Origin of the sequence: Haloarcula salinisoli, assembly GCF_019599405.1 — an archaeon.
In the GTDB taxonomy this organism is placed as follows: Archaea; Halobacteriota; Halobacteria; order Halobacteriales; family Haloarculaceae; genus Haloarcula; species Haloarcula salinisoli.
Genome location: NZ_RKLQ01000007.1, coordinates 1 through 110,886 on the forward strand (window position 1 = coordinate 1; position 110,886 = coordinate 110,886).

Annotated in this window: 88 protein-coding genes and 3 pseudogenes; 57 read left to right on the forward strand and 34 right to left on the reverse strand. The window is 58.6% G+C overall.

Annotated elements, in window-relative coordinates; translation table 11 throughout:
* Positions 1-356: pseudogene (locus EGD98_RS20235) on the forward strand (FAD binding domain-containing protein); the annotation flags it as partial.
* 67 nt (positions 357-423) lie between these two features.
* Entirely contained in the window at positions 424-597 is a 174-nt protein-coding gene (locus EGD98_RS21415; RefSeq protein ID WP_483867034.1) for a DUF7957 family protein, read from the forward strand.
* A gap of 70 nt (positions 598-667) precedes the next feature.
* On the opposite strand, the gene EGD98_RS20240 is transcribed toward EGD98_RS21415, so the two are convergent.
* Positions 668-4,003: a HEAT repeat domain-containing protein gene (locus tag EGD98_RS20240; RefSeq protein WP_220590177.1), complete on the reverse strand. Its 3,336-nt coding sequence runs from the start codon at positions 4,001-4,003 to the stop codon at positions 668-670.
* 364 nt (positions 4,004-4,367) lie between these two features.
* On the opposite strand from EGD98_RS20240, the gene EGD98_RS20245 reads away from it, so the two are divergent.
* The gene (locus EGD98_RS20245) at positions 4,368-4,973 is read left to right on the forward strand and encodes a YIP1 family protein (RefSeq protein WP_220590178.1); all 606 of its coding nucleotides are present in this window, start codon (positions 4,368-4,370) and stop codon (positions 4,971-4,973) included.
* Positions 4,974-5,193: 220 nt separating this feature from the next.
* Here the strand turns inward: EGD98_RS20245 and EGD98_RS21370 are convergent, their stop codons facing one another.
* Positions 5,194-5,415, reverse strand: a complete 222-nt coding sequence (locus EGD98_RS21370; protein ID WP_236039705.1) for a hypothetical protein — start codon at positions 5,413-5,415, stop codon at positions 5,194-5,196.
* Between the two features lie 105 nt (positions 5,416-5,520).
* Here EGD98_RS21370 and EGD98_RS20250 point away from each other — a divergent pair, with 105 nt between their 5' ends.
* Entirely contained in the window at positions 5,521-5,760 is a 240-nt protein-coding gene (locus EGD98_RS20250) for an antitoxin VapB family protein (protein ID WP_121513230.1), read from the forward strand.
* Positions 5,757-6,149 (forward strand): PIN domain-containing protein, encoded by a 393-nt coding sequence (locus tag EGD98_RS20255; RefSeq protein ID WP_220590179.1) that lies wholly within the window; start codon positions 5,757-5,759, stop codon positions 6,147-6,149. Before EGD98_RS20250 ends, EGD98_RS20255 begins: the two co-directional genes overlap by 4 nt.
* 1,185 nt (positions 6,150-7,334) lie before the next feature.
* On the opposite strand, the gene EGD98_RS20260 is transcribed toward EGD98_RS20255, so the two are convergent.
* The 4 genes from EGD98_RS20260 to EGD98_RS20275 form a co-directional block, all read right to left on the reverse strand.
* The gene (locus tag EGD98_RS20260; protein ID WP_220590180.1) at positions 7,335-9,161 is read right to left on the reverse strand and encodes an archaea-specific SMC-related protein; all 1,827 of its coding nucleotides are present in this window, start codon (positions 9,159-9,161) and stop codon (positions 7,335-7,337) included.
* A gap of 66 nt (positions 9,162-9,227) precedes the next feature.
* Entirely contained in the window at positions 9,228-9,860 is a 633-nt protein-coding gene (rdfA, locus tag EGD98_RS20265) for a rod-determining factor RdfA (protein WP_220590181.1), read from the reverse strand.
* A 185-nt stretch (positions 9,861-10,045) separates the two neighbouring features.
* Complete coding sequence (locus EGD98_RS20270) at positions 10,046-10,813, reverse strand: IclR family transcriptional regulator (RefSeq protein ID WP_220590182.1); 768 nt, start codon at positions 10,811-10,813, stop codon at positions 10,046-10,048.
* A gap of 419 nt (positions 10,814-11,232) precedes the next feature.
* Positions 11,233-12,087, reverse strand: coding sequence for a beta-keto acid cleavage family enzyme (locus tag EGD98_RS20275; protein WP_220590183.1), 855 nt, complete (start codon positions 12,085-12,087; stop codon positions 11,233-11,235).
* A 213-nt stretch (positions 12,088-12,300) separates the two neighbouring features.
* Here EGD98_RS20275 and EGD98_RS20280 point away from each other — a divergent pair, with 213 nt between their 5' ends.
* The 4 genes from EGD98_RS20280 to EGD98_RS20295 all read left to right on the forward strand — a co-directional run bounded on the left by EGD98_RS20280 (position 12,301) and on the right by EGD98_RS20295 (position 17,086).
* Positions 12,301-13,077 (forward strand): SDR family NAD(P)-dependent oxidoreductase, encoded by a 777-nt coding sequence (locus tag EGD98_RS20280; protein ID WP_220590184.1) that lies wholly within the window; start codon positions 12,301-12,303, stop codon positions 13,075-13,077.
* A 143-nt stretch (positions 13,078-13,220) separates the two neighbouring features.
* Entirely contained in the window at positions 13,221-14,504 is a 1,284-nt protein-coding gene (locus EGD98_RS20285) for a sugar ABC transporter substrate-binding protein (RefSeq protein ID WP_220590185.1), read from the forward strand.
* Between the two features lie 15 nt (positions 14,505-14,519).
* Positions 14,520-16,091, forward strand: coding sequence for a sugar ABC transporter ATP-binding protein (locus EGD98_RS20290; protein WP_220590186.1), 1,572 nt, complete (start codon positions 14,520-14,522; stop codon positions 16,089-16,091).
* 92 nt (positions 16,092-16,183) lie between these two features.
* On the forward strand, positions 16,184-17,086 hold the full coding sequence (locus EGD98_RS20295) for an ABC transporter permease (protein ID WP_425433359.1): 903 nt from the start codon (positions 16,184-16,186) through the stop codon (positions 17,084-17,086).
* A gap of 129 nt (positions 17,087-17,215) precedes the next feature.
* Here EGD98_RS20295 and EGD98_RS20300 read toward each other — a convergent pair whose 3' ends face one another.
* Positions 17,216-17,971 (reverse strand): SDR family NAD(P)-dependent oxidoreductase, encoded by a 756-nt coding sequence (locus EGD98_RS20300; protein WP_220590188.1) that lies wholly within the window; start codon positions 17,969-17,971, stop codon positions 17,216-17,218.
* A gap of 191 nt (positions 17,972-18,162) precedes the next feature.
* Here EGD98_RS20300 and EGD98_RS20305 point away from each other — a divergent pair, with 191 nt between their 5' ends.
* From EGD98_RS20305 to EGD98_RS20320, 4 genes are all read left to right on the forward strand, one after another.
* Complete coding sequence (locus tag EGD98_RS20305) at positions 18,163-19,620, forward strand: aldehyde dehydrogenase family protein (protein WP_220590189.1); 1,458 nt, start codon at positions 18,163-18,165, stop codon at positions 19,618-19,620.
* Positions 19,621-19,709: 89 nt separating this feature from the next.
* Positions 19,710-20,819 carry an amidohydrolase family protein gene (locus EGD98_RS20310; RefSeq protein ID WP_220590190.1) on the forward strand — a complete coding sequence of 370 codons (1,110 nt, stop codon included), beginning with the start codon at positions 19,710-19,712 and terminating at the stop codon, positions 20,817-20,819.
* Positions 20,816-21,241 (forward strand): metal-sulfur cluster assembly factor, encoded by a 426-nt coding sequence (locus EGD98_RS20315; protein WP_220590191.1) that lies wholly within the window; start codon positions 20,816-20,818, stop codon positions 21,239-21,241. Before EGD98_RS20310 ends, EGD98_RS20315 begins: the two co-directional genes overlap by 4 nt.
* Positions 21,242-21,246: 5 nt before the next feature.
* Positions 21,247-21,672, forward strand: coding sequence for a universal stress protein (locus tag EGD98_RS20320; protein WP_220590192.1), 426 nt, complete (start codon positions 21,247-21,249; stop codon positions 21,670-21,672).
* Positions 21,673-21,807: 135 nt separating this feature from the next.
* Here EGD98_RS20320 and EGD98_RS20325 read toward each other — a convergent pair whose 3' ends face one another.
* The 5 genes from EGD98_RS20325 to trmB form a co-directional block, all read right to left on the reverse strand.
* Positions 21,808-23,847, reverse strand: a complete 2,040-nt coding sequence (locus tag EGD98_RS20325) for an AMP-binding protein (protein WP_220590193.1) — start codon at positions 23,845-23,847, stop codon at positions 21,808-21,810.
* A gap of 62 nt (positions 23,848-23,909) precedes the next feature.
* Positions 23,910-24,407 carry a gamma carbonic anhydrase family protein gene (locus EGD98_RS20330; protein ID WP_220590194.1) on the reverse strand — a complete coding sequence of 166 codons (498 nt, stop codon included), beginning with the start codon at positions 24,405-24,407 and terminating at the stop codon, positions 23,910-23,912.
* A gap of 70 nt (positions 24,408-24,477) precedes the next feature.
* On the reverse strand, positions 24,478-24,867 hold the full coding sequence (locus EGD98_RS20335; RefSeq protein WP_220590195.1) for a Zn-ribbon domain-containing OB-fold protein: 390 nt from the start codon (positions 24,865-24,867) through the stop codon (positions 24,478-24,480).
* Entirely contained in the window at positions 24,864-26,030 is a 1,167-nt protein-coding gene (locus tag EGD98_RS20340) for a thiolase domain-containing protein (protein ID WP_220590196.1), read from the reverse strand. The genes EGD98_RS20335 and EGD98_RS20340 overlap by 4 nt, the downstream gene beginning before the upstream one ends.
* A 585-nt stretch (positions 26,031-26,615) precedes the next feature.
* Entirely contained in the window at positions 26,616-27,671 is a 1,056-nt protein-coding gene (gene trmB, locus EGD98_RS20345; protein ID WP_220590197.1) for an HTH-type sugar sensing transcriptional regulator TrmB, read from the reverse strand.
* Positions 27,672-28,114: 443 nt separating this feature from the next.
* Between trmB and EGD98_RS20350 the strand changes: the two genes are divergently transcribed.
* From EGD98_RS20350 to EGD98_RS20360, 3 genes are all read left to right on the forward strand, one after another.
* On the forward strand, positions 28,115-29,620 hold the full coding sequence (locus tag EGD98_RS20350; protein ID WP_220590198.1) for a phosphoenolpyruvate carboxykinase (ATP): 1,506 nt from the start codon (positions 28,115-28,117) through the stop codon (positions 29,618-29,620).
* 1,066 nt (positions 29,621-30,686) lie between these two features.
* On the forward strand, positions 30,687-31,958 hold the full coding sequence (locus EGD98_RS20355; RefSeq protein ID WP_220590199.1) for a HEAT repeat domain-containing protein: 1,272 nt from the start codon (positions 30,687-30,689) through the stop codon (positions 31,956-31,958).
* Positions 31,959-32,123: 165 nt separating this feature from the next.
* The gene (locus tag EGD98_RS20360) at positions 32,124-32,600 is read left to right on the forward strand and encodes a hypothetical protein (protein ID WP_220590200.1); all 477 of its coding nucleotides are present in this window, start codon (positions 32,124-32,126) and stop codon (positions 32,598-32,600) included.
* Positions 32,601-32,666: 66 nt separating this feature from the next.
* On the opposite strand, the gene EGD98_RS20365 is transcribed toward EGD98_RS20360, so the two are convergent.
* A complete protein-coding gene (locus EGD98_RS20365) occupies positions 32,667-33,158 on the reverse strand; it encodes a hypothetical protein (protein WP_220590201.1) in 492 nt (163 codons plus the stop codon).
* 1,382 nt (positions 33,159-34,540) lie between these two features.
* On the opposite strand from EGD98_RS20365, the gene EGD98_RS20370 reads away from it, so the two are divergent.
* Positions 34,541-35,998: an ATP-binding protein gene (locus tag EGD98_RS20370; RefSeq protein WP_220590202.1), complete on the forward strand. Its 1,458-nt coding sequence runs from the start codon at positions 34,541-34,543 to the stop codon at positions 35,996-35,998.
* Between the two features lie 168 nt (positions 35,999-36,166).
* Here the strand turns inward: EGD98_RS20370 and EGD98_RS20375 are convergent.
* The 4 genes and pseudogenes from EGD98_RS20375 to EGD98_RS20390 form a co-directional block, all read right to left on the reverse strand.
* Positions 36,167-36,286 (reverse strand): annotated as a pseudogene (locus EGD98_RS20375) (IS5/IS1182 family transposase); the annotation flags it as partial.
* 497 nt (positions 36,287-36,783) lie between these two features.
* A complete protein-coding gene (locus EGD98_RS20380) occupies positions 36,784-39,033 on the reverse strand; it encodes an AAA domain-containing protein (protein ID WP_220590203.1) in 2,250 nt (749 codons plus the stop codon).
* A 402-nt stretch (positions 39,034-39,435) separates the two neighbouring features.
* The gene (locus EGD98_RS20385) at positions 39,436-40,971 is read right to left on the reverse strand and encodes a peroxidase family protein (protein ID WP_220590204.1); all 1,536 of its coding nucleotides are present in this window, start codon (positions 40,969-40,971) and stop codon (positions 39,436-39,438) included.
* Between the two features lie 714 nt (positions 40,972-41,685).
* A complete protein-coding gene (locus EGD98_RS20390; RefSeq protein ID WP_220590258.1) occupies positions 41,686-42,054 on the reverse strand; it encodes a DUF6788 family protein in 369 nt (122 codons plus the stop codon).
* 308 nt (positions 42,055-42,362) lie between these two features.
* On the opposite strand from EGD98_RS20390, the gene EGD98_RS20395 reads away from it, so the two are divergent.
* From EGD98_RS20395 to EGD98_RS20405, 3 genes are all read left to right on the forward strand, one after another.
* Positions 42,363-43,055 (forward strand): helix-turn-helix domain-containing protein, encoded by a 693-nt coding sequence (locus tag EGD98_RS20395; protein WP_220590205.1) that lies wholly within the window; start codon positions 42,363-42,365, stop codon positions 43,053-43,055.
* A 77-nt stretch (positions 43,056-43,132) separates the two neighbouring features.
* Positions 43,133-44,182, forward strand: coding sequence for an ABC transporter ATP-binding protein (locus EGD98_RS20400; protein ID WP_220590206.1), 1,050 nt, complete (start codon positions 43,133-43,135; stop codon positions 44,180-44,182).
* Complete coding sequence (locus EGD98_RS20405) at positions 44,179-45,093, forward strand: ABC transporter permease (protein WP_220590207.1); 915 nt, start codon at positions 44,179-44,181, stop codon at positions 45,091-45,093. The genes EGD98_RS20400 and EGD98_RS20405 overlap by 4 nt, the downstream gene beginning before the upstream one ends.
* Positions 45,094-45,154: 61 nt before the next feature.
* Here the strand turns inward: EGD98_RS20405 and EGD98_RS20410 are convergent, their stop codons facing one another.
* Both EGD98_RS20410 and EGD98_RS20415 read right to left on the reverse strand, forming a co-directional pair.
* Positions 45,155-46,165, reverse strand: a complete 1,011-nt coding sequence (locus EGD98_RS20410; protein ID WP_220590208.1) for an alcohol dehydrogenase — start codon at positions 46,163-46,165, stop codon at positions 45,155-45,157.
* Between the two features lie 203 nt (positions 46,166-46,368).
* On the reverse strand, positions 46,369-47,871 hold the full coding sequence (locus tag EGD98_RS20415) for a class I adenylate-forming enzyme family protein (RefSeq protein ID WP_220590209.1): 1,503 nt from the start codon (positions 47,869-47,871) through the stop codon (positions 46,369-46,371).
* Positions 47,872-48,047: 176 nt separating this feature from the next.
* On the opposite strand from EGD98_RS20415, the gene EGD98_RS20420 reads away from it, so the two are divergent.
* Together EGD98_RS20420 and lysA are read left to right on the forward strand one after the other, a co-directional pair.
* Complete coding sequence (locus EGD98_RS20420) at positions 48,048-48,974, forward strand: glycosyltransferase family 2 protein (protein WP_220590210.1); 927 nt, start codon at positions 48,048-48,050, stop codon at positions 48,972-48,974.
* 77 nt (positions 48,975-49,051) lie between these two features.
* Positions 49,052-50,308: a diaminopimelate decarboxylase gene (lysA, locus tag EGD98_RS20425; RefSeq protein WP_220590211.1), complete on the forward strand. Its 1,257-nt coding sequence runs from the start codon at positions 49,052-49,054 to the stop codon at positions 50,306-50,308.
* Between the two features lie 27 nt (positions 50,309-50,335).
* On the opposite strand, the gene EGD98_RS20430 is transcribed toward lysA, so the two are convergent.
* Complete coding sequence (locus tag EGD98_RS20430; protein WP_220590212.1) at positions 50,336-52,417, reverse strand: hypothetical protein; 2,082 nt, start codon at positions 52,415-52,417, stop codon at positions 50,336-50,338.
* Positions 52,418-52,774: 357 nt separating this feature from the next.
* On the opposite strand from EGD98_RS20430, the gene EGD98_RS20435 reads away from it, so the two are divergent.
* Positions 52,775-53,704: an FkbM family methyltransferase gene (locus EGD98_RS20435; RefSeq protein ID WP_220590213.1), complete on the forward strand. Its 930-nt coding sequence runs from the start codon at positions 52,775-52,777 to the stop codon at positions 53,702-53,704.
* Positions 53,705-53,722: 18 nt separating this feature from the next.
* Here the strand turns inward: EGD98_RS20435 and EGD98_RS20440 are convergent, their stop codons facing one another.
* Together EGD98_RS20440 and EGD98_RS20445 are read right to left on the reverse strand one after the other, a co-directional pair.
* Positions 53,723-55,516, reverse strand: a complete 1,794-nt coding sequence (locus EGD98_RS20440; RefSeq protein ID WP_220590214.1) for an asparagine synthetase B family protein — start codon at positions 55,514-55,516, stop codon at positions 53,723-53,725.
* A 284-nt stretch (positions 55,517-55,800) separates the two neighbouring features.
* A complete protein-coding gene (locus EGD98_RS20445) occupies positions 55,801-57,012 on the reverse strand; it encodes a long-chain fatty acid--CoA ligase (RefSeq protein WP_220590215.1) in 1,212 nt (403 codons plus the stop codon).
* Positions 57,013-57,158: 146 nt separating this feature from the next.
* On the opposite strand from EGD98_RS20445, the gene EGD98_RS20450 reads away from it, so the two are divergent.
* The 7 genes from EGD98_RS20450 to EGD98_RS20480 all read left to right on the forward strand — a co-directional run bounded on the left by EGD98_RS20450 (position 57,159) and on the right by EGD98_RS20480 (position 64,124).
* Entirely contained in the window at positions 57,159-57,596 is a 438-nt protein-coding gene (locus tag EGD98_RS20450; protein ID WP_220590216.1) for a VOC family protein, read from the forward strand.
* Between the two features lie 184 nt (positions 57,597-57,780).
* Positions 57,781-58,854, forward strand: a complete 1,074-nt coding sequence (locus tag EGD98_RS20455) for a hypothetical protein (protein WP_220590217.1) — start codon at positions 57,781-57,783, stop codon at positions 58,852-58,854.
* Positions 58,855-58,860: 6 nt separating this feature from the next.
* The gene (locus tag EGD98_RS20460; RefSeq protein ID WP_220590218.1) at positions 58,861-60,288 is read left to right on the forward strand and encodes an aldehyde dehydrogenase family protein; all 1,428 of its coding nucleotides are present in this window, start codon (positions 58,861-58,863) and stop codon (positions 60,286-60,288) included.
* Between the two features lie 134 nt (positions 60,289-60,422).
* Positions 60,423-61,472, forward strand: a complete 1,050-nt coding sequence (locus EGD98_RS20465; protein WP_220590219.1) for an ABC transporter ATP-binding protein — start codon at positions 60,423-60,425, stop codon at positions 61,470-61,472.
* Entirely contained in the window at positions 61,469-62,377 is a 909-nt protein-coding gene (locus tag EGD98_RS20470; protein WP_220590220.1) for an ABC transporter permease, read from the forward strand. Before EGD98_RS20465 ends, EGD98_RS20470 begins: the two co-directional genes overlap by 4 nt.
* 245 nt (positions 62,378-62,622) lie before the next feature.
* Positions 62,623-62,979, forward strand: coding sequence for an MSCRAMM family adhesin SdrC (locus EGD98_RS20475; RefSeq protein WP_220590221.1), 357 nt, complete (start codon positions 62,623-62,625; stop codon positions 62,977-62,979).
* A gap of 74 nt (positions 62,980-63,053) precedes the next feature.
* Entirely contained in the window at positions 63,054-64,124 is a 1,071-nt protein-coding gene (locus EGD98_RS20480; protein WP_220590222.1) for a glycosyltransferase family 4 protein, read from the forward strand.
* Between the two features lie 121 nt (positions 64,125-64,245).
* On the opposite strand, the gene EGD98_RS20485 is transcribed toward EGD98_RS20480, so the two are convergent.
* Entirely contained in the window at positions 64,246-65,601 is a 1,356-nt protein-coding gene (locus EGD98_RS20485) for a lysine N(6)-hydroxylase/L-ornithine N(5)-oxygenase family protein (RefSeq protein ID WP_220590223.1), read from the reverse strand.
* Between the two features lie 247 nt (positions 65,602-65,848).
* Here EGD98_RS20485 and EGD98_RS20490 point away from each other — a divergent pair, with 247 nt between their 5' ends.
* From EGD98_RS20490 to EGD98_RS20510, 5 genes are all read left to right on the forward strand, one after another.
* Entirely contained in the window at positions 65,849-66,805 is a 957-nt protein-coding gene (locus EGD98_RS20490; RefSeq protein WP_220590224.1) for a Gfo/Idh/MocA family protein, read from the forward strand.
* A 31-nt stretch (positions 66,806-66,836) separates the two neighbouring features.
* Positions 66,837-67,910, forward strand: a complete 1,074-nt coding sequence (locus tag EGD98_RS20495) for an enolase-like domain-containing protein (protein ID WP_220590251.1) — start codon at positions 66,837-66,839, stop codon at positions 67,908-67,910.
* A 57-nt stretch (positions 67,911-67,967) separates the two neighbouring features.
* Positions 67,968-69,689 (forward strand): carbamoyltransferase family protein, encoded by a 1,722-nt coding sequence (locus EGD98_RS20500; RefSeq protein WP_220590225.1) that lies wholly within the window; start codon positions 67,968-67,970, stop codon positions 69,687-69,689.
* A 96-nt stretch (positions 69,690-69,785) separates the two neighbouring features.
* The gene (locus EGD98_RS20505; protein WP_220590226.1) at positions 69,786-71,297 is read left to right on the forward strand and encodes a class I adenylate-forming enzyme family protein; all 1,512 of its coding nucleotides are present in this window, start codon (positions 69,786-69,788) and stop codon (positions 71,295-71,297) included.
* Positions 71,298-71,430: 133 nt separating this feature from the next.
* Positions 71,431-72,306, forward strand: coding sequence for an aminotransferase class IV (locus EGD98_RS20510; RefSeq protein ID WP_236039709.1), 876 nt, complete (start codon positions 71,431-71,433; stop codon positions 72,304-72,306).
* 16 nt (positions 72,307-72,322) lie between these two features.
* Here the strand turns inward: EGD98_RS20510 and EGD98_RS20515 are convergent, their stop codons facing one another.
* The 3 genes from EGD98_RS20515 to EGD98_RS20525 all read right to left on the reverse strand — a co-directional run bounded on the left by EGD98_RS20515 (position 72,323) and on the right by EGD98_RS20525 (position 75,214).
* A complete protein-coding gene (locus EGD98_RS20515) occupies positions 72,323-73,672 on the reverse strand; it encodes a lysine N(6)-hydroxylase/L-ornithine N(5)-oxygenase family protein (RefSeq protein ID WP_220590227.1) in 1,350 nt (449 codons plus the stop codon).
* A 174-nt stretch (positions 73,673-73,846) separates the two neighbouring features.
* Positions 73,847-74,488, reverse strand: a complete 642-nt coding sequence (gene rdfA, locus EGD98_RS20520; RefSeq protein ID WP_220590228.1) for a rod-determining factor RdfA — start codon at positions 74,486-74,488, stop codon at positions 73,847-73,849.
* 141 nt (positions 74,489-74,629) lie between these two features.
* Positions 74,630-75,214: a hypothetical protein gene (locus tag EGD98_RS20525; RefSeq protein WP_220590229.1), complete on the reverse strand. Its 585-nt coding sequence runs from the start codon at positions 75,212-75,214 to the stop codon at positions 74,630-74,632.
* A gap of 156 nt (positions 75,215-75,370) precedes the next feature.
* On the opposite strand from EGD98_RS20525, the gene EGD98_RS20530 reads away from it, so the two are divergent.
* The 9 genes from EGD98_RS20530 to EGD98_RS20570 all read left to right on the forward strand — a co-directional run bounded on the left by EGD98_RS20530 (position 75,371) and on the right by EGD98_RS20570 (position 87,480).
* Positions 75,371-77,203, forward strand: coding sequence for an archaea-specific SMC-related protein (locus tag EGD98_RS20530; RefSeq protein WP_220590230.1), 1,833 nt, complete (start codon positions 75,371-75,373; stop codon positions 77,201-77,203).
* Between the two features lie 481 nt (positions 77,204-77,684).
* Entirely contained in the window at positions 77,685-79,175 is a 1,491-nt protein-coding gene (locus EGD98_RS20535) for an anthranilate synthase component I family protein (RefSeq protein ID WP_425433358.1), read from the forward strand.
* Positions 79,172-79,759 carry an anthranilate synthase component II gene (locus EGD98_RS20540; RefSeq protein ID WP_220590231.1) on the forward strand — a complete coding sequence of 196 codons (588 nt, stop codon included), beginning with the start codon at positions 79,172-79,174 and terminating at the stop codon, positions 79,757-79,759. The genes EGD98_RS20535 and EGD98_RS20540 overlap by 4 nt, the downstream gene beginning before the upstream one ends.
* A gap of 137 nt (positions 79,760-79,896) precedes the next feature.
* Positions 79,897-81,603 (forward strand): asparagine synthase (glutamine-hydrolyzing), encoded by a 1,707-nt coding sequence (gene asnB, locus EGD98_RS20545; protein ID WP_220590232.1) that lies wholly within the window; start codon positions 79,897-79,899, stop codon positions 81,601-81,603.
* A gap of 100 nt (positions 81,604-81,703) precedes the next feature.
* On the forward strand, positions 81,704-82,825 hold the full coding sequence (locus EGD98_RS20550; protein WP_220590233.1) for an alanine racemase: 1,122 nt from the start codon (positions 81,704-81,706) through the stop codon (positions 82,823-82,825).
* 76 nt (positions 82,826-82,901) lie between these two features.
* The gene (locus tag EGD98_RS20555) at positions 82,902-84,176 is read left to right on the forward strand and encodes a diaminopimelate decarboxylase family protein (RefSeq protein ID WP_220590234.1); all 1,275 of its coding nucleotides are present in this window, start codon (positions 82,902-82,904) and stop codon (positions 84,174-84,176) included.
* A gap of 474 nt (positions 84,177-84,650) precedes the next feature.
* On the forward strand, positions 84,651-85,958 hold the full coding sequence (locus EGD98_RS20560; RefSeq protein ID WP_220590254.1) for an MFS transporter: 1,308 nt from the start codon (positions 84,651-84,653) through the stop codon (positions 85,956-85,958).
* Positions 85,959-86,245: 287 nt separating this feature from the next.
* Positions 86,246-87,085 (forward strand): ParA family protein, encoded by an 840-nt coding sequence (locus EGD98_RS20565; RefSeq protein ID WP_220590235.1) that lies wholly within the window; start codon positions 86,246-86,248, stop codon positions 87,083-87,085.
* A complete protein-coding gene (locus EGD98_RS20570) occupies positions 87,082-87,480 on the forward strand; it encodes a DUF7970 domain-containing protein (protein ID WP_220590236.1) in 399 nt (132 codons plus the stop codon). The genes EGD98_RS20565 and EGD98_RS20570 overlap by 4 nt, the downstream gene beginning before the upstream one ends.
* Before the next feature lie 409 nt (positions 87,481-87,889).
* Here the strand turns inward: EGD98_RS20570 and EGD98_RS20575 are convergent, their stop codons facing one another.
* Positions 87,890-88,630: a DUF7958 family protein gene (locus EGD98_RS20575; protein WP_220590237.1), complete on the reverse strand. Its 741-nt coding sequence runs from the start codon at positions 88,628-88,630 to the stop codon at positions 87,890-87,892.
* A gap of 81 nt (positions 88,631-88,711) precedes the next feature.
* On the opposite strand from EGD98_RS20575, the pseudogene EGD98_RS20580 reads away from it, so the two are divergent.
* From EGD98_RS20580 to EGD98_RS20595, 4 genes and pseudogenes are all read left to right on the forward strand, one after another.
* Positions 88,712-89,441 (forward strand): annotated as a pseudogene (locus tag EGD98_RS20580) (transposase).
* A 245-nt stretch (positions 89,442-89,686) separates the two neighbouring features.
* Positions 89,687-90,025 carry a hypothetical protein gene (locus tag EGD98_RS20585; RefSeq protein ID WP_328763434.1) on the forward strand — a complete coding sequence of 113 codons (339 nt, stop codon included), beginning with the start codon at positions 89,687-89,689 and terminating at the stop codon, positions 90,023-90,025.
* 110 nt (positions 90,026-90,135) lie between these two features.
* Positions 90,136-91,122, forward strand: coding sequence for a 5-methyltetrahydropteroyltriglutamate--homocysteine methyltransferase (locus tag EGD98_RS20590; protein WP_220590238.1), 987 nt, complete (start codon positions 90,136-90,138; stop codon positions 91,120-91,122).
* On the forward strand, positions 91,122-92,183 hold the full coding sequence (locus EGD98_RS20595) for a methionine synthase (RefSeq protein ID WP_220590239.1): 1,062 nt from the start codon (positions 91,122-91,124) through the stop codon (positions 92,181-92,183). Before EGD98_RS20590 ends, EGD98_RS20595 begins: the two co-directional genes overlap by 1 nt.
* A gap of 26 nt (positions 92,184-92,209) precedes the next feature.
* Here the strand turns inward: EGD98_RS20595 and EGD98_RS20600 are convergent, their stop codons facing one another.
* The 3 genes from EGD98_RS20600 to EGD98_RS20610 all read right to left on the reverse strand — a co-directional run bounded on the left by EGD98_RS20600 (position 92,210) and on the right by EGD98_RS20610 (position 94,487).
* Positions 92,210-92,866 carry a GNAT family N-acetyltransferase gene (locus EGD98_RS20600; protein ID WP_220590240.1) on the reverse strand — a complete coding sequence of 219 codons (657 nt, stop codon included), beginning with the start codon at positions 92,864-92,866 and terminating at the stop codon, positions 92,210-92,212.
* Between the two features lie 96 nt (positions 92,867-92,962).
* The gene (locus tag EGD98_RS20605) at positions 92,963-93,499 is read right to left on the reverse strand and encodes a GNAT family N-acetyltransferase (protein ID WP_220590241.1); all 537 of its coding nucleotides are present in this window, start codon (positions 93,497-93,499) and stop codon (positions 92,963-92,965) included.
* A gap of 13 nt (positions 93,500-93,512) precedes the next feature.
* Entirely contained in the window at positions 93,513-94,487 is a 975-nt protein-coding gene (locus EGD98_RS20610; RefSeq protein WP_220590242.1) for an NADPH:quinone oxidoreductase family protein, read from the reverse strand.
* A gap of 147 nt (positions 94,488-94,634) precedes the next feature.
* On the opposite strand from EGD98_RS20610, the gene EGD98_RS20615 reads away from it, so the two are divergent.
* The 7 genes from EGD98_RS20615 to EGD98_RS21420 all read left to right on the forward strand — a co-directional run bounded on the left by EGD98_RS20615 (position 94,635) and on the right by EGD98_RS21420 (position 100,955).
* A complete protein-coding gene (locus EGD98_RS20615) occupies positions 94,635-94,883 on the forward strand; it encodes an acyl carrier protein (protein ID WP_220590243.1) in 249 nt (82 codons plus the stop codon).
* Between the two features lie 3 nt (positions 94,884-94,886).
* Complete coding sequence (locus EGD98_RS20620; RefSeq protein ID WP_220590244.1) at positions 94,887-96,092, forward strand: beta-ketoacyl-[acyl-carrier-protein] synthase family protein; 1,206 nt, start codon at positions 94,887-94,889, stop codon at positions 96,090-96,092.
* Positions 96,089-96,529, forward strand: coding sequence for a holo-ACP synthase (locus EGD98_RS20625; RefSeq protein ID WP_220590245.1), 441 nt, complete (start codon positions 96,089-96,091; stop codon positions 96,527-96,529). Before EGD98_RS20620 ends, EGD98_RS20625 begins: the two co-directional genes overlap by 4 nt.
* Positions 96,522-97,496, forward strand: a complete 975-nt coding sequence (locus EGD98_RS20630; RefSeq protein WP_220590246.1) for an ACP S-malonyltransferase — start codon at positions 96,522-96,524, stop codon at positions 97,494-97,496. Before EGD98_RS20625 ends, EGD98_RS20630 begins: the two co-directional genes overlap by 8 nt.
* Positions 97,497-97,501: 5 nt before the next feature.
* Positions 97,502-98,248, forward strand: coding sequence for an SDR family NAD(P)-dependent oxidoreductase (locus EGD98_RS20635; protein WP_220590247.1), 747 nt, complete (start codon positions 97,502-97,504; stop codon positions 98,246-98,248).
* Positions 98,249-99,372: 1,124 nt separating this feature from the next.
* Complete coding sequence (locus EGD98_RS20640) at positions 99,373-100,635, forward strand: Cdc6/Cdc18 family protein (RefSeq protein WP_220590248.1); 1,263 nt, start codon at positions 99,373-99,375, stop codon at positions 100,633-100,635.
* Positions 100,636-100,781: 146 nt separating this feature from the next.
* Positions 100,782-100,955 (forward strand): DUF8069 family protein, encoded by a 174-nt coding sequence (locus tag EGD98_RS21420; RefSeq protein WP_483867035.1) that lies wholly within the window; start codon positions 100,782-100,784, stop codon positions 100,953-100,955.
* Between the two features lie 393 nt (positions 100,956-101,348).
* Here EGD98_RS21420 and EGD98_RS20645 read toward each other — a convergent pair whose 3' ends face one another.
* The 4 genes from EGD98_RS20645 to EGD98_RS20955 all read right to left on the reverse strand — a co-directional run bounded on the left by EGD98_RS20645 (position 101,349) and on the right by EGD98_RS20955 (position 108,471).
* Complete coding sequence (locus EGD98_RS20645; protein ID WP_220590249.1) at positions 101,349-101,693, reverse strand: DUF7957 family protein; 345 nt, start codon at positions 101,691-101,693, stop codon at positions 101,349-101,351.
* 1 nt (position 101,694) lies between these two features.
* Positions 101,695-102,675, reverse strand: a complete 981-nt coding sequence (locus EGD98_RS20650; RefSeq protein ID WP_220590250.1) for a hypothetical protein — start codon at positions 102,673-102,675, stop codon at positions 101,695-101,697.
* A gap of 226 nt (positions 102,676-102,901) precedes the next feature.
* Positions 102,902-103,537, reverse strand: coding sequence for a hypothetical protein (locus EGD98_RS20950; protein ID WP_236039710.1), 636 nt, complete (start codon positions 103,535-103,537; stop codon positions 102,902-102,904).
* Positions 103,534-108,471 (reverse strand): vWA domain-containing protein, encoded by a 4,938-nt coding sequence (locus EGD98_RS20955; protein ID WP_236039711.1) that lies wholly within the window; start codon positions 108,469-108,471, stop codon positions 103,534-103,536. Before EGD98_RS20955 ends, EGD98_RS20950 begins: the two co-directional genes overlap by 4 nt.
* 85 nt (positions 108,472-108,556) lie before the next feature.
* Between EGD98_RS20955 and EGD98_RS20675 the strand changes: the two genes are divergently transcribed.
* Both EGD98_RS20675 and EGD98_RS20680 read left to right on the forward strand, forming a co-directional pair.
* Positions 108,557-109,414, forward strand: coding sequence for a hypothetical protein (locus EGD98_RS20675; protein WP_236039712.1), 858 nt, complete (start codon positions 108,557-108,559; stop codon positions 109,412-109,414).
* Between the two features lie 552 nt (positions 109,415-109,966).
* The coding region (locus EGD98_RS20680) for an FAD binding domain-containing protein (RefSeq protein WP_328763431.1) at positions 109,967-110,886 on the forward strand (920 nt) is incomplete at its 3' end.

The following is a 110,886-nucleotide window of genomic DNA, read 5'->3' on the forward strand; positions in this document are numbered from 1 at the left end:
CCATACGCACCAGCCAGCGCGAACGGGCGGTGACGACGCTCCCACCGGTCTTCGAGTCAGTGGTGACCGAGACACCTGACTTGTTCGTCCAGGCAATCTATGACCTCAGCGTCCCCGAGATGGTCGTCGATCGAGTCTGTATGCTCGGTGATAGTGCATTCGTTGCGCGCCCCCATACCGCAGCGGGCACCGCAAAGGCCGTCGGCGACGCAGTCACCTTCGCCGAGACACTCTCCCAACACGAGTCACTGGAGACGGCACTCACAGCGTGGAATCAAGCTCGGCGGGCTTATGGGGCTCAGCTCGTTGCCAGGGGCACACGGATGGGTGAGGACCGACTGAATCTGGGTTCGTAGGTGGCGGCGCCAGGTCCTCGGGACAAATCAGGACCGCTCAATTCGGGTTCGAAGGCCGACGGCAAGCATGACGGCAAACAGTGAGAGACCGATTCCGCCGGCGAGTGACGAGGGTGGCAATCCGTTTGCTGGGCTTGCTATGGATGATGGTGCGTTGATCGGTGGGACCTGGCGAGGCGTGTCTGTTACCATCGACGCTGCGACGGGGGCGTGGGAGAATCCCCAGCTCACCAACTGTTGACGCCACGGAGTATACCACGTCTGGTTGCCCGCCGGAATGGGGTATTATGAGAAGCGGTTGGGGCCGGCGGTCAGGTCGCGTCGGCTTCGCTTCCGATGCGCTCCGGGGCGGCCGCGTCGAGCGCGTCAAACGCACGCCGGTGGTGAATCAGGACGAGGACGAGGGCCGCCGTCTCGCGAACGGCGCGGGCGGCGTTCGCGTCGGCCAGCGCGTCTTCGATCGGGTCGATGACGTCCGTGACTTCGATTTCGTCTGCCGCCCGGTAGCAGAGTCCCAGCCGGTACAGCGCCGCGACCCGTCGGTCGGCGTCGTCGCCGTCTCGGACGATGTCACGGAGCGGGCCGAGGTCGGCGTCCGGGTCGTCGATGTCGGTCCCCCTGTCGGCGTCCGGACCCGGCAGGTCGGGAAAGCCGGCGTCATCGCCCGGCGACACGGGCGGGTCACGGCCCGCCGCCGTGAGGGTCTCATAGACGACCGGTCGGAGTAGTGGCGGGTTGGTGTCGAGGCGACCGTCCAGTCGGTCGAGCGCGTCTGCGGAGAGTTCCCCGGCCCGGTCACACAGCAGACTCCAGGCGTACTCGCGGACCAGGACCGGCTCGGCGCCGTCCGTCGCGATGGAGACGGCCCACTCCTCGACGGCGTCGAGCGGCCCGCCGCCCAGCCCCGCCAGCCCGACGCGGCGGACCACAGTGCTCGGGTCCTCGGCCGCGACGCCGACGACCTCGTCCCAGTAGGTATCTGCAAACGCGGCGATATACGCCAGCACGGCAAGGCCCTTCGCCCGGACGTACCAGCGGTCGTCACGGGTCAGCTCGCGGACTTCGTCGACGAACGCCCGGGCCCGTTCCGTGTCGTCGGTATCGATAGCAGCCAGCGCGACGAGTTTGTACAGCAACAGCGCGCGGTTGTTCGCGGCGAGGTCGACGTCGAGCCCCTCGACCGGGACGTGTTCAGGATGGGAGCGCAACTGGTACAGCACCCGCTGGACCATCTGGTCGTCATCGTCGTCGGCGTAGGCCAACAGGAGTGGCACGGCCGCCTCGTCGACTGCCTCGGCGACCCGCCGGAGGACCGCTCGCCGGGCCGGGTCACAGGGTATCTGGGCGAGATAGCCGGGCTCGAAACTGTCGTAGGTCTCGATGACGATGGTCGCGAGTTTCTTCAGGTCAGTCTTCGGATTGGACTGCTGGGTGCGGAATATCGCCCGGTAGACGCGCTCGGGGTCGGTCTCGGGGAACTCACCGTGGGCCTCCGCGATAGCGGCGAGAGCGTCCAGCGCCACCGTCCGTGCTCGATACGGCTTTTCGAGCAGGTTCAGTAACGGACCGGCCGACGGGAGCGGCGCCCGCCCGTTTTTCACGAGGTCGGCGAGAGAGTCGAGCGCGGACTGCCACTCGTTGATCGGCGGGTCGTGGCCCTCCTTGGGCTCGACGCGGTCGAGCAGGGCCAGCAGTTCGTCGTATGGCGGGTCGGCCCAGAACGCGGGCGCGCTGCGGGCCGCGACGGTCCAGACAGTCGGGTCGCCGCTTCGAAGCCCCTCACGGACGGCGTCGATGTCGGGCAGCGTGCCATAGCGGGAGGTCTCGAGGAGGTCGCGCCGGGCCGCTGGGCCGCCCTCGTGGTCGGCGATGGTGGCCGCGTCGGCACGCTCGGCGACGCTCGGGTCGGCCCGTTCGATGGCCACCGCGATTCGGTTGCGGACCGCAACGTGTTCATCCTCGACGAGCGCGTCGAGCAGGGCCTCGACGACGGCTTCGCCGTAGATTGAGGCAAGCGTCGACGCCGCCAGTGCGCGGATTCGGGCGTCGCCGTCGGTCCGGAGAACGGCAAGCAGCGCGTCCCGGGTGGAGTCGGACACCGCTGGTTTGTCGGCCGCCGGGCCGTCGACGGCGCCCGCCTCTGGAGTGGTCAGCGCGGCCGCGACCACCCGAGCGCCGTCCGGCGTCGCCGAGTCGTCCACGACGGCCCAGAGCGACGCCTGCCCGCTACAGACCGGGTTGTAATGGCGCTTCTCGATGTCGCCGAGCACCGCGACGGCGTCGTCGACGGCGTCGGCGAGTCCACTCGCGAAACACAGTGCTGGGTCGTCGGCGCCGACTGCGTCGAAGTCCGGAACGGGGGTGTCGGGCTCCCTCCGAGTCCGCCGCCGGAGGTCCTTGGCGACGCGTTGCGGGTCGCCCCTCGCGTTGTCGTAGATGGCGGTCGCGAGCGTGGTCCGGGCGTGCACGTCGAGGCAATCCGCCGCTCGCCCGCGAATACGGGAATCGGGAGCGGTCCGGACGTAGCGGACCAATCCTTCGAGGGACTCGCGGCCACCATCTGCGTCGAGCGCACCGACGAGGACCCGTTCGTCGGCAGGCCGGCTCCCGTCGTCGTGGAGGGCGTCGACGAGGGCCGGGGCACCGTCGCCACGACGCCACAGCGCCCGGGCGGCGTCCCGGCGGCGGTCCGCATCGGTTCTGACGAGCGCCTCCAAGGCGGCCGTGTCGAAGCTGGCTGGCTCACGGAGGACCGCGCGGGTAGCTGCCGGCTTCAGTCCGGTTCGCTCCCGGAGTTCGGTCACCAGCTCCCCGATTCGGTCGGCGTCGAACCACGCGTCGTACAGCTCGGCGTCGCGGAGCCACGCCCGGACGAACGTGTCGCGGTCGAAGACGAGTCCGTCCTCGGGCCAACAGCCCAGTCGGTGTTCGACCCAGTGCCACTCGAATCGGATTCGGTCGCCATCGGCGGTGATTTTCGGCCGGAGTCCCTCGGCTCCGCCGGTGCTGGACTCCTCCTCACCGTCGACGAGGTCTCGTAGTCGGGCGCCTATCGCGGCCAGGAACTCTTCTGGGTCTTTCTGGTGCCAGCCGCTCGTCGTCCAGAGTGGCACCCCCGGGACGGTCACTCTGACAGCGTCGCCGTCGGGGTCGAACTCGATTCGGAGGTCGGACAATCGGCCCGCATATGGATTCCTGTCGTCGGCCAACACCGCTTGGACTCGAAGCTCGGTCGTCTCGATGCGGACGCGGTCGGGCCGCGTTGCCTCACACGCCGAGAGCGGCCCCGCGTACATCGGCCCGTCGCCCCAGAGAATCGACGACTCCCCGGGCCATACGCCTGGGCCGAACCCGATGCGGAGGAACGGTCCGGGGTTTCGCTGGCCGAATCGCACCCGTTGGACCGTCTTCCGTCCGACCAGTCGGACGGTCCCGTCGGCCGTCGAGACGCCCACCGGCTCGTCGGTCGCGTGGACCTCCTCTGGGGACACGGCGAGTCCTAGCGTTCGGGGTTCGTCGACATCGGCCGCGGTGAGGTGACCGTCAGGGTCACGGACCGGAACCGTGCCGGTCTCGTGTTCGAGGGCGAATCCGTCGTCACTCTCCCGGACCGTTCCCGGGAGAAACAGGTCGCTCTCGCACGTCATGGGATAGTTCCAACGACGGCTGGACATACTAAACAACCACTGTGACATTGCGACACACACCCAAGGCTCGGTGAGAGAAGGAGCCACACGTCATCTGTACTAATCGATAGATGACACGATCGAGAGTGCCGCGAGAAACATAGGCGATGGTCCTGGTTGGGGCGATAATCACGACCACCTCTTCAAACAAGCCGGAACTGGAAATCCCTCTTCGTTTCAGCGTCTGTTGAGCGAATATGTTGCTCACTGCTGATGCGCACGCCTCAGTCATCCTTTCGAAGGCCGAAGACGTCTATTTTCGACCTCTCACCGATTCTGTCTCTAATCAGTAAACTTATTGACGAGTCGAAATACGCGATAACCAATGCCCTACACACCGCTATTCGCTCCGGATGAGTTTTTCGCTCCGGATGAGTTTTCCGCTCAACGGCCTCCGTCACTAGCCGGTGCCGCGATCATCTTAATTTTCACAAGTGTCGTCGCCGTTGCGAGTGGGGTGCCGTACGCAGACCAATTTCCGTCCGAATTCACGCCCGAAGGACTTGTGTTCGTGTTTCTCATTGCCGGTTTAATCGGCGGTGCTGCTCTCTGGACCGTATTGACAGTTCCCGTGTATCTCCTGACCGCGATCGTTGGCGGCACTGGCTCGATCGCCCGGACTGCGGCAAACATCGGATGGGCATCGCTTCCGCTCTTGTTGCGACACACGATTCTGACACTCACTATCTGGGTCCTCACGCTTACCGGAGACGCTCCACCGATAGCGATGACTCAAATGCAGCCTCCGTCTCCGTTGTTCCTATTTAATCTCCTCACCGGTGTCATCACCTACGTTTGGCTCGGGTATCTTTTCACGTACGCCATCCGGGATGCTCGAAATCTGGATATTCGACGCTCGGCTGGCGTCGCAGGAATTGTGATTATGATCCCGCTGCTTAATACTGCTTTGAGCCTCTTTGGAGTGTTTTAGCAGAAGTTTCGATTCTGATGATCTGCTGAAACCCTCCGGAACTGAGCGGAAATGGTTGTTGGGTACAGAGGATGTACTGATCGTTGGTCTGCTCGGTTGAGCATGCTGCGATAATCACGACCAAATTTCCCGGAACAAATCAGTACTGAAAATCCCTCTTCGTTGCAGCGTCGGTTTAACGAATACGTTGCTCAGTCAGTTTGCGTATTGAATTTTCAGGTTAGCAGCAGTTGTTCCCATCGGGATTCCATTCACACGCATCGCCCGTTGTGAGACTCTCCTCATCAATATGAGCGGAAAGACAGGCGTGGTTACAGAAGTACTCCGCTGACCCGCAGTCATCAGTATAGTCGCCGACACAGATGGGCTCATGGTCAAAGATTCGCGACTCGCAGTACACACATACCTCGTCAACGTCGTGTGTTTCGATAGTAGTCGACATACGTGTACTAAGAACCCTCTCAGTCAAAACGCTGATTCACTTGTTCTGTTCCATCGTTTGCCCCCACAAGGATTAATCCCTGTCAACGCGAACGTCAACGTAACAATGGCGACCGCAGATGAGCAGATTCGAGTTAGCGACACGGTGAAGCGAGAACTTGACCGCCGCCGTCGGGAGGGCGAGAGCTATAACGATGTGTTGCAGCGGATGCTTGAGGACGACCGCGACCTCATGGCTGGGTTCGGGCGGTGGTCAGACGAACAGGCTGACCGGGCCCGAGAGGCACGTGAGAAGTCCAAGCAGAAGTCGAAAGACCGGATGCGTCGGCTGGCGGACGACGAATGAAAGTACTCGACGCGACATTTCTCATCGACTATCTCAACGGTGTCGACGCCACCGCCGAGTATCTACTGGCCCATGACGATGAACGGTTCATTATCCCGGCCCCAGCGTACGCTGAGGTCCTCGTCGGAGAGGGGAATGTCCTGGACGGCGATGTAGCAGCGGTAAAAGCCGACCTCTCGTGGGGTGAGGTTTACGAGACCGACGAGGAGACAGCCGAGATAGCCGGCGAAATCGCTAGCGAGGTTGGACCGCAAGGCCCGTTCCTCGCGGGAATGGATGGTCTCATCGCCGCCGTGGGCCGAGAACTTGATGCACCCGTGGTTTCCGGTGACAGTGATCTTACGCACGATGAGACCAAGCGGGTCGTGGACGTTGAAGAGTATCGTTGAGTGACGGGGTCTGGTTGATTTCGGGTGTGATCCCTGTGCTCGTTGTACTGACCGTTAGAAAGCTTGGTTGAGCATCGGGCGATAATCACGAGCAGTTTCCTGAAGAGAGCTACCAGCTCTGATTACCGTGAGAGGCACGCGCAGAGATCGAATACGCAGAAACCAAGCCAAAGGACAGTACTCACAGAGTTGATTTCGGATTTCTGGGTCGGGCCAGCTACTCAGTAGATTTGTGCACGGGCTGCAGCGATTGTGCCAGTTCAAAGAGGTTTCCAGTAGCCGTGCAAGATACATCGCGCATAGTCCCCGCTGGAGAACCCAGCAATCGAGCTCTACAGTTTACCGGCGTCAGATTCGTAGTTACGCTGGCGTTTTGCTCTCATCTAGCAGGGTGGAAAACGATGCTTGCCGTACTCTCTTTGGCACCTGCTAATAGTCTCACTGATTACCCGCCTCCAAGCGCACTTCCGAAATACAAAAATATCAGATATACATAAGTGTCAGAATTAGCTTACGAATGCCTCGACAGCGTGATCGTCAGGACTGACAGAGCCATCGGTGCGTGGTGCCGCCCACCGTACTTCGTATATAAAACTGTCTGGACACTGGCTCTTCGTACACTGGATAGGTCTCGTGTCCCGGCCAGAAATAGCAGATACACCCGCTGACGCGACGGTAGCAGCAACCCGACCGGCACACTCGCTGCCTTCGGACCACGAGACGAACACCAGTCTATCATGTTTAGGGACTCCGAAGGGCTCACTGTACATCTCTGTCTCCGCCCGTACGAACGATTTCTCGAGCCCATCTGTGACGGGATGTCTGCGATAAACGGTCCATAGGTGCTTTCGCTCGGCGGATACGCGGTAATCAAGCAACCATGGTGTCACCGTGAGTCGCTTGAACGGGTTCGGGAAGTGCGCAGAGTGGAACGGGCCAAAACCCACCATATCGTATATTTCTGAAATATCATACTGGGAGTTCTATATCTGATATAATTATGGGCACGGTGCCCCAGCATACCAGCACCCCTGTCTCGTCTAGCACTCTGGGGGTCATGCCGTGATTGGGTTCGGCATCCGTCGCGACGCGACCCTCGTGACCGGCTGCTCGAGAATGGCAACGACTAACTCGTGGTATCAACCATCCAATTAGGTATCATCTCCCCTGTTTCATACAGCCCGACTAGACAGTTGGCGCCTCCTCGTCGGAGACGGTGTCCCAATCCGCCGGTGAGAGTACGTGGCCATCGAACTCACCAGCCTCAGGGTAGGCGGTCGTGACCAGATATTCGGTTCTGGCACTGAGATAGTCCACGAGGGTGTGGATGTGCTCGCTGGCCAGTCCTCCGAGGTCATCGAGGAGGATACAGGGGACCTGGTCAGCGACGTCGAACGCTTCGTGGCCGGCGAGTGCTGCGATGAGCCCGATTAGCTCGACCTCGCCTTCGGAGAGTGCATCGACAGATATCTCACGACCGTCCCGGGCGATGAGCAGTTCCAGTTGCTCGGTGCGGCCGGAGTCCGGGTCGACGTGCTGTTTCAGTCGCGCCCGCTCGAAGCTCGGATTGAACTTGTCGACGACGTCTTCGAGCGCCTCAGTGAAGGCGTTGCGTGCAGTCCTGATTACCCGCTCGTGCCGTGAGCGCAACGCTTCGATCTCGTCTGAGAGCGAATCGAGGCGCTCTTGGAGTTGCTCACGCTGCTGGGCCTGTGATTCCAGTTGCTCATGCTCCTCCCGATGGCGTTCGAGCTTCGTTTCCGTCCGCGCGATTTCCTGGTCGAGTGATTTCCGTCGGTCGTCGGTTTCCTGGACTCGTGTTTCGAGCGTTTCGACGCGCTCACTGCACTCTGTGAGTTCGTTTTCGGCCTGCGAGAGTTCTTCGCGCGAGTCCGCAAGATTCGTCCGGAGCTCGCTCAGACCGTCTTCGAGTGACTGTTTCCGCCGCCGCTGTTGCTCCGTCTCGCGCTGTTTATCCTGGAGTTCCGACACCGTCGATTGCAGCTCCGACCGCTGTGCTCGGCGGTCGGAGATGGCATCGCTCAGCCCGTCCATCTGTTGGTCGATATCGTCGCGTGTCGTGTCACTGCCACAGACCCAGCAGGTGAGATAGTCGCTGTCGATTCGGCGCTCCACGTCCGAGACGACGTCGAGGTGTCCCTGGTCGAGTACTTGCTTCGTAGCGTTGTACAGCGCTTCCAGCGTCTCGATTTCCTGGTCGATATCCCGGAGTGCGCGCTCTTTCTCAGCCAGGGTCTCGGGCAGGTCGGGGTCTGCTGAGACTGTCAGCTCCTCCAGTTCGCTCTCTTTCTCCGAAATCTGTGCTTCCAGCGATTCGATTTTCCCTTCGAGTCGGTTGACGCGCTGACTGGTTTGCTCGCGCTCGCGGCGCGCCTGCGTGAGTTCCGAACGGAGTTCTGTCTGGTCACCGCCCGCACCGGTATCGCCGTCGAGTGTGTCGGCCTCCGCCTGTAGTTTTTCGAGTTCTGACTCGAGTTTGTTGATGGCGTCAGTCTTCCCTGGCAGCTTCTCCGCCGCCTGTTGTGCGCGGTCGAGTTCGGATTCGACCGTCTCTCGCTCCGCTTTCAGCTGTGCAATCTGCTCTTCGATGTCCTCCTGTTCCAGTGGTTGAACGAGATGTGGGGTGAGGTCATCGCCTTCGCGAACCGCCCTGCGAATCCGGTTTCGCTCGTCCAGAAAGGCGAACAGTTCGGCGGCGGCCCGCGCGCGCTCGTCGGTCAGATAGGGCTGGCCGTCTGCGACGACCGTCTCACCAGTCCGCCGAAGCGCGCGCTCGTACTCGTGGTCCTGTGTCTGTAACCGAACGTGACCCTCCGCTGCACCGTCGGTGAGGGTCGCGGACGTGACAGACCCACCCAGTACTGTCCGTAGGGCGGTTACCAGCGACGTTTTTCCCTGCCAGTTGCTTGCCTGCACGGCGTTGATGCCGGACTCGACGGTCGCCTCGCCGTTGCGAATTCCGGCAATATTCGAAATCTCGAGGTCCCACATATACATTATTACTGGTGACCGGTGACTTAAATCGGTCGCTCAGTGGCGGATTCTCCCCCGGGACAGTCAGTCGTCACGGTGGTCAGCACAGACATAGCCCTGCTCGTAGGCTTGCTCGACGGTGACGCGAGTCGGACACTCCGGACAGGAGAGGTACGATTGGACCTGCAACTGTGCGCCGTCGACATCGCTGATCCGGCCTTTGTTTCCGAGTGATTGCAGTGCCGATTCGAGGTGTGAGCGGTACGTGTTGGTCGCGACGCGTACCCGGTCTATCTCCCACTCCGTCTCTGCACTGGAACTGTCCTTGGTCGTGTCGAGGCAGTCTTTCAGATGGCGTGAGAGCGTGCTCTTGCCGATGAACTGCTTCGTCGTCGTCTCGCTATCGATGCCGTCGTCGGCGAGTTCCGAGCGGAGTTCTGCCCGCTTGTGGTCCGGGATATCGTTCCCCTGGAGCACCTCGTAATCCGAATCGAGACGGACACTCGAGTCGGAGCGCCCGTGGTCGCGATAGATTGCCTTGAGCACCTGCTTGTTGAACCACTCCGAGAGCGTGCGAAGACCGGCCGAGTCCGTCTCGCCCTCCCCGGTCCATCTGGCGACGAGATACGAGTCGAGGTCCCCCTCGAAACGGGCGGGTGGGGAGAGACCGTGGGTGGCCCGAACGCGATCGACTTTACAGCAATGCGTCGTTCCCATCGATTTGACGCTAAGACAGTCCCCGGTACTAAGATTTGTGGTCGCTACGAGAGGCCCGTCGTGGAACAGCTATGGGACGGATATAGGGTGTCCCAGACCGGGGCAAGGCACCGAGCCTTTTTGGGACGGGTATAGTGGTGTCCCAGATGGGGAAAATAGGAACTGGACGCCCTGTCACCGCCGGCTCACGGCATCGAAATTTCGAGTTCGAACTCGTTAGCGATGCCCAGAACCTGGTTCGGGAGTTCGGTCTCGAACCAATCGTCGTCCATGCGCTTTGCGGGGCTTGCAGCGCTGAACGAGCCGATAACGCGGTCATCGGGGCCCGTAACCGGCACGCCGACTGCTTTGATGCCGTCGAGTTGCTCCTCGTGGTTGAACGCGAAGCCGCGGTCCCGTATCTCGTCGAGTTCCGCGAACAGTTCGTCACGGTCGGTAATCGACCGGTCGGTCTCGGGTTCGAGGCCGTGGCGGTCGATAATCTCGTCGACACGCTGGCGTGGCAGCGACGCGAGAATCGACTTGCCGCTGGCCGAGACGTGCAGTGGCGCCTGTTTGCCGATAGTCGAGTAGTTCCACACGGCGTGTTTCCCGGAGTGGGTGTAGAGGTAGACGCCGCGACCGTGCTCCTCGACGAGGAAGACGGCTCGGCAGTCGGTCTCCTCGGCCAGCTGTTCCGTGTACGACTGGATGACCTGGTGCTCGTCCCGGAGGTTGCGAACGTGGGTTCCGAGTCGCAGGAACTCGAGACTCAGCCGGTAGAAATCACCATCCTTCGCGACGAACTCTTCCTCGACCAGCGTTGCGAGATGGCTGTGGACCGTACTCGACGCCATGTCGAGCCTGTCGGCGAGTTCGGTCACCCGCACCGGCCCGTGGTCCTCTAGCGCCCGGACGATTTCCAGGGTGGTCCGTGTCGTCTGCAGGGTGCGTGACTGTGTGTCGTTGTCCATGCGCACACTCTACGCGGACAGTATATAAAATCCATTGCTGGGGGACACGTAGTGCGTGCTATTGTGTCGCACTCGGGTCTTCGTTGCTCGATACTCGATTCGTACCGTCCGACACTGCGTACAGCGGACGTAGCGGCGTTCTCCGTACCGAATCCCCAATCGATATATAAAATCCCCTCGACGGGGACGGCAGCGAAAAGCTGTCCACCTGGGTGACGAACCGACCAGAAAGTTGTGATTGGAATATTCTCCCGCTTCATTCGAAAGAATCCTCGCTGATTAAACCACGCGCGAGAGACTGTGAGAGAGCGATTCACGAGATGGGGATTTGCGGACGATAAATCGTTATAGACTGAGCATCCAGCACCGCCACTCACCGCCGTTGACGTGTGGAAAAACAGGGGGGCGAGACGACCCGGTCAGAGACCCAGCATCGCGCGGGTCTCGTCGGTGTCAGCGATGGGGCGGTTCAGCTCATCGGCGATACGGGCCGTGCGTTCGACGAACTGCGCGTTGCTCTCGGCGAGTTCGCCCTTGCGGTAGTAGATGTTGTCTTCCATCCCAACCCGGACGTGTCCGCCCATCGTGATGGCCATCGTCGTGAGGGGGAGCTGGTGTCGCCCGACCGCGAGCGCCTGCCACTCGGCGGGCTCGGGGAGGTTATCCACGAGGTTCACCAGGTTACGCGGATGGGCCGGAGTCCCCGTCTGCATTCCGAGGATGAGGGTACACCAGTACGGGGTATCGAGGAGCCCCTCGTCGACGAGATGCTCCATCTCGGGGTAGTGGCCGGGGTTGAAGACCTCTAGCTCGGGTTTCACGCCTGCATCCCGCAGGCGCTGTGCGTACTCCTCGTTTTGCTCACGGGTGTTCACGGCCGTCCTGGTCTGCCCGAAGTTCATCGGCCCGAGGTCCATGGTGGCCATCTCCGGGCCCGGGTCGGTCTCCAGTACCGGCGCGATGCGCTCCTCGCGGGAGAAGATGCCCCCGCCGCCAGTCGTGAAGTTGACGATGATATCGTCGCAGTACTCGTCGATGGTGTCGAGCAGTTCCTGGTACCGGGCGACGGACTTCGTCTTCTCGCCGTTCTCGTCTCTGGCGTGGAGGTGGACGATGGAGGCGCCGGCTTCCTCACACGCCGCGAGGTCCTGTGCCACCTCGACGGGCTGTTCCGGGAGATTCGGATTGGCGTCTTTCCCGTGGTGGCCTCCGGTTGTCGCGACGCTGATTATCAGCTTCTTCTCGAAGTAGTCGGCGTACCCGCTGTAAGGCATGGTGATAATCGACTCGGAACTGATATTTAACCGTTGTGGTGGTGCGTCGGTGTGAGTCTGGGGCAGGGCCACCAGCGACCCGGTCTGATATCCGTCAACCGACCGCCGAGCGCCCCTGTGTAGCGGTTTCGGCATTTCAGGAGCGATTGGACCACCCCCGAGAGACGGCGTGTCACACCAAGATTTATATACCAAGTGTAACACTTCTGTGCCATGCGTCCCGAGAGTACCGCAATCGTCACCGGTGGCGCCCGCGGTATCGGACAGTCGATCTGTGTAGAGCTCGCCCGCCGTGGGGCCTCAGTCGTCGTCGCCGACCTCGACAGCGAGGAGATGGCAGAGACGAAGGAACTGGTCGAGGAGACAGGCCAGCGCTGTGAACTCGTCGAAACGGACGTCGCCTCCAGCGAGAGCGTCCAGAAGACGGTCGAGTGGGTCCTCGAGGAGTTCGGGTCCATCGAATACCTGGTCAACAACGCCGGCATCGCCGGGCCGACAGCACCCTGTGAGGAAGTCTCCACCGAAGAGTGGGAGCAGACACTTGCAGTCAACCTCAAGGGTCCGTTCCAGATGTGTCGTGAAGTCCTGCCCCACATGAGAGCAGAGTCATTCGGCCGGATCGTCAACATCGCGTCGGTGACCGGGAAACGTCCCCTGCCGAACCGAACGCCCTATGCGACGAGCAAGATGGGCGTCATTGGATTCACGCGAACCCTCGCTGCCGAGGTGGGTGAGGAGAATATCAACGTCAACGCGGTCTGTCCCGGGTCGGTCGATGGGCCACGCATCAGACGAGTGTTCGAGCGGCAGGCGGACGAAACCGGCCAGACCTACGAAGAGGTCCGTGCGGAGGTCGAACGCGAGGCTGCCCGCGGCGAGCTGGTGGACCGCGAAGACGTCGCCGGCCTGGTCGGCTTCCTCTGTTCCGAGCAGTCAGAACGGATTACCGGTCAGGATATCAACGTCTCTGCGGGCAAGGTGATGTACTGACTCTCCCCTCGGAACACGCAGGAAGGCGGCGTCACAACTGGCTATACGCACCGGCCGCTGAGAGGTAGAGATGCCGTTGAATCGGGCCAGGTGATTCTGCATGAACAAAACATATATATAGTAACTGTCTGAATTGAGGGTGTATGACGGGCAAGCAGTCTCGAGAGAGTAGACGGTCGTTTATCAATCAACTCGCCGGTACAGCCGGGCTAGCCGCCATGGCCTCGCTGGCGGGCTGTGGTGGATCGTCCGGTAGCGGCGATGACTCGCTGACTTCGATGGGCTCGATCGCCAACCGAAACAACTCCTACTGGCTGAGCTGGGAGAAAGGCTACTTAGAGGCGGCCGAAGCGTTTGGCTACGAGACCAACGTCCAGACCAACAACGGTGAGGTCTCGACACAGCAACAGCAGTTCGACACGGCGGTGTCGAACAACACGGACTTCATCGCCGGGCAGACCTACACCAACGCAGCCGCAATCACGCTGGCGGAGACGCTGGCCCAGAGTGGGACGCCGGGTGTCCTCGCGGTGACTATCGCCGATTGGTTCGTCCCCCAGGACGCCGGCGAGGAGTACGTGACGTTCTTCACGCCACACTTCGTCAACCACGCCTACAGTGGCGCGAAGATGCTCTTCGAGGCCATGGGCGGCAGCGGGACGTTCGTCCATATCGAGGGCAACCGCGGGACTGCGCCGAACATCGGGCGAAACAAGGGTGTGGACCTGGCCCTGGAGGAATACCCCGACATCGAGATGGCCGGGTCGCGCCAGCCGGGCAACTTCATCCGGTCGGACGCCCGGAGTGTCATGAGCGACAAAGTGTCCGAGTTCGGTGACGACATCGACGGGTTCTTCGGTCAGAACGACGCCGTCGCACTGGGTGGGCTCACCATCCTCGAGGAGAACGACATCGACGTGCCGGTGGTCGGTATCGACGCCAGCGAACCGGGCCTGGCGGCCATCGCGAACGACCGCATGCTCGGGACCGTCTCCGGGATGGGACCGTGGCAGGCCGGCTGGTCCGTCGCGAAGTGTCACGACTACATCAACGGCCACACCCTCAGTCCGGCCGAGAAGATGATGTCGTTCAACGCACCGGTCTGTACCAAGAACCCGGGCGAGTGGCAGGACGTCATCGAGCGACTGCCCGTCGTCGACGCCGCCGAGTACAACGATGCTATCTTCTCGGGCGAGACCCCCTACGACTGGACGAAGATGTCCGTCGTCGAAGCCGGCGAGGACGCGTGGGACCCACAGATAGACATGTCGCCGATGAACCTTGAGGACATGCGAGAGGTCCTCGACTGGGAAGACGGGGACAAGCCCTCGGGCTACAGTCTCCCCGGTGTCTACACCGATAGCGCAACGCAGGAGGAAACCACCCAGCTCTACGAAGACCAGTTCCAGACGAACCCACTGCAGTAACTCCGAACGCCCATAATGTCATCAGAGACACACGCGAACACGGCCGACACGGCGCCCGACTCCACCCCCGACACCACCAGCAGCTTCCGTGTCGAGGGCATCTCGAAGTCGTTCGGACACGTGCAGGCACTCGACGAGGTGTCGCTGGAGGTAAACCGGGGCGAGGTCATCGGCCTCGTCGGCGAGAACGGTGCCGGTAAAAGCACGCTGTTGAATATCCTCACTGGGGTACTCGAAGCGGACGAGGGGCAGCTCTACGTCGACGGCGACCCGGTCGCGTTCACCAATCCGCGTGAAGCGGCCAACTACGGTGTGTCCCTGGTGCACCAGGAACAGGACGTCATCACGACGATGCGAGGCTACGAGAATCTCTATCTCGGCCGCGAGAAAGAGCGCCTCGGCGTCCTGGACATGGAGACGATGCGGGAGGAAGCACAGGCGTTCGTCGACGACCTCGGTATCGATATCGACGTCAACGACTACGTCCGGGACTACACGTTCAACGAGCGCCAGATGCTGGAGATAGCCAAAGCGTTCCACGTCTCCCAGAAATCCGACAACCCGGTCATCCTGCTCGACGAGCCGACCGCCGGGCTCGAAGAGAGCGGCCGCGAGCTGCTTTTCGACCTCGTCAACGACCTCCGGGACCGGGCGACGTTCGTCTTCGTCTCCCACGAGCTGGACGAGGTGCTGGAGATATCAGACCGTATCTACGTCCTGAAAGACGGCGAGCGGGTCGACATGACCCACGTCGAAGACGCGACGACGGAGTCGCTGCAGCAGTCGATGGTCGGGCGGGAGACGGCCGACGAGTACTATCGCGTCCCCGACCAGCGCCGAGACGCAGAGCTGGGCGAGGTCACCATGGAAGTCGACAACGTCGCCCACGAAGACGTGGTGGGCCCGGCGTCGTTCTCACTGCGCGAGGGCGAGATATTCGGTATCGTCGGCGTCGAAGGCTCTGGCAAGCAGCGCTTCGGTCGCATGCTTGCCGGGGACCTCGCGATGACCGAGGGGTCGATGGCCGTCGATGGAACTGAGCTCACGAACCCGTCCGTCTCGGACATGGTCGACGCCGGTGTCGGCTACATCCCGAAAGACCGGAAATCGGAGGGACTGCTCCTCTACCAGTCGGTACTCGTGAACACGTCGCTCGCGATGATTCGGGATATGAACGGCAACATGCCGATGCTCGACCTCGAGGCCGAACAGGAGGCGACCGAGAGCGCCATCGAGGAACTCGCTATCAAGACGCCGGGGCCGAACGCACTCGTCCACGGGCTCAGTGGCGGGAACCAGCAGAAAGTGGTCATCGCCAGGTGGCTCGCACAGGACACGCCCATCCTCGTGATGGACAACGTCACGCGTGGTATCGACGTGGGTGCGAAAGAAGAGGTGTATCGGCTGTGCCGGGAGCTGACCGACCGGGGCGTCTCGATAGTCTTCATCGGCGACGAGCTGCCGGAGGTCATCGGGATGTCGAACCGCATCGGCGTGATGGCCAAAGGCGAGTTTGTCGCCGAACCGTTCGACGCCTCGCCGGGCAACAAACCGACCGAAGAAGACCTGATTCAGGAGATGATATAATCATGAGTACAAGCAGTGTCAGCGAGTGGATTACCGAGCAACGTGAGCAGCGCACCCTCCAGGACTGGATTCAAGACCTCGGCCCGTTCGTCATGCTGTTTGGCCTGATGGCCATCTTCAGCCTGACGACGGAGACCTTCCTCACTGAGGGGAACCTGCTAGACAACGTCGCGAAAAACGCCGTGACCCTGCTGCTAATCGCGCTTGCAGGGACCTTCCCCATCCTCCAGCAGAGTATCGACCTCTCGGTCGAGTCCGTCGTCCTACTGACCGGCGTCGTCACCGTCGTCCTCATCGCCGAGTACAACCTCGGGTTGCTGGCGATTCCGATCGCCATCGGCGTCGGGATGCTCGCGGGCCTGTTCAACGGCCTGGTGTTCACGAAGCTCAAGGTCCCATCCTTCCTCGTCACGCTGGGGACGCTATCAGTGATGGCCGGGGTCGGAAAAATCATCACCGGTGGGTCGACGATCACCTTCCGGAACGATTCTATCCGGTCCATCGCTACCGGGAACGTCCTCGGTATCCCCAACCTCGTGCTCTGGGGCCTGCTGATTTACGTCGCCTGCATCGTCCTGGCCTTCCGCACGAAGTTCGGGCGGTACTGCTTCGCGCTGGGTGAGAACGAACGTGTCGTCGAACTCGCGGGCGCGAAGGTCGACCGGTACAAGATATATCCGTTCGTGCTGTCGGGACTGCTCTGTGGTATCGCGGGCGTCTTGCTGACGCTCCGGATCTCCTCGGCCTCACCCAACATCGGGAGCGGGAACCTGCTGCCGAGTATCGCCGCTATCGTCATGGGCGGGACGGCACTGACCGGCGGGGTCGGTGGTCCACACCGGACCATCCTCGGCGTGCTCGTCATCGCGGTGCTGAACAACGGGATGAACCTGCTCGCCGTCGACTCCTTCGTCCAGGAGATCATCCTCGGACTGGTGGTGGTCGCGGCTGTCGCGCTGTCTATCGACCGCGACAAGATAGACGTCGTGAAGTAAGCCGGTTCCCTGCCTCCGGTCGCTCTTTCTGTGGCGCCGTACGGTTCGTTTAATCCCCGGCTGTAGCGGACTCGACACGCGGAGACGTCACTGGCGTGGTCGATAGCAGTGGTCAAAAATGTGCGCTGCTCAGACGGTGAAGCCGCCGTCGAGAACGAGGTTGTGGCCCGTGACGAACGAGGCGTCGTCGCTGGCCAGGAACAGGACGCCGTCGGCGACCTCTTCGGGTTGCCCGGCCCGCCCCAGTGGTGTCTCTTCGAGGAGGCCGTCGATGGTGTCGCCGTCCTCGACCGTCATCGCGGTCTCGATGACACCGGGGTTGATCGCGTTGACACGGATTCCGTTCTCACCGTGTTCGAGCGCGAGTTGGCGCGTGAGGTTCGTCACGCCGCCCTTCGAAGTGCAGTACAGCGACGAGTTGTCGATAGCTCGGAGCCCCGCGATGGAGGACATGTTGACGATGGCCCCGCCGTCGTCTTGGTCGGCCATGACGTCGAGCGCGGCCTGACAGCCGAAGTAGACGCCCCGAAGGTTGATGTCCATGAGCATGTCGTAGTCGTCGGGCTCGGCGTCCAGAATCGGCATCTGTCGGTCGATACCGGCGTTGTTGACCATCACGTCCAGCGAGCCGAAGGCGTCGACGTGTGCCTCGACGGCGGCACGGATGTCGTCGGGGTCGCTGACGTCACACTCGACGAACTGGACCGCCTGGCCCATCTCCGCGATGATCTCGTGGGTCGGGTCGCCGCCCATCCGTGGCTCTTCCTGGATGTCACTGACGGTGACACTGGCGCCTTCCTCGGCGAACTTGCGGGCGATTGCGCGCCCGTTTCCCGACGCGGCACCCGTCACTAGAACTGACTGACCGTCGAATCGTGCTGACATATTCCGTCTCTGGATTTCCTTGCGGCCCGAATAAACATTTATGATGAATACTGACAGTTGGTCGGCAATCGAACCCGCTCTGGAGGGTGGATTGATGTTCGAATCCCCTGTTGTGTCGGGCAAGCGGCCCGACCTGTAGCCCTCGGCCGACACAAAGAATTATGCACGTTCGGGGGAGTGATGTAGATAGAATGCAGACCGACCAGCAGACAGCAATCGCCGACCAGTACGGCGTGCTGATAGACGGGCGCGAACGGGACGCCTCTTCGGGCGAGACCATCGACGTCTTCGACCCGGCGACCGGCGACCGGCTCACAAGCGTCGCGGCCGCCACGGAGAGCGACGTGAACGAGGCGGTCGACGTGGCTCAGGAGGGGTTCGAGACCTGGCGTGGCTACACCCCGGCAAAGCGGTGTCGGATACTCAACGACGTGGCCCGGGCAATCCGCGAGGAGAAAGAGCGCTTCGCCCGCATCGAGACGCTGGAGAACGGGAAACCCATCTCCGAGGCAATCGGTCAGATAGAGCGCTGTGCCCGCCACTTCGAGTACTACGGCGGCCTCGCCGACAAGGTGGAGGGTGAGAGCATCCCGCTCGACGACGACCACGTGGACTACACGATTCGGGAGCCGCTGGGCGTCACCGGCCACATCGTCCCGTGGAACGTCCCAGCCTATCTCTTCGCGCGCAGCGTCGCCCCGGCACTCGCCGCCGGGAACGCGGCCGTCGTCAAGCCGGCCGAGGAGACACCCATCGGCGCGCTCGAACTCACCAAGCTACTGCACGGGAACGGCGTGCCCGAGGCAGCCGTCAACGTCGTGCCCGGCGAGGGCGAGCCCGCCGGCGCGACGCTCTCGGGCCACCCCGACATCGGGACAATCACCTTCACCGGGTCGACCGTCACGGGGCGTGCGGTGGGGAAAGCGGCCATCGACAACCTGACCGAACCGCATCTGGAACTCGGCGGCAAGAGCCCGCTGGTCGTCTACGAGGACGGCGACCTCGACGTCGCCGTCGAGGAGACTATCAAGGGCATCTTCGCGACGAACACCGGACAGGTCTGTTCGGCCTCCTCGCGCGTCGTCGTCCACGAGGACGTGAGCGACGCCTACGTCGACAAACTCGTAGCCGCCGTCGAGGACCTCACCATCGGCCCCGGCGTCGACGACTACGACGTCGGACCGCTCGCCTCGGCCTCCCACATGGAGAAGGTCGCCGACTACTTCGACATCGGTCGCGCGGAACTGGGCGACCCGGTGACCGGCGGCAACGTCCTGGACCGCGACGGCTACTACGTCGAACCGACGGTGTTCGTGGACGTCCCACAGGACGCCCGGATTTGCCAGGAGGAGGTCTTCGGGCCGGTGCTGACCGTGAGCACGTTCGCCGACGAGGCCGAGGCCATCGGGCGAGCCAACGACGTTGACTACGGACTGGTCGCGGGCGTCATCACCACCGACATGGGGCGGGCCCACCGGTTTGCCCGGGACGTCGACGCCGGCCAGATATACGTCAACGAGTGGTTCGCCGGCGGCAACGAGACGCCCTTCGGCGGCTTCAAGGACAGCGGCGTCGGCCGTGAGAACGGCACCCAGGCCATCCACAACTACACGCAGATCAAGAACGTCTGTCTCGACATCTCGAACTGATAGCGCCGGCCGGCGGCAGTCACCGGGGACGACGAACCCCCCTGTATATTCCGAACGTTTAATAGCCATAGATTTGAAGAATAACCTGTATGCTAGAGAACGGCGAGCTGGTTGTAGACGCAGTGTCACACTGCTTCAACCACGCAGACGACAATCACCTCCACCCGCACGCCCAGCGGTGGGACGACGAGACGTACGAACTCGGCGAGCAGTTGATGCCCGAAGAGTACGTGTTTCCGGAAGAGATATTCTACCGGGACCACCAGCCCGAAGAGCTCGAACGGCTGCTCTTCCTGGAGAGCCAGATCGACTACTCGGTGTATCACTCGCTCCCGCTCGATGACTACTTCAAAGACGGCTACGTCTCCCGTGAGAAAGGGTTCGAGCTGCGCGACCGCAACCCCAACCGGATGGGGATGATCGTGGACATCAATCCGCTCGAAGACGACGCCGTCGAGCAGGTCGAGTACTACGCGAAGAAGAAGGACGTCGACGGCATCAAGCTGTACCCGTCGCGCTACCAGAACGGCCGCGACCTCTCGTTGCAGCTGAACGAGGATACGGTCCGGCCGGTCCTGGAGAAGGCCGCGGACCTCGACATCGGGACCGTCGGCATCCACAAGTTCATCCCGTTCGCGACGGCGCCGACCAAGTACTTCCGTATCGACGACGTCGAGGAAGCGGCGCTTGCCTTCCCCGAACTCAACTTCGAGGTCATCCACGCCGGCTTCTCGTTCCTCGAGGAGACCGTCTTCGCGATGGCCAGTCACGACAACGTCTACGCGAACATCGAGAACACGGCCCACATGGCCTGCAGTCGGCCCAAGAAGTTCGCCCGCAGCCTCGGCGAGATGCTGTACTGGGCCGGTCCTGACCGCATCGTCTTCTCCAGTGGCGCGACGGCGCTGCACCCCCAGCCACCCATCGACGCCATCTGGGACTTCGAGATGCCCGAAGACCTTCGGGCCGGCGAGGACTACCCCGAAGTCACCCAGGAAGACAAGGAGAAGATACTGGGCAAGAACAAGCTCCGCCTGATGGGCAAGGACCCAGAACAGGTCAAGAAAGACATCGAGGGCGACAAGTGGGACCAGAAGATCCAGGAGCTGAAAGAGCGCGGTGAGTATCCCGCGGCGCCGTGGTCGACCTACGAGGAGCCGACCGAGGGGGCCTCGAAGGAGCGTGTGAAGTACGTATGAGCACCGAAGCCACCGACCACGTCCTGCCGACCACGGAGTTCCAGAACGAGGTCAAAACCGAGGTGAAGGCCGAACTCGAAGCGGTGCTCGACCCCTGCAGCTGTATGAGCGAGCATCCCGTCAGCATCGTCGACCTCGGGCTCGTCGACGACATCGAGTGGGACGAGGCCTCGAAGACGGTCACCGTCCACCTCCTGTTGACCTCCCAGCGGTGCACCTACTTCCTCGACATCGACGACGAGATCTGCGAGCGCGTGGGCGAACTGCCCGCCGTCTCCGACGTCGAGGTCCACCAGGTGACCAGCGGGGAGATATGGACCGCCGACCGGATGGCCGAGGACGAACGCCAGGCCCGACGCGAGCGCTTCGAGCGACGCATCGAGGAGGCCGATATCACACCCTACGCAGAACGGTCTGAGTGATACGTATGCCACGACGGATACTGATTCCAGTCGACGGGTCGCCACAGGCGAGCGCGGCACTCGCCCACGCCAGCGAGGTCCATTCCGAAGACGAACTCGTCTTGCTGCACGTCATCGAGTACAGCGAGTCGATCACGGACCCGGAACGAGGCGGGCGGAAACAGGCCGAAGGCTGGTACGCCAAGGCCCAGAAGGACGCCGAGGCGCTCTTCGAGGAGCTCCTTGCGGATATCGACCGCGACGGCGACATCACGACCGTTATCGTCGACGGGTCACCGTCCGGCGAGATAATCGACTACCTCGACGACCACGACATCGACCAGGTCGTCGTCGGCGGCCGCAGGCGCTCACCGACGGGGAAGGCCATCTTCGGGTCGACCGCACAGGAGGTCACGCTGAGCGCGGACTGCCCAGTGACAATCGTGCACTGAGGGCACCATCCCACCAAATCAGACCCCAGCCACTACCTGCCCGGACTGGCGTCGGCCGGACTACGGGCACTCATTCTTCGTTTTGGCCGTGCCGAGAAGAGACCGACCAGCAGCGACGCGACCCCCCGTAGCCGACTACCGCGCGGCGTCGATGGCGTCGAGCGCGCCCGGGTTCTCGACGCTGGAGAGGTCACCGATGTCCTCGCCGGTGTGGCGGGCCTGGATGGCGCGGCGGACGATCTTCCCGGACTGGGTGACCGGGAACTCGTCGACGAAGCGGACCTCGCGCGGGCGGAACGGTTTCCCGAGTTCCTCGCCGACCAGTTCCCGCACCTCGCCGCGCAGGTCGTCGCTCTCTTCGACGCCGTCCTCGGTGACGACGTAGAGCGCGACTGCCGTCCCGGTGGTGTCGTCGGGGACGCCCACGGCGGCGGCCTGATTGATGCCGTCGTGGTCCATGGCTGCCCCTTCCACCTCCGCGGGGCCGACCTTCCGCCCGGCGATGTTCAGCGCGTCGTCGGCCCGGCCGTGCAGGAACCAGAACCCGTCTGCGTCCTTCTGGGCCCAGTCACCGTGGTCCCAGACGTCGTCCCACGTCGACCAGTACTCCTCGACGTAGCGCTCGTCACCGCTCCAGAGCGACCGCGTCATCGACGGACAGGAGTCCCGTGCCACGAGATAGCCGCGTTCGTTGGTGTCGGCGATGGAGTCGCCGTCGCCGTCGACGATGTCGATGTCCATGCCCAGCCCGGGCCCGCCGAGCGAGCAGGGTTTGAGCGGCTGGGTCGGCATCGGCATGAGGAAGCAGCCACAGATCTCGGTGCCGCCAGAAATGTTGATGATAGGACAGTCGCCCCCGCCCACCTGCTCGTAGAACCACTGCCAGCTCTCGGGGTCCCACGGCTCGCCGGTCGACCCGAGGATGCGAAGCGAGGAGAGGTCGTGCTCTTCGACCCAGTGGTCGCCCTGCTTTCGGAGCGCGCGAATCGCCGTCGGCGAGATGCCAAAGTGGGTGAGTCCGTGACGGTCTATCATCTCCCAGAACCGGTCGGGTTCCGGGTGGTCCGGCGCGCCCTCGTACATGAAGATGGTCCCACCGAACGTGTGGTTGCCGATGAGCGTCCACGGGCCCATCATCCAGCCGATGTCGCTGACCCAGAAAAAGCGGTCGCCGGGTTTGACGTCGAAGCCGAAGTACAGCTCCTTCGCACACTGCAGTTGCACGCCGGCGTGCGTGTGGACGATCCCCTTTGGCTTGCCGGTCGTCCCCGAGGAGTACAGCAACATCGACGGGTCACTGGCGTCGAGTTCGACCGTCTCGAACTCGTCACGCTGTGTCTCGACAGCCTCGTCCCACGTCTCGTCGCGGCCTTCGGTCCAGGGCACGTCGGTTCCGGTGCGTTCGTAGACAACCGCCGACCTGACGTCGGTCGCGGCCTGGTCGATGGCCTCGTCGAGCGTGTCCTTGAGCGTGACCTCGCTGCCCCGGCGATAGAAGCCGTCGGCGGTGAAGACGACGCTGCTCTCGGAGTCCTCGAGTCGCGTCGCCGTCGCGTCGACGCCAAAGCCCGAGAAGACGGGGACTGCGATGGCACCCACCTTGAAACAGCCGTAGAGAATCGAGACGACTTCCGGCACCATCGGCATGTACAGGGCGACGGTGTCGCCCTGCTCGATGCCGCGAGCGTCGAGTGCGTTGGCGACCTTGTTCGATTGCCGGTGGAGTTCGTGGTACGTGACGTCCCGCGTCGTCCCGTCCTCGCCTTCCCAGAGACAGGCCACCGAGTTCCGCCGGTCGCTGTCGACCGCTGCGTGCTTATCCAGGACGTTGTGGGCGAGGTTGATGCTGCCACCTGCGTACCAGTCGGTAAACTGCGGGCCGTCGTACTCGACCGTGGTCCCGTCGGCCCGCGTGACGCCACGCGTCTCGGTCTCCCGGACGGTGTCGTAGTCCTCGTAGAACTCGATGTCGAGGTAGTCGACGAGTTCGTCCCAGAACCAGTCGACGCCGCTCGCTTCGACGCCCTCGATGTCGGTCGTCGTGCGCTCGATGAGTTCGTCGTAGTCGTCTATATCGTGTGCCTGCATGAACGCCCAGACGTTGGTCGACTCGACGGCCGACTGGGTCGGTTCGTGGACTATCTCGTCTATGTCTGTAAGTGTCTCACTGGCCATGGACCTACAGACACAGATGTGGACGGAGAGGCGCTTAATTCTTCTCCCCGGAGCGGCCCGACCTACTCCAGCCCGGCCGCTTTGTAGGTCGCGGTGTGGTCGACGTAGAGCTCGTGGACGCGCTCGATTTCAGCCTGCTGGGCCTCGTCGAGCGGCTGTGTCGACGCCGGGACGCCGTAGGCCACGTGACCCGCGGGGACGGTCTGGTCCTCGGTGACGACACAGCCAGGGGCGACGATACTGCCCGACTCGACGTGGGCCCCCTGCTGGAGCGTACTCGACATCCCGACGAGCGCGCCGTCCTCGACTGTCGCGTAGTCGATGACGACGTTGTGTCCCACGGTGACGCCGTCGCCCAGTGTCGCCCCGTGGAGCATCGAGAACTCCTGGACGTTCGTCTCGTCGCCGACGACGACCGCCTCGCGGTCGCCCCGGAGACAGACGAACGGCCAGCAACTCGACCGCTCGCCCACCCGGACGTCACCGACCAGATACGCCATCTCCGAGACGAACGCCGACTGTGCGACTGTCGGGCTCTCGCCCAGTACTTCGCGTTGCATGGCTGGGACGGACGAAGCCGACGTACTTGAAGCTAGCTCCAGCGGCCCGGAGACAGCTCTGACTGAACGCCTATCGCGGCTCGAAGACGAGCGTGGGACGCTTGCGCTCGTCGGTCCGCTGGATGGCGAGGGTCACGTCCGTCCCGTGCTCGACAGCCTCAGGGTCCGTCTCCGCGACGACGCCCGTCAGACTGACCGGGCCGAAGTCGGCGATAGCGGTGACGTAGGGCGCGCTGTCCGCGAACGCCGACGTGGCGACGTGAACGACCGTCGCGGCCTGCACCCGGCCGGTCTCCGGAAGCGCTTCGACGGTCAGCGACTGGGCGCCACACTCGGGACAGACGCGACGGGGCGGCACCGACCCGTGGCCGTCGGGACAGGCGAGATAGAACGGGTCGCCCGTCTCGATGGCCCTGCAAAATTCGTCGTGGGTCCGCGATGCGGTCTCGCGCTCGCTCATCGGGCCACCTCCAGGACGTGGACGGTGGTGCTGGCGACAGTGCCACCGGCGCTGTGTGTGACCCCTGTCGAGGCCTCGGAGACGTAGTCGCTGTTCGGGTGGTCCCCACGGAGGAGCCGCGTCATCTCCACGACCTGACTTGCGCCGGTGGCTCCCACGGGGTGGCCCTTCGCCTTGAGCCCGCCCGAGCAGTTCACCGGCAACTGGCCGTCCCGCCAGGTCTCGCCCTCTCGAGCGGCGGTGATGGCCTCGCCGGGGTCGTACAGCCCCAGAGCCTCCAGGGCGAACACCTCCGCACAGGTGAAACAGTCGTGTACTTCGACGAGGTCGATGTCGGCCGCTTCGATACCGGCGTCCCGGTACGCTTCGGCCGCGGCGCGTTCGGTCGCCGGCGTCCGGCTCAGTGTCTCTCGATCCTGCAGGGCGAGGGTATCGCTCGCCTGTCCGGAGCCAGTCACCTCGACCGCCGCCTCGACGTCCGCGTCGCGGGCGTACTCGTCGCTGACGAGGACGAGCGCACTGGCCCCGTCGGTCACTGGACAGGCGTCGAGCAGTCCGAGCGGCGACGCTACCGTCGGCGCTTCCAGCACGTCGTCGACGCTCACCTCGAACTGGAACTGTGCGTACTCGTTCTCCAGGGCGTGTCCGTGGTTCTTCACCGCGACGTGCGCGAGGTCGCGTCGCGACCCGCCGTAGGTTTCGAAGTAGGCGTCGGCCATGAGCGCGTAGGCCCCTGGAAAGGTCACCCCGGCGCTGACCTCGTGGATTGCATCGGCCGCCGTCGCGAGCATCGCTGTCGCCTCGTCGGTGCCGACGTGGGTCATCCGCTCGGCACCCCCGACGACCACCACGTCGGCGTCCCCACACTCGACGGCTCGCACCGCGTGGCGCACGGCGACGCCGCTGGAGGCGCAGGCGCTCTCGAATCTGGTCGCCGGCGCCGACACGCCCAGACTCTCCGCGACGAGGGGGCCGTGGTGGCCCTGTCCATCCGCCAGTTCACCGACGAAGTTGCCGAAGTAGACCGCATCGACGGCATCGGCTCGTACCTCGGCGTCACTCATCGCCTCTATCCCTGCCTCGGCGAAGAGGTCACGTGTCGTCCGGTCTGGATGTTCCCCGAACGGCGTCAACCCTACGCCAGCTACTCTCACACTCGGCATCTGGAACTCGCTACCAACTCACGTGATAAATAACTTGCTACGCGCAACGGCTATCTGGTCAACTCCAGACTGCTGATGCGAAGACGACGGGACGTGACAACGCGTACCAGCAAGGCAGGTGGCTCCTCGACCCCGATATGTATCCGCTAGTCTCCCACCGGAACCGATTCCCGAGACGGGGACACTATACACTAGTCGGCGTTAAAACATCGAACTACCGTCTCGACATCGACACTGCCGGTACCGAGTTGCGCTCATCTGTGCGCCCTGGAATGAGTCGATTTCGGACGCTAGAGCCCATCTGACGACGAGAGGCCAGTCCAGTACCGTTCCCAAATTGCACAGGCGGCGCCACAGAGAGGGAAGAGATAGTTTTCGCTAAATGGGACGGTTATAGTGGTGTCCCAATTTGTGCCGTCGGATTCGGCAGGTGGGGATACCTTTCCAAGAGTACAGCGAAACGGGTCAGACAGCACCTCATCCTGAAAGCGATATGTCAGAGCCGGCGACGGGACCGGAGCGCGCTACGAAGCCGCCCAAATAGTCGTCGTTCACGTTCTCCAGACTCGTGTGACCACGCAGCAATCACGTCACCGTGGGCTGGGTTCCTCGATAGATTTTGATTTCGTGGGCCTCGATATCCTCGTACGCTGCGACCTGACCGCCGACGTCAACTAGACCATCGTCGGTCGCGACGACCAACGTCGCAACTTCCTGGTTCGACCCGGAGGCGACCTCGTCGACCCGGCCCTGAAGGACCCAACTGTCGCCGGTCTCGACGTCCCGACCGTCGATTGTCGCGTAAAACGTCCCATCCAGCGTCTCGAGGTCCGAAATACACCGCCGGATGGTACCGTACTGGCGCGGAAAGGAGAGTTCGGAGTCGTCGCTGGCTATCTCGTCCGCCGTCGTCCAGAGGACGGTATTGAGGAAGGCCGAGACCAGAAAGCCCAATTCGGAACGGTTGAAGATGACGCCGTAGCGGCCGGAATCGCCACCGATGGATTCCCGTGTGGCGAACATCGAGTAGGCCCCGTCGGCGACAGCCACCACCGGGGTCGTAATACCACGGCGGCCCTTGACGGTACTTGCGACACCCTCGTAGTCGAACGCATCGGGGTCGGGAGCGTCCGCAGCCGGTGACAGCAGAATCTGGGTGGCGATACCCGATTCCTGCCGGCGTCGGAGGGTGCTCTCGAAGCGCTCCAGCAACGACGGCGTCAGTGAGAGCATGAGTTCGTACTCGGCGGCGTCGATGACGTCCTCCAGATAGCGGAGGATACTGGGTCTGGACTTGACGAGCGAGACTGCCTCCGGCCCTCTGGCTGGCGTAGTGTACTGTGTGGAGAGGTCCTCGACTACGTCATCGAGCGAACGCTGGATATCCTCGAACGCCTCCCGAGGGTCGATGGCGAGCACTTTCATCGGTCGTGATTCCTCGATCTCGACAAGTCCTACCTCCCCAAGGCTCCGGACGGTGTCGTAGACGCGGGGCTGTGGAACGTCGGTACGCCTGGCGATTTCCGAGGCTGTCAGCTCACCATGCTGTAGGACTGCCAGATACGCGGCTATCTCGTACTCACCGAGGTCGAACCACGAGATGACACCTTCGAGGGACCCAGACAGTTCCTCAGATGGCATGGGAGACGATGAGTTGTATCGATACGACGTTCATTGGTTCGATTCCGTCGGTCAGACTCGACACCGACTCACGAGGACTCTTCGAGACGCTATACAACTGCCTATCTCTGGGCTGCGGTTTGGGGCACATGTACAACGGGCTCAATTAGCACTCAGTAACGAGACGGATATAATAACTGGTACCGATTGAATCGGCCACGCCACGGCCCCTATCGAAATTGGACCCAGCAGAGACGTACTTCTGAGACGGAAATGGTTGTTTCCACGACCCCCTGGTGGATGGGCCTACAGAGCGAGGTACTCTATTTGCTCCGCTCGACCGTGCATACCCAGGTGCTTCGGGACTGGATATATTGCAGAAGACGCCGACTCTACTGTAACTATTTACTACGCTTCCAGTACTGGTGTGTTTATTAGTGTATAGAGTGGGATGTCTGGTACGGATGCAACAGCCACCGGCATCAGCAACGAAGTTCGTAGCTGCGCTGCCCGATCCGAAGGAATCCGACACTGTGGAGTACAATCCGTCGTTCGAGCAACTGCGCGAATACTCCCAGCATATGGAGACGACCACGGAGTTCGGCTCGCCATCGTACGTGAGCGACGAGCGCTCGCGGAACGCCGATAAAACCAAAAACACCGTCGACGACGAGTTCGACCACACGGAGTACGAACTCGTCGATGACGCACTCTCAGCGCTCGAAAACAGGGAACAGGTCTGTCTCGACCGGCGGATGGGACGCCACGCTGACAACAGCTACGTCTGCCGGTACTACGTCCCCAAGGAGTACAGCCGTATCGCGCTTGGATGGGCAAAGCTCTTCGAGCCAGCCGACGCTGAGCGTGAACCGGATTTCCACACGGTCCAGGTTCCTGACTGGGACGAGGTTGCCGTCCGCGTGTTCCCGGAGGCTGGATTCACCGCCGTCCTCGGCAGCGACTACACCGGCGAAGCCAAGAAATCGTTCCTCAGGCTGTTCATGTATTACGCGAAACAGCAGGGTGGCCTCGGTCTCCACGCTGGGAGCAAACGGGTCGAACTGGAGACCGACGACGGCCTCGAAACCGTCGGACAGCTGTTTCTCGGGCTCTCGGGCACCGGGAAGTCCACGTTAACCACTCACGGATTGTGGCTCGACGAGCCCGAGGGCGCGACGATGCTCCAGGACGACGTCTGCGCGTTGCTCCCTGACGGCACCGTCGCCGGCAGCGAAGGGCAGGGGCTGTTCGTCAAAACCCACGGCCTCGACAGCGACACCGAACCGTCGATGTACGACGCGGTGACTGCCGAATCGGCTGTGCTCGAAAACGTCGACGTAGAGGCAAACGGGACGGTCGATTTCGATAGTGACCGCTACACCGCTAACGGGCGGGCCATCATCCAGCGTGCGGAACTCTCCTCGGCCAGTGACGAGATCGACCTGTCCGAGGTCGATCAGATATTCTTCATCACACGTAACCCGGCGATGCCTCCGGTTGCGAAGCTCACCCCCGAAGAGGCTGCTGTGGCGTTCATGCTGGGTGAGTCAGTTCAGACGAGTGCGGGCGACCCGAATTCGGCCGGTGAATCGACCCGCGTCGTCGGAACGAACCCGTTCATCATCGGGTCGGAAGGCGCTGAGGGCAACCGGTTTCGCGACCTCATCAGCAACCTCGACGTGGACTGTTTCGTGTTGAACACCGGCCGCGTCGGGCAGGTCGATATCGGCGTCGAAGAGACGGTGACGCTACTACGTACTATCGCACGGGGGTCCGTAGACTGGGCGTGTGACGGGACGACGGGACTTACTGTACCGGCTGACGTTCCCGGGATGGACATACACGAGTTCGACGTAGCGAAAGCCCTCCCCGACGCCGAGTCAGCGCTCGAGGAACTCCGGACGGACCGAGAGCGGTATCTCGCTCAGTTCGACGACCTCGATTCGGCCATCAAGAACGCGCGGTACTGAAACGCGGCGCTGTTTCCGAGCCCCAAGCGGCCGTGGACCCGAGGGTGGCGCTCGGTACCTCTGACATCCTTGTGCGATGTAGCAGTAGGTGCTGATTCGACGCCGGTGTGTAGGTACGCGTCAAGAGTGAGGCGGGCGGGTTCTGGCATAGGGCGCCAAGGAATTCTCCCAGCGCTAGTAGAGGCTGGAGTGATTCGGATGGTGTAGAGCGCTGGCGGACAGCCGAGCGAGATAGCTCGGTGTTCAAATACACCCGGCAGAAATATCAATTCTGAATACTATATTTATACTTGATTATTTGGGGTTTCGACCCTCTCGAAATGCCGTCCACGATCGAGTACAGAAGACCGATTGACGGTCTGTGAGTTATATAAGACCGACTCCGATAGCCGCCCGCGAAACGGCGATTCGCACCAACGGCTAACGGCTCTAGCTGTATGCCGCTTCGAATCGAAATCAGGACAAATTGCTCTATTTACAGCAATTACCAACAATATCAACCGCTCTTACTGAAATATTTTCCAAATAACTGCAGTCAAAACACGATGCCGAAACCGTCGGTTTATCGGATATGATATGAAACACGTTCAGGCTGTACTGTAACAAACTGGGCCCCGATTACAGACAGAGAGCCACAGAATCGGAGCCGTGTCGGAATTATAATTAGTATAGTAAAACGACGAACCTATTTGATGTCAAATTTGTTTAGACACGTCTTCTACTCACGGTCCATCCATATTACGACCAGGTCGTTAGCCGACCGGGACTCCATGATAGTGGGCTCCAGTTCTTCGAGACTCGGCGACAGAATCTGCTCTGTTTGCATTGGTGTATATGAAGAGGCTGTGAGAGATTAATCAAGCTCGAGTATGAAGCTATTGTAGTTGGAGGAACCTCATTCGGACTTCTCTGATAACCGACGACCAGGGTGACCGAAGATTGGCTTCCGATGTGGACTCACGGACGATATCTCCATTGACCTCGACTGGGATATGATACCCGCGAGTGGACGAACAAGCGGGCGACAAACCACATTACTAACCAATTGCAGTCCATAGAGCTAGTAATGTATGACTCGAACGACACCATTCAGGAGATTCTCGACGAGGGCACACTGTTCGAGCTGACTTACGAGGCGGCGGATGGAGAGAAGACGTTTCTTGTCACCCATCGGGCGGCGCCTCGGCCATCGATGATTCCGCTCGACGGCCCGCCAGTGTTTTATTTCGACGCATTTGGTGGCGAGCAGACACACAAAGTCACACTCCCAGAACTTCGAAACCTTACGCCGGTATCGGTCGACACCCTCGCCGACCCGCTGATGGACCACGCTATCTCCGCGATGGTTACGGTGGCAGACGAAACCCCGGAGTCCGTGGTGGTAGATGATGTCCTCTCGGCAATTGCCGCGACCAGTGACTCCGATGGGGACGTCTACAGTGTTTTGCAGTTGGTTTATTTGGTCATCGACGACCGCACGGAGGCGGTAGAGACACTCGTGGGGCCTGTGCTGCCACTATTACAGGACTCGGAGACCGCGATAGGTCGGGCGATTCTCGAGCAGGTGCTCGAGCAGATTGAGGCAGCACCAGAATCGTTCGAGCAGCACGTCCAGGCGTTCATCGCGCTTGCGGACCACCCAGTGTACGGTGTGACTGCACTCAGAGGGTTGGTCGAGCTCGCCGAAGCGGATGCCACGACGGTCCTCGACGCCATTCCGGCGCTAGAGGTGGCAGCCACCTCCGATGACGAAGAAGCCCGACAGTGGGCCGTCTACGCGCTCTCAGTGATCGCTGGTGACCATCCTGGGGCTGTGTATCCCGCCGTCGATGTGCTGATCGAGTGCCTCCAGCGGGGGGATGAATCTACGCTGACGAACGTGTTGTCCGCCCTGGGCAAGATCACGAGTGCGTATCCGGACGCTGCCGAACCCGTGACGGCAGATCTGGTGGCGCTACTCGACGACGAGTCCAAGCGCACACGGAACAACGCCGTCGGCCTCCTGGGAGATATCGCACAGCAACATCCCGATATCGTTGTCGAATATGCAGCGCCGATCGCCGGCCGTCTGTCGGACCCGAACATCCAAGCCCGCATCAACGCCTCGAGTGCACTGCTGGAAGCAGGGGAAGCCGACCCTGCGGCGATTCGGGCCCAGCACGAGGCTCTGGAGGCTGCGCTGGATGATGCCAGTCCGGAGGTCCGGGCAAATGCCTGTACACTAATCGGGAACAGTGAGGCGCCGGTGTCGGTCGAGTTGGTGAAGGAGGTACGCGACTCGGATCTGGATTCGACGGTTCGGGAACGGGCTGCGATGGCTGTAGAACGGCTCTCGTGAGATAGGTCCACGGTTCTCCTCGTGATGGACTAGCTTTGCTTCTGAAAGATTAGCGCTCGGGCCGAGTCCTTCGGCATACAGCGCTACAGCCGTTCCTGCTACGGCAGCCACTGAACCCGGCATTCCAGCCAGTAGCTTATTACCGGTCTGTCGGATACTCGGTCTATGTCCAACGCAGAGTCACGACCGTGCGAGTTCTGTGGCACCGAAGCAATGTCCAACACCGTCCTCACCAGTGAACCGACGATTCGATACCTGGATGGGCCTCCGATGGCCTCGGTCACCGACGTCGTACTGTGTTATGACTGTGCGCAGGATGTGACTGATTATCTGGAAGTGCGCACGAGCGACTCTGAGGAGACTGTCGAAGGCCCTGCACCGTTCGGTGAGGCAGATGCACAGGCGGTACTCGAGCGACTACAGGCGAACGACCAGCTCGTTCTGGAGACCGGCCGGGAATCGGGATATGGGGTGCGTGCAGTCGATGGTGACTGGAACCACGCGGTCTTCCGAGCGCCTGGTCCAGCGACGGTCGAGACGCTCGCACGTGATGACGTTCGAGAGATGATTGTCGGTGCGAAGCGACTGGCGCTGAAACAGTTCGACCCAGCTGCTTGGCGCCGGTTCGAGCACGATCCGTGAACAACTGTCGGTAGTGACGGAGGGGCCACCTCTACGCCTTCTCCTGCCGTTGACTACGGAGTCAAGTCATTCGTCGAGATCGTGGAACCGTTTGAACTCTGCTCGCTCTTCGGGGTCGTCGATCTCTTCGAGGACCTCACGCATCATTTCCTCTGTGCTCTTGATATCTCCGATCTCGTCCATCAGCTCCCGGGTCTCTTCGTCGAAGTCTGTGAAAGTTGTCGTGACTTCTCCCGGACCAGCCACGGTCGGGCGCTTGAACAGACACGTCCCGCAGATAGGGACGGTGTGCAGTTGGTGGTCGAACTCGTCGTCGCTCTCCCAATCGCCGACAGCGAGTCCGTAGTCGGCCATCTCTTCACCACGCGCGGCGACGAGGTCCGCTGCGTTACAGAAGGCGCAGGGTTCGGTCTGGGCCCCGGGCAGTTCGACCACCTGGGTCGTGATGGGCACGTAGTCGCCCAGTCGGCCACTCGTGGCATCACGAACTGCTGCGTCCGCCTCCAGGTCGGTGATCGATACCTCATCGTCAGCGCCGGCGTCATCGTCTTGGGTCATTGGTACCACTCTTCGATGGGGCGTCCTAACACTTTGCACACGCCTGCTGTCAGGACCGATCGGAACGGTCGTCACTTGTCCCGGTAATGCTCTGCTGCATCAGCCAGGGGTGGCACGGCATAGGTACTCTCCTCACAGCGAAATGTGGACTCCAGGGTAACGGACTAAATCGGCCAGTAGCGATTTCATGTGCTTCGAACTCAGTGTGAAACACTCGCTTCATTGTAAAAGAGCAAGAGGAATATATGGTTTCAGTGCGAGGTTAGAGTGGCTTGTGGGCCACACTGGGCTATGTATCCCGACCAAGGGATAGCCATGCAGAGATGCCACCTCCGCTAGAGCCTCGAAGCGCGTCCTACCTCAGGTCTACTGTTAATAGACCCTGCAAAGGGACGCCACCACACCTCTCGGCGCATGGGTATTTCCCATACGGCTCCACATGACGTGGTGCTCGTGTCTCCCAGAACCACTTTCGAGCCACAAGGGCGGGTCCGGCAGAGTGGTACCGCCTCCAACTCTACCATTCCCTTGGAGTCAGAGGTAGTAATGCTATCGTAGATGGGCTCAAAATCCATCCGTTACTCCTTCCTATCAATTGAACACCTCTCGGCTGCTGCGACGAGTGTACCAGGGCTGGGATCCACCCAGTGGCGCGCAACAACAGCCAGACAGTCACACATCGCTTTACGGTTCGCATCCATTCGATACGCCAGTGTATGACGGTGAGACTGTCTTGACTGGTGGGGGCCAAACGGCATCACCGGGTGAGCTAGTATCGTTGAGGGACTGCCAGTGAACACTACGGGCGTATACTGTTCAACTGCCACCCCCAGTGCCCGGTCACAATAATAATGCTGTTGTGGTCTCCCGGATTTGAACCGATAACTACTCGTCTCACATTTGTACCCTCACTCGGGCCCTCCCTCGCCGGAACGAGGACGGGCACTGCGTGCCCAGTGTTCCGAGTGCACTGGCTGTCGGGCTTTCATCCATCCAGGACTTGGGCGCTCGTTCGGGATGCTTTTCGCACCGTACCGCAGTGGGGATTGGACCGCAGGGTGGTTTGTCAGGGCTGGGTTACCCAACAACCACCGGTTTTTGCGGCATTGTGTTAGGTAATAGATGAGAAATTGACTGAACATGACTCCGAGCCGGTACCGAAGCACACTACGGAAAGTTCGACCCCGAAAGACTGCAGTACCATCGCACAACGTCTGAGACGCGCTACTCATTGTCGTTTAGCTTTGGGGATGTTCGGATCGCATGGTGTCTGATGCAGTTTCCAACTTCACTACGATATTGGTTACTCCAGTATGCAACTTCAGACTAATATTGTTAACTGCAGTCAACAATATTATGTCCCCACCGTCTCACACAGGCGTATGGACGACGCGAATCTACTGGCCCTGCTGAACCGGATGAATCTCTGGTGGGAGGGCGAGGAAGTGCAGGACTCTCTCAAGAAGGCAGACCACCGCCGTCGCGATTTCTACAAGATCAGAGAGCGTTTGATGACTTCCCAGCGGTCGATTATGACGGTCCGTGGCCCCCGTCAAGTAGGGAAGACAACGCTATGCGGACAGTTGATTGAATCCCTTCTCAAAGAGGACCATGTCTCCGGTGATCGGATCCTGTACCTCACAGTCGAAAACAGTTCGATTCTCTCCAACCCTGACGGCGTGATTGAGGACGCGATTGAGGTTTTCAAGACCAATATCCTTCAGAGGGACTTCCGAGACGTAGATGGGACAGTCTATATTTTCATCGATGAGGTGCAGAAAGCACCGAACTGGGCGGATACCCTGAAATACTACACTGATACGTACTCAAATCTCCAGTTCGTTGCTACCGGTTCGATCAGTACGCTGATTAAGAGTGACGCGGGTGACACACTAATCGGCCGAATGGACGAACGGATCATGATGCCGATGAAATTCATCGAGTACGTCCGCTATGAGTCCGTTATCGATGAGGAGACAGTCTACGACGAGTCTACCGAACTACGCTCCAAACTCGCAGAGAGTATCAAAGAGGGCGACTCAACGGCGCTCCGTGGTGCCCTTTCACGATTTTTCGGTCTCTACGAAAACAAGAAGCCACAGCTGAAGCGGCTGAAAGACGAGTATCTCCTCAAAGGTGGGTATCCCGGCGTCCTCGACGAGACAGTCCCCGACTCCTATACTGTCCTGGATACTGACTTGCAAAATACAATCACTGGCGATCTTGCGAACGTGTTCAACGTCGAAAAGCCAGCGAAGGTGCTTCGGGTTCTATCACTGTTGGCCGCGTCGACAGGCTCGAAGGTGAGCAAGTCCAGTATCGCTGATGCGGCTGATGTCAGTCGACAAACGGTCGACGCATATCTTGAGCATCTGGACGAGTTCTACCTAACCAACCGCTGTCCGACGTACACTGGGTCCGAGTACTCCGCTGGTGGCCTCCCGAAGATCTATCTCCAAGATGTTGGGATATACAATGCGTTGAATGGGACACTTGCTGAGTCCACGCTGGGGAACCCGGACGCGATGGGACCGATTTTCGAGACGGCTGTCTGTGACCACACCCGCCGCCTGCAATTTTTCTTATCGAATGCCCAGAACGCAGATATCTACTACAACGACTCAGGTGGCGAAGTCGATTTCATTCTTGACGGTACCGACTATCTCGTTCCCATCGAGGTGAAGAACGGCGACACTACGTCGCGATCGCTGCGTGGTCTGAAGCGGTTTATCGAGGAGCGTGATGCCGAATTCGGGATCTGCGTCAACAATTCGGACGTGCTTGACAATGAGGACAGTATTGTCCACATCCCTGCCTGGATGTACTTGTTCTTCTGTTAGATGACCCTGTCCGATTCGTTGTTGAGTAGACCCCGAGAGCAATGATTGCCAGTCAGCGATCCGCTGAGCTACGTGACGACGTCTAAATCGAATCCAACTGTGACGGCGGCGTCGGAATGCTGGTCCCGATAGTGCATAATAACCTCGGAGCCTGTCATAGAAACCGTCTCATAGCTTGAGCTTCTCACGACCCGGATCATTTCCCCGCTCAAAGTTGGTGATAGCAACGACAACTCGGAGACACAGTGCAAGGAACACTTCTGTTCGTGCATGGACGCGGCCTCGGGCGAAACGTTCGTATGGTGGGAGAGAAACCGGCGAATGTTCTGCTGAGCGACGATACCACCGCCGCGGCTCTCGAGATCGCCTGTCGAACGCTCATAGATTGTCGGTCTGTGGCCCGCCTCAGCTACCGCAATGCCGGTAGCGAGCCCACCCATCGACCCACCGGAAATGAGGACCTCGAGTTCACTCGACGACTGCTCAGCACGTTCGTGTGACACATGTCTCTTTGGTGGGCCGACAGTGAAAGGCCACGGGCTTGCTATTCGCCAGTGGCTGGTAGTTACTGCACCAGCGGACCCATCTTGGCGACAGTTGCGTCGCTCGGATGCCGGTGTCGCGACCAGTGCACCGTATGTAAAGTGTCAGATTCGTCATCGCATGTACAACAGCTCCAGACCTCTCCCGGGGCCAGCGGGCCGATTCCGTTGGCGTCTGTCTCTCAAGAGAGAACGTGACTCTCTGTCGGAAATTGTCGTCGCGAACAGCGTGTAGCCGTCTAACTAACCCTCTCTTTCGGAAACTGCGTCTCTCTGCTTGAGGTACGACCAGAGCGCATCGTAGGTATCTACACAGGATGGTCGATCAGTCTGTGTTCGAAGCGTGTCCCAGTCACCGACGAGGACGAGCCGATGTTTCGCTCTGGTCAACGCGACGTTCAATCTGCGTTCACCCTCGTTCGGAAAGGTCAGGAACCCGGTACGGCCGGCTTCGTTCGAGCGGACGAAAGAGACGATTATCGTACTCCGCTCACTTCCCTGAAACGAGTCGATCGTATCGACCTTGACGGGCGGGGTTTTTCCGTCGAGTCTATTCATAGCATCCTTGATTGCCCCGATCTGCCCTCGATATGGGGTTAGCACTCCGATCTCGTCAGGAGCGATTCCCTTCTTTATAGACTTGTACACCTCCGCTGCCACGACCTCGGCCTCGGCCTCGTTCCGATAGGAGTGGCCGTGAGACATCTGTTCGCTCCCAGAGACATCGAACGCAACTATTGGGGAGAGACCACTTCGGGTCCAGTGCTGATTGCGAGCGGCCGTCGTCAGTTGGCCGTCGTAGAACGCTTCGTTAGAGAAGGTCGCAATCTCCTCGTTCATTCGATACTGTCTCCGCAGGAGGGTCGATACGTGACTCCCATACCGATCCATCAGGTGCTCGAACAGAGACACCTCCATCTCCCGTTGCTCCAGTTCGGAGGAGGCGTACGGTGGGAGCTGCTTGTGATCGCCCGCGAGAATCGTTCGTTCCGCTGCAGAAAATGGGATAAGCGTCGCAGGTATAGATGCCTGTGACGCCTCGTCGACTATCGCGACATCGAATTCGTCAGTGTCGAACTGAGCGGCCGAGCTCATGGTCGCTGCAACTACATCGGCCGAACTACTGCTCTTTCCCACATACCTTTCGTTGACCAGAGCATTGCGACTCCCATTCCCGACTCGCGCAACCGAAAGTTCGCCTTCGAGTGCAGCGGCGTGGAGCGAATCCGAGTCGACGGTATCCATCGTGCTCGTTCCGACGATCAAGTTGTCTGTAGCCTGGTTGGAATGGGCACAGGTGAGCACCTTCTTTCCTTCTCGAGCGAGCGCACGTGTTAGTGCAATCAGTGTCCGTGTTTTACCTGTCCCTGGCGGGCCGTGGATACAATGGATGTGTTCGGCTGCTAACGCGCGCTCGGCTGCGTCCGATTGGTACTCGTTCAACGATGGAAAGGAGACGTCGCGAGCACGACTGGGGTCGTAGAGTACCGGATCGTTACCCGTTACAACGGCCGATTTCTCGTCTTTTTCTCGAGTAGTTTTGATGGCAGCCTCTTCTCGGTCGTAAGGCACGGCGTTGTGGAGTTTCCCAACACCCACTGCTCCGGTGTCCGCGTCGAAAACCTTCTGTAGCCCAGTTTTCGCATCCGAGTTCGTCCCGCTAGAGTCTAACACGACCGTTATGGTGTTTGTGTGTATCTTTTTGCTCCGGCCCTCTACTGGGAGTGCCGCCCTCTGTGAGTCTGCCAGTGAGACATCGCCGGCGTTCAGAATATCGATCATAACTTCGTTGTCTGGATAGAGGCCGAACGCCGCGGGAATACTCCGTTGCATCTTCTCTTTTGGCACGATGATTGTACAGATATCTCCCCCCGCATCCATCTCCGTGTACCGAATCGGCAATCCTACGGGAATCGCGTCGTGTTGCCGCCGGAAGCGGTCGTACGATAGTGAGTCGAAAGCCGATCGCATCTCGTCTCTCTCCGCATCACGCATATCCGCGACGAACTCCAGAAGGTGATCGTAGAACTGTTGTGCATCCACGTCTGTCAATTTCTCCGTCGGATTCACGACGGCCTTCGATTCTGGGCCCGCAGAAGTCTGGTCGACGTAAGATGGAACCACATCTGGCTCGAAATGGGCCGTCCAGAATCGGACCAGCCATCGATACTTCGTCTCGTCGATAGCGTCGACCCCAATTCGTCGAGTCGTGTTCTGTGACGTATCGAAGACACCGTAGGCTGGAATCAGGGCCGACTCCGAATATAATAGATATTCTCCAGTCAGCTCCGCAGAATCCGGTTCGTGAAGAGGAATCATCACTCTCCCGTCTGCATCGATGAGGGAATCGTGCGCCGCACACGACCGACGGACATGCTCCATCGAAAACTCGAGAGTAGTACCCTCCATATCGATCTGGAGTGAGTTCCCATCGACGAGACTCGTATCTAAACGCTCGAATTCGTCCGCGACGTCTGCAAGGCAGACACCCATTTACGTGCCTTTGTTTATCCTTGGAATAAAGATGCACGGAAGTGATTGCAAGATACGAACCTGGGTTCCGTCCGGCAGTTTTTCACTCAGCTGGTAGCTGATAACGGTCAGATTCACTCACATAGTAATCTAACCGCGGCAACTCCGTCTCGTCCGAGTAGCGGCCATGGCTCCACTGTTGGGACGCCATCAAAAGTGGGTTCCCCCGAAAACAGGGCCGTCCCGACCGAGTCTCGACGACACTCGTAGCCGACGAAGGGTGGCATCGATGTGTGTCAGCAGTCGGCCGTGACAGCAAAAATCATCCATCAGACCCCCCAGACGCTGTGTCCCGCCGGGGGAGCTGTCAGGGAATCAGCGATTCGGAACCCCGCTTACCGGCGTTACACCAGCGGACAGTAGCTATTCCAGGTCGAACCGGTCGTTGGTCATCACTTTGTGCCAGGCATCGACGAAGTCCTGCACGAATTTCTCCTCCTCGCTCGCGTAGACGTCTCTGAGGGCCCGCAGTCGGGAGTTCGAGCCGAAGATGAGATCCACGCGGCTGGCTTCCCAGACCACGTCGCCGGTTTCGCGGTCACGCACCTCGTATACCTCCCTGGGGCCCGAGGTGGCGTCCCATTCGTAGTCCATATCCAGCAGATTCTCGAAAAAGTCGTTGGTCAACGTCCCCGGGCGGTCTGTGAACACGCCGAGTTTCGAGTCCTGATAGGTGGCACCCAGAGCGCGCATTCCGCCGACAAGCACCGTCATCTCCGACGGCGTCAAATTAAGCAGGTCCGCCCGGTCGACCATGAGTTCCTCAGCGAGCCCATCGTACTCGCCGTCGAAGTAGTTGCGGAAGCCGTCGATTCGCGGTTTGAGTGCCTCGAACGACTCCTCGTCGGTCCGCTCCTGTGAGGCGTCAGTTCGCCCCGGCTCGAACGGGACCGTGACATCGTACCCGGCATCGGCGGCCGCCTGCTCGATAGCCGCATTGCCACCCAGTACGATGAGGTCCGCCATGGAGACCCGCACGTCGTCGGAACAGGCGTCGTTGAACTCCGTCTGGATTTCCTCGAGCGTCGAGAGCACCGTCTCGAGGTGCTGTGGTTCGTTGGCCTCCCAACTCCGCTGTGGTTCGAGTCGTATCCGGGCACCGTTGGCACCGCCTCGCTTGTCGCTATCGCGGTAGGTGGACGCCGACGCCCAGGCAGTCTTGACCAGCTGTGACACCGAAAGCTCCGAGTCGAGCAGTTCCGTTTTGAGATCGGCGGCTTCTCGTTTGCCGATAGTGTCGAAGTCAGCATCCGGAAGCGGGTCCTGCCACAGCATCGTCTCCTCGGGTACGTCGGGGCCGAGGAATCGCTCCGGCGGCCCCATATCACGGTGGATGAGTTTGTACCACGCCCGGGCGAAGGCATCCAGGAACTCCATGGGATTGTCCCGATAGCCTTCGATAATCTCCCGGAGCTCGGGGTCCCGCTTGAACGCGATATCCGCCGTCATCATCATCGGCGCGTGTTTTTCGGCGGGGTCGTGTGCGTCCGGAACGGTGTCCTGAAGCTCCTCGTCGACAGGTTTCCACTGTTTCGCACCGGCAGGGCTCTCCGTCAGCTCCCACTCGTAGTCGAGCAGGTTATTCAGATAGGAGGTGTCCCACATGGTCGGCCACTGGTTCCACGCTCCTTCGATGCCGCTGGTGGTCGTCTCGGACCCCGTGCCGGCGTCTGGCCACCCCAGTCCCTGTGCCTCGATAGGGGCCGCCTCGGGTTCGGGGCCCATGTCGTCGTCCGAGGCGCCGTGTGACTTCCCGAACGTATGCCCACCGGCGATGAGTGCGGCCGTCTCCGCGTCGTTCATCGCCATTCGGCCAAACGCCTGGCGGATACGCTTGGCCGACTTGCGCGGGTCGGGGTCGCCATCCGGTCCCTCGGGGTCGACGTAGATGAGTCCCATGACGGTGGCCCCGAGCGGTTCCTGTAGCTCGTCGTCAGCATCGAACCGCTCGGCCTGTGGTGCTTAGTTTGCGTGGGTTTACCGGCCATAGTGCGGAACAACGGAACTGAAACAGAGAGTTAGCCTTGGTCGAACTGTTGCTGTTGGCAAGTCCGTTCAGTGAGAGCAACGAGTGGAGACACCCGATTCCGAGTTAGTATCCGGCCGCAGTAATGCGGTTCATGCAGTGAACAACGTTCATGGACACCTGATTCCGAGTTAGATCAGGTGCGGGGGAACTCGTAAGGGAGTGCAACTTCAGCATTATTTGTTCGAAACTTGAATAGAACGGAGGACACACGCCTGATTCCGAGTTAGTACCGCTATATCTGTCTGTCTCACTCGCTGAGATTGTCGTTGTAACTCGGAACTAGGTGTGTTCTCACTAGCTACTAGACTAGTTACTAGACTGGTTGGCAGACTAGTTGCCAGATTAGTTATTAGAATAGTGTACTAGCTAGACAAGCGATAACAACGACAACACACTACCACTATCTAGAACCACTTTCCTAGTTAGGATTGGTTTCGTAGCTGTTGTTGAGAAATCGTCCAGCCAACAAGTCCCAGTCCAAACGGGGGGGAGGGGCATCCCTGCAACTCCCACTAACTCGGAATCAGGTGTGTGTGTCCCCCGGAAGGTCTCGACACAGTCACCAGCGGTTCGATGGGACCCGCTCAGGCTGGATCGACAGGGGCCACGTACTGGCTCTTGACTTTGTCGCCGTCCCGCCACTGGAGGTAGTAGTACTCCCGCCCGTTGATTGTCTTCGTCGTCAGAGTCCCTTTCGATGCGGATATCCCGGCCTTCTCACGAGCTGATTCGAGCTTGTCTTCCCACTCTTCATCATCGTCCCAGTCGTCAGGTCTCTCGACTGCCTCGGCAGACGATTCTTCTCGGGTGGATCTCTCAAGCTCCGCAACCAGTGTTTCCACGTGTTGAATGGCGTCACGACGGTGTTGCTTGATAACTGATTTATCACTCTCAGCTGCTTGTATCGCACGGAGGTGTTCGAGCGCCTCGATTGCGTGGTCGCGGTCGCCCATATGCTAACCAACAGACTCCGCAGAACCATCTATTTGTTGGTTAGTTCAATGCGGTCTGACCTATATTATTTCCACGTCTCAAAACCTGTAGCTCGGTCAACAGGTGGATGCGAGCAGCCTCGACAGTCCCTCGGTGATGTGGTCGGGTTCAGAGAGTCGTTCGGTACGTGCCATTCCTGTCACGGCCTAACACCGGCTTCCCGCCGATTCAGGACTGCCGAGTACGCGTGAAACGACAGTGACTGGACCTCTGCGAGGCAGTTCAGCCGTATCCATACACATAAAAGAGTCGGGAGAAAATCACGGATATGGCACTTGTCGCTGAATATGAACTCCAATGTGCGGACTTTCCGCTCGTCAACGTCGCAAGAAATGTTCCTGAAGCGACAATAGAAGTAGAACTGCAGTTCAATCACGGCGACCAGCCGCCGTTCATCGTTTATGTGATGCACGCTCCGGATGAGGCAGTCGAACAGGCCTTCGAGTCCTCGCCGTTCGTCGGCGAGTATACACTCGTCGGGCATGCTGGTGAAACATATCGGTACCGCGTTCTCCCGGCTGTGGGGTTAGAGGCTCAGCTCGGCGACCAGATTGAGGACCTGGACGGGCTCCGTGCCTTGGCTGAGGCCGATGCTGTCGTTGAGCGAATCCGCGTGACATCACGGGGGTGGGTCCAGGAAGCCTGGTTTGCCGACCGTGACGCGTTCGATGAGTTCCGGACCTTCTGGCAGAGCAACTGCGGTTTCGAACTCCGACGGCTCACGAAGGACGGTGAACCCAAGCAACCGGGCGACGGACTGACTGACCCCCAGCGTGAGGCGCTCAGGACGGCCTACGAGATGGGCCACTTCGAGGTTCCCCGATCGGCGTCGCTGTCTGAGGTCGCCGACGAACTCGGGATTACCCCGTCCGCAGTATCGGAACGGCTACGGCGTGCGCAGACGCATATCGTCGAGACGACAGTTGCATCGACCTGGCCGAAGCTACCTGACAAGTACTAGATTTGGTGGCTATTTAAATTGCACCACAGTTGGGGGCTACCGTTAGGCCGTCCGAAGTCGAACTAACTCATCCAGTTATGCCATCTGAACAATCACACGATACCAGTGTATCCACTGCGGGCGAACTCGCTATTGACGCCCGGAACGTCCACGTCACATATGCCGACGGTACAGAGGCCGTACAGGGTGTCGACTTACAGGTCGAATCCGGCGAATTTTTCGGATTTCTCGGACCGAACGGCGCCGGCAAGACAACGACCATAAAGACGTTTGCGACGCTTTTGCATCCGACTACTGGAACAGTCCTTGTCAACGGGTATGACGTCGAGACGAAGTCGACAGCCGTTTGTGAATCCATCGGCTATATGGCCCAGGAGACCAGCGTCGACGAGGAGCTCACCGCCCGTGAGAATATTCGGTTTGCCAGCAAAGTCTATGGGGTGCCAAGCGACGAACGTGCCGACCGTGTCGAGCAGTTGCTGGACCTGGTGAATCTCACAGATGTCGCCGACACTCGAGCCGAGAACTTCTCCGGTGGGATGAAAAAGCGCCTGGACGCAGCGACGGTTCTCGTTCACCGACCCCCGATTGTGTTTCTTGACGAACCCACGACTGGTCTGGACCCCGAAGCCAGGATTGCCTTCTGGGAGTATTTGCGCCGGATAAACGAACTCGGGACGACCGTGTTCCTGACGACACAGTACCTCGAAGAGGTGGACCGGCTCTGTGACCGTATTGGCCTGCTTCAGGACGGGCAGATTGTCACGACTGACACGCCCGAATCACTGAAATCGTCGATCGGCGGGGAGATTCTCGAACTCCAACTGGAAGAGCCGAGCGCCAACCGGATGGACCACGCGAAACGGGCCATTCGACAGTCCGATGTCCTCGATGACTCGACGGTGGAGACGACCGAGACGACACTGAGAGTCAGAGCTGCGGAGGTCCGTGAGAACGCGAGCGCTCTTCTGGTCTCGCTGCACGAGGCCGGTATCACCGTCACCGGCTTCGAGGTACACTCTCCGACGCTCGACGACGTCTTCCTCGAACTAACTGGAAGCGAGGCGGTGACGGCCGAGGACGAGACCGAGACACCTGCCGTTGACCAGCAGGAGGTGGCCAGATGACGCCCGCACCCGAGGAGTTCGAGGTCTCAGGAGCCGAAACCGCAGAACGGGCGTCCGGAAGCGACACCCTCACTGACGTGTGGTTCAGCCTCGAACGGTGGCTAGTCAAGACAACACGGAACCCCTTCGTGACGTTCTCCTCGCTGGTCCAGCCAGTCATCTTCTTCGTGTTGATGGCGGAGGTCGTCGGGGCGATTGCCAGCGGGATTCTTACCGAAACTGTCGGAGATATTCACTACGTTTCCTATCTCACACCGGCGATTACCATCCAGTCGGCCCTCGCCGCCGCCGCTGTCTCGGGTATCGGTCTGGTCGACGATATCGAGACTGGGATGTTTGACAAGCTGCTTGCGTCACCGATGCACCGAAGTGCGATGTTCCTCGGGAAGATACTCTCGGAGGTAATCCGAATCGCCGTTCAGACGGTCATCATCCTCCTCCTCGGATTCGGTCTCCTGACGCTCAAGACGGGAGCCGGCGTCGGCGAATTCGTTCGGACAGGTCTCCTTGGTATCGTCGGTATCATCGCCGTTGCGGTGCTGTTCGGTGGTGTGTTTATGGCCTTTTCCAACGTGGTGGCGCTGATAACCCGAGATAGAGAGGCGACTATCATGATCGCGAACCTGCTTACGTTTCCGCTGCTGTTCGTCTCCAGCGCGTTCGTTCCGCTCGCAGCGTTGCCGAACTGGATTCAAACGCTCGCGGTCGTGAATCCGATCACCTATGGGGTCGACGCAATCCGCGCGTTGCTACTCGGACGCGGCGTCGCATCAGTCGTTGAGCTCAGTTCGCTGCCGGGTCTCTGGGGAACTGTCGCCCCGGCTGTCGCTGTCTTGCTGGGGTTCAATATCGTGTTGGGTGGCGTCGCAGTTAGCTTGCTCAACCGGGCCTCGCGAGCCGCAGTCAAATAACCGAGCGTAGTGCCTGCAGTTCCCGCGTAGTCATGCTCGTGTGACCGACCGGTGTCACCGGCTATGGTTCCAGGACGGGTTTGAACTGCGTCTCGTTTCTCATCATATCACTGTAGGCGTCCTCGACCCGGTCCAGTGGATATGTTTCGACCATGGGTTCGATGTCGTTTCTCGCGCTAAAGGCGAGTGTCTCGGTTGCGTCGCCGGCGTGCCCGCAGTCCCATCCCTGTAGGGACTGGCGGTTGCTGACGAAGGGACCGAGGTTGAGACTCACCGGCTCTTCAGGGAGGCCGACAACGACAAGTTCGCCGTTGACAGCGAGTCCCGGCACAACAGATTCGATCGCCCCACTGCTGGGGGCAGTCGCAAGAATGACATCAGCCCCGCCGAGAGACTGAAGCGTTTCCCCGGGGTCGGAACCATCCGTATCGACGTACTGGTCGGCGCCGAGTTCTTTCGCGAGCGACCGCTTTTCGCTCCCCCGCGAGAGAGCAACTGTCTCGTATCCCGCGACACTCGCGAATTGAACGCCCAGGTGACCGACGCCGCCGATACCCAGAACGGCGACGACATCGCCCTGTGTCGCACTGCTGTGCCGGAGCGCGTTGAACGCAGTCATGCCTGCACAGACGAGCCCAGCCGCGTGTCGCGCTTCGAGGGACTCTGGAACCGAAATGACTGCTTCTGGTCGGGCGACCATGAACTCCGCGTAGCCGCCATCGCTGGTTACGCCCGTCATCCGCTTTCGCTCACAGTTCGTAAAGTCACCACGACCGCACTGCTCACATGAGAAACAGTGTCCGCCGTGCCAGCCGACGCCCACACGCTGCCCGGGCTCCCAGGCGGTCACCGCCGAACCGACTGCGTCGACACGTCCGATGACTTCGTGTCCGGGGATGCGTGGGTAGTTGATGTCCAGCCCCGGTATCGTTCCCTCCTTGACGATAGAATCACTGTGACACACGCCACAGGCTTCGACCTCGATACGAACGCCGTTCGACGGCGTCTCAGGGACCGGCCGGTCGACAACTTCGAAGGATTCGCCCGGTGAGGTGACCTGTACGGCTGACATACGTCGGTCTGTTAATGGCATAACTTGTCGGAAGGCCACCAACTGCTTCCGTATAAACGCTTATATTCGAACTGGCGTCAGTGAACACTGTCCGTGGCGGTCGTCACCGACAACGTGCGCTCCGGGTGTTCAGCCACACCAGCCACCGGTCTGTGTAGCGTCTATGCGTCGGCCTGGGGCTCACTCACTGCTCTCGTGGATGTCTATATCGGTGCGCTGTTTGGAATGTCCTCTACGAACTCGAATTCGCGTGGCCGCTTATAATCCTCCAGCATCTCGCTATCGAGACAGTGGTCCTCTAGCTCCTCGGCGGTGACACTGTCGGCGACGACGAGGGCTTTCGGTACTTCGCCCCACTCGTCGTCGTCGACGCCGAACACATCGACCGACTCCACCGATGGATGGGAGAGAAGCGCTGCTTCCACGTTCTCGGGATAGACGTTTTCACCGACGAACTTGATCCGGTCGTCAAGGCGACCGGTAAGGCGATAGTACCCCTCGGGTGTCTCAAGGGCCGCGTCACCGGTGAAATACCACCCGTCGATAATCGTTGCGCTGGCGCTGTCGTGGTCGCTCCAGTATCCCTCGAACGCACAGACGGTGTCCCGTCGGATTATCAGTTCGCCTTCCTCGCCGGGCGGGGTGACTTCGGTCGGGTCATGGGAACCCATTTCGACTGTCCGCATATTATCTGACGAAGCGAACCCAAAGATTCGGTGGTCGTCGTGGTTCCGGAGGTTTATTTTCGTGTACGGTGGGAATATCTCGCTCATCCCGTACACGTTGTACAGATACTCCGGATTGATCACACTCTTGAACTGCTCGAACAGCTCATCGCTGATTGGTGCCGCCGTGGATGTCACGAAGTTCACCGAGCCGAACAGACTCCGGTCATACTGCTCGGACGCTCGCCACACGCTGAGTGTCCGGTCGAACATGATGGGGACAGCGTGGAGCGCGGTGATATCCTCTTCGTCGATCACCGCCAGGTTATGTTCGGGTTCGAACTTGGGAGCTGGGACGTAGGTGCCCTCTGTGGCCACCATTGTCAGGAGATTGCCGTGGAATCCGACGGTGTGACACAGCGGAATCTCCCCGAGCAAGACGTCGCGGTCATAACTCCGCTGGCTGTGAATGTGGTGGAACACTCGGTTGACGCCGACGCGATGGGTGATTTCGATACCACTCGGCTTCCCGGTGGTTCCGGAGCTGTACTGGATGACGCTCAGATCGTCCGGGGAAACCGACACCGGCTCCGGGTCGGACTCCCGGTGGAGGCTTTCGAACTGGTCGATACCGGACTGGGATGTCTCGCCGGTCGTGACGAACGTATCGCAGGCCAGTTCGGCCTTGAGATCAGCGACGAGCTCACCGATTTCTTCGCCGTATACGATGAGCTCCGGATCCATATCGGCGACGAAGAACCGCAATTTATCGGCGTTAATCCGAAAGTTAAACGGGACAGCGACAGCCCCGATACGTTGGACAGCGAGCGCAGTGAACACGTGCGCTGGTGTGTTCGCTAAGGCGATACCGACGCGGTCACCGGGGGCGATATCGTAAGCCTGCAGGCCCGCAGCGATGCGATCTACCCGTTCATCCACTGTGGCGTAACTGTAGTGTTCTCTCGTTCGGGCGTCGATGATAGCGGTCTGGTCAGGAATCTTCTGTACTGTGTTTTTGAACAGCTCGTCGACGGTCCACATAAGTGCCAAACGCACCCAGCCACGTTTAAATTTATATATGTATTAGAGAAATCATCTGGTGGAGGACACTCGCCCGGCAACGGTACCGCTCGCTCGATTGCACTACTACGTTCTCACGGTGTTTATTTCAGCTGAATATCGTAAATTATGTGCAAGGAGACACAGTTTTTCGGACTATGGAGTACACGGTCGGGATAGTCACTTACGAGCGACCCGAGAGTATCGGGTCCCCGCTTGACAGTCTCCTCTCGCAGACTCGGCTTCCGGATGAGTTACTCATCGTAGACGACAGCGACAGCTCGAGAACAACGCAGGTCGTCGAGTCGTTCCGTCCGAAATTCGAGGCTGCGGGCGTTCGACTATCGTATACTCGTCGCTCTGGGGGTCGGAGCATGCCCGGCGCACGGAACGATATCATCGAGGCCGCCACTGGCGACGTCGTCTGTTTTATCGACGACGATGTCGTCTGCGAAGAGTCCTGGCTCGCCGCCATAGACGACGGGTACAGTCGAGACGACGTTGCAGCCGTCTGTGGTCCGGCGATTCGGACCGACCAGGACCTCATGCCTACGGACACTCGTATTACCGATCAGACGAACCGCAACACTATCAGCGAATACGGGGAAGTAAACGAGATATCCCACTGCTGGATACCACCATCACCCGTCGAGACGGAGGCTGGAAGAGGCGCCAACATGTCGTTCAGGATCTCCGCACTCGAAGCGATTGGCGGTTTCGACACCCGGTACGAGGGCCCGGCGGTGTTCGAGGAGTGGGATGTCATGGCACGTCTCAAGCAACGGGGGTTTGACCTCCTCTATCAGCCCGAGGCTACGGTCTACCACTTCGAAACCGAGGAGGGTGGGGCGCGCACTGATGACAACGTCCGACCGACGAGCTACTGGTACGCGAAAAATAGCCTCCTCTTCCGGCGGAAAAATTTCCGCGAGACCTTCTATCGGTCCGTGGCACTGCTGTTTTTTGTTGGGACGAGTCAGCTCCCGCCAATCTGGCGCCGCATCGCTGCACTCGTGGCACTTGACACCAGCCAGATTGCCTGGTTGAAGGGGTACTGGCACGGTCTCAGTGCAAACACGGCGTAAGCCACGGTCCGAGCAGTTACACTGGTAAAGCGTCGTCGCGCACAAATATTAAATGAGCCACGGCTGGCACTATCAGTATGTCTCGGACGATTGCGGAACGAAAGGAGCGTCTCGCAAAGCATGCTGACGAGGTCGCGGAGTCGGTCGGCACTCCCGCGCTCATCTTCTTCGAGGCCGACGTACGCCGGCAGTACGACCGTCTCCGGTCAGCACTCGACGCTCACTACCCCGACTCGACCGTGCACGTCGCGGTCAAAGCGAACCTCGTTCCCGGGCTTCTTGGACTGTTGGCGGACCGTGGTGCCAACGCCGAAGCCTACGCAAACTGTGAGTTCGAAGTGGCACGCCGCGCCGACTTCGACCCTGCGGACATCTTGTTGACGGGAATGAACAGGGACGAGTCGACTGTCCGTCGGATACTCCAGGCTGGCACGTCACAGATACTGGTCGATAACATCTCTGAGCTCCGCTCGCTCGCATCGGTCTCCCGGGATCTCGGGATACAGTGTGACGTGTTGCTGCGGGTGAATCCTGCGGTGGATATTCCGACCCATCCTGCTATCACGACTGGCGATCGCGGGAGCAAGTTCGGGATGTCGGTCGCGAGTGGCAGCGCTCTCGAGGCTGTCCGTCGGACCGTCGATGCGGACGGGCTCCGTCTTCACGGGCTCCACTGTCACCTCGGGAGTCAGATCGATAGCGTCGAACCGTACAAGGTGGCGACACAGAGCCTGATGGATTTCGTCGCCGAGGTGCGAAAAGAGACAGACGAGACGGTAGACGTGCTCGATATCGGCGGCGGATTCCCCATCCAGTACCGGGAGTCGGTGCCCGACATCGAGGCGTACGCGGCGGCAATCGGAAACGAAATCACTGCGGCCTGCACACGGGAGGGGCTCGACCCAGTCGAACTCTATCTGGAACCTGGTCGATACCTGCTTGGGCCCTGTGGGACGCTTCTGGGCTCGGTTGGTGTTTTGAAAGAGACACCAGAGCGTCGGTTTGCGGTTCTGGATGCGGGAACGAACACGGTACTCACACGACAGGAGGTGCCAATATACTCGCCCGACGCCGACGGCGAGGAACGCACCTATGCCGTCGTGGGCCCTCTCTGTTACTCGGCTGATGTATTTGACGAGAACGTAACACTCCAACGACTGGCAGAAGGCGACCTCGTGGCCATTGACAAGGTCGGTGCGTACACGGTTGGTCGCGAAATGCACCTGAACGGTGCTCCGAGACCCCCGATCGTTATTATCGGCGACGACGGGCACCGACGGGTGGTTCGAGAACGAGAAGCCTGTGAGGATGTCATCCCCGGTGTAAACGGGTGAGATCAGGGCACGACGATTACTTGCTGTCTAGTCAGCTGAATCGTGGCTCTCCTCATACGGGGTTGCCTGGTCAGCGGCGACAGCATAGAGCCGTTCGTTGCTGGCCCTGAACGCATCTGTCACCGGCGCGTACGACTGGTGACAGGTGTCGAACAGTCCGATATTGAAATTCTCCCCGTGGCGACCGCCAACGGCCGAGTGGTCGTAGAACCGGAAGTAGTGTGTGCCAACACACCACGGTTTGCTGGCAGCGCCTTCGAGGTAGCGTCGCACTGCTCGCCCGCGTGCAGACTGGTCGGGGACGGCACAGAGTCCAGGCGATGGGAGCGGCGCGTCGAGGGACCCGAACTGCCACTCGCCAATCAGGACCGGCACGTCGTAGCGCTGGGAAAGGGTCTCGTATCGGTCCGCAGATGAGGACTCGTCGAGATGCGACGAGTAAGAGTAGACCGTGAACACATCGGCGTGCTCGACGCAGGGTTCGGCCCAGGATGGCGGGGCCTCGGCAAAGCGGATACCAAGGTTGAGGTGGTTCGAATCGTACCGCTCACAGGCCGACGCCAACGTCGACGCGAACCGGCCCACCAGCGTTCGACTGAACGCTTCGAGATCAGCCATCGCGTCGGACGAGCTGACCTCAACGGTGCTTCCTGCTCGGATGTCGTCGAAGGACACATCGGTCTCCCAGGCCCTTCGCAGCGATTGATTGGTGCCGTACTGGTCCCTGAGACGGTCGGCCAGTGCGTCTCTGGCGGGGCACTCTCCAGGAGTCGAAAGCATCTCTGCTGCTACTGGCCGCTCCAATAACGTCCAGTCCGGGTAATTACAGAGGAAGTACCCCAGCATGTACGGATCGTCCGCCGTCTCCGCCAGCGGGGCTGCGTATTCGTCGACGACCGCCTCGAAATCGGAGTGAAATACGTCGGGAAAGTCACTACAGATGGTCGGGATGTCGTCGAACTCGTACTCCAAGATTCGCGTGTACGGGAACTCCAGCTCCCGTCCGAGCTGTGTCTCGGACCAGGCGCCGATTGTGTTAAATCCAGACGCTACCAGTTCGCCGATGGCCAGCTCGCGCCAGGAACTGCGCCACGAATCCGGTCCGAAGGCCCGGATAAGATTGGCCCCGAGATAATTGAACGCGGAATCGTCACGGTTCTCTTCGTGAGTCTCCTGTACCGGTGTCTCAGTATCCACGTGTGCGTCTGTGAATCGATCGGTGTCGGGGAGCCAGGAGAGTGCGTTCTCGAGACCATCGTATGCCGACTCGATGACGGGCCGCACCGTGGATACACCGGTCGACCAGAACGGATGGCCGTCAGGGTCAACCAACCACCAGCGGTCTCCATCGGTGGTCGTCCGGAAGTAGCCAGTCCCCTCGTAGGACTGAGTCGTCCAGCCACCCCAGGACGAGAACGACGACGGCCACTTTGCGTTAGCTACACGGTCGAGTCTGGACTGAAGGTGGTCGGTCATCGCCTGTTCATCAGTGAACTTTCGCGGATGGGAGTGGACCGCACTCTGGCCGAACTCGTCAAGTAGCTCCTCGGTGTGTAACGCCGGTTCCTCGACTGGTGGTGGGCTCTCGCGGGTGATCACGAGCGGTGACTGGCACCAGCTGGTGCCGTCACCCCGAGTCTCCTTGACGCGGAGGATGATTCGCTCTACGTCACCGGGATCGACTTTTTGCCCCCCGAGAAACGAGTTCAGCCAAGCCCCGTCACGCGACCGTTTCACCTGGTGTTTCGTAAGTTCGTTGAGGGGGATACGGACCCGGGCCGAACACTCCGGGAGGGTCCGTATGTTCATCACGAACTGATCGTCGGATTTACTCCAGATTAGTTCCGGTACCCGGGAGAGGAGAGACTGACTACCGTCCGTAAACAGGAGCTCGAAGACTGACGCATGCTCACCGGTCTGGAGAACATCGAAGGAGAGACAGTCCTCTTTTGAGAGCGTTCCCTGCGGGATGTCGTAGACGAGCCTGCCGTTGTCGTCGCCCGTTTGGTACCACTCACCAGTGTCCAGTGGGACCGATCGGTCGAGATGCGTAATATCGCTCGTTTGTTCAGGTGAGAGAACTGCTTTGGTGTATTGCTGTTGCTCCATCTTTCGGTTAAAATGTAATTAAAAAGCTATATATATTTTTTGAATATAGCATTGAAAAGTACCTCTCAGCGTCGATTTGGGCGGCACAGCACCGTCGATACACTCAATTGTGTCACGTCTCGACGGTTCCCGCGCCCGGTTACAGATCTGAAGCTGACATTGGGCGAGTGTCTGCGGTGTCCACTCTCGCTGACACCGCCCTCGCGAAGCCCTCTGCACCTGTGCTGTCTATCTCTCGTCCCGTTCCCGTGAGGGAAACCAGCTGTCGTGACGCAAAACCAGTAGTCCGATTGTGTGATCTTTTGGGGCAACCATGACAATCACCAAGCATATTACTCGTCGCTTCGAGTGCCGACCATGCATACTGACCGGCAGCGTCCAGAGACCGGAGCAGAGAGCCTGATTGGACAAGTTGGAGAGCGAGCCGAGTCTTTTCTGGCGGATGTTCTCGAAGATTACGGCGAGACATTCCCCATCACAGGGACCAGCCTCAAGTATGCAACTGCCCCGCTGTACGTCCTGCTCAGCGAGGCACACCTCCTTCTCGAAGAGTGCGCTGTCGCCGTGCCGACTTTCGACGGCGAATGGCAGCTGGTCGACATACCTGACTGGCGCCTCGCCCGGCGTCTCCACACCCTCGCCCTCGTGGAGGGGACGAGACACGGGTCCCCTACACATCAGCAGCTGATGGCCGATATCTATACGAACAGGGGGTTCGCTCGCGTCAAGTCCGGAGACGTCGTCGTTGACACTGGTGCGTATGTCGGTGGGTTTACTCGCTATGCCGCGGAGCGGGCAAGCGAGGTAATCGCCGTCGAACCGAACGCAACTGTCAGCGACGTGCTGTGGTGGAACACCACCGATCTTCCCAACGTGACTGTTGTTCCCGAGGCTGCCTGGGTGGAGCCCACAGAGCTAGAGATCAACACCTCCGTCCACGCGTTCGAGAACTCGGTCCTGGCTCCCGACAATTACGAGACTGGCGACTCGTTCCGTGTCGACGCCGATACCATTCCGAACATCGTTCGGGAGCACGGACACGAGCGTATCGACTTCCTCAAGATAGAGGCTGAAGGGGTCGAGTGTGAGATACTGCAGGGCGCACTCGAGACGGGATTTCCGATTGACCGAATCGCTGTCGACGCCTCGCCCGAGCGGAACCGTGGCGATGTCGTCGACGAGGTATGTGAGATACTTGCGACGCATGGGTATCGCTCTCAGACCAAAGCTCAGTCACGATGGCACTGGGGTGACGATATCGTCTTTGGGAAGCGTTCTGACCAGTGAGACAGGCGGCTGTGTCTTTCAGAACTCGTCCAGCCAGCGAGCCGTCGTAGCCGCCCGCCACAATCGTTCCTGAGACTCGACGCCGTCCGGGACTGGCAACTCGGCATGCAGCCGTTCCAATTGGTCTTTCTCGAGATACGACTCCTCGACGAGTGTTCCATTCGAAAGGGCTGCCTGGAGAGTGCTTGCCTCCTCCTGGATTCCCCGCCTGAGGAACGAGCTGTAGGCGTTGGCATGCACTGGCTGTTCGCGAACGGACTCGGGTACAATGCCTCTGGCAGCCTGGCGGACGAGGCGTTTGTGCCGGCCGTTGTGGAATCGAGAGCCAGGGCCAAGACGGAACAGGAACGCTATAATTCGCGAGTCCAGGAACGGGTGAAACAGCTCAGTCCCGTTGGCCAGTGCGATACGACGAATCGAATCCGAGACAAAATCCATGTAGGGGTCCGTGAGCTGGTACCGGAGTGAGCAGTTCACGAACGACAGCGCCCGGGAGACGGTCTTGGGCTCTCGCCGAGCGGCCGGGGGCCGCTCGTCGTCCCTGTCAACGCCGATAGGGGGGTCCCGATAGTTCAGTTCCCGGAGTGTGACTGACTGGCTCGTGGCCGCTGGAAGCAGTCCGTACAACAATCCAGCTTTGAGCACCGATAGATCGTCCCGCCAGGCCTCACGGACGAAGTCGGCCACGTGACCCTCACACAGCAGGTCAGTGTAGGCGAGCCGATTTCCGTCGAAGAGGTTCCCCCCGACACCCGTAAAGACGCCCTCAAAGCCGTCGGCGCGTGCTTTCGCAGTGACAGTGTCGAAGAGTTCAAGGCTCGAATCCCGACACGGTGTCCCAACAAGGGCCCTGAAATCACGTTTCAACGGCCAGATATCGGCCCCATCAAGGAAAGTAGTGGAAACGCCGTCGGTGGAAACTGCGCTGGCGGACGTTCGCTCATCGATGGCGGATATCCCGTCGAACGTGACGACGAACGCTTCTGCCCGCCCTGTCTCCCTCCGGGCGCTCTCTTCCGTGACAAGGGACCCGATGAGTGTCGAGTCCAGCCCGCCGCTCATCATCACTGCCGCGTTGCCAACTACCTCGAGACGGTTCCCGATCGCCGACCGAAGCAACTGTTCCAGTTGACGTCCGTGGTCAGAAATGTTGGCGTCGGGAGCGCAGCCATACGGTGGTCGCCAGTATCGGTCGACGGAGAGACCATCTGGGTCCCAGGTGACGACCGTGCCAGGCTCGAGCCGAGCGATATCTCTGTAGAAGGATTCTCCGGCTGTCTCGAGACGACTGTCGAGGAACTCACGGATGAGGTGGCGATTTGGCTCATCAGCTACGCTGGAGTGGGCAGCGATTGCACGCGCTTCCGACCCCGCGACGAACAGGTCATCAGTAGCGGCGTAGTAGATATGCCTGATACCTGTTCTGTCTCTTGCCGCGACCGACCGGCGCCGATTACTATCCCACAGCACGGTCGCGAAGGGGCCTCGAATTTGCTCCGGGAACTCCGTCCCCCACTTTGTGTACGCGTCGAGGACCAGACGAGAGTCCGGTCGTGGTTTCGAGGGCTCCTGTCCCAGTCGCGCTAATAGCTGCTCCCGATTGTCGATCCGACCGTCGAATGCGACGTAAATACCGCCCTCTGACACGGGCTGTGACGCGTGAGGTCTCGAACCCGTATTGAACTGGTGACAGCCGATTGAAGCCGTCCCGACGTGCGTGGCCCCCTCTCCGTCGTGGCCGCGGTAGGAGAGCCGGTCGAAGAGCCGTTCGAAGACGGTTGGCTCCACCTGTTGCTTGTCGACTACTGCCAATATTCCGGACATCCGAGATTGCTGCGAGGTGCAGGCGATTCAGAACAACCCTCGGACTCGGCTGATGCACCGACGGACGTTACGTTTAACGAGATCGCGAACGGATGGAGAATCCGCTGTGACGTAGCCGACACCACCGTCTGGTTCCGTTCCAGTGTATGCCATTCGGCTGTTATTTCAGTGCCATTTGACTTATATTTTGCTCTCTATCGGGAGATACGACCGCAAGCACGTTGATTCAGACGGGTGATGACCGCGCGGGCACAGGTCCAGTCCGGGCTCACTCAGGTCGAGAGCCGTTCGAGGAAATAGAAATTACCGTCCTCGTCCTGCTGAATCCGGTCCTCCGTGCGGAGCCAGCCGTCGGTAAACAGTTCGCTGGCCGTTATGTGTCGGTTCCAGTAGCCGGGTGTCACGACATCGCCACGGAGCAACAGCTCACCATCGTTTCCAGGGGGTAGCTCACGGCCAGTGGACGGGTCTACCAGCTTCGTCTCTAGGACATCGGCAGGCTGACCGATGTAGTTCGGTTGAGTGTCCGCCGACAGGGTACCCATGCTCACAGCGAGTGATTCAGTCTGCCCATAGTAGTTGATGACGTTGTCGACATCGTAGGTCGCTTCGAAGTCGGTAAACGTGGACTTCGACCGAAGCAGGCCGGTTGTGACCATGCATATCTCCAGTGACGACGTGTCGGACACTGCCTCGTCGTCAACTTCGATAGTCTCGCGCATCTGCTGGGGTTTTAGCAAGTTGAGGCGAGGTTCGTACTCCGCGATAAGTTCGCTCCACCACTGGGGGTCCCACTCTGCCTGCAAGACCACCGAACCACCGACACACAGCGCGGGCAGTGCTGACCCGTATATACCCGGACTGCGACAGAGGGGGACGGAAGCGAGAAAGATATCGTCGTCTGAGAGGTCAAACACATTGGCCGCCATCTCTACGACAGCCGTAATATTTCTATGTGTATGGATGACCCCTTTCGGTGTGCCTGTCGTCCCGGAGGTGTAGACGACTTTCGCGATGTCGTCGTCCATCTGTGGTTCCACAGTCATCGACGGCTCCGAGACCTCGGTGATACCGAGGTCTCCAACGGCTGCCGTGTCGATTTTTGCCACCGGTATCTCGGCGAGTGGGTCCCCTGATATCTGCTCCCGGAGTCTCATAGCGTACTGGTCGGTTGTCACCACCAGGGACGGTTCGATGTCCGCGAGCACGTGACTCGCGACCTCTCCGCCCCACCTTTCGTCCATCGGCACGCCGACTGCGCCGACACGCCAGATGCCAAGCAGCACAGAAACGTATGCCGAATCGTTCGGCAGGTGGAGGATAACGCGGTCTGATGGCCCGATGCCGTTCTCCCGGAGGAGTCCCGCAACGTACCCAGATTCTCTCCGGAGCTGCTGGTAGGATTTGTCATCACGTCCCGGTGTTCGGATAGCGACGTCATCGTTTCCTGTTGCGAATCGGTCGAACTTTCGGCAGACGTTCATATACTAATATCTCCCCCCAAGAGAGAATAATAAAAATGTCGGTCGATAGCCACTTGAGCTGTGGTCGGGTACCCATCGGTGGCCCCGGTGGCGTATCCAACACCCGAACAACAAAATTTAACTTCAGCTGTCGGTCAAAATTTACTATGGTCGTTGGACCAGCTCACCACTACGGAGTCAACGTATCGGATATCGATCGGTCGATAGAGTTCTACCGTGACGTTCTCGGGCTTGAGGTCCTCCGTGAGGAGCAGGAATTGAGCGACCACCACGAGGACCTCCTCGGCGTCGACGGCACGGAGGGAACGTTCGCTGTTCTTGGGGGCAACGGGTTCAAATTCGAACTGAAGAGCATCTCGGAACCCTCTACGAAGAATATCAACGCCATGCGAAGGCCTGTCGATATTGGTGACGACCACTTCTGTTGGGAAGTCGAAGATATCGATGCAACCTACGAGGAGCTGACCGAACGGGGCGTGGAGTTCCTCGGTCCGCCCAAGTCGGTCGGTACAGTCGATTCCAGAGTCGCTTACTTCTACGATCCCGACGGGAACGTTCTCGAACTCGTCGAGCCGGGTTCGTAACTGGACCCCAGCGTTTTTCAGGGGCTAGTGGAGTTCGGTTCCACGGCAGTATTCAACGCCACCCACAGTCGTACCACTCCCTCTGGCACATTGGGCACGGGCGCGTAGCGGGTACCAACACGTCACTGACCCTATCTGTGAATAAACCACAACTAATTTGCATGATTCCCTGATGTGATTTCGTATGTTCGATGTTGAGCAGCACCTCCAAGAGATGGTGCAGCTGCACTTCGAAGACGGTCGCGGCGCACCGTACTGGATTGAAAAGAAGTCGGAACTCTCCTTCGACCCCGTTGCCGAAATTGAGGGCCCGTCAGACCTGCACCTGTTTGCCGACGACGACGCGTACGGTTCCTTTCCCACCGAACTTCTGCAGACAGCGCCGAGGCAACTCATCCCACAGCAGTACGATGCGAGCGATTACGGGCTGTTCAGCTCCGGTGGGCGAACAGGCACGCCAAAGTGGACGGCCTGGGTGGCCGACGGAATGCAAGCTCGTGTCGACGAGACCTGGCGTGATATGCTGCGTGCAAACGGCGTGCCAGAGGGCCGAGACCTGTTCTATATCGGTCCCACTGGCCCCCACGTGTTTGGGAACGGCATGCGAAACCTCGCAAACAACCGTGGTGGGTCACTGGTTACTATCGACCTAGACCCCCGCTGGATTCGGACCGCCAAGACGGACCGCGAACTGCAGATGACAGACACCGCGGACCGCTACCTTCAGCATCTCCGCAGCCAGGTACAGGATGTCATAGCCCAGCACGGAGATCACATCGGGATGGTCGTGTCCACTCCCACAATAATCGGTGACCTGTACCGGGACGGACTGCTCGACGAACTCGATCTTGATGCGGTCGTCTTCTCCGGGCAGGCGATTGCCCCTGAGAACTACCGGCTGCTCTCCCGGGAACTGGACGCGTTCTTTTCGGGCGTATACGGAAACACCCTCACGGGCGTCCAGCCACAGGTAGATTACAACGAGGACCACGACGCCGTCGTGTATCAGCCACAGGATAAGTACGTCATCGTCGAGGTAGTGGAGCCGGGTGGCGACGGGGAGTACGAAACGGTCTCCTACGGGGAAACTGGGCGGACTCTTACGCACGTTATCCGGGAGGGGCTGTTCGCACCGTACCTGCTTGAAGATGATGCGGCGATTCGGCTCCCGTCCCAGTCCGGCAACGTTTCGGCATGTCTCGGAAACCCCGACGTTCCCGAGAGCGAGCAGGACGATATCGAATCCGGGGTGTACTGATAGTCGATGAGACAGATTGTCGCTGCCACGGGAACCGACCGTCAGGAACCGGTTGTCACGGCGGACGTTACGGGGTTTGAGGGGGACCCGATTGGGGCCGTCGAGCGGTTCCCCTCGATGGAGGTGCCGTCGGTCATCGAACGCAATCAACACCAGGGAAAAGCGGCCCTCAACGCGCTCGACAGTGGGGAGCTGGTATCGATGCTGGCTGAGGCTGGCAGTCATTTCGCGAAGGGGACACTCGGTCCGGAAAACACTACTGTCGACGAGTACGTAACCAACGTCGTTCGCGCCACTGGGCTCCCAGTTCGTGCTGTCAGGGAGGCCGTCACCGCGATACGGTCGGCTCTCGAGTCCGTCGATACCACGCTGCGCTCCCAGTTACCAGGTGACGACGTCACAGTCATCGACACCCTCCAGTACGACACCGGCACGGAGCGAACGGTCGGGTATGTCCCACGCGGTCGGAATCTGGCGCTCTTGACCCCGAGCAATCACCCGGCTGTAGTGGCACTATCAGTGGTCGCGCTCGGGGCGAAATACCCGATGGCGATTCGCCCCTCGAACCAGGAGCCGTTCACTGCAGCCAGGCTCGTACACGCACTCCACGAGGCGGGGCTTCCGAAGGAGTCAGTCGTCTTGCTCCCGGGTGAGCGGGAGGTCGGCCAGACTGCAGTCGAACAGTCGGACCTTGCGCTCGGTTTTGGGGGGCCTGACCTGCAGAACCGGTACGCTGACGTGAGTAACGTCAAGATTCATGGCCCTGGAAACAGCAAGATATTCGTCGATTCCGACTATCTCCAGCGTGACGAGGTACTCGATATGTGTAGGACAGCAGTGATGACGGGCGGTGGTCGTGCCTGCACCAATGCAACCCAGATTGTCACCACCGGCGATGGCTCGCTCCTCGCGAAGAAACTTGCACAGCGAGTCGCGGGCGCCACCGTAACGGCTCCACTCTCGGAACGTGCTGAGGTCCCAGCAGTGGTTGCTCCGGCGGAGGCCGACCGAATCGACCGACTCATCGACACCAATCTCACGACCGGCGCCGGTGAGGACCTGACTGCGCGATACGACGACCGAGACCGTGTGATTGAGCAGAACGGTATCACGTATCTCCGTCCGACGGTCCTTCATCTGGACTGGAACGACTTCGATGACGGCCGACACGTTCTCGCCTCCGAACTCCCCTTCCAGTACACGGTGGTCGTCCAGGTCCCGAAGACGGATATCGGGACTGCGCTGTCGGATTCGCTCGCCGTCACAACCTTTACCCACGACGACGGACTCGAGGAGACGTTGCTTCGGGACTCGTCGATAGAGAAGCTGTTCGCAAACGGCGAAATGGTGTCAGATATCGACCTCCGAGAACCACATCAGGGCTTCCTTACCGATTTCCTGTTCAGGAAACAGGCTTACCGACCATCGAAGTGACAGCTCCTGGTAGCCTCTCCACCGCCAGAACCTGGGAGCGGTGACTGACACACCATCTCGCACTATCGGTGATAAAAAGGGCCGAATAACTTGAGGAAAGAACTACAGGATGGCGCTCGGAAGAATCCGCTGTCATGTCTCTAGAGAAATCAAAGAATACGGGCACAGGCCCGTCAGACGATACGACGTACGCAATCTCGGCGCAGGATGTCCATATCACCTACGAGGACGGGACCGAAGCCGTGCAGGGTCTCTCTCTCGAGGTTGAGCGAGGCGAGTTTTTCGGGTTTCTCGGACCGAACGGGGCTGGGAAGACGACGACTATCAAATCGCTGGTGACACTCCTGCACCCGACTCAGGGGGCGATTCAGGTCGAGGGGTTCGATACCGTCGAAGACCCACTGGCAGTCCGTGAATCAGTCGGCTACATGGCACAGGAAACCAGCATCGACAGAGAACTCACTCCCCGAGAGAACCTCCGTCTTGCCTGTGAGCTGTATGGCGTGTCCAAGAGCGAGCGTGCGGACCGGATAGAGAAACTGCTTGACCTTGTCGACTTGCAGGACGTCGCGGACGAACGCTCGGAGAAGTTCTCAGGCGGCATGAAAAAGCGGCTGGACGCCGCCACTGTCCTGGTACATCGCCCACCGGTGGTGTTCCTCGATGAGCCGACGACCGGTCTCGACCCGGAGGCACGGCGGCGGCTATGGGACTACTTCAAGCGAATCAACGAGGAAGGAACGACTGTGTTTCTCACAACACAGTATCTGGAAGAGGCAGATCACCTCTGTGACCGGCTCTCGCTGATACAGGACGGCCAGGTCGTCGCGACGGGGGCCCCGGAAACGTTGAAATCATCGGTTGGCGGTGATCTCTTCGAAGTGACCCTTGCCGACCCGTCCAAATCACGGACTGAGCGTGCAATCAGGGCGGTGCGAAAGCTCGACCAGTTCGCGGAGGCCAGCTTCGAGACGACAGAGAACGGATTCACAGTCAGAACGGAGCGGGACAGCGAGACGACGAGCGAGTTCTTCGCGGCACTCAATGGTGCTAACATCACCGTCACTGATTTCAACATCCAGTCTCCGACACTCGATGATGTCTTCCTCGCGTTGACTGCCGACGAATCTGCCGACGTGGCCAGCGGAACGGTGACTGAGTCGGCCCCGGAGGTGTCTCTATGAGCAACCGGACTGAGGATACCGTGAACGGGCGCGTAGACAGGTCCCCCGGGAACGATATGAAAGGGGATGTATGGATCAGCTTCAAACGATGGCTGGTCAAGAACCTCAGGAATCCGTACGTGGTGTTCACTTCCCTCGTCCAACCCGTGATATTCCTCGTCCTGTTCGCGGAGGTGTTCGGAGTCGTTGCCGGGGATACACTCACACAGTCGTTCCAGGGGGAGGTCAACTACATCACGTTTCTGACGCCAGCGATACTGATCATGTCGGCTCTGGCCTCAGCCGCGACCTCCGGTATCGGTCTCGTAACCGACATGGAGGAGGGGATGTTCGAGAAAATTCTCGTCTCCCCGATGAATCGGACGGCTATGTTCCTTGGCAAGATGCTCTCAGAAGTCGTACGTATCGTTATCCAGACGCTCATCATCCTCTTGCTTGGATATATGCTGTTAACCGTACGAACCAGTGGGTCGGTTGACCAGTATATGCAAACCGGTCTGGTTGGTGTCATCGGTGTCGTTCTAGTCACTGTCATCTTCGGAGGTGTGTTCATGGCGTACTCCAATATCGTTGCGCTCGTGTCTCGCGACGAAGAAGCGACCATCATGTTTGCGAATCTTCTTACTTTCCCCCTGCTGTTTGTTTCGAGCGCATTCCTGCCACTTGATGTGCTTCCGGGCTGGATCCGGGCTGTTGCGGTACTCAACCCGATCACTTACGGCATAGACGGTGTTCGGGCTCTCATGCTTGGCCGTGATGTGATGACTGTACTTACTGTGACGGGGTATGGCGGTCTCTGGAATACACTCGTTCCAGCAGTCGGTATCCTGGTCGGGTTCAACATCGTACTGGGTACCATCGCGAGACGACTGTTGCGACGAGCTGCCCGCGCTGAAGTGCAGTGAGAGTTCGATCCATCTGCCCTCTACGACGGTTCCCAAAACCCAATCACTCTCTCCACGCTGACTGGTAGTGAGATACTGGCTAGTAACGTACTACTGGACAGCGACGTATCTGGGACGCCCTAAGCCCGTATCAAATTGACCCGTGACCCCTGACTGGACGCTTTGCTCCGGTCGAGTTCAAACTACTGACTCCCATTGTGAATGAAATAAATACGCTATTGACAACTCCAAAAGATTAATTTGATATGAATAATAAAGAACACGTGCCGATGCTTGGGTCAGAACCAGCTACGGCCAACAGTAGCATCGATACCGAACAGGGCTTCGACAGTTCGTACGACTTCGACAGTTCGTACGACTTCGATAGCTCGTACGACTTCGACAGTTCGTACGACTTCGATAGCTCGTACGACTTCGACAGTTCGTACGACTTCGATAGCTCGTACGACTTCGACAGTTCGTACGACTTCGATAGCTCGTACGACTTCGACAGTTCGTACGACTTCGATAGCTCGTACGACTTCGATAGCTCGTACGATATCACAGCGACAGCTGACGCCGCCTTTAGTACGGCCAAGAAGGTCCTGAAGCAGGCCTGCTGAACCCGTCCGCATTCTCATTTTTTATGCCTCAAATCGGCATCTATCACCCTACCTTTAGCAACAAGGGTGGGACTGTGACCGTCTGTCTCTCTGTGATGGAGGCGCTCCAGGGAGAGTACGACCTTACGCTGTACAGTACTGACCGTCCGGATATCGATTCACTGAACGAGCACTACGGGACTGACGTGACGGATGTCGCGGTCGAGAGAGTCACTCTCCCGACGGCAATCCCATCTTTCGTCGACGGCAAACATGAGCGCGCAATGGTAAACCGCGTCGCCAAACGACAGCTCTCCGGCGAGGATGTCGTCGTTTCGACCCAGTGGGAACTGAACGCGCCCATACCGTCGCTGCAGTACATCGACCTGCCCTCGCTCGTTTCACCGGTCCCCTCGGACCTCGGAGGCCTGGACCGTATCCGCAAGCGCTCCGGGAACGCCATCTCGAAGCGACTCGCGGGGTTCGATGCCGCGTCTTTTGGCGACGCCCGGGTTTTGACGAACTCGAACTGGACGGCGAACCTACTGAGAACTGTTCACGGGGTCGAGGCCGAGGTTGTCTACCCGCCCTCGGTAAAGCGGGACGACTTCCAGGAGACGAGAGAGTGGGATGAGCGGGAGTCCGGCTTCGTCACTGTCGGCCGTATCCGGCCCTCGAAAAGGACCTTGCGAGCGATGAAAATAGTCGAGGCCCTCAGGGAGCGAGGTCTCGACGTTCATCTTCACGTTCTCGGCCCGACAAACGCTCCCGAATACGAGCGTCGGGCCCGCGCGATCGCTGCAGACCGGCCCTTCATCAAGTACGAGGGCGAGGTCAGCAGGGAGCGATTACTCCATCTGCTCTCGACCCACCGCTACGGGCTCCACGCGAAGGACGCAGAACCGTTCGGTATCGCGGTTGCTGAGATGGTGGCTGCCGGGATGGTGCCATTCGTACCGGATGGTGGTGGGCAGCGAGAGATTGTCGACAACAATGCTGCCCTCGTCTACAGTGATATTTCAGACGCTGTCAGCTCTATCGAGAGGGTCCTCGCGGACAGAGAGAAACAGCTCTCTCTCAGAGAGACGCTTGCACGAAAGGTCTCCGATTTCACGCGCCAGAATTACAAGACCGCAATCAAACAGCATACCGCTGAACTGCTGTGATGGCGTTCACGTCTCTCCCCGCTGTCTCAGGCCACTCACCGCTTGCTTGACTGTCCTCGGCCATGTCCAGCGGTTCGTTCCCACCGGACACCTTGGGTATACTTGTGTTTCGGTTCGTCCGCTAGTCGCTGGATAGCGGAATCTCTTCGATACGTCCACTTTGTGATGACTGTTCGAGGAACTGGTCGGTCCCGAAACTCTGGAATCGGTCTCCCTGCCCGACTTTGTACACTTCCTCGCCGAGTATCTCGTTGATTATCGTCCCTGCCTGGTAGGCGCCAAGCGACAGGTCGGCGGTGTTGAAACCGTGTTCGTGGAAGCCGCGGTTCTGTGCGAAGATGGAGCCGTCCAGTCCCCTTGTCTCGACCTCGAAGTTCTCCCCAATCTCGAACTGGTTCTCCCCCGCGAATTTGATGTGCTCTCGCACTAGCTCCAGAAACTCCGGAATCGTCCGACGGTATCCGGTTCCCAGGATGACCACCTCGCTTTCGTGGCAGAACCGTTCGTCTTCCTCCCACTGATGACACTGGAGTTGATAGGTATCGCCGGAACCCGCCCCTATCGATTCGACCTCGGTCTTGGCCAGCATACCGATATCGGGGTCCTCGTCGACCGAATAGTGATACAGCGTGTTGTAGATTGCTGCGCTCGTGTCGGGTGCGATCCCTTTATAAAGGAGGTCCTGTTGGTCGACGCGCTCTTCGCTGGTCTCCTGTGGCAAGTCATAGAAGTACTCCATGTAGTCCGACGAGCGGAGCTCACGGGTGAGTTTTGACGAATCAACGGGGTAGAAGCCGTCCGAGCGGGTGAACCAGTCGATGCGGTACTCGTTGTCGGGCTGTTTCCGCAACAGGTCCAGCACGATTTCCGCGGCTGACTGTCCCGACCCGACGACGGTGATGGTATCAGCGTCCAGACACCGGTCTCGCTGCGATAGATATCCCGAACTGTGGAAGACATCGTCGTCCGGATGGCCGCGAAGCGACTCCGGAACGTAGGGTTGGCTTCCCGTCCCCAGCACGATGTCGTCACACCGGTACTCGGTCACACCCGTTCCGGTCGTGCTGTCTGCCTGAATCAGGAACTCCCCGGACTCGGTTACTCTGACAGCGTCGACTCGCTGGCCGAACTGACAGCTATCGAGGCGGTCGATAACCCAGTTACAGTACTTGTTATACTCTTTGCGTGGAATACGGAAGTTCTCGTAGTTGTAGAACTCCCAGAATCTGTCGTGGTGATGGAGATAGTTCAGGAAACTGTGTGGATTGGTCGGATCCGCCGGTGTGACCAGGTCCCCGAGAATCGAACTAACGAGGGTCGATCCCTCGATGAGCATGTCTTCGTGCCAGATGAACTCGGACTGCTGATCGAGGAAGGCCGCATCGAGCGAGTCGTCTAACCCGTCGATGAGAGCTGCGAGCCCGAGATTGAACGGACCGATACCGATACCGATGACATCGTACTGTCTCTGACCCATACTGTGGGCTCATGGTCGCACCGGCAAATTTTTTTTCATTGACACCGGGTGAGAGAAACTGTGATACTCGCTGCTCTTCTGGGCCTCCCTTTCCACTGAGTCTTCACCATATCTGATACGGACTGAGCCCGTCCCAGACTCGGGGAGCTGGCACCGGATATCGAGGTTTCGGCCGCGTCCACCTGTTTCGATATGTCCACGAAACGAAATCAACACATATTTTAGACGGCTTCTGGAAAATTTAGGTATGGAGGTTGGCGTAATTGGAGCGGGTGGTATCGCAAAAGAACACATGCGTAACCTGGATGCACTCGACGATGTCTCGATAACTGCGGTCTGTGACATCGACGAGGAGACCGCCAATCGGGCGGCAGGAAAACGTGACGCCGCCGCATACGTGGACCACGAAGAACTGTACGACACCCATGGGGATGCTCTCGATGCAGTGTTCATCTGCATCCCGCCGTTCGCTCATACGACACAGGAGACGATTGCGGCCGAGCGGGACATCCCGTTCCTCGTCGAGAAGCCAGTCACCGTCTCGGTGGACAAGGCAAAGGAGATTGCATCGACAGTCTCCGAGAGCGACATCATGACCCACGTCAGTTACGAGAGTCGGTTCAACCCCACCACGGATCTGGTCGAGGAGTACGTCGGCGACAGGCAGATCTCGCTGATGACCGCGCAGTTCCTCTCACCGATCCCACCACAGGACTGGTTCACCGACGAGGCAAAGTCCGGTGGCCAGCTGTTCGAACAGACGAGTCACTACATCGATCTGTTCCGCTACTTCGCAGGAGAGGTCGAGAGTGTGATGGGCTATGGCGCCCAGGAGGTACTCGAGGACGAACTCAATTTCAACGACACGACTGCCGTGGTGCTCGAGCACGAATCGGGGACCATCAGTCAGGTGGCCTCGACGACAGCCTCCCCAGATTACGACGTCAGCGGAATCACGATGGTGGGGGACGACTTCCGCCTCGTTCGACAGGACGAGTCGCTCACTGGCACAGTCGCGGGCGAAGAAGTCAACGAGACTGCTACCCAAGACAACCACTACATCGAAGACAAGGCGTTCGTCGAAGCAGTCAGAAACGACAATCCCGACCGTCTGCGGTGTCCATACGCAGATGGTGTCAAGACGCTCGAGGTCGTCGACGCCGTCAAGGAGTCGATAGAGACCGGTGAGCGGGTGTACCTTTGACGGTCGTAGGCCAGTGAGCAACGCTACCGGAATGTATTCTGCGATAGCAGACCTCCCACTGCGCATACACACGTGTTCAGCGACGAGAAACCAGTCGCAGACCACGGGGGGGTTCGATCGGGTCACGACCACAATATCGCTCTACGGAGACGGTGTGGTTGGCCGTGGCGAGGATGTTATCTACGACCCGAGAGCCCACCGCGAGCCCCAGACCACTGTGGAGGCGTTCGCCCTGACCGGTACGTATACATTCGACGAGTTCTCATCCTACCTTGACTCGCTCAATCTGTTCCCGGGAACGACACCCGACAGGGAAGCCGACCGTCACTACAGACGATGGGCTCTCGAGAGTGCCGGGCTCGACCTTGCGCTCCGTCAGGCGTCGAAGAGTCTCGGGGACGCTGTCGGACGGAGCTACGACCCCGTCGACTTCGTCGTAAGTACCACACTGGGAGACCCACCCAGCACCGACCGAGTGGAGACTCTCCAGGAGCACGACTCTGACCTCGCGTTCAAGCTCGACCCGGTACCGGCTTGGACGCCTGACCTGATCTCCGAACTCGCATCGACGGGCGCCGTCCGTATCCTCGATTTCAAGGGTCAGTACGAGAACGTTCCAGTTGCGCAGCCACCCCACCCGGAACTGTACGAACAGATTGTCGATGCGTTTCCGGAAGCGCTGCTTGAAGATCCCGCGGTCACGGACAGGACCCGACCGCTGTTTGCGAATGTCAGTTCGCGAGTTGCCTGGGACCACCCGGTCACGGGCACGGAAACTCTGGAGGCACTCCCCTTCGAGACACAGCACGTAAACATCAAGCCGTCGCGATTCGGGTCCGTCGCGTCGCTGTTCGAAACCATCGAGTACTGCGAAACCCACGGAATACAGATGTACGGTGGCGGCCAGTACGAACTCGATGTCGGTCGGGGACAGATTCAGGCTCTCGCCTCACTGTATTATCCCGATAGCCCCAACGACGTCGCCCCGCGGGCGTACAACGAGCCGGAGTTACCCGAACTAACCCAGACCAGTCCGCTCGAACCCCCCAGCGAGCAGTCAGGGTTGTCGTGGCGTCCCGCCGATGGCGGCCAGACGCCGTACTGATAGCGCCCAGATTTCGTGACCGTTAGAATTAATTAATAACCCTACAGACAAGCCGGTATGGCCGACTATATACTGAGTTTCAACCCTGTGTCGGCGTTCTGGGACGCGGGCCACGACCCGAGTGCCGTGATAGCCACTGACGACGAGATCGCATATGCCATCGAAGAAGAGCGGTTACGGCGTGAGAAACATGCGCCGGGGACCTTTCCGATACAGTCGATTCAGTCCTGCCTCGATGCGGAGGACATCACTGTCGACGACATCGAGAAGTTCGTCATTCCCTGGGAACCGAGCCTGATATACAGGACTATCGACTACGAACTGTACTACAATCTCATCGAACGGGACGGTCTCCGGAATAAGCTCACCGGTCTGTCGTCCGTTATCGACGACTGTACCGGCTGGACAGTACGGCCGAAACGACGGCCGGTAAAACGCGCACTCGAGGAGATAACGGGGACCGAATCACTCCCGCCGATCGAATTCGAGCCCCATCACCGCTGTCACGCCTATTCGGCAGCCTATCCTGCCCCCTTCGATGAGGGTGTCGTCCTGACCATCGACGGTCGTGGCGAGTACGATGCGACCGTCGTCTGGCAATACGAGGGCGGGGAGCTCAACCGAGTCCGGACCTACGAGTATCCCAACAGTCTGGGGTACTTTTTTTCAGCCGTGACAGGGTTCCTGGGCTACCGACCGTTCAACGGTGAGGGAAAAATTATGGGACTCGCCCCATACGGCAACGAAAACGAGTGGATCGAGGCGACACTTCGGGAGGTAGTCGAGACTGGCGTCGATTACGACGTGACAGAGATCGCCGCTTTGACCGCGTCTGAGAGCATTCAAGAGCTGGAATCACTGTTCAACCGTCCCCGGAAAGAACAGACAGACTCTTTCTGTCAGTTTGATAAAGATCTGGCATACGCTACCCAGTCGCTGCTCGAGGATATCATCTGCGACATCGCAGACCATTACTGTCGGGAGCTATCGACAGGTAACGTCGCCGTTTCGGGTGGGGTCGCACTGAACTGCAAGATGAATAAAGCGATCCGCGAACTGGACACCGTCGATGAATTCTACGCCCAGCCCGTTTCACACGATGCGGGTCTCGCCCTTGGCGCCTGTATGGGTGACATCGGTGATCGAAACGCCGCGTTAGATTCGCTCTATCTCGGCCCACGCTACTCCAATGCGGAAATTCGAGCGACGTTGGACCGCATAAAAGCCGACTACCACCGGCCCGACAACCTCGCGAAACACGTCGCCGAACGGCTGGCCGAGGGCGAACTGGTCGGCTGGTTCCAGGGGCGGATGGAACTCGGGCCGCGTGCGCTAGGGAACCGGAGTATCCTTGCGGACCCGCGGACCGGGGCCTCGAGAGACCGGGTCAACGACCACGTGAAACACCGGGAGAGCTGGCGACCGTTTTCTCCGTCTATCCTAGAGCCGGCTGCTGAGACGTACTTCCAGGACGGACAGCGGGCCCCCTTCATGATTCAAACGTTCGACGTGGCTGAAAAGCACCGAAATAAAATGGAGGCGGTCCTCCACCCCGAAGACGACACACTCCGTCCCCAAACGGTCACTGCGGACCAGAACCCCCGGTACTATTCCTTACTTGAATCGTTCCGCGAGATTACGGGTGTCCCGGCACTGTTGAACACTTCGTTCAACGACCACGGGGAACCGATAGTGATGACGCCCCGGCAGGCGTTGAAAGACTTCTATGCAATGGGACTTGACGCGCTCGTTCTGGGCAACTACGTTCTTGAGAAGTAACGGCTCGGCTTCGGGACACACAGGATTCCTGACCAGATAAATACGAAATAGTATTGGATAATTTTTTTATTCTCCCTGCCGAAAGTACAGGTCACAATGTGGAGTGTCGACTATCTATTTAAGAACACTGTGCGGCGGAGTCCAGAGAAGACCGCTATCGTAGATCCCCAGTCGGGCGACCGGCTCACCTACGCTGACGTAGACAGTGAGGTCACCGATATCGCAGCTGGGCTACGTAATATTGGCGTCGAGAAAGGCGACAGGGTAGCCATCTCCCTACCCAACGTCCCGAAACACATCCTCCTTGCACTCGCTATCCAGCGACTCGGGGCCGTGGCGGTACCGTTTGACCCGCGGGTCAGCAAGTCGAAATTCCGCCACTTCGTCACGGACTCGAAGCCAGAAGTTCTCGTCTTTGGCGACTCGATCGAAGACCACGTGCTGGCACTCCGTGAAGAACTGACCTGTGATACGTTCGTCAGTGCGACTGAGCCTCCGGCTTCAGACATCTACAGCTACGAGGATCTCAAACAGCCGACTGACGAGCCGATCCATGTCACTGTCGATCCGGACGACCTCAGCGTAATTCAGTACAGCTCCGGGACAACTGGCAAACCCAAGGGCGTCGAAATCACACACCGTGTCGGAGTCAACCGGGTCTTCCTCCATCTCCTGAGTCAGGAGCCCTTCGACGAGGAAACGATGCTCGGCGAAATCCCCATCTGTCACACAATCGGGTTCCACGCCAATCTCCTCACGGTAATCGCAGCGGGTGGGACCTACATTCCGATGCGTGAAATCAACCCCGAGCTCTGTCTCGAGCTGATTCAGAGAGAGGAGGTGACAATGCTCCACGAGATTCCGGTGATGTACGAACACCTGCTCGGGGCTGCCCAAGAGGCTGACATTGACCCGAGTGACTGTTTCGAATCAGTCGAGTTCGTTGTCTCTTCCTCGGCACCCATCGGGACCGATCTATTCGCTGATATCAAGGAGATAATCGACCCGGATTACATCTACAACACCTATGGGATGAGTGAAATATATCCGCCATACTCCAAGGTGAACCTGAGGAACAAGGATGACCACCAACTGTTCGGCTACGCTGACACGCCTGACATCCGACTCGTCGAGATCGGCTCCCGCGACCCGACTGCCGAAGTCGAGCCTGGCGAAGAGGGCGAGTTTATCGTCCGGAGTGACTCTCCTGGCGCCTTCGACGGGTACTGGAGCGACCACAAGGACGCCGCCGAAGAGATCGAGGACGGCTGGTACTTTAGCGGTGATGGCTGTGTGGAAACAGGTTCGGGCTACTATAAGCTGACCGGCCGTCTGGACAACCGGATTAAGTTCGTGGGGGAGAACATCTACCCCGAGAACGTAGAATCAGTCTTGCTTACTCATCCGTCTGTCCAGCAAAGCTCCGTTGTCGGTGTCGAGCACGACGAGTTCGGCGAAGTTCCGAAGGCGTTTGTACGGGTCGACGACTCCGCTGTAACCGCCGAGGAACTCGAGCAGTTCTGCGTCGATAGCGACGAACTTGAGGATCACAAGCGGCCCCGCGAGTTCGAGTTCGTCGACGAAGTCCCTGACAGTGGCCTGCTGTAGTCCGTCTTGATGAGTTTTTATTCGAGATGAACTATAACGGAAACAAAAGCGATTGGTGGGGCGAGGACATACGGGTGTGTGTGCTGGTTCGTACTAACACGCTGTTGACCCCACATACGAGGAGGAGAGTGTCATGAGCGAGATGCTATACTGTGTCAACGGTGAGCTGGTGCCCGCGTCCGAAGCCACAGTTTCTGTCCAGGACCGAGGGTTCAAATACGGTGACGCGGTTTTCGAGACGTTGCGGGCGTACGACGGCCAGCCATTCGAATGGGACCGGCACGTAGCGAGGCTGCACCGCAGCTGTGAGCTGCTCGGTTTCGAGCCCGGATACAGCGATGAGTTCCTGCACTCGAAGACGCTGGAGACGCTCGCGGCCAACGACCTGTCCGAGGCCTACATCAGACTCTCCGTGACGAGAGGCATTCATTCGGGGAAGCTCTCGCCGCCTTCTGACCCAGAGCAGACGCTGGTAATCATCGTCTCTGAGCTCCCCAGGGGCGGGACAGAGGGACACCCTGTCTGGGACGGACCGGCGTCGGTTGAAATCGTCGACACTGCCAGGGTGGCCGACGACGCCATCCCCGCAGCCGCAAAAACCCACAATTACCTGAACGGAATCCTGGCACGTTGCGAGTCGGGCGCCGACGAGACAGTCATGACTGATGCCAACGGGCGACTCTCCGAAGGCGCGACGAGTAATCTCATTTTCTCCCGCGACGGCCGCCTGCACACCCCGACGCTCGACGGGCCGGTCCTCCCAGGCATTACTCGTGCTGTCGTCAAAGAGCTCGCAGCCCAACTGGGGATAGAAATCGAGGTTGGGTCCTATACGCCTGCCGACCTCAGGGCGGCCGATGGCGCCTGTCTGACCAATACAACGTGGGAGATTCGCCCGATAGAGAAGGTCGATGGGACCCATCTCGGAAACTGCGAACAGATAGAGGCCCTTCGGACGGCGTTCGACGAATACGTCGAGTCAACCCACTACGATTCCCCCGATTCGTGACGCCCGGCGCCGACCCTCAGTCGTCGGTTATCGGACGTTCCAGTTCACGACTGTTCGGGGACTGTTCGAGGAACTGGTCGGTACCGAAACTCTGGAAACGGTCTCCCTCTCCGACCGAGTAGACCTCCTCACCGACGACCTCGTTGATTATCTTGGCGCCCTGATACGGGCTGATAGAGAGATCGGCTGTGTTGAAACCGTGTTCGTGGAAGCCGCGGTTCTGTGCAAAGATGGAGCCATCCAGACCCGTCGTCCCGACTTCGAAGTTCTCACCGATCTCGAATTGGTTCTCCCCCGCAAACTCGATGTGCTCATGCAGGGGGTCCAGAAACTCCGGGATGGGACGATTGTAACCGGTACCGAGGATGACAACCTCGCTATCGTGGTAGAACCGTTCATCTTCTTCGCGTTGCTGGCATTTGAGTCGGTACGCCCCCGAAGGGCCATCCTCGAGGGACTGAACCTCGGTCTTGGCGAGCATCCCGAACGTCGGGTCATCCTCTATCGAGTGGTGATACAGCGTATCATAGATGGCTGCACTCGTCGCGGGGGATATCCCTTTGTACAGGAGGTCCTGTTGCTCGACGCGCTCTTCGCTGGTCTCCTGGGGCAAGTCGTGGAAGTAGTCGATGTAGTCAGGTGTCCGTATTTCACGAGTCAGATCCGATGGGTCTACTGGGTAAAAGCCGTCCGAGCGGGTGAACCAGTCGAGGCGGTACTCGTTGTCGGGCTGTTTCCGCAACAGGTCCAGCACGATTTCCGCAGCCGACTGGCCCGATCCGACGACGGTGATGCTATCCGCATCCAGACATCGGTCTCGCTGGGACAAATACACCGAGCTGTGGAACACATCCTCTTTCGGATGGCCGCGAAGCGACTCCGGAACGTATGGCTTCATACCGACACCCAGAACGATATTTGAACTGTGATACGTTTCCATCTCCCCGGTTTCCGGGTCGGTCGCCTGTATCTCGAATCCGGAGCCATTATCTGTAACCGACTCGACGCGACGGCTGAATTCACAGTTGTCTACACGCTCTGCCACCCACTTGCAGTAGTTGTTGAACTCACGGCGGGGTATCTTTGGGTTGTCATAGTTGTGAAATTCCTGAAAGCGACCCTGTTCATGGAGATAGTTCAGAAAGCTGTGTGAGTTGGTCGGGTCGACCGGTGTGACCATATCACCAAGGATTGAACTCATGAGGGCGGTTCCCTCGATGAGCATGTCCTCGTGCCACCCAAAGGAGGATTTCTGTTCGAGAAACAGCGCGTCAACCGGCTCTTCGGTCTCATTGAGTAGGGCTGCCAACGCCAGATTAGACGGTCCGATACCGATACCGACGACGTCGTAACTGGGGGATTTCATACAAATTTCAAACGCTTAATCACTAATATATTTATTGGAAACAACTAACCGGTTCGACAACCGCACTGTCTCTCCGGTGGGGTAATCTAAGCTTCGTACATACTGTATTTCCGCTGTACAGTGGAGATAATCGGCCCGCCGCTATCTGTCACTGATAGGGTCGCAGTTACAGACTCAGTCCTCGGCAGGGGCGATGTGCTCACAGACGTACCCCCTATCCAGGGCGTCAGCAAGCGAAACACGGGTAGGGCACTCGGGACAGGTCATCGTAATCGAAATCATAACATCTGCCTCGCTTGCCCCGGCAATCTTGCCCTTGTTTTCTAGGGTTCTCAACGACTCTTCGATCTTATCTTGGAGAATATCCTTGCTGATTTCAATCTGGTCTTGTTCCCACTCGCTGGAACTGTCGGTCGGCGGGGTCTCTTTCGAGCCATCTAAGCAGCCTTTGAGGTGTCTGGCCATCGTGCTCTTTGAGACGAATTCCCCTTGCAGCTGTTCGCCGTCGATCCCGTCTGCAGATAAATCGGCAAGGAGCTCTTCTACCCTGTGAGGGGCGATCTCGTCACCTGATAGCGTCTGATACTCGGAGTCGATACGGAGATCGATATCCGACCGGCCGTGACGCTGATACACTCGTCGCAGTAATCTCTTATTGAACCACTCGGATAGCTGTCTGTAACCGACTGCCTCTTGTTCACCAGCTCCTTTCCATTTATTAACTAAATACGCATCTAGATTCCCAGTCGAGTGACCCGGTGGCTCAAGTCCATAATCCGCTATGACCCGACCGACCTTACAACAATGTTTCCCCATTAACTCACGAATTAGGCGTTATTCGTTAAGAAACATTGGAAAAATTACGATAATTTTACATTTGAATATATACATTATAATGGTGGAGTCATTTTGCCATCGGGAGAGCTACCAGTGTCCCATCGATTCAGTGAATGGGCTTCATGACTCTGTACAGCCACACCGTTTGTTTCGGACAAGACTCTCGATGTTCGATAACAAGATATCATCTGTCTCTGTGCCGTTACACACGGACAGCCAGTGGACGGTTTCAGAACAGTCCGTACATTTGTACACGGGCGCGAGCTCACCGAACCGAAATTCATGCTGGAGTTCCAGCAGATCTTGGACGCTGCGGATTGCTACCCTGTCCGGTGGGGTGTTGAATACGTAGTAGAGATAGGTCCCTGAACCGTCGGACCCAGACAGGGAGCGGTGACCCAGGTCAAGGAAATAGAGGTCCTGAGTACTGGCGTCGTCACCACACCCCGTTGCCTCAGACGAGGACGCCGGTTGAGAGGACAGAAATTGTTCAATTTTCCCGGAGGAGTCAAAATTCGAGATATAGTAGATGTCCAGTATTTGTCCGTCGATCGAGACCGTATCGTATTCGGTGAATTGTATCGCATACTCGTTTAGAAGCTCTTCTATCGGTGTTTGAACGTGAGTTATTGCGAGTAGACCCAGTGTCCCAAACTGGTTTTCGAAGTATGACTCACTTCTGTTATCAAGTATATTTATCTTCATAGTGTCCAATATTTATCAATTAATGGAGGGCTTGCCACGAACCTTCGCCTGCATTATATTTATCTCAAACTATAGCTTAATATAAAAAGTTTCCGAGCGGTCTTTGTATTGGGATACCCCTGAATTTTTAAGCATAGCACGCAATTCCCTTGAGATATGTGGGAATTCGACATCTGCCAAATCGCTGGCATTTATTCCGGAGAAGCGACGCTACGTCCGGGGTTGAACGTTATCCAGGCCAGTAATTGGGAGGGGAAGTCATCGCTGCTTACGGCCATACGGACCGTATTGGGTGGCGAAATTGATACGTCGACACTGACTGAGGGAGAGTCGGAAGGAGCGGTAACGCTCACTGTAACGGACGCCGATGAGACCTATGAGGTCACGCTCACGCGGAGAGGGGACCGTGTGGTCCAAAGCGGAGAGCCGTACCTGACCAACGATCAGGACCGACTCTGTGCGGAACTCTTCGCATTTCTCCATGGTGAAAATCCAATACGAACTGCGGTCAGGAACAACAACGACCTCACGCCGTCGCTGATCCGGCCCCTAGAGGAGGAGAATATCAGAGCGGAAATTCGCTCTCTGCAGGCAGAGCGCGAAGATCTTCAGAGGGAACTCTCGACGGCGGAAAAGGCAGCGAAGCAACTCCCAGCGAAGACGGAACGAATCAGCGAATTAGAGGACGAACGTGACCAGCTGGAGTCCGATATCGGGGACCTGGAAGGTGACCAGGAGACCGACGGAAATCAGGCGGAGCTGAGAGAGTCGCTCAAAAAGGCACGTCGGGAGCGGGAACAGTTCAAAAAGCGGGTGGATCGGCTAGAACAGAAGACCTCCTCGATTACGTCACAGATTCAGGACAAGCGAGCCACTCTGGAGGACCTTTCGGTTCCATCGGTTCAGGGACTACAGGCGGATATCGAGGCAAAGCAAGCAGAGCGCCAGCAACTGGACAGCGAGATAGAGACGCTGGAGGCGTTGTACAACGCAAACGAGAGCGTTCTTGACGGAAATCATCTCAATCTCGTCACGGAGGTTGGAACCCAGTTGACCGAGGACCGATTGTCCTGTTGGATCTGTGGGAGCGAGACGACCCGTGAAGATATTGAAGAGCGGATGGAGGCGTTGAGTGAGCAGATTCTGACCCGCCGCGACCGCCGGTCCGAACTTCGGAACACGATTGCTGAGCTTGAGGACCAGCAGGCCGAAATAACACGGAAACAGCGCCGCAAAGACACACTCGAACAAGAGATCTCATCGCTCGAGAACAAACTCACGGAGGATCGAGCCGAACTCGAGACGGCCCAGACTGAACTGAGCGAACTTTCTGAACGCGTCGAGTCGCTTGAGGCCAAAAACCAGCAGCAAGACGACAGGCAGCGAGAGTTAGAACGGGAACTGGCCCGGACAGAGGCGGAACTGGAGACGCTGCGCGAAGAGCGTCAGTCACTGGAGGAGGAGGCCACAAAGCGCGATACGTTGTCGGAACAGATCGAATCCATCGACGACGACATCGAGTCCTTACGCTCTCGCCGGGAGCGGATAATCGACGAGGTGATCGCCGCTTTCGACGAGGCGCTGGCAGAGGTTGTTGACATGTTTGACCCCAGCTTCGAGACCGCCCGCCTTGAGAAGTATACTGACGCCGAGACAGGTCAGACGGAGCGACTTGAGTTGGTCATCTCTCGAGACAGTCGGGAGATAACTGTCGAGCATCTCTCCGAGGGTGAGGTAGAACTCGTTGGCTTCATGGTCGCATTGGCAGGATTCGAGGCCTTCGACGTCGCCGAGCGGGTACCGTATATACTCCTAGACGAGGTCGACGGACTGGCTAGTGATAATCTCCACACTTTGGTTACCTACCTCGAGGGCCGGACGGAGTGTCTGGTGACGACGGCCTATCCCGAGGCGGGCGACTTCGACGGGCATAGAATTTCCCCCGGTGAGTGGGAAGTTGTATCAGACTCCGTAGAGGCCACTACCTAATCTCCAAGGGGGACTGATAACTCACAATCCGTGGTGAACAGTCGGTTCACGGGACCGGTTACAGTTGTTCGGTCTCGCCGCGTCTTTCTTATCAATTCGAATGTGTCTCTATAACTCGCGAATTCACTACCAGTGGCTCAAATGTGAGACGGACTAAGGGCGTATCATTAAATCCGATACGCTGCTGGGTACATGCCGGCCCATCATTCCGTGGCATCAACGAGAGATGTGTTTTCACCACCGGTCGGTCAAACGACCAAATCTAGATGACTCATGGCAGTAAGTTAGTAAGTGCTGACCCCTTCTCGCGGCCGAATGGCCCCACGTTTCATTTTTCGGTACCGGGCCGGTGCGCTGTTCGAGGGTTTATTTTCTGGGAGGAATAGGACGCTCTCCCGTCTGGATATTTGGTTACATTCGCACTCATATAAACATTTATTAATAAGCAATCGAAACTTTCTCTTGATAGGTGAACCAGCCTATGGAGATCACATCGTCCAATCGTGTCACTACAGTCACGACCAAGGAGGATTTCGTATCGGTGGCGTCGGACATGGAGGGGGAGGGTCGGATTCCGGTCGAACTCCGGACTAGTGTCGAGGACCCATACCTGGCATATCAGCGGGCACGGAACGAGTCAGAAGGAATCTATTACGAGACGACCGGCGGCCAGAGCGGGTGGGGCTATTTCGGTATTGAGCCAGCGTACTGGGTCACCCAGCCAAACGGCGAGGCCGGTTCATTCGAGCGTCTCGAGAAGCTTCTTTCGAACGAGCGCTTGGTGCGGGGCGACTGTGATGTCCCGTATCCCTGTGGGGCGTTTGGATGGATATCGTACGATGTAGCCCGTGAGCTGGAGGACATTTCTGACACGACATCGGATGTTCGTCGACTACCACGTATCCAATTTGGCGTTTATGATATGCTGGCGGCGTGGGAAGAGCCCCGCACCGGAGACCGTACGGAACTACGATTGACCTGTTGTCCGACCGTCACTCAGGATGATGATCCGGGCTCGGTTTACGAGGCCGCCCACGACCGGTTGCTGGCATTCGTTCGGGAGATCTACGACGGAAGCGAGGCGATCGAACAGGTGGAATCAGATGGCCCCGTCACGTTTCAAACGAACGCTGACAAGACCGAGTATAGCGAGCGCATAAAACAGGTGAAACAGTACATCCGAGATGGTGATACGTTCCAGGCAAACATATCACAGCGTATCTCTGGACCCAAGGCTGTTCATCCTGCGAGAGTGTTCTCGGCTCTGCGGGAGGTCAATCCGGCACCGTACTCCGCACTGCTTGAGTTCCCGGGAGTCGACCTTATCAGCACGAGCCCGGAGTTACTCCTCGAATGCGATGATCGGAAATTACTCACGGAACCGATCGCGGGGACCCGCCCTCGAGGAGAGACCGAAGAAGAGGAGGAGCGACTCGAGGAGGACCTGCTCTCGGACGAGAAAGAGCATGCCGAACACGCGATGCTGGTCGATTTGGAACGAAACGACCTCGGGAAGGTCTCGGAGTTCGGCTCGGTCGATGTGACAGATTACCGACGTATCGACCGGTACTCTGAGGTAATGCATACGGTTTCAGTCGTGGAGGGGACCCGAAAACCCGACAAGTCGATTCCGGATGCTATCGCCGCCGTCTTCCCGGGCGGAACGATTACCGGGGCTCCGAAACCAAAGACGATGGACATCATCGACGATGTCGAGACAGCTCGGAGGGGGCCCTACACTGGTAGTATCGGCATTATCGGATTTGACGAACAGGCGACACTGAACATGACTATCCGGACCCTGGTCCAGCGGAACGACACCTATTACCTGCGTGTCGGTGCTGGTATCGTCCACGATTCCCAACCCGTCAAGGAGTTCCATGAGACGCTCGACAAAGGTCGTGCTCTCATCAATGCCATCAACACTGCACTCGATAGTGACATCGAACTCAAAGTCGATACAGAATCATGATTCTGGTCATTGACAACTACGATTCGTTCGCGTACAATCTCGTCCAGTATGTTGGTGAGTCAGCCGAAGAAATCGAGGTCTACCGGAACGACGCTATCGATATCGAAGGGATTCGTGAACTCGACCCCGACGGTATCGTGGTCTCGCCAGGGCCAGGAACGCCCCAGGAGGCGGGCATTTCGATGTCGGTATTCTCCGAAACCGACTATCCGGTTCTCGGTGTCTGCCTCGGTCATCAGGCCCTCTGTGCTGCCGAAGGTGCTGACGTCGGCCACGCTCCAGAAGTCGTCCACGGAAAGCCCTCTGAGGTGACCCACGACGGACACGGCATCTATGAGGGGTTGTCGAATTCGATACGCGTCGGCCGGTACCACTCACTCGCGGTCGACTCCGATTCACTTCCCGGGTCTCTCGAGGCGACCGGATACACAGACCGGGACGGCGACCGAATTGTGATGAGTGTTCGACACGAATCCAAACCTCACATCGGGATTCAGTATCACCCCGAAAGTATCCTGACTCCGGAGGGCAAGAACATGGTCGAGACGTTCTGTCGAATATGTCGGGGCAGTAGCTTTACGTGAACTCAAACTGCCTGTTGACACGGTTTGAGCTACGGGCTGGTGGCTGTTGCTGACAGTCTGAGTGTGGTTCTCACCTATATATCAACTGAAAATCAACATCATAACACATATAGTCTCGACTGGCACTGATACACACTATGTGTGGTATCGCTGGCGGCTACAACGTTAGCGACAAGCAGCTTCTCGATGACATGACCGGACGACTGGAGCATCGGGGTCCGGATGACACTGGGTACTATGTCTCGGACAACGTTATGTTGGGCATTCGCCGGTTGAGTGTTATCGACGTGGCAGGCGGCCATCAGCCAATCTTCAACGAGGACCGCAGTGTCTGTGTCGTATTCAACGGGGAGATATACAACTACAGGGAGCTACGAGAGCGGCTTGAGCGTCGGGGACATACGTTCCGGTCGGAGTCTGATACCGAAGTGCTCGTTCATCTTTACGAAGAACACGGCCGGGACCTTGTTACCCATCTCAATGGTATGTTCGCGTTCGCCATCTGGGACCAGCGGTCCGACCGATTACTGCTGGCGCGAGACAGACTGGGAATCAAACCGCTGTACTTCATGGAACGTGCGGACGGGCTGTACTTCGCCTCGGAGATTGACTCGCTACTGGAGGTCACAGCGGAACCGTCGCTCTCCTCAACTGGGGTTGGGTATTTTTGGCACCTTGACTATATCCCGGCTCCGTATACACCGTTCGAGCGCATCTCGAAGTTAGAGCCCGGGTCACTGCTCGTGTGTGAGGGCGACAGCGTTACCTCGACCAGCTACTGGGAACTAGGGGCACCCCGGGTCACCGACCGCAGCGAGCGCGACTGTGTCCGCCGGGTCCGAGGGTTACTCGAAGACGCAGTGAAGAAACGTATGGTCGCGGATATGCCAGTCGGGGCGTTTCTCAGTGGCGGACTCGACTCGTCCACGATTGTCGGTCTCATGTCTCGACATTCGGACCGTCCGGTCCAGACATACTCGATTGGATTCGAAGCAGCCGAGTTCGACGAACGTGGCCATGCCCGAACCGTCGCTGACTACTTCGGTACGGACCACACGGAGTATCAGGTAGATCTCAGCGACGCCTCACTCGTAGAGGAGAAATTCGCTACGATGGGTGACCCGGTGGCGGACCCGGCTATCATCCCCACCTCACTCATTGCCGAACGGGCCAGCCAGGACAGCAAAGTCGTGACGATTGGATCCGGAGCCGACGAACTGTTCGGCGGCTACGACTCGTACCGTCGGGAGCTATACGCTGCCGGCTCAGAGCGCCCGACCGAGGCGATGCTGAAGTATCGAGAACCCGACCAGGAGCATCTCAACATGGAAACACGTGCCGTTGATGCGCTTGTGGAGGGTACCACCAAGGAGTCGTGGTCCAATTTCCACAATATCACGCAGTTCGATATCGAGTACTGGCTTCCGGACCGACTGTTGCAAAAAGACGACAGGGCAACTATGAGCCACTCGCTCGAAGCGCGTGTTCCCTTCCTCGACCATCGACTTGTCGAAGAGAGTCGACGGATTCCGCCCGAGTATCTTATCAAGGACGGAAACAAAAAGCACATCCTCAAACAGGCGTTCCGTCAACTCTTACCCGACGAAATTCTTGAACGGAAAAAGAGCACTTTCAGCGTGCCGATTGGCAACTGGATGGCCGCCCCGGACAGCCCACTCGCAGGCCGTTTCACCGAGGAGCGGTTCGCACCCATCGAGTTTGTTGACGAGAGTTGGATCGTAAACCGCTATCGGGAGTTTTGCAACGGTGACGACAGCCACAAGTTGACCCTCTGGCGGGCGCTCGTATTCCAGATTTGGTATGAGGAGTACCTGATGTCCTGATAGCGACCCGTGGAACGATTGCCAACACTATGTCTCGTGTCCGCGTGTTTATTATCAGATACCAAAATATTTAATTTAATATCTACAAGACAGATTTCACATGTTGCAGTCTCAGTGGTTACCTGAGACAGGCGCGTCAGTAGATTCGGTCCCTACACCGGCTGTCCTCGTCGACACCCAGACCTTGGAATCCAACATCTCGGCGTACCATACACTTGCGGCGGACCATGACACGACCGTGCGCCCGCATATCAAAGTTCACCGGAGTCCAGAACTAGCCACTACCCAGCTCCGGCATGGCGCGACGGGAGTGATGGCCAGTACGCTCAGTAGCGCCAGTCTGATGGTCGACCACGGTATCGACGATATCGTACTTGTCCGTCCCGTTATTTGCCAGGAGAAGTTAGCGACGCTGGTATCACTGCTAGAGCGAACCGCCCGATTCAGTGTAACGGTCCACGACGCGCAAAACATCGAGCGACTCACAGCAGCACTCGACGGGACGGATGAACGGCTTGGCATCTACATAGAGATAGATAGCGGCGACGATAGGGGTGGTGTCCCGCCAGGCGAGCCATCTGTTCAGGTCGCAAAGCAGGTGGCGTCTGCTCCGTCGCTCCAGTTCCGCGGAGTGATTACGTACGACAATCGGGCGGCCTATCACACCGACTCGCGCGCGGAGTTTCGGAATGTCGCAGACAGTATCGCGGAGATGGTGGAACGCACGGTGGACGACTGTATACAGGCTGGCGTGACCGTACCGGACGTTTGTGTAGGGACGACGGCCACCGCTCCGTACATGGCCCAGAAAGATGTCGTCACGGAAATCAACCCGGGCCGATACCTGTTTCACGATACGGCAATGGTGGACCTGGTGCCGGATATCGACCTCGCGGACTGTGCGATGGAGCTCCGGACGACTGTCATCTCGAAGCCATCGCCAGGACGGATACTCACCGATTCCGGATGTCTATCCGTCTCCTGGGCCCCACAGAAGCTCCGAGTGCGCCAGGACAGCGACGTTTCGATGGCGGACCGCTCATCCGAACACATGATGTGGGACATCTCGAACGCAGATATCGACCCTAACGTTGGCGACCAGCTTGATATCGTCCCGTACAATATATACGCGGTTATGAACGTCCACGATTACGCTGTCGGTGTGTCCGACGGGACGGTCGACTCGATCTTAGAACTTACTGGCAGGGGGTGTAGCCGGTGACCAGATGCTGGGTTGATTCGGGTAGACTGGATGCGGCCGATGGCAGTCGGCTAGCCGACTACAGGGGAGACACTCGATGAGTCAACTGACTGCTACTGAACGACGAGAGCGGCTCAAGCAGTATCACGATAGGGTTACGGAGACAGTGGAGAGTCCCCTGTGTTTCTGTTTCGCAGCCGATATCGAACGTGAGTATCGGCAGCTTCGTTCGGTGCTCGATACTCACTACCCGGACTCGCGGATTTTCTATGCGGTGAAAGCGAACTACAACCCGGCGATTCTATCGGTCTTTCGGAAGCTTGGTTGTGGGGTCGAGGCGTTTGCGAGCTGTGAACTCCAAGCGATTAGGGCCGCTGGATACGCGCCTGGGCCGGTCCTGTTGACCGGGATGAACCGCTCTCGCTCCGAGCTGGCGACTGCCATGCGATGGGGCGTGGATCGGGTGCTCGTCGACAACCGTGACGAACTACGGCGTGTCAGCGACGTCGCTGCCAAGACGGGGTCGACTGTCGATGTCCTCATCCGGGTGAACCCTGCGTTGAATATCCCCACAAAGGACAAAATCGCGACTGGGAAAGAGAGTTCCAAGTTCGGGCTCGACGTTGACAGTGACGTAGCTATGGCGACGGTGTCTGAGGTCGTCAGCGATGCCAATCTGTGCCTCAGTGGCCTTCAGGTACATTTGGGGAGCCAGTTGCAGACCACAGCACCGTATCAATCCGCAGCGGAACTACTGATCGCCTTCGCAGCCAAGATACGGGCGGAGACTGGCGCCGTCGTCGACGTCGTCGACCTGGGTGGGGGGTTCCCCGTACCGTATCAGGAACCTGTACCCACACCAGCAGAGATTGTCGAGGAGATGGCCCGGGGACTGACAACAGCCGCGGCTGACCACGATTTTCCGGAGCCCACGCTATACATTGAACCGGGTCGGCGGCTGATTGCCTCTGCGCTTGGCGCTGTCGGCCAGGTCGGGGCCATCAAGAACCGTCCGGACACTTGCTATACTGTACTAGATATAGGAAGTAATATTATTACTGAAAATTGGGACTTTCCGGTGTACAACCTCACGGCGTCGGGGCCAGAAACAGCGAAGTACACCATCACTGGTCCACTGTGCATCAGTAACGATATTATTCGCAAGGACGTATCGATTCGGGAGGTCTCTTTGGGCGATCACATCGCTATCGACAAGATCGGTGCATACTCAATCAGTGCGACCTCCTATCTCAACGCTTCTCAGCGTATTCCGGTTGTCCTCGTCGATTCTGATGGGAAAGCGAAGCTCGTGCGACCGCGAGAACCATGCTCTGAGGTCGTAGCGATTGACGGTGAGGAGACGGAGCTATGAAAAGTCAAAATTATGATTTAAGAGAGAAAATATCAGAACTAATGTCTATCGGATTACTGGTACCAGCGGGCAACAGCGAAACCTCTGGTGAGTATGAAATCCCGAGTAGATTGGACACGCCGCCATCGGTTCGGCGGCGCGTAACCAACCCTGAACGGAAACAGTAAAAATAATCAATAGTTGACGTGTAACGCTCTGATGACACGGACTGGATTCGCCTGGCGTCGTGGCGCTCTCCCCGTCCGACCGTCTATACTGACTGTACGGAACAGCGTCGTCCTCGTCAAGGCCCCGCTGTAGATTATCACGTCCTCGAAGTAGGAAACATATGTCTGGTGATCAGGAACGGGAGCTATATCGGGAGCGATGGGGTCTGTCCCCGTCGTGGCGTGGTCGGATCACCGCCGATGGTCTAGTCCCGTCGCTGGGCCAGATAACTACGCCCGATTCGTTCCATCAGGAGGCCATTCAGTGATGTCCAGTGACAATCAGCAGTCGGGCGACGATGCGCACTCGCTGTGGAAAAACCGGGAGTTCCTGCGCCTGTTTTTCGGTCAGTTTGTGACCAATGCCGGGGATAGCCTCTATTCTGTCGCCGTGATGTGGCTCGTCTTTACACAGACCGGCTCGAATACGTTGACCGGCATAGCAAGTTCGCTGTTGCTCCTGCCGTTCCTGTTGCAGATCGTGGCGGGTCCTCTCGTCGATCGGGTCTCGATTAAACCGCTGTTGGTCGGCACACAGCTCCTTCAGGGGGGCCTCGTCCTGGTGCTCGTGGCAGCACTGTCTACCGGCTACGCCAATGTCTGGGTTATCCTCTTGCTGATTCCCCCACTCTCTCTCAACATGCTTGTCGTCGCGCCGGCACGGACCGCCCTACTGCCACGGCTTGTTCCCAACAGCCAGTTATCGAAAGGGAACTCTGCCCTGACATCGGTGACTGTCGGTCTGGATACGTTATTCGATGCACTCGGTGGTATCTTCATCGCGGTCTTTGGCGCGACGCTTCTCCTCTTGCTCGACTCTGTGACCTTCGCTATCGCGGGGGCGCTCTTTTTCGGTATGCACGTTCCAGGTGAGACCACAACTGACGATGACGAGGACGACTCCGTCGTTGGGACATACGTGTCCGAGCTCCGGTACGGTATCGACTACCTCCGAGGGACACGCTTTATCGAGATAATGTTGACCGCAACGGTGTTCAATTTCGCAGTGGGTATTACACTGGCCATCCTTCCTGCGGTTGGTAACCACTACGGTGGCCCCGGCGTCTACGGTCTCCTGCTCGGGGCACTGGGGATGGGGCGGCTCGTCGGTTCGCTGTTGGCCTCCTCTCTCAAGGAACTCCCATACGGCCAGTTGAAGGGTGCGAGCTACGTGCTCTCGGCTGGCCTCTGGCTCGGTGCCGTTCTCCACCCGTCAGCTATCGTCACGATTGGACTGTTCGGATTCGCATGGATTGCTGCCGGCGTTGACGCAGTGATGGTCGAAACGCTGATCCAGAAGGCTGTGCCCGACGATGTGGTCGGTCGCGTGTCTGCGGTCGAGGGAACCGTCTCGACTGGCACCCTCCCACTCGGGTCGCTGTTTGGTGGTGTCATGGCCGAACAGCTGGGTCCGCTACCGACGATGGGATTGGCTGCCTTCGGTTTCGGGTTCGGTGGGCTTTATTTTCTACTGCGTACACCATTGCGAACTCTGTCGGCGGTTCAGGATGCAGATCAGAATACGTTCGAAACGACTCTCGAGGAACACACCGAGGACATCGTCGAAGCGTCATGAGATATTCCGTTTAGAACTACCGTGCCCAGTGAAGACACGCTCTCTGGGCGTTACTGAAACGGTACTGTCTGTTGGCGTACTAGCTTGGCTAGACAGGCCGTTTGATACATAGATACTATAACCAGGCCGGATAGCCGGACTGCGTAGTTAATCTGCCTGGCTACATTATATAGCTGTTCGATATAGCTATATCGTATGGATGGCCGGTCCAGCTATACCGTATAGCTATAAAATTTGGCTATACTGTCTGACTGAGTTTTATAGCTGATGAGAATAACTACCTGAGTATGCTGGCCTATACAGTGTACTCAGAAGCAGGGGGCGTTGGAAAGACGACGCTCGCAACGAACCTTGCGAAAGCGGAGGTACGGGCGGGTCGCAAAGTGCTGGCGATAGATCTGGACACTCAGGAAGCGTCGCTATCACACTTATTGGACGTCGCCGGGGACCGGAACAACGACCAAGCGGACAGTCTCCTCCGGCACATGATCGACCGCCCACGAGGAGAGTTCGCCGACCTCATCAAGACAAGCGAGGGTATCGACGTCGTCCCCGCTCACAACATCCTCGAATACGCATCCAAACATCTCCGCCGGCGGGAGGAGGAAGCTGCCGACTTCGGTGAATCGTGGAATCCGAATAAACAGCTCCTGCGAGTGTTGCGCGAGGCTGGTGTTCATGAGACATATGATACACTCATAATCGACCCGCCAGCGAGTGCCGATATCAAGCTACACAACGCCATCCATGCCACACGGCATCTGGTGATTCCGTTCGAGCCCAGCGGCAAGGGCTACGAATCTGTTCAGGGACTCGATCAGCTCGTTGGTGGACTTGAGGAGTCGCTCGGCATCGAAGTGGGCGTGCTTGCAGTGGTTCCGAACCGCTACAAAGGCATGAACGACCAGGACCGATTCCTCGCGCAGCTCACTGCAGACGGCTGGGAGACGCCGATTCGGTTCCGTGAACGTTCGTCATTACTGGAGGGATGTTGGGCCGAGCAATGTACCGCATATCGCTATATCGAGGAACACCGTGACCGGGAGCGCGAGCACGAACTGGAGACCCTCGAGAAGTTCGACGAGCTCGCGAGCCAGATTCGCGAACAGAAGGCGGTGGAAGCATGAAACAGGGTTCTGCAGACGACCCTTTCGCTGACGACGCCTCCGAGGAGGCGGATACTGAAAAAGAACCCGAGCTGGAGACAAATAATAAGGGAAGGGAGACGGGACTTGCATCGACCGGGACAGACCGTCCGGTAGGCTCCACGGCTTCTTCCCAGACCCGCTCACTCCCGTATATTCATTCACGGGATGGTGTCAAGGACGGCCGGACCCAGCGACCGATTTTCCTCCGAGACCACATCGAGTCGGGCATCGACGACCTCGTAACCCAGATGGAGGAAGAGTTCGGGGAGGATGTCTACAAAACCGATATTACGGAGGCTGCGATGGCTGTCGCTCAAGAGAATCCCGAGCTCGTCAGAGAGAAACTTGACGAGTGGGGATATGGGTGGGACTGATTTCGTATAGCGCTATACAGTTTACATGATTTAATACCTGGGGCGCATATTCTGTTGTTGGTTGCGGTGACTGCCGGCGTCACAAAATTCAACAGAAACTTACCATAATCAATATATCCGCTATACATACTGAAATCGGCTGATTCAGATCTACCTAGTGACCAAGCTGTTGCTCCGTTCGCTGGAGTTCCCGTCTCGATTGTAATTAACCAACAAGCTGGCAAAGAAACCGCCAATGTTGGTTAATTATCGATAGCATCCTCCGCTGTACCAGGAACGGTATCTCCGGAACATCGACTCTCCGAGCGTTACAAGCGAGAACCCCTTCTGTCAGACCTCAACCGTCATCCAGGGCCCGAGAGTACATCTCCTCCGCAAATTAACGCACGGTCGGGACAAGAACGTTTGGTCAGAAGTTCTCGTAGTACTCCCGGTGGACACACGTCAGCGGGCGGCCGGGGAAGTCGTCATCGATATCCGGGAAGCCTTCCGGCAGCGTCTCGCCGATGTGTTCGTAGATATCGCGAAGCTGAGCGTACATGTGTTCGATACAGAACACCTGGAAGCCGTCGGGGAACTCGTAGTCGCCCTCGTCGAACACCATCGGCGGCAGGGAAATCGTCAACTTGTCGCCCCCGTAGCCTCGCATCGCCGACTCCGGGTCGGTCGTCTTCACCTCGCCTCGCTCTTTGTACTGAATCACTGGCTCGGGCACAGCATTCACAGTGTTCGACGCGTCGATGTAGAACGGCTGCCAGACAATTTGAGCCGTCTTCCGTGTCACGCCCGGGAATCGTTCCGGGTGCGTCACCATATCGTAACAGCGCTCGAAATCCTCGGCGAACCGCTCTACGTCCAGCGTCTGGAGCGCTTCGACGCCCCGCTGGACCCCCTCGGGCATCCACTCCGTCTCTAGGATGTCCTCCTGTGGGAACTCCCGCTGGGCCGCCACTTTCGCCCGCTCCTCGACCTGTGTCATCACTACTTGCTGCTCGAACGTTCGGTCCTCTCGTTTGTGGGGGTAGTCGTCAGTACCATGCTCTCTGACTGTCCCGTCCCATTCGATGGTTAGTCGATTTTCATTGCCGTTGTCATCAATGACCAGCACTCCACAATCACGATTATCGTGTCCCAAAATCTCGGTTTTCATATTTCCTGTTCACCGTTTTGCAGTATTTTGGCTCTGTTGAAATCCTCAGAGAATTACAACTTCGCCGTGTAATTCGACGAGATGAAGCCCCTCCCGAAGTCGCAAATTCTCCGGTTTACTGAGAAGGCGATCCATCTGGCACGTCGAGCGGTCTCTCAATACTCCTCAAAGTTCTCCAAACACCGCTACACACTTCCGCAGCACGTTGTTCTGCTGTGTCTCAAAGTTCGGAAGAACACGACCTATCGTGGTCTGCTTGATGAACTGATTGAAATGCCACGCATCCGTCGTGTTCTCGGGCTAACCGAGCTTCCTACTGCTTCAACGCTCTGTAAGGTGTTCAACCGGCTTGATATGGCTGTGTGGCGTGTTATATTGACCCTCTCAGCGACGTTACTTCCGACTCAAAGTGACGTTGCTGGTCGATGCGAAGGTGAACGCAATTCTCGATCTACACGTGACGACGACTCGAAAACACGATAGCCAGATCGCTCCGTCGTTAATCAAGAGCAACCCCGAGTGTATCGATATTCTCCTCGGAGACAAAGGCTACGACGATCAGAAAATCAGACGGCTCGCCCGGCAACACGAGGTTCGGCCACTGATTAAGCATCGTGAGTTCAAATCACTCCATAAGGCATGGAACGCACGCTTAAACGCTGATCTCTACGGCCAACGGAGTCAATCCGAGACTGTGAACTCAACGCTCAAGCGAAAGTACGGTGCGTTCGTCCGCTCACGACGATGGTGGAAACAGTTCCGTGAACTCACCATTGCTTGTCTCATTCATAATGTAGATCGATCACTCTGAGCGGTCAATACAGAAGTTACAAGTATCGAAAAACGACCCGGTAAGGCGTATTCAGACGATTCCAGCGAACCAGAGAGCGGTATAACTCAACGCCAGAACTGACAGAATAATACTGACGATTCCGAGAATACGACCCTGTTCTTCGGTCATAGTATAAATAGGAACCGGGGAGTAATCACTCTTCGGGTATGATAAATTCGCAGCTCTCATCGACCGGCTGTTTCAGACGAAAATATATCTGAAGAATAGGATTTCAACAGAGCCGGACGCCCGTAATCTACGACATCTACCAGAAGGTCTGTGATGCCGAAGGCACCGATACCCTCACCACGGACACTATCCGTGGCCTCCTCAGTGAACTTGCCTTACTCGAGGTCACCGAGTCAAACCAAGATCACGGTGGCATGGGCAAGGGGACGTACAAGGAACACCGACTCCTCTGGGAGCCCAGTGTGGTCTTCAAAATGGATCCCGATCCAGCACACGTCGTCCAAATCAATTCAGTCTCTACTACCGCTGAGGCGGACGATTTCTGGCATGAGCCACCGAGAAATTCTCCCGCCTCACTTTTGATGCTTAACTAAACACCGCCCCCCTCTCCCACTGGCGGATATCCGTTCGAGACAAGTTCCGGAAAAACACAGTAATAAATATGGCAACTATTATTACTACAGTTGATTTAATTTCACATCGCATGATAGATTACATGTCCGCCACTACTGGTCTGCACCCGCTCCCAGACTGGGCTAAGGAAGAGCTCGCTGAGTTGAAAGGGCATCAGAAACAGGATCTGCTCACTGGTGATGAGGGCGGTGAGATAGTGGCCGCATACGACCGTGCGCGGTCCGATGTGGTCGAAACACAGGCTGATGCTGGATTAGATCTCGTGAGTGAGGGACAGCTCCGATGGGACGACATGCTCACGCACGTCCTCTCGGTCACCGAGAACGTCGAAACCAGAGGGATTGTCCGGTACTACGACAATAACAACTTCTACCGGGACCCGGTCGTCACAGGTGAACTCGAACCGACCGGTGACGTGGCCCGAGATGTCGAGCAAGCTATGGAGACGACTGACGCCACGGTCGGTGGCGTCTTGCCCGGTCCGTATTCGCTCGCCGAGCTGGCCAGTGACGAGTTCTACGGAGAGGACCGGTTCCTCGAAGCGCTGGCGACGTTTCTCGCCGACGAAGCCGCGGAGTTACCGGACATGGATACGGTGTTTCTCCTCGAACCGTCGCTGGCAGTGGACCAGCCCGACGAACCTGTCCGTGTCCGGGAGGCCATCGAGACCGTCGCTGATGCCATCGACGCGTCCGTTCTCGTACACACCTACTGGGGGACCGTCTCCGAGACAGTGTACGAGCAGCTGCTGGATGCCTCCGTCGACGGTGTCGGGTTCGACCTCGTCACGTCACGTGCCGACTCGGTCTCGCTCGTCTCTGAGTACGGGCTCACCGAGTCAGTCCTCCTCGGCGTGGTGAACGGACAGAACACGCGGCTGGAAGATGCCGACGACGTACGACACACTAGCAGGGAGTTCGTCGACCGGGCGGCGGAGACACCAGAACAGGTGTACCTGAGTCCGAACACGGAGTTGTTCTATCTGCCGACGAACCGGTGTGAGGCCAAACTGGAGACGCTTGCACGAGCTGCCGACACCGTGGAGGTGTCGACGTAATGTCGACCAGAGACCAGTTCCGACCTGCAGACCATCCACACGACCACTTCCTGATGACGACCATCGTCGGGGCCTACCCAAAGCCCAAGTGGCACAACAAAGCACGCGAGCTGTACGAGGACCCCGAATCGGAGTTCGGTGCCACTGAATGGCAGGAAGCCAAAGACGACGCCGCTCGCCTCATCACCGGCGAACACGAGCGGGCCGGTATCGACGTCGTCACTGACGGGGAAATGCGGCGCAACGAGATGATCGAGTACTTCGCCGAACGAATCGAGGGATACGAATTCAACGGCCTGGTGAAAGTCTGGGGACACAACTACTTCGATAAACCAAGTGTTCGGACAGAGGTGGAGTACGACGACACCTGGTTGGTCGACGAGTACGAGTTCACCAGCTCGATCGCGAACCGGCCGGTGAAAGTACCGATTACCGGGCCGTACACGCTCGCGAAGTGGTGTTTCAACGAAGTGTACGAGAGCGACGCCGAACTGGCATACGACGTCGCGGAACTGGTCAACGACGAGATACAGAAACTCGTCGATGCAGGGGCTCGGTATATCCAGATCGACGAAGCCGCCCTGGCGACGACACCCGACGACTACGCTATCGTCGGTGAGTGTCTGGAACGTATCGTCAGTGATCTCCCCGATGACGTCTACATCGGTCTGCACGTCTGTTATGGGGACTATTCGCGAATCTACCCGGAGATGCTGGAGTTCCCCGTCGACGAGTTCGACCTCGAACTGGCCAACGGTAACTACGAGCAACTGGAGGTGTTCAAAGACCCGTCGTTCACGAAGAACATCGGGTTTGGCGTCCTCGACGCTCACCGGGCCGAGGTCGAATCCGTCCAGGAGATAAAGGAGAACATCAAGCGCGGGCTGGAGGTCGTCCCACCGGAGCAGCTGACTGTCAGCCCGGACTGTGGGGTGAAACTGCTCCCGCGTGAGGCTGCGTACCAGAAGATGGAGAACATGGTCACGGCAGCCCGCGAAATCGAGGCGGAACTGGACGCCGGCACCATCGACACCCCCCGTTCAACGGTCAGCAACGACTGACGGAAACAGCCCCCGCGGTAAGGGGGCTAGAACCGGTCGGGACAGAACAGTGTTCGCTGGGGGTACATCGACGATAGCGTCTCCACCACGCCGTCGGTGTAGACCTCGAACGTCCCGGTCAGTCTGGCCCGCTCGACGCCGCCGTACCCGACGAAAAGCTGGGTAAAGGTGCCGATATCGAGCTGGATATCCGGTCGCGTATCAGTTCTCGTCACCGTCGCGTTCCCGTCAGAGACGGTGATTTCGTACGTATCGTCGTTCCACTCGGCTATGTCGTCCACAATAGAAACGGTGAGTGTCGCGTCGATACTCCTATAGTCGAGCCGTTCGACGGCCGTCGGGAACTCAAGCACACGACCGACCGGTCCCAGGGTGACCGAGTAGTCGACGGCAGCAGCATCCGAGAGCAGTGCCAAGAGCTCGACATCTGTCAGAGGAGGATGCTGTACTACTGACCTGACGACCCGCTTTCCGAGGCCTTCGTCACGATAGGCTTTGTTGACGATGACGTCGTAGATGACCCCATAGTAGCTGTAATCAGTGAGGACACGAGCCGAGGCCACCACTTCATCGACCTGGGTATCGAGAGCATAGATGTGTTCGCCACTGTGCCTGAGAGCAGTTGCGACTCGATCTCGGTCCCGATCCTCCCAAGAATCGTACGTCTCGTAGCAGTTCTGCACGCCGCTGATTATCTCGTCGGAAACGCCCGATTTCAGTTCTAATATTATAGTATGATACTATCATTCTGATAAATTAAAATTTTCTACGGGATAATATCACTGACTGTTTTCGTCCCACTCCGTGGCGAGAATACTGTAGATGAGCAGGTCTTTGAACTCGCCATCCGAGTAGTGGTATTCCCGCAGACGGCCCTCTTCCTGGAAGCCGAACGGTTCTATGACCCTTCGGGAGGGACCGTTGTCCGCCAGGATTCTGGCGATGACTTTGTGTAGTCGCTGGTCAGCAAAGGCAAACTGGAGACATGATTCGACGGCCTCGGTGGCGTACCCCTGTCCCTGTGCGTCCGGGACGAGCCAGTAGCCCAGCTCGGCGTGGCCGTTCCGGGGTTCGATATCGAACAGGTAGACGAGACCACGCGGAGTCATCGGCTCCTCTTTCGTGCAGACAAGCAGGTGGAGTGTCTCGTCAGACTCGATCCACTGAGCAAGCTCGGCCTGTGATAGCGGCTCAGCGATTGGCATCCGTCGCCAGACGTGGGGGCTATTCCAGTTCGACTGAACGAATTCGTAGTCCTCCTCCTCTACGAGTCTGTAGGTCAACCGTTCGCTGTGGAAGAACTCGGGTCCTGGCATCCCTCGGGGAAGATTAGGGAATCAGCAGGAGTTTGCCTGTACTTTCGCGGGTCTGGAGGGCTTTGTGGGCCGAACCCGCGTCCGAAAGCGAGTATCGGTCGCCGACGTGGACCGACACCTCACCCGAGTTGAAAAGCGAGTTGAGTTTCGGGATGCCAGCTTTGACCCGGTCGGGCTGTGTCCGGAGCGCATGGCCAAGATGGTACCCGAGTACTGACTTGTTCTCGAACAGTAATCGAGGGAGCGAGACGGACGGAATATCGCCACTGGCCATCCCGTAGGAGACAACTCGTCCCGCAGGTGCGAGCCCGTCCAGGGCTTCGTAGAACGCTTTGCCACCCACTCCATCGAGGACGAGATCGACACCCTCCTCATCCGTGATAGTCGCCAGTCGTGAAACGACATCGGCCTCGGTGTAGTCTATGGTTGCATCGGCGCCGAGCGAGGCAGCCAGCTCTCGTTTCTCCGCCGTGCTTGCTGTTCCGACAACAGTCACATCGGGATGGCTCGATGCGATCTGGACCGCCGCCGTACCGACACCACCCGCAGCGGCGTTGACGAGCACGGTCTCACCGGCTTCCAACCCGCCCCACTCGATGAGCGCATTGTGGGCGGTGAGAAACTGGACGGGTATCCCGGCGGCGACTGGCGTCGACATACCGTCTGGTATCTCGAAGACTGTCTCTTCGGGAGCTAGTACCTGCTCTGCGTAGCCCCCGCCGTCGACGAATGCCGCTACCGTCTCGCCCGTCTCGATGGACGTTTCTGGTCCCGCCTCGACGACGCGACCGCTGACTTCGATACCCGGCGTGTAGGGTGGGTCTGGACCGTCGGGGTACCGACCACGCCGCTTTTCGATGTCAGCGAAGTTCAGTCCGGCAGCAGCGACCTCGATACACACTTCTCCCTCACCTGGTATCGGTTCCTCCGTTTCGACCAGTTCCAGAACGTCCGGAGAGCCGTGGTCCTGGACTCGAATCGCACGCATCACCGCACTTATCTGTTGACATTATATAAAATTTAAAATTCACTTTATATCCATTATGACTGAAGCCGCCCCAGCGTAGCGGCCAGGTGACATGGAATTTTAGTTAATTCCATAAACTTTAAGTTTAAATTTGGTATTGAATGTCATATGTCTTCCACAACAGAAGAAGACAGGGTGGCATCGATTATTTCAAACCGCCTGCACGTTGAGGAGTCCGAATTTGAGGACGATACACCGATTACTGGAGACGTTCTGGACGCAGAATCGCTCGATATCGTCGAGATCGCCGAAGCCATAGACGAAAATCTGGACGTGTACATCTCGGATGAGGAGCTCGAGGAGATGGAAACTGTCGGTGATCTCAAGTCCTTCGTCAAGTCAGTGGAGGAGAACTGAGAGGTGAGGCGGGATGTCGTCGTAACGGGTCTGGGTGCTGTAACGCCAATTGGTGCTACGGCCGACGATAGTTGGGACGCACTGCTGGCCGGAAAGAGCGGTGCTGGACCGATAACCCGGTTCGATCCGGACGAGGCGGACTGCCGGTCCAAAATCGCCTGCGAGGCGACACTTCCCGAGGAAACGCCTATCGGATCGGATAAGGTCGGCCGGTACGCTGAACTCGGGATCACGGCTGCCGGCGAGGCCATTGCGGATGCCGGTTTCGACCCGAACGACCCCGGCTGGGAAGCCGAACGCGTCGGGACAAGCGTCGCGACGTCTATTGGCGGTCTCCCCGAAATTGAGGACACCGTCGGTCAACGTCCCTCATCGAAGTTCACCCTCACGTACCTCTCGAACCTCACGTCGAGCCAAATAAGTATCCTCTTCGATGCGGCTGGCCCCAATCGAGCCGCTTCCACGGCCTGTGCAGCCGGAGCCCATGCGGTGGGCGATGCGATGCGGGAGATAGAGAGCGGGCGGGCCGACGTGATGATTTCAGGCGGGGCCGAGTCGATACTGAGCCCCTACGGCGTCCGTGGGTTCGACGCCATGCGCGCGCTCAGCACACGGAACGACGAACCCGAGCGCGCGAGTCGCCCCTTCGATGTTGACAGGGACGGTTTCGTCATCGGCGAGGGTGGAGCCGCCCTCGTTCTCGAGTCCCGTGAACACGCTCTCGAACGTGGTGTGGAACCTATCGCGACCGTCGAGGGAACCGCCCGGAGTGCGGACAGCATGCATCCAACACGACCACCGGAGGATGCAGACGGCCTCATCCGCTGCATCGAGCGGGGACTGACTGATGCTGCTGTCGCTCCGACGGCAGTCGATCACGTCAATGCCCACGCGACTAGTACCCCACGAGGTGACGAACACGAGGCGACGGCGCTGAATCAGATATTCGATTCGGTTCCCCCAGTAACAGGAACCAAAGGCCTCACCGGACACACTCTGGGTGCGAGTGGTGCAATAGAGAGCGTCTTCACCGTCAAGACACTCCAAGAGCAAACGATCCCGCCGACAGCGAACTACGAGTCCCCAGATCCGGACTGTGATGTCCCTGTCGTGGACGAAACCAGGTCTGCCACTGTCGACGTGGCTCTGAACATCGCAGCTGGATTCGGCGGAACGAATGGCGTGGTCGTCTTCGGTGCCGCCAGATGAACGAGGGTCAGTATCCCACACCGTTCGTCAGTAGCGGGCTGGATATCGTCTCCATCGACCGATTGCGGGACCTTCGGGACGAATTTGGGACCTCGTTCACGAGACGGGTTTTCACTGCAAACGAACGCGACTACTGTGAGCAAACTCGTGTCCCTGCCGAACACTACGCCGCTCGCTGGGCGGCCAAAGAGGCGTTCCGGAAGATGATTCCGGCGCCCGAAGAGATGCCGCGCTTCGACGCAGTCGCCGTCGAACGGACCGGAGAGGGGCCGGAGTTACAGCTCGACGATACAGCAGCTACAACACTGGCGGATTCGTTGCGTGCCAAGTCAGTAGCACCGGATCGAACGAGTGTTAGCGTCAGCCTGAGTCACGACCGTAACTCAGACACGGCTGGGGCGGAAGTAACCGCATTCGGATTCAAGACCGATGCTTGAGACTATCCACTCCGACGGTTGGATAAACGAACTGAACGAAGACGCTCCGACAACTGCTGTTCTGTTTCCCGGTCAGGGGAGCCAACAGCCCGAGATGGGACAGGCCTTCTACGACGCATGGCCGGCCACACGCGAGTGGTTCGACACACTCTCGGCAGCTGTCGATATCGACGTGAGGGAGCTCTGTTTCGACGGGGACCACACAGTCCTCACGAAGACAGAGAACACACAGCCGTGTGTCTACACGACTGGCGTCGCCACGTTCGCTGGGCTGGCTGATCGGCACGGAATCGTGCCTGACTACGTCGCCGGACACAGCCTGGGCCACTTCAGCGCCCTGACGGCTGCCGGCGGTCTCGACCCGGAGACCGGGGTCGGCCTCGTAAGAGAGCGGGGCCGGCAGATGCAGCAGGCTGCTGAGCAGGGTGCCGAAGGCGAGATGATGGCAGTGCTCTGTCGGGACACTACGGCCGTCGAACAGGCCTGTGACCGAGTCGAGGGCGCAAACGTCGCCGCCCGGAACACTGACAGTCAAACTGTCGTCTCCGGTCCGGAACCGGCAGTTTCACAGGTCCGTGACCGTATCGACGACGAGACTCGGGCACGGTTCACAACACTCGACGTGGGTGCCGCCTTCCACTCGGGCCAGATGGAGACGGCTGCGACAGCCTTCACCGAGAAATTAGCGGAGACGTCGTTTGAGAGAGCCGATATTCCGGTCGTTTCTGACGTCTCCGGTGACGTCTACCACGGAGACACACAGGTCGTCCAGGAGCTTGGTTCGCAGGTCGTCGGAACCGTCGACTGGTGTGCAGTCGTCGAGACACTCGCTGGTGCCGGGGTCGAACGGTACATCGAGATGCCGCCAGCCGGGACGCTTACGGGGTTCATCGAGCGGCTCTGTCCGGAGGCCGAGACGATACCACTGGAGTCTCCAGCAGATGCGGCGGAGGTGTTCGGCGCGTGACGTCGATGTCCGACGAAGTGGTCATCGTCACCGGCGGCACACGCGGCATCGGGCGAGCGACAGCCGAGGCGTTCGCCGAGCGACAGGCGACGGTTATTGCAACGTACTACAGCGACGAGGAGGCTGCCACAGATACCGAGGCCGCGTTGGCCGATATCGCCGACCATGACGACGTCGATACCTGGCAGTTCGATGTCGGCGATTACGAGGCTGTCAGTGACGCAATCGGAGAGATCGCCAGCGAGTACGGCCAGCCGACAGTACTGGTAAACAACGCCGGTATCATGTCCAACAACCTTCTCATCCGGATGGATCCGGATGAGTGGGAACAGGTACTACGGACGAACGTCACCGGGACGTTCAACTGCACGCGCTCGGTCGCCCGCCAGATGCTCAGAGGGGACGGTGGCGCTATCGTCAATGTCGCCTCTGTTGCCGCACAGCAGGGCTGGGCGGGACAGTCTAACTACGCAGCGAGCAAAGCGGCTATCGTCGGGTTCACGCGCTCGATCGCGAGTGAACTCGGTGACAAGTCCATCCGTGTCAACGCTGTCGCGCCCGGGTACACGCGGACGGATCTGTACTCAGATCACCTCTCTGAGACGCAAGAAGAGATCGTGGCCGAAGAAACGGCCTCGGGTGAACCGGCGTCCCCTGCGGATATCGCCGAAGCAATCCTGTTTCTGGCGAGCGATCGAGCATCGTACGTCCACGGCGAGGTACTCAGAGTGGACGACGGTCTCGTCGGTTAGCTATAGAACAGTATCGGCAGAACGCCATCGAATATGTGGAGACGCTGGTTGTGGAGCTGGAAAAATCGACACAACGTGACGAAGAGTGGCAGGACGAGGTCGAAACGCCTCGAGAGAAGGCTGGGATATCTGCATCGAAGGGGACGACGAAGACGATCAACGACGGGAGTATCATTTCCTCCAGTGGCGGGAGGCGAGAAGGTCAAGAGCGAATACGTCACTCCAGTTGATCCAGCGTAGTCGGTGAAGATTGCAGCACACACACCCCCCGTTTCGAGTGTTAATTGGTGAGATGACGTACAGAGGGGAGTAGAACCAATCCCCGCTGTTTCTATATAAAGGGAGTCTGTACCACACCCTGTTTCGAGTGTTTTTCTAGCAGTAGCAGGTCCTACTACTACTACTAACACTAGCTAGACGAAAACGTTATAAATAACGCGATAACTCAGCTGGTGTGGAAATACCGTTGTCTATTCTACATATCTCACTAGACTACTGGTAACGGCCTTCTGTTGACCATCTCTTCTATTTGTTCAACTCCGAATTCCATCCACACCCTCCGGATCGAAAGAACACTCGAAATGGGGGGTGTGTGGGTTCACTCAATTCCGTGTTGGGTTTCACTCAATACCAGATCACGGAACACTCGAAATCAGGGGATGGGATGATAGTGTCATTTCAACACGACTTTAGAATAGGCGTAAATTAGGGTTTTAGGACTTCTGCAGGATTTTTACACTCGAAATGGGGGGTATGTGAGTTCACTCAAGCAGAGCACAGAACACTCAAAATCAGTGGGATTGGTTGAAGGTGTCATTTCAACACGGCTTTGGAATGGGCGTAAATTAGGGTTTTGGGACTTCTACAGGATTTTTACACTCGAAATGGGGGGCCTGTGAGTCCACTCAATACCAGATCACGGAACACTCGAAATCAGGAGGTGGGGTGGAGTTGTCATTTCAACACGACTTTAGTATAGGCGTAAATTAGGCTTCTGGAACTTCTATAGGAGTTTTACACTCGAAATGGGGGGCTCTAACCCGGCTGTATCCACGGGAACAGAAGAAACACTCGAAACACTCGAAGCAAGAGTTATGTACCAGGCAGTTGAGGTCATATGCAAGATGGATTCGCCGTTCGACGAGCCAGGGAAGATATTTGCCGATAAACGCCCGCTCGATGAGGGCTATACCCCGGAGACGATTCTATGTCGGGACGAAGAAATCAGTCGCTACTCCGAGGCTCTCCAGGATATCATCGAAGGCTTCGGTCCGAACAACGTCTTCATCTACGGACAGACGGGCAACGGGAAAACGGTCGTGACAAAGAAGATGACAGACTTCCTCCGTGAGGAGACTGATCAGCACGATATCCCGCTGACGATTCTCGAAGTCAACTGTAACAAAGACGATTCGATCTTCAATGTCCTCATTTCGCTCATCAACCAGATTCGCCCTCCGGACGACCAAGTTCCTGAACAGGGGCCAACGAAAGGATTCCTCTGGTCGACGTTATATGATGAACTCGACCAGCTCGAAGGAGATGCTGTTGTCGTCCTTGACGAGATCGATATGCTCGGTGCCGACAACGACAAGCTCCTGTATGAATTCCCACGGGCCAGAAAGATGGGGTCCCTGGAAGAGACCCGTGTCGGCGTCATCGGTATATCGAACAATCACATGTTCAAAGACTCGTTAGACCCCCGAGTCAAGAGTACACTGTGCGAGTACGAGATTTTCTTTTCGCCGTACGATGCGACTGAGTTGACAGAAATCCTCGATCATTATGCCGACCTGGTGTTTCGAGAGGGGACGGTCGATGACGGCGTCATACAGCTCTGTGCTGCCCGGGCAGCCCAGGAACAGGGCGACGCTCGCGAGGCGCTTGATTTGCTCGAAACCGCCGGGAACGTAGCCAGAAAACAGGATGCGCCGAAGGTCACTGAGGAACACGTAGAGGAGGCTGGGAGCCGTGTTGAGGAACAGCGAGTCCTCACAATCGTTCGCGACCAACTCACGTCGCAGATGAAATTGACTCTGTTAGCCACGACCTTCCTCAATATCGATGAGGAGTCATCGCCACGAGCCAAGAATATCTACAACGTCTACGAGAACATCTGCAATGTCTGTGGCTACGAACCTCGCTCCAAGCGCCGCGTCAACGACTTCCTCGACTCTATTCGACTCTATGGACTACTCGAACGTGATGAGCGCAATCTCGGGCGAGCAGGCGGTCGCTCGTATATCCACACGCTTGAGGTCTCACCGGAACTCGTGTTTGAAGGGCTCAAATACGATCAAGAGGGGTCCGAATCCATGCTGGAGCGGTACGATCTCGTCCCGGACCCTGAGCAAGGTGCGCAGGCTCGTATCACCTCATTCATGTAGCTAGCTGTCTATCCTCAGCGATTAGATAGGTGTGTTCCCACTCATTGCTTCAATCAGGGAACTCTACTGAAAGGCCAATATTTTACAGCCCAAACTGACGTACTGCATGTGCTGAATTTGTGTGCTCCAGCGTGGTGCGGAGAACCATGGACGAACCACGACCCGACTACGACCAGTTTGAGCGTTGCCAGATTGCACGAGACCAGGACAATCGACGAGTGGAGTCTGTTGACGTCGACGAGTCCAGCGCACGGAAACTTGAACAGGACCTCAGAGCCGCTGGAATCGTCGTGGCAGTGCCCAAGACCAGTGTCTCATAGACGGGCGGAGCGGCGATGCTTGGGCTCACACAGTCTGACCTGAGCGCCTTTGATAGCGTGTCTCCATCTACCTCTTCAGCCAGCCGAAGCCCGTCCTTGCCCTGGCGCTGAATCAGCTCGTCCAGCTGGTCGGCTTCGGGGTCATCGAGTTGTTTATTCCGTTTGGAGACGGTACCGATATCCTCGGCCGTGACGTCGGGGTCGCCTTCTAAATATTTGGAAGCCGCTGTGCTTAGACCGCTCTCGTCCTCAGTCAAAAAAAGACGCTATCAGATATTATGATAAACTAGTAGCTTTCTAAAGGAATAGCACCGGATCCCTATCAGCCCTATTGAACGACTGGCGTTATCTTCGATTTGCCTCAAGACCCACCAATAGCATAGACGGAGCCGGCTATTTTGTAAACTGTTTATCTATAATTTCTCCAGTCTCTGGATCCACGCGGTATCGCATCCCATTGAGATTATTTACCCATAGTTCTCCATTCGAGAGAGATAGCCCTAGATATGAGTCATGCCCATTACCAGTCACGTCTGGGCACTCCGGAATTCGCCATTGAATTTTACCTTCGTTGTCGACGGCTACAACGTTCCGGGTGATATATTCGTAATCTGTTCCATCGATATCAAGGTTAACGATAGCTAATTCTGCCGTCTTAGCGCACTCGTGTATATCATTGGCGAATTCGACAGTAGTGTCACCAATCTCCATCTGGTTTTTATGCGTGCTTATTTTCATCCTAATTCTCGTTTAACTTCTTCGTAAGATCATCTGACTCGTCGAACCAATTACTGTTGAATTGATTTGGTGGTACCTCACTTCGTGGAAGTGTATACTGTGTTCCCCCACCACTGCCAAAGTTGTTTGGTGCAGCACTCCCTGTTCGCATTGTTGTTTCCTTAGGTATCTGCGCAATGGCGACGCGATCCGGGGGGTCACCAGGAATAGCATATTTTGCTTGAATCTGTTCGGGAGTCAAGTTATCAATATCTTGTCTATTCCGGGGGAGGAACCGTCCTGCTGCCTTGTTACCTTGACTGGTATAGACCCTCTGGAAGGATATGTCTTCTGTAAGTGTATACTCCGTGACGATAGAGTCCTTTTTGTGTACTGGCTCCCAGTCAGAAGGATATTCTTCAGAATTGATTTGTCGTCCGGTACTAAATTCTTTGACCTCGCCAAATTCCTGAACATCTGAAGTCCGGGTCAAACCGGCCCGGATTTGAGATGACTCGATTCCTTCACCATCAACCGCTCGCATCCAGGATTCACCGTAGTCGTCGTTTTTCGCCAGCTCACGGAACCGTCGTTCGTTGTCTCCCTCGAGTTTGTTGTACCGCCGGGCAAACGCCTGCGCGTCGAAATCGTCGGCCTTGCCGTTCACGTCCGCGACGGCGTCGAGGAAGTCAGTGTCCAGTGTACAGCCGCTGGACTGGGACACACCAGCGCCAGCGCTGGTGGCGTAGACGGCGGCCCCGCCGACGGTTCTCGAACCACAGGAGAGCAGGTCAGAGAGGGTATCTCCGTCAAGTTCCGCAGCGAACTCCATGCCGTCGTCGCCCTGTCGCTGAATCAGCCCGTCCAGCTGGTCGGCTTCAGCGTCGTCAAGTTGCTTGTAGCGCTTCGAGACGGAGCCGATATCCTCTGCTCCGACATCGCCGTCCCGCTGGGCCCGCAGCAAGGAGTTGCGCGTGTCGTCGGGCAGGTCGGCGTCGTACACCGCCTGGAACTCGTCGGTGTCGAGGCGTCACTGTAACTCAGCGGCTTGTGCACCGGCGTTGGGGATATCTCTGTTTTCGAGGGTCTCTTTGAACGTCTCCTGCCCGCCGTCGGTCATCACTTCGAGGTCAGTCTCCCCGTTTTTCCCACGAATCCCGCGATAGTACGCCCGCAGTCGTTTCTGCCCGCGTTTGTTCAGGTCACGGAGGACGCGGTTGGGCGACGAGCTACGTCGACCGACTGAAGTACTCGTCCAGTTCTGCCCGTGCGGCCCGGAACTCCTCCCAGTCGGTCGGGTCTGGAGAGGCAACGAGCATGACGGCTCCGTCGTCTAGTTCGCGTGTTTTCCAGGCAGGAGCGTTAAGAAGCCACTCACGGCCGTACTCGGCGACCATCGGCGGTGAGAACAGCATCAGCCAACTCACCGTTTCGATACGATTTGCCGCCAGCGAGTCAGCGGTGATAGGCACTCCCGGTCCGGCGTCACTGTCGATATTACTCTTATGTTCCCCGTCTAATGCGTAAGCGAATCGACAGTCTTCCATATTTGCGTAGACGAAGGTGACATGATCGAGAAACCGTTCAACGTGGGCTACCAGCTCGTCGTCCGGGATACCGGCGTAAGACAACTCCAAGGTCACGGCTGGAAGCGACGGCAAGGTGAACCAATCGTCGTCGGTGTCGTGTACTTCCAGCGTCGTCAATAAACTGTGACGGTCGCTTTTATCGCGCAGATTGATTGCTTCGAAGGGTGTCGTGGTCGTTTCGTACTCGTCAGTGTCCTCACCGAAGCTGGCGAGCGTCTCCAGCGACGGCGGCGCAGGCGAATCGATAACGAATGCGACCTCCAGTTCGTCGGTCATGTACCTCTACTCCAGTCAAACTGTTCTGCGTTTCCGAAGTTTTTGTTGTTTAGATAGTCCCAAACTGTTCCCGTGACCTTGCTGCTGGATCGTGGCTCCAAGCTATTCAACCGCAACTGTGATGAGTCAACGTCGGTGTTGAGGCGTTCGTACCCCTTCAGGAACGCGAGCTTTTTCTGTATGTCGTTGGTGCTGACATCTCCTGACTTCGCTTCGTAGTAGATCATTTCGTTCTCGCTTTCGATAGCGAACCCGTCGAATTCTGGATTTTTATCCGTGCTGGAACCGTAACCGAGCGACTCTTCAATATCCGACTCGGCAATACCGGTTTCGTCCGAAATGTCGGATATCTGTTCGCTACTGAGTGAATCGAAGTCGATGTCGGGTTCATAACTGAGTTTAAGAGTCGCATCACCATCGAGTTTGTCGACCAGTTTCCCGTTCGCGACGCGCATTTCGTACATGGCTCCCTTGACGTTGTTGTCGTTGCCGTTGACGTAGCCATTGCTCGACGTAAGGTCCTCGTTGATGACCTTGCTGGTACCTTCGACATCCGGGTTCGACGAGAGAGCCTGCACGTCGTCCGAGAACTGATATGCACGATCTGGGGTGACAGCGTCGAAGTCGCTATCGCCCACGGCTTGCAGTACTGTTGCTCGAACCTGTGCCGACTTCCCGGCGTCGAACGCGAAGAAGTCCTCTAGACTGCCGGCATCCGACGAGCGCATCTCGGCGACGCCGCTGCCGATGTTCGAGGCGTACTCCCGATCGACATCGGTCGTGATACGGAGCAGCTCTTGCCGGTCGGCGGCGTCTAGATCTTTCGTTGCTTCCCGGAAGGTCGCCTTGTCACCGATATCGTTCTCGTACCGCCTGACGAACTCGTCACGGTCGATGTCGGTGTCGTCGAGTGATTCGACGACGGTATCCGCGAATTCAGCGTCGTAGGTACACGCAGTTACTCCGAGCGCGGACGACCCGCTGGCGGCACCGGCACCAACTGCGAGCGTACTGCCACCGCCGACGGCACACTCTGGGGTCAGCCACTTCTGGAGGGTCTCGGGGTCGAGGTCGCCAGCGAACTTGGCATGTTCGGGCCCCCTGTTTTCGATGAGGGTATCGAGCCGCTGGCGCTGGGTGTCATCGAGTTGCTTGTACCGGTTTGAGACGGTGCCGATATCGTCGGCCGAGACATCGCCGTTCCGCTGGGCCCGCAGCAAGGAGTTGCGCGTGTCGTCGGGGACGTCATCGCTGAATACGTCGTTGAACTCCGCTGAGTCGAGCTGTCGCTGTAACTGGGCGGCCGTCTGCCCGCTGCCATCGACATCTTCCAGTGCGTTCTTGAAATTGGTCTGGCTATCGCCTGAGAGTCTATCCAGGTCGGTCTCACCGTCTTTCCCACGAATCCCGCGATAGTACGCCCGGAGTCGTCTCTGCCCGCGTTCGTTCAGGCCACGCAGGACGCGGTTGGGCGTGTCGGCGATATACCTAGCCGTCCGCACGGAGCGGCCGACGGTTCTGGTGCCGGCCATGGTCTTGCGGACGACGGGGCTGTCGAAGTCGACGCGTCTGGTCACGCTGCGGGTAATCTTCGAGCTGACGCGGCTGGCCGGTGCGCTGATGGCCTTCTTCCGGGCCGCGCGGTAGAATTTGTAGGCTCGCGTCGCCTTGGCCGCGCTGGCGGCTTTCTGTACCTGTTTGATATTTTTGGCTTTGGCCGCAGCGGAGCTCCCGGCGGCCGAGGCGGCGACCTCGAAGACGATTAATCCGGCGTAGTAGCCCCGCCTGAAGTCTTTATATCGGCCTTCGTCGACGATTTCGCCGTTTCGATAGTAGGGATTTGCCGTCTGTTGCTGTCGCTGATACGACTCCTTGAGCAGCCCGGGGATGTCATCGGCGTTTTTGACCAGGCTCTCGTACCGCGAGAGATTGGAGACGCTCTGGTAGGTCTGGACGGGGCTGTTGACGACGCTATCGACGGTCCCGACGAGCTGGCCGGTCCCGCTACTGATACCTGTTGTCGTCCCGAGGACGAAGACCTTCTCGTGAGAGAGCCCGTCCAGCCCGCCGCCCTGCTTGACGGCTTCGACGATACCGTTCGACCGGCTCGAAGCCAGCACGAGACGCTCGTTGCCGTGTTCGTCGCTCGCTCGAACCCGAATCTTTGTGACCGTCAGTCCTTCTTCGATACCGCCCAGCACACCGGCGTCTATCTCCCGGTCGAAAAAGCGTGGGTCGCCGCCGTTACTGAACTCTTCGCCGTCGATGATTATCGTCGAGGAGGCGACACCACTCTGGTCGTCGGCAATGCCACGAACGTAGTAGAAGTTGAGCGGCTCACCCTCTTTTCGTGGGTCGATCGTGCTCATATCCGGCGTTCGGGACCCGTAGCCAGCGGCGCTGATGTCGACTGTCGGCGGCCTGATGTCGAACAGCGTCGGGTCGTATCCGTGAGCAACTTCCTCGCCGTCGTCCTGGCCGTCGTTGTCGATGTCGGGGTCTCCGGGGTCAGTGCCGAGGAGAATTTCCCTGGTATCGTTGAGCCCGTCGGCGTCGGTATCGCTGACGAGCGGACTCGAGGAGACGGTTTTGTTGGTGATGTACTGGTTCTCGTTCTCGTTTTCTTTGTCGGCGGCCTCGGCGAAGCTCTTGGCGTCGTCGTGGCTATCGAGGACGCTGATCGTCCACTCGCGTCGCTCCTCTAGGTCGGTCAGGCCGTCCCCGTCCGTGTCGGCTCTGGATGGGTTCGACCGGACCGCAGTGGCCGTGATGTCGACCGTCGTCCCCGAGGAAGTGTTGACGATATCGTAGTTAATCGAGATTTCTTCGCCGTCGCTCAACCCGTCATCGTCGGTGTCTGCCGAATGTGGGTCTAAATCGATCGGTTGGCCGGCATTGGGGCCGGCAGGCATCGTGAGCCCGTCGGCCTCTTCGACTGCATCCGGAATCCCATCACCGTCGGAGTCGTTCAGCCGGCTTTCGTTATCGACGGTGTCCCCGATGCGGCCGAACACTTGGGGCAGGTCGGCCGCGTTATCGGTCTCGTAGTAGTCTCCGCCGGTCACATCAGCTATCGAACGGAGTTCGGACGTGTCGACGTCGTCACCGATTCCGACCGTGTTGATGGTGATGTTCTGCTCTGCTGCCCGTTGGGCCTCTTCGACAGGGTCGGGGCCCCTGCCTGTTTTTCCATCCGCAAGCAGTATTGCTTCTTTGATGCTATCCGAATCGTTTCCGTCTTCGAACACCTGGATAGCTTTTCGGATACCATCTCCTGTATCAGTCCCGCCATGAGCGTTTAGTCGTTCGATACTCTCGTTGACTTTTGCTCGGTCGGAGGTCAGTCCCTGATAAATAGTAGCAGAGTAGTCAAACCCGACGACTGCGGCGGTATCACCGGAGAGCAACACGTTGTTGAATCGTTTTGCCGCATACTTCGCGCTCTGAATCTTCGAGCCGGACATACTGCCGCTCTCGTCGATAATGAAGGTCAGATCGACCGGCGTGACCTCGTCTGCCGACTCGTTTTCGTTCTCGTCATCGAGGGTCCGGTCGGTATTAACCGTGTCTTCCCAGTTGGTGACGTTGAAAACGGAGAAATACGAGAACGAGTCGACGGTCGCCGTAGCGGTCCCGTTCGTGAGGTCGACACTGCTGTTCACGCGCTGCCAGGTCTCGTTGCTCCCGGCCTCCCACGTGTAGACAGCGTAGTTACTGGCGTTGGTCGCGCCGCTCGCATCGAACGGGACCGTGACGGTCGCGTTCTGGAAGGCATCGCCCTCTTCGATCCGCACCATCGAAGACTCGCGGAACTCCTGAGTGACGTTCGGCTCGACCGGCTCTACCGTCGTTTGACTGGCGTTTTCTGGTGCTGTCCGGACCGTAACGGAGACGCCGGATTCGTTGTCGGTCTCAGTGAACTCGTAGGTGCCGTCCTCACTGGTTACGTCCGGTTCGGTCGGGTCGGTCCCGAGCCGTACCTCCTTTCCGTCGGGGATACCGTCGTCATCGGTATCCGGGTCCGTCGGATCTGTTCCGTATTTGTTGACTTCGGCACCGTCATCCAGTCCGTCTCTGTCGGTATCTTCGAGGCCAATCGTCGTGTTGTATCTCGTCTCGTTGACGACAGAGAGGTTGTCTCCATCAGCGTCGTCCTGGGGGTCGGGAATGCCGTCGTCGTCTGTATCCTTCTGTGTCGGATCCAGACCTGGTCGCCTGAGTTCGAACGTGTCGTTGAGGCCGTCACCGTCCGTATCAACCGCCCGTGGATCGGTCCCGACTCGATACTCCGTGTAGGCTGTGAGATTGTCGCCGTCCCAGTCTTCGGCCCCGTCGATAACCCCGTCGTCGTCACTGTCAGCGCTTTTCGGGTCGGTATTCGTGACGTTCCGCTCGTAGCTATCTGGGAGCCCGTCACCGTCGCTGTCCGAGACCGATATATCGCGCGTCTGATTGAACAACCACTGCACGTCTCCCACGTCGGTGCGGTTGTCTCCGGTGAAATCGTAGGCACTCCAGTTGGCACCGACAGCGGTCGTGTCGAGATGTCGGCGCAACGCGTCGGCGTCGACGACGTTGACCTGTCCGTCGCCGTTGACGTCCTCGTACAAGCCGTCGTCGTTTGGATCGGTCGGTTGATCGGTGACGACTGCATACGGCTGGGTCGGCTCAGATCGATTCCCTAACTCCCCGAGCTGGCTAGCGTTTGGCTCCGTTGTCTCGTTCCACGAAATCTGGGAGAGGCCCCCGGTGGGCTGATTCCCGGCGCCGCCTGCGGTGGGTTGGTTACCAGCGCCCAGCGACTGATTGCCGGCGTTGCCGGCCTGGCCCAGCAGCGCCCCGCCACCGGCACTCAGCCCCGAAACCGGGCCGACAGTAATCAGTAACAATGCCCCGAAAACGGCCTGTAGTTTCTGACGCTGAGTTCCTGTCATCGAAGGCCCTCACAGCAGTTTCCGCAGTTGTATCCACGAATCAAGTCAAAGTATTTAAACCTTATAGATATGTATTTATCCTATCATGGACTGGGGGAGTTCACCGGTTATTGGCGTAGGGACAGCAGTCGTTATCGCAATCACAGCAGGACTCGTGCTGGGAGCTGGGACGACAACAGTGGTCGTCCAGCCCGAGTCGACGACTATTACGGCTGGGGAGACGACGACCGTCGATATCGTCGTCGAGTCGGCCGATGACGGCGTCGGCTCGATCGATCTGGAACTTACCGTTGCTGACGCGTCGGTCGCGGATATCACGGATGTGAGCGTCGCGGGCGACCCGTCGACTGTCCGGACGACCGCCGACAATGACAGCACGCGCATCGCAGCGACGGGAATGGACACTGCTGATACGGGATCGGTCACCGTGGCGACGGTGACGCTGGCTGGTGAGTCTGGTGGGACGAGTCCGCTCGATCTCACTGTTGCCGCGGTGGGCAACGAATCCGGATCGGCCTACAACGTGAGTGGGACGACCAGTGGGGAACTCACCGTCGAGGGCGAGGCTAAACCCACACCTACGGAGACCGACGACGACAGTTCGAGTGGTGGCGGCTCCAGCAACGATGGTGGCGGCTTCAGCGGCGGTGGCGACGATGATGACGATTCGGGGTCTGTGTCGACCCCAACCGCCACACCGACGGCGACGCCAACCCCGACACCTGACACTGAGACGCCGACGCCAACGCCTATGGAGTCGCCCACGGCAACGGAGACTTCCGAGGGGACCGCTACGCAGTCGCCGTCAGTGACGGGTACGCCCACAGATTCGACAACTGACACGACTTCGACCGAGTCGTCTTCACTGTCGCTGGTGCCACTGGCTGTGGTGGGTGGACTCGTCATCCTGATTGCGGGTGTCGTCTACTACCAGCGCGAGTGAAAGAGTCGGACGCTACCTGACTCTCAGAAGCGACTGATTTTCGGTTTCAGAACTCATCACCAGGGGCCGGACACGTGGGGTCGTCGTCCATCGACGGTGCCACGCTCAGCTGGCAGTGGGCACACCACAGCCGCCGCTCGTGGGTGCCGTTCGGAGTGTTGTGAGTGATAAGCGGGGTTACGTGCGGTGGGGGCAAGAGCTTCGATGCTGTTAACCAACATATCGGGGTCGGAGGTCTGTCATGTTGGTTAAGACATCGGCGGCGCTCCTTGAGCAGTTCTAAGCGCTGTGTCACCGCACCATCCACGCCACGGTCGAGATGGTTGACAGCGCCGTCGCGAGGGCGATTTGAGGGTTAGGCCCGGTCGATGGACGTGTCTCGGCCACTGTGACCGTAGCTATACCGCTTGGCTAAGCTAGCTGGCTATACCGACCATCGAGTAGCCGCTCTGGCGGGGGTAACCCCGCAAGTAGTCCTCTGCGAAGTAGCGGTAGAGCTATTAGCGAATAGCAAGCCCGTGGTCTTTCACCGTCGGCCCACCAAGGAGATATGTGTCACATGAACGCGCTGGCCAGTCACCGTCCGAACTCGAGGTGCTCATTTCCGGTGGGTCGATGGGCGGGCTCGCGACCGGCATTGCCCTAGCCGATGCGGGCCACAGGCCGACGATTTTTGAGCGGTCGACTGGGGAGCTTCGAAGCCGCGGGGGCGGTATCGTTGCCCAGCAGAACATTCGCCAGTTTCTCTCCCACCATACGACTGTTTCACCCGAGACGGTCACGACGAGTTCGAGTGAACGTCGGTATCTCACCCGGTCTGGCGATATCGAACGGTCGATGTCCGAATCGATGGTGTTCACCTCGTGGGATTCCCTCTATCGGCAGCTTCGGGAAGCATTTCCTGATGCGGACTACCATATGGGCGAGGAAGTGGTCAACGTCACACCCGAGACGGCAACGGCCACGTTCGACGATGGCAGCGAACGGAGTGGTGATGTCGTTATCACGGCCGAGGGAGGGCAATCCAACACTCGAAAGCAATTGTTCCCGGATGTAACACCGTCGTTTGCTGACTACGTTGCATGGCGTGGTGTCATCCCAGAAGCTGCAGTTCCGAGTGACGTCTGTGACGAATTCGATGACGCATTCACCTTCTACCAGGGGGCAGACCAACTCATTCTCGCCTATTTCATTCCGGGACCGGACGGCAGTACAACACCGGGCGAGCGTCGCCTCAACTGGGTCTGGTACGACACAGTCGAGGCCGACGACCGGGGCGACGTCTTCACCGATCGAACGGGAACCCAGCGTCGGTTTACCGTCCCGCCGGGCCAACTCCGTGATTCCATACGCACCAGCCAGCGCGAACGGGCGGTGACGACGCTCCCACCGGTCTTCGAGTCAGTGGTGACCGAGACACCTGACTTGTTCGTCCAGGCAATCTATGACCTCAGCGTCCCCGAGATGGTCGT

Coding starts and splice junctions, on each gene's coding strand:
- EGD98_RS21415 (WP_483867034.1), top strand. CDS start 424: ATGACGGCAAACAGTGAGAGACCGATTCCGCCGGCGAGTGACGAGGGT.
- EGD98_RS20240 (WP_220590177.1), bottom strand. CDS start 4,003: ATGACGTGCGAGAGCGACCTGTTTCTCCCGGGAACGGTCCGGGAGAGT.
- EGD98_RS20245 (WP_220590178.1), top strand. CDS start 4,368: ATGCCCTACACACCGCTATTCGCTCCGGATGAGTTTTTCGCTCCGGAT.
- EGD98_RS21370 (WP_236039705.1), bottom strand. CDS start 5,415: ATGTCGACTACTATCGAAACACACGACGTTGACGAGGTATGTGTGTAC.
- EGD98_RS20250 (WP_121513230.1), top strand. CDS start 5,521: ATGGCGACCGCAGATGAGCAGATTCGAGTTAGCGACACGGTGAAGCGA.
- EGD98_RS20255 (WP_220590179.1), top strand. CDS start 5,757: ATGAAAGTACTCGACGCGACATTTCTCATCGACTATCTCAACGGTGTC.
- EGD98_RS20260 (WP_220590180.1), bottom strand. CDS start 9,161: ATGTGGGACCTCGAGATTTCGAATATTGCCGGAATTCGCAACGGCGAG.
- rdfA (WP_220590181.1), bottom strand. CDS start 9,860: ATGGGAACGACGCATTGCTGTAAAGTCGATCGCGTTCGGGCCACCCAC.
- EGD98_RS20270 (WP_220590182.1), bottom strand. CDS start 10,813: ATGGACAACGACACACAGTCACGCACCCTGCAGACGACACGGACCACC.
- EGD98_RS20275 (WP_220590183.1), bottom strand. CDS start 12,087: ATGCCTTACAGCGGGTACGCCGACTACTTCGAGAAGAAGCTGATAATC.
- EGD98_RS20280 (WP_220590184.1), top strand. CDS start 12,301: ATGCGTCCCGAGAGTACCGCAATCGTCACCGGTGGCGCCCGCGGTATC.
- EGD98_RS20285 (WP_220590185.1), top strand. CDS start 13,221: ATGACGGGCAAGCAGTCTCGAGAGAGTAGACGGTCGTTTATCAATCAA.
- EGD98_RS20290 (WP_220590186.1), top strand. CDS start 14,520: ATGTCATCAGAGACACACGCGAACACGGCCGACACGGCGCCCGACTCC.
- EGD98_RS20295 (WP_425433359.1), top strand. CDS start 16,184: ATGCTGTTTGGCCTGATGGCCATCTTCAGCCTGACGACGGAGACCTTC.
- EGD98_RS20300 (WP_220590188.1), bottom strand. CDS start 17,971: ATGTCAGCACGATTCGACGGTCAGTCAGTTCTAGTGACGGGTGCCGCG.
- EGD98_RS20305 (WP_220590189.1), top strand. CDS start 18,163: ATGCAGACCGACCAGCAGACAGCAATCGCCGACCAGTACGGCGTGCTG.
- EGD98_RS20310 (WP_220590190.1), top strand. CDS start 19,710: ATGCTAGAGAACGGCGAGCTGGTTGTAGACGCAGTGTCACACTGCTTC.
- EGD98_RS20315 (WP_220590191.1), top strand. CDS start 20,816: ATGAGCACCGAAGCCACCGACCACGTCCTGCCGACCACGGAGTTCCAG.
- EGD98_RS20320 (WP_220590192.1), top strand. CDS start 21,247: ATGCCACGACGGATACTGATTCCAGTCGACGGGTCGCCACAGGCGAGC.
- EGD98_RS20325 (WP_220590193.1), bottom strand. CDS start 23,847: ATGGCCAGTGAGACACTTACAGACATAGACGAGATAGTCCACGAACCG.
- EGD98_RS20330 (WP_220590194.1), bottom strand. CDS start 24,407: ATGCAACGCGAAGTACTGGGCGAGAGCCCGACAGTCGCACAGTCGGCG.
- EGD98_RS20335 (WP_220590195.1), bottom strand. CDS start 24,867: ATGAGCGAGCGCGAGACCGCATCGCGGACCCACGACGAATTTTGCAGG.
- EGD98_RS20340 (WP_220590196.1), bottom strand. CDS start 26,030: ATGCCGAGTGTGAGAGTAGCTGGCGTAGGGTTGACGCCGTTCGGGGAA.
- trmB (WP_220590197.1), bottom strand. CDS start 27,671: ATGCCATCTGAGGAACTGTCTGGGTCCCTCGAAGGTGTCATCTCGTGG.
- EGD98_RS20350 (WP_220590198.1), top strand. CDS start 28,115: ATGCAACAGCCACCGGCATCAGCAACGAAGTTCGTAGCTGCGCTGCCC.
- EGD98_RS20355 (WP_220590199.1), top strand. CDS start 30,687: ATGTATGACTCGAACGACACCATTCAGGAGATTCTCGACGAGGGCACA.
- EGD98_RS20360 (WP_220590200.1), top strand. CDS start 32,124: ATGTCCAACGCAGAGTCACGACCGTGCGAGTTCTGTGGCACCGAAGCA.
- EGD98_RS20365 (WP_220590201.1), bottom strand. CDS start 33,158: ATGACCCAAGACGATGACGCCGGCGCTGACGATGAGGTATCGATCACC.
- EGD98_RS20370 (WP_220590202.1), top strand. CDS start 34,541: ATGGACGACGCGAATCTACTGGCCCTGCTGAACCGGATGAATCTCTGG.
- EGD98_RS20380 (WP_220590203.1), bottom strand. CDS start 39,033: ATGGGTGTCTGCCTTGCAGACGTCGCGGACGAATTCGAGCGTTTAGAT.
- EGD98_RS20385 (WP_220590204.1), bottom strand. CDS start 40,971: ATGGGACTCATCTACGTCGACCCCGAGGGACCGGATGGCGACCCCGAC.
- EGD98_RS20390 (WP_220590258.1), bottom strand. CDS start 42,054: ATGGGCGACCGCGACCACGCAATCGAGGCGCTCGAACACCTCCGTGCG.
- EGD98_RS20395 (WP_220590205.1), top strand. CDS start 42,363: ATGGCACTTGTCGCTGAATATGAACTCCAATGTGCGGACTTTCCGCTC.
- EGD98_RS20400 (WP_220590206.1), top strand. CDS start 43,133: ATGCCATCTGAACAATCACACGATACCAGTGTATCCACTGCGGGCGAA.
- EGD98_RS20405 (WP_220590207.1), top strand. CDS start 44,179: ATGACGCCCGCACCCGAGGAGTTCGAGGTCTCAGGAGCCGAAACCGCA.
- EGD98_RS20410 (WP_220590208.1), bottom strand. CDS start 46,165: ATGTCAGCCGTACAGGTCACCTCACCGGGCGAATCCTTCGAAGTTGTC.
- EGD98_RS20415 (WP_220590209.1), bottom strand. CDS start 47,871: ATGTGGACCGTCGACGAGCTGTTCAAAAACACAGTACAGAAGATTCCT.
- EGD98_RS20420 (WP_220590210.1), top strand. CDS start 48,048: ATGGAGTACACGGTCGGGATAGTCACTTACGAGCGACCCGAGAGTATC.
- lysA (WP_220590211.1), top strand. CDS start 49,052: ATGTCTCGGACGATTGCGGAACGAAAGGAGCGTCTCGCAAAGCATGCT.
- EGD98_RS20430 (WP_220590212.1), bottom strand. CDS start 52,417: ATGGAGCAACAGCAATACACCAAAGCAGTTCTCTCACCTGAACAAACG.
- EGD98_RS20435 (WP_220590213.1), top strand. CDS start 52,775: ATGCATACTGACCGGCAGCGTCCAGAGACCGGAGCAGAGAGCCTGATT.
- EGD98_RS20445 (WP_220590215.1), bottom strand. CDS start 57,012: ATGAACGTCTGCCGAAAGTTCGACCGATTCGCAACAGGAAACGATGAC.
- EGD98_RS20450 (WP_220590216.1), top strand. CDS start 57,159: ATGGTCGTTGGACCAGCTCACCACTACGGAGTCAACGTATCGGATATC.
- EGD98_RS20455 (WP_220590217.1), top strand. CDS start 57,781: ATGTTCGATGTTGAGCAGCACCTCCAAGAGATGGTGCAGCTGCACTTC.
- EGD98_RS20460 (WP_220590218.1), top strand. CDS start 58,861: ATGAGACAGATTGTCGCTGCCACGGGAACCGACCGTCAGGAACCGGTT.
- EGD98_RS20465 (WP_220590219.1), top strand. CDS start 60,423: ATGTCTCTAGAGAAATCAAAGAATACGGGCACAGGCCCGTCAGACGAT.
- EGD98_RS20470 (WP_220590220.1), top strand. CDS start 61,469: ATGAGCAACCGGACTGAGGATACCGTGAACGGGCGCGTAGACAGGTCC.
- EGD98_RS20475 (WP_220590221.1), top strand. CDS start 62,623: ATGAATAATAAAGAACACGTGCCGATGCTTGGGTCAGAACCAGCTACG.
- EGD98_RS20485 (WP_220590223.1), bottom strand. CDS start 65,601: ATGGGTCAGAGACAGTACGATGTCATCGGTATCGGTATCGGTCCGTTC.
- EGD98_RS20490 (WP_220590224.1), top strand. CDS start 65,849: ATGGAGGTTGGCGTAATTGGAGCGGGTGGTATCGCAAAAGAACACATG.
- EGD98_RS20495 (WP_220590251.1), top strand. CDS start 66,837: ATGTATTCTGCGATAGCAGACCTCCCACTGCGCATACACACGTGTTCA.
- EGD98_RS20500 (WP_220590225.1), top strand. CDS start 67,968: ATGGCCGACTATATACTGAGTTTCAACCCTGTGTCGGCGTTCTGGGAC.
- EGD98_RS20505 (WP_220590226.1), top strand. CDS start 69,786: ATGTGGAGTGTCGACTATCTATTTAAGAACACTGTGCGGCGGAGTCCA.
- EGD98_RS20510 (WP_236039709.1), top strand. CDS start 71,431: ATGAGCGAGATGCTATACTGTGTCAACGGTGAGCTGGTGCCCGCGTCC.
- EGD98_RS20515 (WP_220590227.1), bottom strand. CDS start 73,672: ATGAAATCCCCCAGTTACGACGTCGTCGGTATCGGTATCGGACCGTCT.
- rdfA (WP_220590228.1), bottom strand. CDS start 74,488: ATGGGGAAACATTGTTGTAAGGTCGGTCGGGTCATAGCGGATTATGGA.
- EGD98_RS20525 (WP_220590229.1), bottom strand. CDS start 75,214: ATGAAGATAAATATACTTGATAACAGAAGTGAGTCATACTTCGAAAAC.
- EGD98_RS20530 (WP_220590230.1), top strand. CDS start 75,371: ATGTGGGAATTCGACATCTGCCAAATCGCTGGCATTTATTCCGGAGAA.
- EGD98_RS20535 (WP_425433358.1), top strand. CDS start 77,685: ATGGAGATCACATCGTCCAATCGTGTCACTACAGTCACGACCAAGGAG.
- EGD98_RS20540 (WP_220590231.1), top strand. CDS start 79,172: ATGATTCTGGTCATTGACAACTACGATTCGTTCGCGTACAATCTCGTC.
- asnB (WP_220590232.1), top strand. CDS start 79,897: ATGTGTGGTATCGCTGGCGGCTACAACGTTAGCGACAAGCAGCTTCTC.
- EGD98_RS20550 (WP_220590233.1), top strand. CDS start 81,704: ATGTTGCAGTCTCAGTGGTTACCTGAGACAGGCGCGTCAGTAGATTCG.
- EGD98_RS20555 (WP_220590234.1), top strand. CDS start 82,902: ATGAGTCAACTGACTGCTACTGAACGACGAGAGCGGCTCAAGCAGTAT.
- EGD98_RS20560 (WP_220590254.1), top strand. CDS start 84,651: ATGTCCAGTGACAATCAGCAGTCGGGCGACGATGCGCACTCGCTGTGG.
- EGD98_RS20565 (WP_220590235.1), top strand. CDS start 86,246: ATGCTGGCCTATACAGTGTACTCAGAAGCAGGGGGCGTTGGAAAGACG.
- EGD98_RS20570 (WP_220590236.1), top strand. CDS start 87,082: ATGAAACAGGGTTCTGCAGACGACCCTTTCGCTGACGACGCCTCCGAG.
- EGD98_RS20575 (WP_220590237.1), bottom strand. CDS start 88,630: ATGAAAACCGAGATTTTGGGACACGATAATCGTGATTGTGGAGTGCTG.
- EGD98_RS20590 (WP_220590238.1), top strand. CDS start 90,136: ATGATAGATTACATGTCCGCCACTACTGGTCTGCACCCGCTCCCAGAC.
- EGD98_RS20595 (WP_220590239.1), top strand. CDS start 91,122: ATGTCGACCAGAGACCAGTTCCGACCTGCAGACCATCCACACGACCAC.
- EGD98_RS20605 (WP_220590241.1), bottom strand. CDS start 93,499: ATGCCAGGACCCGAGTTCTTCCACAGCGAACGGTTGACCTACAGACTC.
- EGD98_RS20610 (WP_220590242.1), bottom strand. CDS start 94,487: ATGCGTGCGATTCGAGTCCAGGACCACGGCTCTCCGGACGTTCTGGAA.
- EGD98_RS20615 (WP_220590243.1), top strand. CDS start 94,635: ATGTCTTCCACAACAGAAGAAGACAGGGTGGCATCGATTATTTCAAAC.
- EGD98_RS20625 (WP_220590245.1), top strand. CDS start 96,089: ATGAACGAGGGTCAGTATCCCACACCGTTCGTCAGTAGCGGGCTGGAT.
- EGD98_RS20630 (WP_220590246.1), top strand. CDS start 96,522: ATGCTTGAGACTATCCACTCCGACGGTTGGATAAACGAACTGAACGAA.
- EGD98_RS20635 (WP_220590247.1), top strand. CDS start 97,502: ATGTCCGACGAAGTGGTCATCGTCACCGGCGGCACACGCGGCATCGGG.
- EGD98_RS20640 (WP_220590248.1), top strand. CDS start 99,373: ATGGATTCGCCGTTCGACGAGCCAGGGAAGATATTTGCCGATAAACGC.
- EGD98_RS21420 (WP_483867035.1), top strand. CDS start 100,782: ATGGACGAACCACGACCCGACTACGACCAGTTTGAGCGTTGCCAGATT.
- EGD98_RS20645 (WP_220590249.1), bottom strand. CDS start 101,693: ATGAAAATAAGCACGCATAAAAACCAGATGGAGATTGGTGACACTACT.
- EGD98_RS20950 (WP_236039710.1), bottom strand. CDS start 103,537: ATGACCGACGAACTGGAGGTCGCATTCGTTATCGATTCGCCTGCGCCG.
- EGD98_RS20955 (WP_236039711.1), bottom strand. CDS start 108,471: ATGACAGGAACTCAGCGTCAGAAACTACAGGCCGTTTTCGGGGCATTG.
- EGD98_RS20675 (WP_236039712.1), top strand. CDS start 108,557: ATGGACTGGGGGAGTTCACCGGTTATTGGCGTAGGGACAGCAGTCGTT.